At 38.0% G+C, this 115,343-nt stretch carries 111 protein-coding genes, 2 pseudogenes and 3 riboswitches; of the genes and pseudogenes, 17 read left to right on the plus strand and 96 right to left on the minus strand.

Annotated features, from left to right (window positions below):
* The 4 genes from CIL05_RS18890 to CIL05_RS18900 form a co-directional block, all read right to left on the minus strand.
* Nucleotides 1-187, minus strand: a 187-nt coding sequence (locus CIL05_RS18890; protein ID WP_165769174.1) for a helix-turn-helix domain-containing protein, incomplete at its 3' end; no start/stop codon positions are given.
* 602 nt (nt 188-789) lie between these two features.
* A complete protein-coding gene (locus tag CIL05_RS22345; RefSeq protein ID WP_165769175.1) occupies nt 790-960 on the minus strand; it encodes a hypothetical protein in 171 nt (56 codons plus the stop codon).
* Nucleotides 961-1,383: 423 nt separating this feature from the next.
* Nucleotides 1,384-1,680, minus strand: a complete 297-nt coding sequence (locus CIL05_RS18895) for a CD3324 family protein (RefSeq protein ID WP_095657098.1) — start codon at nt 1,678-1,680, stop codon at nt 1,384-1,386.
* Between the two features lie 474 nt (nt 1,681-2,154).
* On the minus strand, nt 2,155-2,916 hold the full coding sequence (locus tag CIL05_RS18900; RefSeq protein ID WP_095657099.1) for a DUF262 domain-containing protein: 762 nt from the start codon (nt 2,914-2,916) through the stop codon (nt 2,155-2,157).
* A gap of 429 nt (nt 2,917-3,345) precedes the next feature.
* On the opposite strand from CIL05_RS18900, the gene CIL05_RS18905 reads away from it, so the two are divergent.
* Entirely contained in the window at nt 3,346-4,689 is a 1,344-nt protein-coding gene (locus CIL05_RS18905; RefSeq protein WP_240510235.1) for a DNA cytosine methyltransferase, read from the plus strand.
* 40 nt (nt 4,690-4,729) lie between these two features.
* Here the strand turns inward: CIL05_RS18905 and CIL05_RS18910 are convergent, their stop codons facing one another.
* Both CIL05_RS18910 and CIL05_RS18915 read right to left on the minus strand, forming a co-directional pair.
* A complete protein-coding gene (locus tag CIL05_RS18910) occupies nt 4,730-5,494 on the minus strand; it encodes a PmeII family type II restriction endonuclease (protein WP_095657100.1) in 765 nt (254 codons plus the stop codon).
* A 425-nt stretch (nt 5,495-5,919) separates the two neighbouring features.
* On the minus strand, nt 5,920-6,261 hold the full coding sequence (locus CIL05_RS18915) for a hypothetical protein (RefSeq protein ID WP_095657101.1): 342 nt from the start codon (nt 6,259-6,261) through the stop codon (nt 5,920-5,922).
* A gap of 84 nt (nt 6,262-6,345) precedes the next feature.
* Nucleotides 6,346-6,449, minus strand: a riboswitch (SAM riboswitch).
* Between the two features lie 217 nt (nt 6,450-6,666).
* Between CIL05_RS18915 and CIL05_RS18920 the strand changes: the two genes are divergently transcribed.
* Complete coding sequence (locus CIL05_RS18920) at nt 6,667-7,230, plus strand: cupin domain-containing protein (protein WP_095657102.1); 564 nt, start codon at nt 6,667-6,669, stop codon at nt 7,228-7,230.
* Between the two features lie 221 nt (nt 7,231-7,451).
* Here the strand turns inward: CIL05_RS18920 and CIL05_RS18925 are convergent, their stop codons facing one another.
* A complete protein-coding gene (locus CIL05_RS18925; protein ID WP_095657103.1) occupies nt 7,452-7,733 on the minus strand; it encodes a hypothetical protein in 282 nt (93 codons plus the stop codon).
* Between the two features lie 222 nt (nt 7,734-7,955).
* The gene (locus tag CIL05_RS18930) at nt 7,956-9,200 is read right to left on the minus strand and encodes an SGNH/GDSL hydrolase family protein (RefSeq protein WP_095657104.1); all 1,245 of its coding nucleotides are present in this window, start codon (nt 9,198-9,200) and stop codon (nt 7,956-7,958) included.
* Nucleotides 9,201-9,523: 323 nt separating this feature from the next.
* On the opposite strand from CIL05_RS18930, the gene CIL05_RS18935 reads away from it, so the two are divergent.
* On the plus strand, nt 9,524-10,633 hold the full coding sequence (locus CIL05_RS18935) for a glycerol dehydrogenase (RefSeq protein ID WP_095657105.1): 1,110 nt from the start codon (nt 9,524-9,526) through the stop codon (nt 10,631-10,633).
* Nucleotides 10,634-10,800: 167 nt separating this feature from the next.
* Here CIL05_RS18935 and CIL05_RS18940 read toward each other — a convergent pair whose 3' ends face one another.
* The 3 genes and pseudogenes from CIL05_RS18940 to CIL05_RS22705 form a co-directional block, all read right to left on the minus strand.
* Entirely contained in the window at nt 10,801-11,346 is a 546-nt protein-coding gene (locus tag CIL05_RS18940; protein WP_095657106.1) for a GNAT family N-acetyltransferase, read from the minus strand.
* A gap of 44 nt (nt 11,347-11,390) precedes the next feature.
* Nucleotides 11,391-12,017 (minus strand): chloramphenicol phosphotransferase CPT family protein, encoded by a 627-nt coding sequence (locus CIL05_RS18945; protein WP_095657107.1) that lies wholly within the window; start codon nt 12,015-12,017, stop codon nt 11,391-11,393.
* Nucleotides 12,018-12,037: 20 nt separating this feature from the next.
* Nucleotides 12,038-12,168: pseudogene (locus tag CIL05_RS22705) on the minus strand (SAM-dependent methyltransferase); the annotation flags it as partial.
* Between the two features lie 329 nt (nt 12,169-12,497).
* Between CIL05_RS22705 and CIL05_RS18955 the strand changes: the two are divergent.
* The 3 genes from CIL05_RS18955 to CIL05_RS18965 all read left to right on the plus strand — a co-directional run bounded on the left by CIL05_RS18955 (nt 12,498) and on the right by CIL05_RS18965 (nt 14,222).
* Nucleotides 12,498-12,776, plus strand: coding sequence for a DUF1292 domain-containing protein (locus tag CIL05_RS18955; protein ID WP_095657108.1), 279 nt, complete (start codon nt 12,498-12,500; stop codon nt 12,774-12,776).
* 278 nt (nt 12,777-13,054) lie between these two features.
* Complete coding sequence (locus CIL05_RS18960; RefSeq protein ID WP_095657109.1) at nt 13,055-13,504, plus strand: YndM family protein; 450 nt, start codon at nt 13,055-13,057, stop codon at nt 13,502-13,504.
* A 271-nt stretch (nt 13,505-13,775) separates the two neighbouring features.
* Nucleotides 13,776-14,222, plus strand: a complete 447-nt coding sequence (locus CIL05_RS18965) for an apolipoprotein A1/A4/E family protein (protein ID WP_240510236.1) — start codon at nt 13,776-13,778, stop codon at nt 14,220-14,222.
* 282 nt (nt 14,223-14,504) lie between these two features.
* On the opposite strand, the gene CIL05_RS18970 is transcribed toward CIL05_RS18965, so the two are convergent.
* The 4 genes from CIL05_RS18970 to CIL05_RS18985 all read right to left on the minus strand — a co-directional run bounded on the left by CIL05_RS18970 (nt 14,505) and on the right by CIL05_RS18985 (nt 18,164).
* Entirely contained in the window at nt 14,505-15,980 is a 1,476-nt protein-coding gene (locus CIL05_RS18970; protein WP_240510237.1) for an ATP-binding cassette domain-containing protein, read from the minus strand.
* A 517-nt stretch (nt 15,981-16,497) separates the two neighbouring features.
* The gene (locus CIL05_RS18975) at nt 16,498-17,295 is read right to left on the minus strand and encodes a DUF4097 family beta strand repeat-containing protein (RefSeq protein ID WP_095657110.1); all 798 of its coding nucleotides are present in this window, start codon (nt 17,293-17,295) and stop codon (nt 16,498-16,500) included.
* On the minus strand, nt 17,288-17,848 hold the full coding sequence (locus CIL05_RS18980; protein ID WP_095657111.1) for an HAAS signaling domain-containing protein: 561 nt from the start codon (nt 17,846-17,848) through the stop codon (nt 17,288-17,290). The genes CIL05_RS18975 and CIL05_RS18980 overlap by 8 nt, the downstream gene beginning before the upstream one ends.
* Nucleotides 17,841-18,164, minus strand: coding sequence for a PadR family transcriptional regulator (locus tag CIL05_RS18985; RefSeq protein ID WP_095657190.1), 324 nt, complete (start codon nt 18,162-18,164; stop codon nt 17,841-17,843). The genes CIL05_RS18980 and CIL05_RS18985 overlap by 8 nt, the downstream gene beginning before the upstream one ends.
* Before the next feature lie 299 nt (nt 18,165-18,463).
* Between CIL05_RS18985 and CIL05_RS18990 the strand changes: the two genes are divergently transcribed.
* From CIL05_RS18990 to CIL05_RS19000, 3 genes are all read left to right on the plus strand, one after another.
* Entirely contained in the window at nt 18,464-18,856 is a 393-nt protein-coding gene (locus CIL05_RS18990) for an RDD family protein (RefSeq protein WP_095657112.1), read from the plus strand.
* Between the two features lie 325 nt (nt 18,857-19,181).
* Nucleotides 19,182-20,027 carry an Hsp33 family molecular chaperone HslO gene (locus tag CIL05_RS18995; RefSeq protein ID WP_165769176.1) on the plus strand — a complete coding sequence of 282 codons (846 nt, stop codon included), beginning with the start codon at nt 19,182-19,184 and terminating at the stop codon, nt 20,025-20,027.
* Between the two features lie 25 nt (nt 20,028-20,052).
* Nucleotides 20,053-20,775, plus strand: coding sequence for a MerR family transcriptional regulator (locus CIL05_RS19000; protein WP_133065311.1), 723 nt, complete (start codon nt 20,053-20,055; stop codon nt 20,773-20,775).
* A 179-nt stretch (nt 20,776-20,954) separates the two neighbouring features.
* Here the strand turns inward: CIL05_RS19000 and CIL05_RS19005 are convergent, their stop codons facing one another.
* The 24 genes from CIL05_RS19005 to CIL05_RS19115 all read right to left on the minus strand — a co-directional run bounded on the left by CIL05_RS19005 (nt 20,955) and on the right by CIL05_RS19115 (nt 40,427).
* On the minus strand, nt 20,955-21,134 hold the full coding sequence (locus CIL05_RS19005; RefSeq protein WP_095657115.1) for a DUF2187 family protein: 180 nt from the start codon (nt 21,132-21,134) through the stop codon (nt 20,955-20,957).
* Between the two features lie 132 nt (nt 21,135-21,266).
* Nucleotides 21,267-21,686 (minus strand): arsenate reductase (thioredoxin), encoded by a 420-nt coding sequence (arsC, locus tag CIL05_RS19010; RefSeq protein WP_095657116.1) that lies wholly within the window; start codon nt 21,684-21,686, stop codon nt 21,267-21,269.
* An 18-nt stretch (nt 21,687-21,704) separates the two neighbouring features.
* A complete protein-coding gene (locus CIL05_RS19015; protein WP_095657117.1) occupies nt 21,705-23,003 on the minus strand; it encodes an arsenic transporter in 1,299 nt (432 codons plus the stop codon).
* A 16-nt stretch (nt 23,004-23,019) separates the two neighbouring features.
* Nucleotides 23,020-23,364 (minus strand): ArsR/SmtB family transcription factor, encoded by a 345-nt coding sequence (locus CIL05_RS19020; RefSeq protein WP_095657118.1) that lies wholly within the window; start codon nt 23,362-23,364, stop codon nt 23,020-23,022.
* Between the two features lie 112 nt (nt 23,365-23,476).
* Nucleotides 23,477-23,962: an NUDIX hydrolase gene (locus tag CIL05_RS19025; protein WP_095657119.1), complete on the minus strand. Its 486-nt coding sequence runs from the start codon at nt 23,960-23,962 to the stop codon at nt 23,477-23,479.
* Between the two features lie 167 nt (nt 23,963-24,129).
* Nucleotides 24,130-25,536: a DHA2 family efflux MFS transporter permease subunit gene (locus tag CIL05_RS19030; protein WP_095657120.1), complete on the minus strand. Its 1,407-nt coding sequence runs from the start codon at nt 25,534-25,536 to the stop codon at nt 24,130-24,132.
* Between the two features lie 34 nt (nt 25,537-25,570).
* Nucleotides 25,571-26,197 (minus strand): TetR/AcrR family transcriptional regulator, encoded by a 627-nt coding sequence (locus CIL05_RS19035; RefSeq protein ID WP_240510238.1) that lies wholly within the window; start codon nt 26,195-26,197, stop codon nt 25,571-25,573.
* A 255-nt stretch (nt 26,198-26,452) separates the two neighbouring features.
* Complete coding sequence (locus tag CIL05_RS19040; RefSeq protein WP_095657121.1) at nt 26,453-27,553, minus strand: ABC transporter permease; 1,101 nt, start codon at nt 27,551-27,553, stop codon at nt 26,453-26,455.
* Nucleotides 27,553-28,812, minus strand: coding sequence for an ABC transporter permease (locus CIL05_RS19045; RefSeq protein ID WP_095657122.1), 1,260 nt, complete (start codon nt 28,810-28,812; stop codon nt 27,553-27,555). The genes CIL05_RS19040 and CIL05_RS19045 overlap by 1 nt, the downstream gene beginning before the upstream one ends.
* A 12-nt stretch (nt 28,813-28,824) precedes the next feature.
* Nucleotides 28,825-29,757, minus strand: a complete 933-nt coding sequence (locus CIL05_RS19050) for an ABC transporter ATP-binding protein (protein WP_095657123.1) — start codon at nt 29,755-29,757, stop codon at nt 28,825-28,827.
* A 120-nt stretch (nt 29,758-29,877) separates the two neighbouring features.
* Nucleotides 29,878-30,507 carry a response regulator transcription factor gene (locus CIL05_RS19055; protein ID WP_095657124.1) on the minus strand — a complete coding sequence of 210 codons (630 nt, stop codon included), beginning with the start codon at nt 30,505-30,507 and terminating at the stop codon, nt 29,878-29,880.
* Nucleotides 30,485-31,645, minus strand: coding sequence for a sensor histidine kinase (locus CIL05_RS19060; RefSeq protein ID WP_095657125.1), 1,161 nt, complete (start codon nt 31,643-31,645; stop codon nt 30,485-30,487). The genes CIL05_RS19055 and CIL05_RS19060 overlap by 23 nt, the downstream gene beginning before the upstream one ends.
* A gap of 512 nt (nt 31,646-32,157) precedes the next feature.
* Nucleotides 32,158-32,397: a CotD family spore coat protein gene (locus tag CIL05_RS22710; protein ID WP_240510244.1), complete on the minus strand. Its 240-nt coding sequence runs from the start codon at nt 32,395-32,397 to the stop codon at nt 32,158-32,160.
* A gap of 445 nt (nt 32,398-32,842) precedes the next feature.
* On the minus strand, nt 32,843-33,007 hold the full coding sequence (locus tag CIL05_RS22350) for a hypothetical protein (RefSeq protein WP_165769177.1): 165 nt from the start codon (nt 33,005-33,007) through the stop codon (nt 32,843-32,845).
* A gap of 210 nt (nt 33,008-33,217) precedes the next feature.
* Entirely contained in the window at nt 33,218-33,598 is a 381-nt protein-coding gene (locus CIL05_RS19070) for a VOC family protein (RefSeq protein WP_095657126.1), read from the minus strand.
* Nucleotides 33,599-33,854: 256 nt separating this feature from the next.
* The gene (locus CIL05_RS23040) at nt 33,855-33,956 is read right to left on the minus strand and encodes a universal stress protein (RefSeq protein WP_439144850.1); all 102 of its coding nucleotides are present in this window, start codon (nt 33,954-33,956) and stop codon (nt 33,855-33,857) included.
* Nucleotides 33,957-34,274: 318 nt separating this feature from the next.
* Nucleotides 34,275-34,658, minus strand: a complete 384-nt coding sequence (spx, locus tag CIL05_RS19080) for a transcriptional regulator Spx (protein WP_095657127.1) — start codon at nt 34,656-34,658, stop codon at nt 34,275-34,277.
* 389 nt (nt 34,659-35,047) lie between these two features.
* Nucleotides 35,048-35,458, minus strand: coding sequence for an HIT family protein (locus CIL05_RS19085; protein ID WP_095657128.1), 411 nt, complete (start codon nt 35,456-35,458; stop codon nt 35,048-35,050).
* Between the two features lie 16 nt (nt 35,459-35,474).
* Nucleotides 35,475-36,044, minus strand: a complete 570-nt coding sequence (locus CIL05_RS19090; protein ID WP_095657192.1) for an AAA family ATPase — start codon at nt 36,042-36,044, stop codon at nt 35,475-35,477.
* Between the two features lie 97 nt (nt 36,045-36,141).
* The gene (locus CIL05_RS19095) at nt 36,142-36,864 is read right to left on the minus strand and encodes an alpha/beta hydrolase (protein WP_240510245.1); all 723 of its coding nucleotides are present in this window, start codon (nt 36,862-36,864) and stop codon (nt 36,142-36,144) included.
* Between the two features lie 126 nt (nt 36,865-36,990).
* The gene (locus tag CIL05_RS19100; protein WP_095657130.1) at nt 36,991-37,281 is read right to left on the minus strand and encodes a TIGR04104 family putative zinc finger protein; all 291 of its coding nucleotides are present in this window, start codon (nt 37,279-37,281) and stop codon (nt 36,991-36,993) included.
* A gap of 165 nt (nt 37,282-37,446) precedes the next feature.
* The gene (locus tag CIL05_RS19105) at nt 37,447-38,307 is read right to left on the minus strand and encodes a hypothetical protein (RefSeq protein WP_095657131.1); all 861 of its coding nucleotides are present in this window, start codon (nt 38,305-38,307) and stop codon (nt 37,447-37,449) included.
* Nucleotides 38,291-39,244, minus strand: coding sequence for a sialidase family protein (locus tag CIL05_RS19110; RefSeq protein ID WP_095657132.1), 954 nt, complete (start codon nt 39,242-39,244; stop codon nt 38,291-38,293). Before CIL05_RS19110 ends, CIL05_RS19105 begins: the two co-directional genes overlap by 17 nt.
* A 229-nt stretch (nt 39,245-39,473) precedes the next feature.
* Entirely contained in the window at nt 39,474-40,427 is a 954-nt protein-coding gene (locus tag CIL05_RS19115) for an alpha/beta hydrolase (protein ID WP_240510239.1), read from the minus strand.
* Nucleotides 40,428-40,932: 505 nt separating this feature from the next.
* On the opposite strand from CIL05_RS19115, the gene ectA reads away from it, so the two are divergent.
* The 5 genes from ectA to CIL05_RS19140 all read left to right on the plus strand — a co-directional run bounded on the left by ectA (nt 40,933) and on the right by CIL05_RS19140 (nt 46,129).
* On the plus strand, nt 40,933-41,493 hold the full coding sequence (gene ectA / locus CIL05_RS19120) for a diaminobutyrate acetyltransferase (protein WP_095657133.1): 561 nt from the start codon (nt 40,933-40,935) through the stop codon (nt 41,491-41,493).
* A gap of 20 nt (nt 41,494-41,513) precedes the next feature.
* Nucleotides 41,514-42,791 (plus strand): diaminobutyrate--2-oxoglutarate transaminase, encoded by a 1,278-nt coding sequence (gene ectB / locus CIL05_RS19125; RefSeq protein WP_095657134.1) that lies wholly within the window; start codon nt 41,514-41,516, stop codon nt 42,789-42,791.
* 48 nt (nt 42,792-42,839) lie between these two features.
* Entirely contained in the window at nt 42,840-43,226 is a 387-nt protein-coding gene (locus CIL05_RS19130) for an ectoine synthase (protein ID WP_095657135.1), read from the plus strand.
* Nucleotides 43,227-43,617: 391 nt separating this feature from the next.
* Entirely contained in the window at nt 43,618-45,006 is a 1,389-nt protein-coding gene (locus CIL05_RS19135; RefSeq protein ID WP_095657136.1) for a sodium:solute symporter family protein, read from the plus strand.
* 22 nt (nt 45,007-45,028) lie between these two features.
* Nucleotides 45,029-46,129, plus strand: a complete 1,101-nt coding sequence (locus CIL05_RS19140) for a M24 family metallopeptidase (RefSeq protein ID WP_095657137.1) — start codon at nt 45,029-45,031, stop codon at nt 46,127-46,129.
* 305 nt (nt 46,130-46,434) lie between these two features.
* Here the strand turns inward: CIL05_RS19140 and CIL05_RS19145 are convergent, their stop codons facing one another.
* The 27 genes from CIL05_RS19145 to CIL05_RS19270 all read right to left on the minus strand — a co-directional run bounded on the left by CIL05_RS19145 (nt 46,435) and on the right by CIL05_RS19270 (nt 72,229).
* Nucleotides 46,435-46,635 carry a hypothetical protein gene (locus CIL05_RS19145; protein WP_095657138.1) on the minus strand — a complete coding sequence of 67 codons (201 nt, stop codon included), beginning with the start codon at nt 46,633-46,635 and terminating at the stop codon, nt 46,435-46,437.
* A 21-nt stretch (nt 46,636-46,656) separates the two neighbouring features.
* Nucleotides 46,657-47,544 (minus strand): MFS transporter, encoded by an 888-nt coding sequence (locus CIL05_RS19150; RefSeq protein ID WP_338066956.1) that lies wholly within the window; start codon nt 47,542-47,544, stop codon nt 46,657-46,659.
* Nucleotides 47,541-47,897 (minus strand): MFS transporter, encoded by a 357-nt coding sequence (locus tag CIL05_RS22885; RefSeq protein WP_338066957.1) that lies wholly within the window; start codon nt 47,895-47,897, stop codon nt 47,541-47,543. Before CIL05_RS22885 ends, CIL05_RS19150 begins: the two co-directional genes overlap by 4 nt.
* Before the next feature lie 278 nt (nt 47,898-48,175).
* Entirely contained in the window at nt 48,176-48,727 is a 552-nt protein-coding gene (locus CIL05_RS19155) for a CueP family metal-binding protein (RefSeq protein WP_095657139.1), read from the minus strand.
* Between the two features lie 157 nt (nt 48,728-48,884).
* The gene (locus tag CIL05_RS19160; RefSeq protein ID WP_095657140.1) at nt 48,885-49,349 is read right to left on the minus strand and encodes a hypothetical protein; all 465 of its coding nucleotides are present in this window, start codon (nt 49,347-49,349) and stop codon (nt 48,885-48,887) included.
* Between the two features lie 250 nt (nt 49,350-49,599).
* Nucleotides 49,600-51,696, minus strand: coding sequence for a copper-translocating P-type ATPase (locus CIL05_RS19165; RefSeq protein WP_095657141.1), 2,097 nt, complete (start codon nt 51,694-51,696; stop codon nt 49,600-49,602).
* Nucleotides 51,697-51,905: 209 nt separating this feature from the next.
* Nucleotides 51,906-53,234, minus strand: coding sequence for an FAD-containing oxidoreductase (locus CIL05_RS19170; RefSeq protein WP_095657142.1), 1,329 nt, complete (start codon nt 53,232-53,234; stop codon nt 51,906-51,908).
* Between the two features lie 267 nt (nt 53,235-53,501).
* Nucleotides 53,502-54,740: a Zn-dependent hydrolase gene (locus CIL05_RS19175; RefSeq protein ID WP_095657143.1), complete on the minus strand. Its 1,239-nt coding sequence runs from the start codon at nt 54,738-54,740 to the stop codon at nt 53,502-53,504.
* Nucleotides 54,737-55,438 carry an L-2-amino-thiazoline-4-carboxylic acid hydrolase gene (locus CIL05_RS19180; protein ID WP_240510240.1) on the minus strand — a complete coding sequence of 234 codons (702 nt, stop codon included), beginning with the start codon at nt 55,436-55,438 and terminating at the stop codon, nt 54,737-54,739. Before CIL05_RS19180 ends, CIL05_RS19175 begins: the two co-directional genes overlap by 4 nt.
* Nucleotides 55,439-55,461: 23 nt before the next feature.
* Nucleotides 55,462-56,067, minus strand: coding sequence for a hypothetical protein (locus CIL05_RS19185; protein WP_133065312.1), 606 nt, complete (start codon nt 56,065-56,067; stop codon nt 55,462-55,464).
* A gap of 212 nt (nt 56,068-56,279) precedes the next feature.
* Nucleotides 56,280-56,900, minus strand: a complete 621-nt coding sequence (locus CIL05_RS19190) for a histidine phosphatase family protein (protein ID WP_095657145.1) — start codon at nt 56,898-56,900, stop codon at nt 56,280-56,282.
* Between the two features lie 11 nt (nt 56,901-56,911).
* The gene (locus tag CIL05_RS19195; RefSeq protein WP_095657146.1) at nt 56,912-57,616 is read right to left on the minus strand and encodes an ATP-binding protein; all 705 of its coding nucleotides are present in this window, start codon (nt 57,614-57,616) and stop codon (nt 56,912-56,914) included.
* Nucleotides 57,613-58,107 carry an ECF transporter S component gene (locus tag CIL05_RS19200; RefSeq protein WP_095657147.1) on the minus strand — a complete coding sequence of 165 codons (495 nt, stop codon included), beginning with the start codon at nt 58,105-58,107 and terminating at the stop codon, nt 57,613-57,615. The genes CIL05_RS19195 and CIL05_RS19200 overlap by 4 nt, the downstream gene beginning before the upstream one ends.
* Before the next feature lie 14 nt (nt 58,108-58,121).
* The gene (locus tag CIL05_RS19205; RefSeq protein WP_095657148.1) at nt 58,122-58,568 is read right to left on the minus strand and encodes a bifunctional adenosylcobinamide kinase/adenosylcobinamide-phosphate guanylyltransferase; all 447 of its coding nucleotides are present in this window, start codon (nt 58,566-58,568) and stop codon (nt 58,122-58,124) included.
* A complete protein-coding gene (locus CIL05_RS19210; RefSeq protein WP_095657149.1) occupies nt 58,520-59,146 on the minus strand; it encodes a histidine phosphatase family protein in 627 nt (208 codons plus the stop codon). The genes CIL05_RS19205 and CIL05_RS19210 overlap by 49 nt, the downstream gene beginning before the upstream one ends.
* Nucleotides 59,104-59,895: an adenosylcobinamide-GDP ribazoletransferase gene (gene cobS / locus CIL05_RS19215; protein WP_095657150.1), complete on the minus strand. Its 792-nt coding sequence runs from the start codon at nt 59,893-59,895 to the stop codon at nt 59,104-59,106. Before cobS ends, CIL05_RS19210 begins: the two co-directional genes overlap by 43 nt.
* Entirely contained in the window at nt 59,892-61,400 is a 1,509-nt protein-coding gene (locus CIL05_RS19220) for a cobyric acid synthase (protein ID WP_095657151.1), read from the minus strand. Before CIL05_RS19220 ends, cobS begins: the two co-directional genes overlap by 4 nt.
* Nucleotides 61,397-61,972 (minus strand): bifunctional adenosylcobinamide kinase/adenosylcobinamide-phosphate guanylyltransferase, encoded by a 576-nt coding sequence (locus CIL05_RS19225; RefSeq protein ID WP_095657152.1) that lies wholly within the window; start codon nt 61,970-61,972, stop codon nt 61,397-61,399. Before CIL05_RS19225 ends, CIL05_RS19220 begins: the two co-directional genes overlap by 4 nt.
* Nucleotides 61,954-63,030, minus strand: a complete 1,077-nt coding sequence (cobD, locus tag CIL05_RS19230; protein ID WP_095657153.1) for a threonine-phosphate decarboxylase CobD — start codon at nt 63,028-63,030, stop codon at nt 61,954-61,956. The genes CIL05_RS19225 and cobD overlap by 19 nt, the downstream gene beginning before the upstream one ends.
* Entirely contained in the window at nt 63,005-63,967 is a 963-nt protein-coding gene (cbiB, locus tag CIL05_RS19235; RefSeq protein WP_338066958.1) for an adenosylcobinamide-phosphate synthase CbiB, read from the minus strand. The genes cobD and cbiB overlap by 26 nt, the downstream gene beginning before the upstream one ends.
* 36 nt (nt 63,968-64,003) lie before the next feature.
* Nucleotides 64,004-64,549, minus strand: coding sequence for a cob(I)yrinic acid a,c-diamide adenosyltransferase (locus tag CIL05_RS19240; RefSeq protein WP_095657155.1), 546 nt, complete (start codon nt 64,547-64,549; stop codon nt 64,004-64,006).
* Nucleotides 64,550-64,596: 47 nt separating this feature from the next.
* Complete coding sequence (locus CIL05_RS19245; protein WP_206207808.1) at nt 64,597-65,985, minus strand: cobyrinic acid a,c-diamide synthase CobB; 1,389 nt, start codon at nt 65,983-65,985, stop codon at nt 64,597-64,599.
* Between the two features lie 16 nt (nt 65,986-66,001).
* On the minus strand, nt 66,002-67,483 hold the full coding sequence (locus tag CIL05_RS19250) for an adenosylcobinamide amidohydrolase (protein ID WP_095657156.1): 1,482 nt from the start codon (nt 67,481-67,483) through the stop codon (nt 66,002-66,004).
* Nucleotides 67,476-68,552, minus strand: coding sequence for a FecCD family ABC transporter permease (locus CIL05_RS19255; protein ID WP_206207809.1), 1,077 nt, complete (start codon nt 68,550-68,552; stop codon nt 67,476-67,478). Before CIL05_RS19255 ends, CIL05_RS19250 begins: the two co-directional genes overlap by 8 nt.
* Nucleotides 68,515-69,525: an ABC transporter substrate-binding protein gene (locus CIL05_RS19260; RefSeq protein ID WP_095657157.1), complete on the minus strand. Its 1,011-nt coding sequence runs from the start codon at nt 69,523-69,525 to the stop codon at nt 68,515-68,517. Before CIL05_RS19260 ends, CIL05_RS19255 begins: the two co-directional genes overlap by 38 nt.
* Before the next feature lie 166 nt (nt 69,526-69,691).
* A riboswitch (cobalamin riboswitch) is annotated at nt 69,692-69,893 on the minus strand.
* A 425-nt stretch (nt 69,894-70,318) separates the two neighbouring features.
* Nucleotides 70,319-70,735 (minus strand): universal stress protein, encoded by a 417-nt coding sequence (locus tag CIL05_RS19265; RefSeq protein WP_095657197.1) that lies wholly within the window; start codon nt 70,733-70,735, stop codon nt 70,319-70,321.
* 33 nt (nt 70,736-70,768) lie between these two features.
* Nucleotides 70,769-72,229 (minus strand): SulP family inorganic anion transporter, encoded by a 1,461-nt coding sequence (locus CIL05_RS19270; protein ID WP_095657158.1) that lies wholly within the window; start codon nt 72,227-72,229, stop codon nt 70,769-70,771.
* A 297-nt stretch (nt 72,230-72,526) separates the two neighbouring features.
* On the opposite strand from CIL05_RS19270, the gene CIL05_RS19275 reads away from it, so the two are divergent.
* Nucleotides 72,527-72,709: a helix-turn-helix domain-containing protein gene (locus CIL05_RS19275; protein ID WP_095657159.1), complete on the plus strand. Its 183-nt coding sequence runs from the start codon at nt 72,527-72,529 to the stop codon at nt 72,707-72,709.
* 40 nt (nt 72,710-72,749) lie between these two features.
* Here CIL05_RS19275 and CIL05_RS19280 read toward each other — a convergent pair whose 3' ends face one another.
* A complete protein-coding gene (locus CIL05_RS19280; RefSeq protein ID WP_240510241.1) occupies nt 72,750-74,027 on the minus strand; it encodes an MFS transporter in 1,278 nt (425 codons plus the stop codon).
* 351 nt (nt 74,028-74,378) lie between these two features.
* Between CIL05_RS19280 and CIL05_RS19285 the strand changes: the two genes are divergently transcribed.
* Nucleotides 74,379-75,599, plus strand: a complete 1,221-nt coding sequence (locus CIL05_RS19285; RefSeq protein ID WP_240510242.1) for a TolB family protein — start codon at nt 74,379-74,381, stop codon at nt 75,597-75,599.
* Between the two features lie 219 nt (nt 75,600-75,818).
* Here the strand turns inward: CIL05_RS19285 and CIL05_RS19290 are convergent, their stop codons facing one another.
* From CIL05_RS19290 to CIL05_RS19420, 28 genes and pseudogenes are all read right to left on the minus strand, one after another.
* On the minus strand, nt 75,819-76,772 hold the full coding sequence (locus CIL05_RS19290; protein WP_095657160.1) for a tRNA dihydrouridine synthase: 954 nt from the start codon (nt 76,770-76,772) through the stop codon (nt 75,819-75,821).
* Between the two features lie 276 nt (nt 76,773-77,048).
* A complete protein-coding gene (rlmD, locus tag CIL05_RS19295; protein WP_095657161.1) occupies nt 77,049-78,434 on the minus strand; it encodes a 23S rRNA (uracil(1939)-C(5))-methyltransferase RlmD in 1,386 nt (461 codons plus the stop codon).
* A 322-nt stretch (nt 78,435-78,756) separates the two neighbouring features.
* Nucleotides 78,757-80,259: a malate:quinone oxidoreductase gene (locus CIL05_RS19300; RefSeq protein ID WP_095657162.1), complete on the minus strand. Its 1,503-nt coding sequence runs from the start codon at nt 80,257-80,259 to the stop codon at nt 78,757-78,759.
* 361 nt (nt 80,260-80,620) lie between these two features.
* The gene (locus tag CIL05_RS19305) at nt 80,621-81,532 is read right to left on the minus strand and encodes a diacylglycerol kinase (RefSeq protein ID WP_095657163.1); all 912 of its coding nucleotides are present in this window, start codon (nt 81,530-81,532) and stop codon (nt 80,621-80,623) included.
* A 163-nt stretch (nt 81,533-81,695) separates the two neighbouring features.
* The gene (gene gatB, locus CIL05_RS19310; RefSeq protein ID WP_095657164.1) at nt 81,696-83,126 is read right to left on the minus strand and encodes an Asp-tRNA(Asn)/Glu-tRNA(Gln) amidotransferase subunit GatB; all 1,431 of its coding nucleotides are present in this window, start codon (nt 83,124-83,126) and stop codon (nt 81,696-81,698) included.
* Nucleotides 83,126-84,592, minus strand: a complete 1,467-nt coding sequence (gene gatA, locus CIL05_RS19315) for an Asp-tRNA(Asn)/Glu-tRNA(Gln) amidotransferase subunit GatA (RefSeq protein ID WP_095657165.1) — start codon at nt 84,590-84,592, stop codon at nt 83,126-83,128. Before gatA ends, gatB begins: the two co-directional genes overlap by 1 nt.
* A gap of 11 nt (nt 84,593-84,603) precedes the next feature.
* Complete coding sequence (gatC, locus tag CIL05_RS19320; RefSeq protein ID WP_095657166.1) at nt 84,604-84,894, minus strand: Asp-tRNA(Asn)/Glu-tRNA(Gln) amidotransferase subunit GatC; 291 nt, start codon at nt 84,892-84,894, stop codon at nt 84,604-84,606.
* Nucleotides 84,895-85,382: 488 nt separating this feature from the next.
* Nucleotides 85,383-86,903, minus strand: coding sequence for a sodium/proline symporter PutP (gene putP, locus CIL05_RS19325; RefSeq protein ID WP_095657167.1), 1,521 nt, complete (start codon nt 86,901-86,903; stop codon nt 85,383-85,385).
* A gap of 485 nt (nt 86,904-87,388) precedes the next feature.
* Nucleotides 87,389-87,532: a hypothetical protein gene (locus CIL05_RS22355; RefSeq protein ID WP_165769178.1), complete on the minus strand. Its 144-nt coding sequence runs from the start codon at nt 87,530-87,532 to the stop codon at nt 87,389-87,391.
* 13 nt (nt 87,533-87,545) lie between these two features.
* The gene (locus CIL05_RS19330) at nt 87,546-88,820 is read right to left on the minus strand and encodes a helix-turn-helix domain-containing protein (RefSeq protein WP_095657168.1); all 1,275 of its coding nucleotides are present in this window, start codon (nt 88,818-88,820) and stop codon (nt 87,546-87,548) included.
* Between the two features lie 387 nt (nt 88,821-89,207).
* Nucleotides 89,208-90,755, minus strand: a complete 1,548-nt coding sequence (gene pruA, locus CIL05_RS19335; RefSeq protein ID WP_095657169.1) for an L-glutamate gamma-semialdehyde dehydrogenase — start codon at nt 90,753-90,755, stop codon at nt 89,208-89,210.
* 138 nt (nt 90,756-90,893) lie between these two features.
* Nucleotides 90,894-92,021, minus strand: a complete 1,128-nt coding sequence (locus tag CIL05_RS19340; RefSeq protein WP_095657170.1) for a CamS family sex pheromone protein — start codon at nt 92,019-92,021, stop codon at nt 90,894-90,896.
* Between the two features lie 13 nt (nt 92,022-92,034).
* Entirely contained in the window at nt 92,035-94,038 is a 2,004-nt protein-coding gene (ligA, locus tag CIL05_RS19345) for an NAD-dependent DNA ligase LigA (protein ID WP_095657171.1), read from the minus strand.
* Between the two features lie 14 nt (nt 94,039-94,052).
* Nucleotides 94,053-96,287 carry a DNA helicase PcrA gene (pcrA, locus tag CIL05_RS19350; RefSeq protein ID WP_095657172.1) on the minus strand — a complete coding sequence of 745 codons (2,235 nt, stop codon included), beginning with the start codon at nt 96,285-96,287 and terminating at the stop codon, nt 94,053-94,055.
* A 30-nt stretch (nt 96,288-96,317) separates the two neighbouring features.
* Nucleotides 96,318-96,992, minus strand: a complete 675-nt coding sequence (gene pcrB / locus CIL05_RS19355; RefSeq protein WP_095657200.1) for a heptaprenylglyceryl phosphate synthase — start codon at nt 96,990-96,992, stop codon at nt 96,318-96,320.
* A 425-nt stretch (nt 96,993-97,417) separates the two neighbouring features.
* Nucleotides 97,418-97,717, minus strand: coding sequence for a YerC/YecD family TrpR-related protein (locus CIL05_RS19360; RefSeq protein WP_095657173.1), 300 nt, complete (start codon nt 97,715-97,717; stop codon nt 97,418-97,420).
* 23 nt (nt 97,718-97,740) lie between these two features.
* Nucleotides 97,741-98,805 carry a DUF3048 domain-containing protein gene (locus CIL05_RS19365; protein WP_095657174.1) on the minus strand — a complete coding sequence of 355 codons (1,065 nt, stop codon included), beginning with the start codon at nt 98,803-98,805 and terminating at the stop codon, nt 97,741-97,743.
* 42 nt (nt 98,806-98,847) lie between these two features.
* Nucleotides 98,848-100,590 (minus strand): adenine deaminase C-terminal domain-containing protein, encoded by a 1,743-nt coding sequence (locus CIL05_RS19370; RefSeq protein WP_095657175.1) that lies wholly within the window; start codon nt 100,588-100,590, stop codon nt 98,848-98,850.
* A gap of 527 nt (nt 100,591-101,117) precedes the next feature.
* Nucleotides 101,118-102,365: a phosphoribosylamine--glycine ligase gene (gene purD / locus CIL05_RS19375; protein WP_095657176.1), complete on the minus strand. Its 1,248-nt coding sequence runs from the start codon at nt 102,363-102,365 to the stop codon at nt 101,118-101,120.
* Nucleotides 102,366-102,379: 14 nt separating this feature from the next.
* The gene (gene purH / locus CIL05_RS19380; protein WP_095657177.1) at nt 102,380-103,912 is read right to left on the minus strand and encodes a bifunctional phosphoribosylaminoimidazolecarboxamide formyltransferase/IMP cyclohydrolase; all 1,533 of its coding nucleotides are present in this window, start codon (nt 103,910-103,912) and stop codon (nt 102,380-102,382) included.
* A gap of 38 nt (nt 103,913-103,950) precedes the next feature.
* Nucleotides 103,951-104,514 (minus strand): phosphoribosylglycinamide formyltransferase, encoded by a 564-nt coding sequence (purN, locus tag CIL05_RS19385; RefSeq protein ID WP_095657178.1) that lies wholly within the window; start codon nt 104,512-104,514, stop codon nt 103,951-103,953.
* On the minus strand, nt 104,511-105,530 hold the full coding sequence (gene purM, locus CIL05_RS19390) for a phosphoribosylformylglycinamidine cyclo-ligase (protein WP_095657179.1): 1,020 nt from the start codon (nt 105,528-105,530) through the stop codon (nt 104,511-104,513). The genes purN and purM overlap by 4 nt, the downstream gene beginning before the upstream one ends.
* Nucleotides 105,531-105,924: 394 nt before the next feature.
* On the minus strand, nt 105,925-107,274 hold the full coding sequence (gene purF / locus CIL05_RS19395) for an amidophosphoribosyltransferase (protein WP_095657180.1): 1,350 nt from the start codon (nt 107,272-107,274) through the stop codon (nt 105,925-105,927).
* A gap of 134 nt (nt 107,275-107,408) precedes the next feature.
* Nucleotides 107,409-109,634 carry a phosphoribosylformylglycinamidine synthase subunit PurL gene (gene purL, locus CIL05_RS19400; protein WP_206207810.1) on the minus strand — a complete coding sequence of 742 codons (2,226 nt, stop codon included), beginning with the start codon at nt 109,632-109,634 and terminating at the stop codon, nt 107,409-107,411.
* A 549-nt stretch (nt 109,635-110,183) separates the two neighbouring features.
* Nucleotides 110,184-111,314: a 5-(carboxyamino)imidazole ribonucleotide synthase gene (purK, locus tag CIL05_RS19405; protein WP_095657181.1), complete on the minus strand. Its 1,131-nt coding sequence runs from the start codon at nt 111,312-111,314 to the stop codon at nt 110,184-110,186.
* Nucleotides 111,301-111,792 carry a 5-(carboxyamino)imidazole ribonucleotide mutase gene (purE, locus tag CIL05_RS19410; protein WP_095657182.1) on the minus strand — a complete coding sequence of 164 codons (492 nt, stop codon included), beginning with the start codon at nt 111,790-111,792 and terminating at the stop codon, nt 111,301-111,303. The genes purK and purE overlap by 14 nt, the downstream gene beginning before the upstream one ends.
* Before the next feature lie 131 nt (nt 111,793-111,923).
* Nucleotides 111,924-112,024: riboswitch (purine riboswitch) on the minus strand.
* A gap of 113 nt (nt 112,025-112,137) precedes the next feature.
* Nucleotides 112,138-113,038 (minus strand): annotated as a pseudogene (locus CIL05_RS19415) (SDR family oxidoreductase).
* Nucleotides 113,039-113,286: 248 nt separating this feature from the next.
* Nucleotides 113,287-113,919 (minus strand): DUF2179 domain-containing protein, encoded by a 633-nt coding sequence (locus CIL05_RS19420; RefSeq protein WP_240510243.1) that lies wholly within the window; start codon nt 113,917-113,919, stop codon nt 113,287-113,289.
* A 150-nt stretch (nt 113,920-114,069) separates the two neighbouring features.
* Here CIL05_RS19420 and CIL05_RS19425 point away from each other — a divergent pair, with 150 nt between their 5' ends.
* Nucleotides 114,070-114,504 (plus strand): Hsp20/alpha crystallin family protein, encoded by a 435-nt coding sequence (locus CIL05_RS19425; protein WP_095657183.1) that lies wholly within the window; start codon nt 114,070-114,072, stop codon nt 114,502-114,504.
* A gap of 52 nt (nt 114,505-114,556) precedes the next feature.
* Here the strand turns inward: CIL05_RS19425 and CIL05_RS19430 are convergent, their stop codons facing one another.
* Nucleotides 114,557-115,267 (minus strand): MOSC domain-containing protein, encoded by a 711-nt coding sequence (locus CIL05_RS19430; protein ID WP_095657184.1) that lies wholly within the window; start codon nt 115,265-115,267, stop codon nt 114,557-114,559.
* Nucleotides 115,268-115,343 lie beyond the last annotated feature (76 nt).

Here is a 115,343-nt window from a genome sequence, read left to right on the forward strand (position 1 = left end):
CAGGAGTTGGATGCTTTATCTTTTTAAGAGCTTCTTTATCATGTTTGAGCATTTCATAGAACTCTTTTCGTTCGGCTAACATTTTGTTATATACAAAACGAACGCAACCAAATGTTTTATGCAGGAGCATTGTCTGTTCTTCTGTTGGATACAAGCGAAACTTATATGCTTTATTTTGTTTAGCCATATCAAATTACCTCACTTCCATCAGAATATACGTTCCCATTATATCATGATGAGGCATATTTGGCTATCACCAACCGAAATTCATCTCCCCCTTACCGTTGGGCTATGCCCTTCACGCGCTTGAAGAGGGAGACTTATTTCGGCAAAACATTAAAGGGCTTAGGATAGACATAGAAACCACCTGAATGTAACAAGCCAAGCATAAAGGCAAAAAAATACTTTTGTACTAGTTTGATAAGTATTTCTACACCCTACCGGAGAATCCCTAAACGCAATATATTTCTGTACCCGATTACCGAATATCAATCTTAAAATTTTCATCTCCTGTTATAGCTTGTTCAACTAAATGGCACCATTTAGCGCAGGTAATCGACACTTACCTATAATAAAAAAGGAAAATCCATTTCGTCCTTAGAAAAATGGATTTTCCTTTGCTTATTCAACCAGAACCATAAGCTGATGGTTAGTCTCTCCCTATTTTTTAAAAAATCATTTGCCAGACTTATCAATTCACTTTACTTACACTGATAGGAAAGCATTCCTTTTTTAGGAAATCAGTATAAGTGCAAAAGTTATGCTTCTATCCATCTCCTGCTTTTTTGATCAATCAGCATTTCCCGGATCAAAAAATGATCTGAAAAGCATTTTTCTCTTCATTTTTCTATCTGCTGCGTAATTAATTTTAGCAGCCATTCTATATTCACTGGCTTCTTTCATCAGTTGTTCCCTGTGGCCGTTTACGATACTTTTATAAATATCAAAATGAAAATGCAATTTGATCCCTCCCTTAGTGTTGTTTCCATTGTTTCTCATACAACCGGGAAGGCTTCTGGTCTTCGGCATTCGACGGACATTTCCCCTGCAAATAATCTCATGTTTCGTGGAGTGGGAATCTGCATCTTAGGTCCGAATAGGCTTTCGATGAACATGCTTATTCCTTTTGTTTTCCTGAGATTTCCTTTATACAAAAATCACCTTTATTTTTGAAATCATTATCATTCAGCCTCCTTTCACCAGAATCTATTGCGACATACCTATTAACGCACGAAACAACTCCTGCAAACAAGCGAAAGAATAATTATAATCATTTTATACACACGCTGGAGCGTAAATCCGAGGGCCTAAGGGAAACGAAAAAATGTAAGCGTGGTAAATTCACCACGCTTACATTATTTTACAAAAGTCTTTAAGAAGCCCTTATCCTATTCTGTTTTGATTCATGACATGCTCCCTGGTTTTATAAATAATTTTTCGAATACTATCATTGGATAAACTATACATCTGCTCTAATTCTTCCACAGACTTGCCATCACTGTAATGCTGAAAAATCGCTTTATTTCTCTTGGCAATTATCGCTCGGGAACCGTTTACCTCTCCCCATCCCGCTCGTTGATTTTCTTCCTTGGGAATATAAATCAGTTCACCCTGGATATACTTCTGCATCTCTTTTAGCAATCTAGGGGGAAGAACCTCTTTTCCATTTTTGTATTGCACGATTTACGTCCTCCTTATCAAGGTGTACCTGGATAATTTGTTTAAACATGTTCATATCATTCATCGTTAACGTCTCCTTTCTCTTAAGTTTAGACTAAGATTTCCGTACTCAAAGTATAATTGATTTTTAGGGAATTGGAAAGATGCCAATGTTCTGAAAAACATAATAAAAATTAAATAGAGCCGCTTCAAGCGGCTCCATACGCCTGCGATTTCTGCCTATGCAGAAATCACCTCAGGTTTTGTGATCAATATAATCAGCCTCCTTTCGAAAGAATCTGTCGGCCCGACACCCTTATTAACTCATAGTACTTACCTCACTGACAAGGGAAAGTTTTATTATAATTAATTTGTGCCAGGAAGCAAGGAGGCAGTTCTACTACTTTTAATTCCTAGAAAAATGAAGTACAAGAACCGCCTCTGCTCCGAGATCTATTCATAATGACAATTGCACTCACATTTTTCCCCCTCAAATCATCCCCCCACATCCAAAAAGTTCCCATACTCCCTCTGAAAGATGAGCTCGACTGTCCCTGTTGGACCATTTCGCTGCTTGGAAATGATTACTTCATAATTATCATTCACTGATATTTTTGACATAGCAAAATCCGCTTGACTCAAATTTACACCAGCTGAGTTAATTCTAATGAAAATTTCAGTGACTTTTTCAATATCCAATGTATGAGCCAGTTCAATAATACCTATTGAGCTATTCTTAATTTGGATTAGTTTTTGAATTACATTACTGATAACATCCGGATCAGTTCCTGAATTTGTTTCGCAATAATGATTAATAAATTTATACATACTAAATTCCGGTTTAAACACTTCAGCTATATTGGGAATCCATTTTTTATCCTTACGAATTGCTGGATTCTCTACTTCAAATTTTTCCTCTATTGGATTAAACGCTATATTAATAGATTTTTTCTTGTAATCCTTATCTACAACTTCTTTATCAGAAATTGCTGCCATTAAAGCTGTTATACGTTGTTGCCCGTCAATCAATATTCTTTTCCCACTAGAAACGGTCCCATCCTTTAATCGCGCATCTGGATTTTGCCATGTTATGATATAACCAACTGGGTAATCTTTATATAAGGAATCTAATAAATCCCTCACTTTAGATGGTTTCCAAACAAATGGGCGCTGAATTTCAGGAATTGCAACTATATCTTGTTCAATCCATCCTAGTAAAACGTTAACAGTACTATTACTAACATTATAATTCGACAAATTATCACCTCGGAAATATCTACTAATTACTCAGGATACGACTGATTTTAACTATATTGGTTATATTGTAACAAATTGTTTAGCTTAGCACCTCATGAATAACTAGATTCTATACTTAGCCCCGCATATATACAAGCTATAATACTGCCCTTATACATTCATTAGCTGTAATGACTTATGATGCTTTGCTCAAGTCTTAGGCTGTAGTAATGCCTGTATTAAACTAAGGTGTACTCAGTAAAAGCAGGTTACATCTGTAGAGAGAAGACTTATATAATTTCACTGTTCTATTTTGTGTAGTGCTAAGGCATATTATTTGTTATTCAAAAATCCAAAATTATTGTCTTCTTTTGTTGACTCATAGTAAACTAGCATATATAATAACCCTAACAAAAGTTCAAATAGTTTTTAACTAAGTGAGGGGTATAAATGTATACAATTAGCAAAAAGAAAGTAAGATTACATATGAAAAGACATGGCATATCTACTCAAAAAGAATTAGCTGAGCAATTAAGCATAAGTAAGAATCAGCTTTCTATGTTACTCTCCCCTAATTTTAATCCTATCAAATCTAATGCTATAAAACTATGTGAAACCCTTGATGTGAATTTTGAGGATATAACTGAACAAATGGCATTTGATTTAGAGGTTGAGGAAAAAAGTCCTGAAAAAGTCATTTATAAAAAAAGTAGCAAACAAATAAGTGATGATCTTAATGATTTTGTTGAGGTAAGAGATATTAAAGCAAATAAAAACTATTCTGTATTAGAGTTATTTGCAGGTGCAGGTGGTCTAGGCTTAGGACTTGAGTATGCTGGATTTGATTCCCTTGGAAATATTGAAATTGATAAACATGCTTGCCAAACACTAAGAAAAAACAGACCTAATTGGAATATCATTCAGGAGGACATTGAAAAGGTAACTGAAAATGGTATAGAAAATTATATTGATGTTCCCTCGGTCGGAGAGCTTGATTTATTATCAGGGGGCTATCCTTGTCAGTCATTTAGCTATGCAGGAAAAAAAGGTGGTTTACAGGATGCCAGAGGTACAATGTTTTTTCACTATGCTAAAATACTTGATAAATTAAAGCCAAAAATGTTTTTAGCCGAGAATGTAAAAGGACTTGTTAATCATGATGGGGGCAACACTTTAAAGATTATGCTAGATGTTTTTTCTGAGATTGGTTATAAAGTTAAATGGAAAGTTCTAAGGGCATTAGATTATGATGTAGCTCAAAAAAGGGAAAGAATAGTAATTATAGGAATTAGAAATGACTTAGTAAACAATTATAATGATCTAGAGTATTTATTTCCTAAACCATATGGCTATGAATTAACTTTAAAGGACATTCTTAAAGATGTTCCTAAATCTGAGGGTGCAAAGTATCCTGATTCTAAAAAAAATGTACTAGATCTTGTACCTCCTGGAGGTTATTGGAGAGACTTACCTGATGAGCTTGCAAAGGAATACATGGGTAAAAGTTATTACTCAGGTGGAGGTAGAACTGGAATGGCTAGAAGGCTATCATGGGATGAACCATCTTTAACCCTAACCTGCTCACCCGCCCAAAAGCAGACTGAAAGATGCCATCCTGATGACACTAGACCATTTACTGTTAGAGAATATGCAAGGATACAGAGTTTTCCTGATAATTGGGAGTTTGATTGTTCTACAGCTAATGCTTATAAACAGATAGGTAATGCAGTACCTGTAAACATGGCTAAGGCTATAGGGTTATCTATAGTAAATATATTAAATCAAATTAATTAAAAAGGGATGGATGCTGTAATAGCATCTCCCCCCTTTTCATTTAAACATCATATTTTTCTTTTCCATCAGCCACTTCTTTAATCTCCAAGTCTATCTCCTGTGGCGGCTCTAAACTTTTCTCAATTTCTTTTGCTAAGGTGTTAATTACTTTGTCCATCAGTTCAGAACCATCATACTCAGTGGCAATATCCCCAATACCATCAGTGAGTCTTTGGTAAAAGTCCTTTTCACCAGTGAGCCTATACCAAAATTCAGCCCCAATAAACACAGGATGTTCTTTACCTATCTTTTTATAATGCCCACTTAAATCCTCACGAGTACCATAAAAGACACCTACAATAAGATCATTAAAACCAATATTTAGATTATTAGTCCTTGCAAGGTTTTTAACCCCCGCAAAATGACCTTTTATAGTTTCTACATCATCTTTATTGATTGTATTTGGGCCTGCCTTAATTTGACAATACTTTCGCCTACCATCTAATTTATCAATAAATTCTATGTCTATTCCTGATGTAGTTGATGCAAAGCCCTCTAAAACCTCACTACAAAACTTTTGTAGCTGATTACCAAAGATAGTATTAATGGATGCACCTAACACCCTTGGATAAACTAATGCTTTTGCTATGCTCTTTGGGTCATCATTGCCCGTTAAAAAACTAGCCTTGTACTTATCCAAGAATGGATTAAGATTAAATTCCTTTAACTTTATCAAACCTTCTGTCTTAGCAATATGACTAGGAACGATTTCCTTTCTAAAAAATTCCTTTGCCTTCTCAATAATCCCGTCAAACTTATTACTCAATAACACCCCTCCTTTTCTGTTGGGAAACTTAACCCATTGAGGTCTATCTTACCATTTCATCCATATACTGTGTAGCTTACAATCTCATGCTAATGAAATAGACAGTAAAGTCAATAAGGTTTTTTTAATCTTTAATATCCCTATCTACCCTCTTTATAACATAATGAGTCTTATCATTCCCTAACCATACTGCCCTTTCAGCCATTCCCTTTATTCTTTCCACCTTATAAGAATGCATTTTTACAGTAAAGTCTTTAATGATTCTAAAAACAAAATTCAGCCACTATCTCCTTCGTTTTTTAACCCTTTATAAACAATGGATTTGTTTAATAACTAGCCATCTATTTTCTTATATATCATTACATGAGTATTTATTATATCAGTAGTTGAAGATCTCCGGTCAGGCTACCTAAAACGAAACCAAATCATAAAACTCTTCCAACATAATTCCCATAACCCTCTAAAAACTGTATTACCTGTCTTTCCAACTCCACCCAAATCCTTCGATCCAACGAATACGGACTCTTATCCTTCAACATCTCAACCTCCTTCTCAGCCAGCTTCATCTCATAATATCTATCACCCTTCTTCACCACAAACACATAATCCCTAAACTTCATTATATTAACTTCATAACCCTCATCCCATTCCTTCAACTGTCGTTCTATAGTGGTTCCCACATGAATTAAAAAATCCTCTCCACTATAACTTTTTGACATATAGCCTCTTACCCATCCACTGCTGTTCATCATTACCATTCCTTTCATTTTTGAATTCTTCCTTACCATAAAACAAATAGATAACAAAAAAACCCCTCATTGCAATTGATCGCAACAAAGAGCCCTGGCCGTTTGTTATCATTCAAAGCAATGCTTTGCTGGTGGAAGCACCTTACCAATTAGACCGGTTGCTGTGAAGTCGCTGAGCCAGTACTCTCGTTCACTCTTGATAACCATATATAGTTAACTATTATTTTACTTGAAATGATTTTATTGTAAAGTTAATTAGCCTGTAATCTCCAATACAAGGTTCATTCCGCAATTTCTTTTTTAAGTTAAACTGACGAAAACATGAGCAAGCTATTACAACTCAAACAACCCCCATCCCAAGTACATTCACCCACACCACTGCATAGTATAACGATGATAAATATTTGAAAGGGTTGAGTAAATATGTACTATTATTCATACATGTACCCATATCAATATTACACCAACGCACCAATGTATAACTATGGCAGACAGACTAGATACCCAGCTTATCCAAATGCGTTTGGGCATACGGGACATAATGATTGGCGTCCGTTACATGAGGGTGCCAGGGTTGATTTAAAGGATTATGGAAAACAGCCATTTGTGGTGAATATTGAAGATGCTGCCGAGGCGAACGATACATTTCGTACAGCTTTATGGACAGGGGACAATTTGCAGGTTACGTTGATGAGCATCCCGGTTGGCAGCGATATTGGATTGGAGGTTCATCCTTCGGTTGATCAGTTCTTGCGAATTGAAGAGGGCCAAGGTGTTGTGCAGATGGGTGATACGGAAAGTAATTTAACTTTTCAACGAGATGTGAGTGAGGATTACGCCATCATGGTTCCAGCTGGTAAATGGCATAATCTAATAAATACAGGCAACGAACCGCTGAAGCTGTACACGATCTATGCACCACCTGAACATCCATTTGGTACAGTTCATCAAACGAAGGCAGAGGCAATGGCTGCGGAAGGGCATTAAATAATTTAGTTATAGCAGTGGCTAATAGATTAAAATATAGAGGAGAAAAAGATTAATCGGAATAAATATAAAATTAGAGCCTATCCCTCACCACATTCTCTGGCAGGATTGCCAAAGAAAAACACCACTTTTTCATGAGAAAGCTGGTGTTTTTTATTCATTCACTATCAAGTTTTCCCAATCCTTCAAGTGCAGTCCTTTCCCAAACAACATTTAAACGTTTATTTTCCATCCCGCGCCTCACGGATGATTTCTAATGCTTTATTATCATCTATAATATAATTTTGTTCTTTTGATGCCTTATCCAATTGTTTTATAATAGCTTCATTTGAGAAGATATGATCTGTCATGTGCTTTTTCTGTTCACTCGTTAAATGTGGCTTTTTTTCAATAAAGACCGAATATCCAAGTTTCTCTTCTAAAATAAAGATAAGGTCTTCTACTTTGATTTCTTCGCTATCCCTTACAAATTGGTCAAATTGGTCACGAGTAATAAAATCCACTCAGATCACCTTCCTTTCCATTATTATAACATGAATGGTGCATGTACAAGAAGCGACTTCTGCCTTACACTATCTATTGTTTAACAATAGATATGAAAAAACTTCTGTAGGTAAAACCTAAAGTAATGTTAATCCCCCATCGCTTTACAACATTAAAAGGCATGGCGATCGGCACTTAAATCAAAGTGAGTATGACCAGTTTCCTCACCCCCGCCACTTCACTTATTCAAACATACCAAGATCCACAGACTCAGCCATCCTCTCATAGCCCTTATCATTCGGATGCAAATGGTCTCCGGAATCGTATTCTGGAAGGTAACGTTCAGGGTCTTCTGGATCTCTCAGAGTTTTATCAAAGTCAATCAGACCGTCAAATTCCTCACTTTTTCTAATCCAACTGATAACCTCCTGACGAGTCCTTTCCCCTTCATCTGTGTACATACCAGACCCTTTAAAAGGTGTTAATGTTGCACCATATATTTTTAGTCCCTGTTCATGCGCAGCGTTAATAATCTCTTTCATTCGATCGATTATTTTTTCTGCATCATACTCGGGGTGATGCCTTAGATCATTGAGCCCTGCATGCAAAATTATCGCTTTAATTCCCGATTGACTAAACACGTCCCGTTCCAGCCTTGCCAATACATGCTCCCCTTTTTCCGGTGGACTCTTAAGCAATTGATTTGCAGATATTCCAGCATTTAATACCGACATTCTGAGGTCTGAGTTTTCTCCGTTTAATCGTTTTGCTAAGAAATCAGGCCAGCGACGGTTCTCATTTAATGTTGAAAAATTTCCATTCGCAATCGAGCTTCCCACTACTGCAATAGCTCCGTTAACCGGAGAATCAGGTATAACATCCACCCCGTCCAGCCAAAACCATGCTTCTTCTTCCGTTTTAAAAGCTGATGCACCTGTCTCTTCGACTTGATTGTCTGAAGCAATATAGCTTGTTTGAATCGAACGCGGATGCCATGATGCAGGTCCAGTTTTATCATGGACATAAATACTCACGGCAAGTGCTTCATCACTGCTGACCTCAAACGCCAGCGGATCACTAAAAACTTTTTCTCCTGGAGGAATGGTTACTTTTTTTGCATTTTCAAAAGTAATTTGTTTTTCTGTACCAGGGACAGTTTCAGCTCCATTATCTGAAACCGCAACATGAACCTCATCAACAGTCAGTGGGTCTGTGCCAAATACATTGGACAAGCGAATCCGCATCCTTTTGCCATCAATATGGGGTTGTATAATGAATCGAAGCGTCTGATCTTCAAATCCTTCCGAGGAAAGCCCGTCTTCATAAGGAGCTTGCAAACTCGCCGCCCAAGCGCCTACCCAATTTTCTGTACCTGACTCTATTCCATCAGGCTTTTCCTTCTGAGTAGCTATCCATTCACGAAACCCATACATACTAATGAAAATGATAATAAGTAATGGTACAACTATATATATAAACCGCTTCATGATCTTCTCGCCTTTCATGCTGTTGTCAGTATTAATATAATATAACACTTCGTATTTACAAAAGAATATGTGGGAAAATGGAATAACGGTGGTCACTAAAGTGGATTATCATTGAATTTCGGGGATTGAGAGAGTATAAAACCCTCCGAAAAAGGCGAAAAAGATTATCATTATGGTTATCCAATTCTTCAAGCGATTGTACACCAAGTGCTATTCTTTTTGATGCCTTATCCAATTGTTTTATCATATCCAGATTTTATGTTTTTTTCTAAGATATATTGGGAAGATATAAATAGAGCGTAAATTAAAGGAGTGTTGTAATTATGAGCATACGCATTTTTATTAGTCCCGCTAAATATGTACAGGGAAAAAATGCAATTCAGGATATAGGAGAATACGTGAGAGAACTTGGTGAACAGGCCATTGTCATCGCGGATGAAACGGTTTGGGAGATTGCCGGCAATGAGGTCGTCAACCAGCTGAAACAGGAAAATATTAAAACGGAAGAAGTCCTATTTAACGGCGAAGCTTCCAAAACGGAAATTCAGCGGATTGCAGAGATTGCCAAAAAGGATAATGCGCCCGTTGTGATTGGTGTTGGAGGTGGGAAAACACTTGATACCGCCAAAGCTGTATCTGACGAAGTACAGGGCTATACTGTAATTGTACCGACAACCGCATCAACAGATGCGCCAACAAGTGCCCTTTCCGTCGTTTATTCAGATGAAGGCACCTTTGAAAATTATCGTTTCTATAATAAAAACCCGGATCTGGTTGTGGTTGATACAAAAATAATCGCAGGAGCACCACCAAGATTTCTCGCTTCCGGAATCGCCGATGCGCTGGCCACATGGGTCGAGGCTCGCAGTGTCATTAATGCAGGGGGTAATGCGATGGCAGGTGGTAGCACTACAATTGCAGGACAGGCAATTGCTGAAAAATGTGAAGAAACCCTTTTTCAATATGCCCATCTTGCCTATGAATCCAACAAAGCCAAATCAGTCACACCAGCACTGGAAGCAGTTGTAGAAGCCAATACATTGCTCAGCGGTTTAGGCTTTGAAAGTGGCGGTCTTGCGGCAGCTCACGCCATTCATAACGGTTTCACTGCTTTGAAAGGGGATATTCATAACCTGACCCATGGTGAGAAGGTCGCATTTGGTACACTTGTCCAGCTTGCTCTGGAAAAACATAATATCAACGAAGTCGAGCGTTATCTTGAATTATACATTAGTCTCGGTCTACCGGTTACACTGGAAGATATCAAATTAAAAGATGTTTCAAGAGAAGATATTATGAAAGTGGCAGAAGCAGCAACAATCGATAGTGAAACAATTCACGAAGCATTCAACATAACAGCAGACGAAGTAGTCGATGCCATCTTTGCAGCAGATCAATATGCAAAAGCCTATAAGGAAAAAAGAAATAACTAATTGAAAGGGTGCCAGTCCCTATCGTTAAAGAGTGAAGCGATAGGGACTGGCATTTTTAATATATTCTAATTATTTCTGATTTACAGCAGGATTACTATATCTAAAATGTCCATTCAATTAAAAAAGGATATCATCAACTCTACTTTTCCCTTTAGAAACAAATTGAATCAAATAGACTTCTTATACTCAATTAACCAGCAATCCCTGTATTCTCCTTCGTGAAACTCGTGCTTCGGTAAGAGCTTAACTCTTTTAAAACCGCACTTTTCATAACATTTTAATGCTCTGTTATTTGTTACTTGCGGATCCATAATTACCCGATCTGCTTCTACTTGTTCCATTAAATATTCCACCATTGACTTTACAAGCAATGTTCCAATTCCTTTACTCCAATAATCAGGCTCACCTATAAATTGATCCATTCCATAAACAGTTTCATCCGCATCATCATGATCAATTGTGCTTGTTTTACTATTTACCTGGTAAAATTGTATATAACCAATTGGTACTCCTTGATATTCCACCATACATTTTATCACGGTTTCATCCCCATGATAAAACGACTGATTTACCTTTTCTAAATCAAACGGATTATCCCTTCCTTCATAGAATTCCAGAACTTTGGCGTTAGAAAGCCATTTTACCAGTAAATGCTTGTCCTTCTCTTGTAAATACCGGACGCTGAGATTATCTTTTTCAAATAACAGAAACATCACCTTCTTTGCTGTTTAATAGATAGAGCTATCCAAGAAACTATTTATTCTTCCACTTCCTCACTAATTCTCCGAAAAGCACTTGGAGGTGGGCCATCATTAAGTCGTTTATATATAATACGGGCACATTCTTCCGGGGGTAGAATGGAAGTATCAACTTCCAGGTCATAGATACCAGGAACATGGACAAGCTCCTGCCACAGCCTGACTGGTCTTGGCACTGTGCCATCTGGATTATATCCCCTATTCCAGGTGTCCTTCCGCCGCTCCATAATAATATCAATTGGGCAGCGGATCCCCACGAATAATACCTCAGGTCCATTCAATATCTTGGAACATTCTTTCAGGATATCCCGAGGAACAGAATAGCCGTCATGATGACCGACATCCACTACGACATTTAGACCCAAGTGACTATATATTGCTATAGATTCATACAAGGCATGATACATTGTCACAATAAGCGGCTCAAGGTCAGGGTGCTCAGCCCCAGGGCGCAAACCGATGCCAGGCTGATAGCTTTTCGGGGTCATTTTCATGAATTGGTCAACCCCAAGATTCATCCACACCCCTTTAAATGAATTTTGAATTACAGCCGCTATACTGGATTTACCAGATCTTGGAGTACCATTTAGAATGACAATTTTGCCAGGCTTCTCTACATGTGACATACAGTACCCTCCATTTTACCTTATTTTCTCGATTTGATAACTATAAAAGACGGTCTTTTTTTTCATTTATTAATTTAGGCATTTTCTCTAAGCACTCTGGAATTGACTGTGGTTCAATTATTTTCTCCAATACAAATCCATTCTCTGTTAAAAATACAAATTCATCACCAGATTATTAAATAATTTCTCCATTTAGGGTGCCAAGTCCTTTTAATTTATTTATTTTATTATTAACATCAAATCCAAAAGTTGTTATTAACCTTCTTTTTCACGAACCCGATCCGATTTTTTTGTACAAAAGGCAACTGCTATGAGTATCTTTAATTTGAAATTCATTATATCTAGGTTATTTAACTATTCCAATCATTCCTTTTTCATCTACCAAAATTACAATATTATTTGCATTTTTATCCTACTTAAAGTAATACTAAAGATAGTAATTACTAATACATTTCTAAGAGGAAGCGGAGGGTCATTTTTATGGATGAAATTGAAGTTGGAGAAGTTTTTACAATTAGTGATGAAACGGGAGAAGATCAGGAAGTTGAAGTGCTGGCAAAGGTTACATTAGAAGGTACAGACTATGTTGCTGTCAGCTTTGTTGAGGATGTACAGGATGACACTGAAGATGACATTGATCTCTATTTCCTCAGAGTCGATGATGATGGGGAATTCTCAGCAATTGAAACGGATGAGGAATTTGATCAAGTATCCGAGGCATTTGATGAAATATTGGAATTGGAAGAACTGGAAGACTAGAAAGATATGCGATAATCTCTTGAATCTAAGGAGGTTATCGCTTTTTATTTTGGGAACAATTCCCCAACTGTTTTCACTACTGCTTTTTGCTTTCCTTGATAGGTTACTGCCTTCATCCATCCTCCTTTCTTAGAAAGGACTTTCTTATTTAATATCTCCTCAATTCAATCAATTGGTTTATATTACCCTCATATACAGGCACAGGCTTTTTAAATAATAAAATAAAAAGTGGACAACCTAACTGTCGTATAGCATTTGAGAAACGGAGATGAAAAATAATGGAGCATGTAAAAGCATTACTTATTAAATTTGTTATGTGTACTGCAGTATTATGGGTCGTTTTAGGTATGTTTTATGGTGTGTCATTTGGTGATATCCTTACAATTAGTGTTTTACTGACTGGCGTTTCCTATGTGGTCGGAGATCTATTTCTTTTACCACGTTTTGAAAATTGGGGTGCTACACTGGCAGATCTCGGTTTAGCATTTATGGGAACTTGGTACCTTGGTCTCTTTCTGATCGAAGGAAATATTGCGCTCGGAAATGCAGCCATCATATCAGCACTGATCATTGCTGCAGGAGAATTCTTTTTCCACAAATATATGGCAAATGAAGTATTAACCGAAGAGGTAATCCGCTCAGATGAGGAAAAGGAACTCATCCGGCAATACCAAACAGAACATAGTGAAGAACTCGATGGCGGAAGTGAGCAGGATAAGAAGGAATAGCTGTTTGTTGTAATGAAGAACTGCGGATGGGAAACGGCCTGTTCGCAGTTTTCGTATTATTGTCGAATTTTTCCGGAAATTTATATTAGCTAAAATGAATTCTTTAGTACATCTTATTATGGAAAATTAACTTTCTTCTTCACTATTTCTTTCCAAATCTACGTTTTACAGCATTTTATACCTTCATCATGCAATTTCTATCCATTCGACACTTCCTTTCAAAAATATCAATCATCGTTTATAATAGATTTAGGCTAGGAGGTGAGAGAAGATGGAACAAGCAAGCTTACAGGAAATTTTAAAAGCATTAGAGCTACATTCTGAAACAATCGACAAAAAAATGGACGAAAAATTGGGTAGAATGAATTCAGATCTTGGAAACCGAATGGATAATATGAAATCAGAACTAGAAAATCGGATGGATGATGTGAAGTCAGGATTGGAAAATCGAATGGATAATATGAAATTAGGATTAGAAAATCGTATGGATGATATGAAGTCGGGATTGGAAAACCGAATGGATAAGATGCAGTCAGGATTAGAAAATCGTATGGATGAAGGTTTTAAGCAAGTTGATACCCGCTTTAATCGACTTGAAAAAAAGGTTGATGGTATCCGAGTGGAATTGACTGAAACGCAGGAAACAGTTGATTATTTATCCAGCAAAAATGTCCAGCATGAGAAAAAACTTCGAAGCATCAATGAATATAGCCTATAAACTTCAGATACCTGCAAATGTGTTTTGCTTAAAGTAAATCCTTTATTAGAGAGACTCTCCACTTCCCGCAACTTCAATTTTTCCTATGAAATTATAATTTTTAGAAAACTCAGCTTATCGCCAAGCCTTAATGGCGAAAGCCTTAGTTGCACTTATACTGATATCCTAAAAAAGTTATACTTTCCTATCAGTGGAACAATAAGCAGGGAACAAACAACAGGTTTCCTGCTTATTTTATCCTTAAAGCCCCATTGCAGTTACTTCCATATTCCCACGTTTGCATCAGAATGAGCCATTTGTTAGTTCTTTTTTTTTAGTAGCTATGGAGTGAACGAAATATTCATTATGGTCAACACCAATCATGGTAGGCTGAAATTTATTGATTGCATCTATCAGCTGATTAATTACTACGATATCCAAATAGTTGGTTACTTCATCCCAAACAAATAACTCATTTTTCCCTAGTAGTGCATCAGCTAAGAATACTTTTTTCTGTTCACCTGAGCTCCAATCCTTGCTTGATTTATCTGAAAAACTGGATCTGTGAACACCTAATTGATGTAATAAGTGCCAATAGTTTTCTTTCTCCTTGGAATTCAGTTTGTTGATGAATGAAGGGTAGTCTAAGTCATCCTGATTTTTTTGATTCAGAACCGATAAATTTTCAGGTAAATTAACCCTATATTCCCCTGTCGTTTCCCAGTGTTCATTCCCAAGTATAAAATCAAGTAATGTAGACTTACCAACGCCATTCTTCCCTTTTATAAAGAAGCGTTCATTTGGATATACGTCTATATTAATTGGTTCAAATAGTGGCATACCATTTCTTATTATTGAAAAATTACGTAGGAACAGGATTTGTTTCCTGGGTTCTTTAACAAGCATCTTGAGATTGGATGCTGCTTCCACGTTATTAATCAAGCTTTCCTTGTCTTCAATCATCTCTTCCGTTCTCTTTTTAATTGCCTTCGCTCTTTTCATTTGCTTAGCTGCCAATCGCCTTTCAGCAGCATCTTTTGTACTGTTTTCTCTTTTTTGACCCCAAGTACTCACTGTTCCTGAAGCTTGGTTTAGGCGTTTTATTTCAGATTTTAATTTAGCATTCTGCTCCTCTGAAAGTTTATCCGCATTTTCCCTTTCATATTTCCAAGTGTCAATATTACCCGTTATAAGTTCAATAGATTCTTTATTTATTGCCAAGATATGATCAACAAATTGATTTAAAAAATATTCATCATGGCTTATTACAATATAACCTTTTTTATTATTTAAATAGTTGCCAACAATTCGTCTGCCGTGTGAATCAAGATTATTGGTTGGTTCATCAATTAATGGAAATGAATTTTGATTTAAAAATAGTTCAATGAGCAGGACTTTTGTTTGTTCCCCACCACTTAAAATGTTAAAGCTTTTATCTAATATATCAGAGGGCAAATCCATGTAAGATAATTCACGCTCTATTTGCCAAACTTCTATATTGGCATTATGTTGCTGTAACACTTCGAGTGCAGTAACGTCATCAGAGCCCTTTGGATATTGCGGGAAATATTTAAACTCTAAGTTTGATTGTACATCTCCTTCATAATCCAGTTCATTTAGCAGTATTTCTAAAAATGTAGTTTTTCCTCTCCCATTTCTGCCTACGAGCCCCAATTTCCAATTTTCATTGATATTAAGGTTCACATTTTTAAACAGAGGTTGCATCATGGATATATATTGAAATGACATATTTTTAATAAGTATATTACCATCGGTCACAGTAGTCTCCTCCTTCAAGCAAAGTTGTCAGGTTTTTAAAAATAAAAAAAGCCTGCTATTCTCATTTTCTGAGGGTAGCAGGCAATGCAATACATCGTACAGACTTAAACAGACTTATTTTAACAGTCTTTAGCCTTTATACAGTATATTATGCAATAACCCTATCCTCAGAAAATCAATCAATAAACATAACAAATTGGCATTCAGATTATCTAAAAATGATAATAAGCTGAATGAATAGGTTAAGCTATCAATTATTTCTATAAATTAGGATTATTGAATCATGTGCTGTTTCATCCTTCCGTCTTTTGTTAAGCTAATAGTAAAATAATAATTTGGTATTGTCAACTACACTTGTTTGAAAGTTTGCTCATGGAAAATCCCAATTCGATAAAATCCAGTACGAAAGTTTCGGCTTATTTCGGTTGCCCGGGCTACTATTTTGTCTCTCGGTTTAGCTGTTTCCGCTCCCGGGCTGATGTTTTACGATCTCGTAAACTATGGCACCTATTCCCGGTTATTTTTCTACCCTGATACTCCCATTATCCGTTTTTAATTTTATCAAATTATCGCCATTTCCAACTACTGTTTCCCAATTGGAATCGCCAAATACTTTAACACTGCCATTATCGGTCCTTACGTCAAATATGGCATTTGTTGGTTCCTTCTCCGTTTGAACTTTAATGCTTCCGTTATCGGTTTCAAGCTCAAGTGGTTGGTCCAGACTTTTGGTTTCCAATGAGATAGCTCCATTACTTGTTTTTCCCGTAATCTCCCCCTCAACTTGAGAAAGTGCTATTTTTCCGTTATCCGTTTTCACCTGTACCGTCTCAGCTGTAATATTCTCCATATCTATACGTCCATTTTTTGAGGCTGCCTTGATATCCTTAATATTTAAAGCCTCCGCTTCCAGGCTGCCATTATCAATTTCTACAATCAGTGTGTCATACAGCTTTTCAGGTAAATATACAGTTAACGTTAAAGATTCCGTGAAAAACCCAAAGTTAAAAAGCTTATGATTCTGATTATCTGTTTGAATGAATAATGTATTTCCATTTTCTTCAACGGACAAATTTTTCTTTTTGTCATTACTTCTGCCTGATAGTTCGATTCTGATTTTCTGATCTTTTGCAGGAATAATCTCTACTCTTTCATTATTTGATTGAATGTCAATCGCAGTAATATTAGTATCGTCAACCTCCTTTGCCTCTGCAACTGAAGTTGGTTCGGTGAAATTAAATGTTATAATACTTCCAATTCCCCCGACTAACAGGAAAAGTAAGGCTATCATAACTATTTTCTTAACATTATTCATGTTTCAACCCACCTTTCACAAGCTTTGCATTGTAGTTTAAATAACGAACAAATCCAGTTGTAATAAATCTCGTCACATACAGCATTCCAATTGCAATCAATATGCCAAGACCAGTAAGTGCAATGGAAAAGAATAAATCAAAAAGTTCAAAGGCCCCGGGATAGATTACAACATTTATTAAAACCAATAATGGTGAAATAATAAATGCTAGTCCTGTTATCCATCCGGCTAGAACAACAGAAAGTATTGCTATAAATGGCCCAAGCACAATAACTAAATTGAAAAATCCCAAACCGATAACTGCCCAGACAGCACGAAAGATATTACCGGCCGAATAATGATCCTCTGCTTTTCCCAGATAGTGTGTTGCTATTAATTCTTTTCCGATTTGATTTGGTGAACCAAGTGATTTAGAAATTTCCTCTTCTGGTTTCCCCTCACTCTTGCCGATATCAAAATGCTCCTCGAAATCCTGTAAAATATCTTCTTTTTCTTCATCGGACAGTTTTTTTAAAGAGGCATTTAATTGCTTTAAAAATTGTTCTCTATTCATTGCCAGTACCCTCCTTTATTAAGTAATTCACACCGCTTGAGAAAATCTGCCATTCCGGAATAATCACTCGCAGGTATTCTCTTCCTTTGTCTGTAAGCATATAATATTTTCGTGAAGGCCCTTCTGTGGACTCCTGCAGATATGTCGTAACATAATCCTCTTTTTTCAGCCTTCTTAACAGTGGGTATACAGAGCCTTCCGATATGGTAATCTGTTCGGAAATTTTTTGAACAAGCTCGTATCCATATCGATCCGTTTTATCCAGTAATGCAAGCACACACAGCTCCAGCGCCCCTTTATTGAATTGTATATTCAAGACACAATCACCTTCTTCTCCGTTTTTACTATTATATAATGAATAGTACTGATTTATACCAAGTACTTTGATATTAACAATATAACATTCAGTACCATTTAATGCAAGGTACTGTTTCAAAATTAAAACCGTGTTTATATACAGCTTTTCCGTTCTCTAATTCGGAACCTTGAAAAAATCAAATTCACCACTTTATAGTTAAGCAACGTGGGACAAGCATTTAAATCCCTGACAATACTTGAAACTTATTTATTTCCCATTCGTATGATAAGGTAGCAAATTTAGGAGGAGGAACCAGGATGAATGCTATTACAAAAAAACGTTTGAAAGCTTATTTGATTGACGCTGCCATTTCAACTGCTTTAACAGCCGGGGTTGAGTATTTCATGCGAAAAAAAGTAAAGAATGAAGTGGTACATGTTTTAATCATGCCTACCGTCGTAATGTGGACACTTGAATATGCTCAATTAAAACAACGTTCTCAAACCATTGGTTATAAAAAAATGGGACTTGCACTTGAAAGTGAGGATCGTTCAGAACTAACATCTGGTAGAATTATTAAGCGCATGGCTTACCGGGATACATTGAGCACATTGGAGTACCTGAAAAATCGCAAAGCTTTTGAATCCCAGGATGGGGCAGTACTTCCTCACGACCGCATTTCCGGAACAGTCGTTAAAGAAATTTCTTAAACAATTACAGCAGTAGAGGCTGTTAGCAAAGATATCCTATCAGCCTCGATTTTTCACTCTACCACCGCTTCTCCTTATTCTCCTGTAAATCCCTCGCAGATAATATCGTCCGGTCCTGTTCATACCTTTCCTTTAACAGTAGAAACACTTGATTTTCCATTTAATATCCCTCTTCATGCAAGTCATAAAAAGACCCGAACGCTTTATAAAAACAAGTTCTACTATTCCAGTTGGTCCATTGCATAACACAAGACTTGAACCTTACGTAAGGTAATGTTTTATAATGAAGTTAACAATAATTAAAATAGTAGAAAGGAAAAATATAATGGAAAATACAATTGTTAGGACACTAATATTTAATAAACAAGTTCGTTTATTTTTTGTTGATAATACGAAATTGATTAATGAAATTCTTAATCTGAATAAAGAAACAAACAAAGTTCTAAAACTTACATTAGGTAAAACCTTATCTGTTGTCAGTTTAATTTCCGGTACCCTAAAAGGAGATCAAAGAATAAGTCTTCAACTTACAATGAGTGACCCAAAATATAAGGTTTTTGCAGATGCAGACGCTAAAGGAAATGTTCGTGGTTATCTAAATGGAGAGTTATTGAAAGCTCCTTTTGATGGATCGCTTGGTAAGCTGATTGGTCATAAAGGAACAATTCGTATGATAAAAGGCTCGCATATGAATCAGTTTACCGGGATAACCGATATGCCTTATGGAAATATTGCTGATGATATTGCCCATTATTTTATTCAGAGTGAGCAAACCCAAACTTATATCGGGGCCAATATACGATTTGGAAATGACAATCAGCTCCTTTTCAGCAATGCTGTGTTTGCTCAATTACTTCCAGGGGCTCCACCAGGTCTTATTGATGAAGTGAGGCAAGTCTTTAACAAAAATCAGAAGTTATTAAATAATTCTAGCGTGGATAATATGGAGGAAAAGTTGAGTAAGTTATTTACGGATGTACATGTAATTGGATATAGTCCTGTTCAATTTTTCTGTGGATGTTCAAAAGAAATGTTCTATGGGATGCTTCATTCACTTAGCAAGAACGATTTAAAACAGGCAATTAATAATAAAGAACCTATTGAAACAGGTTGTCAAATCTGTGGAAGAACATATAGCTTTGAACAAAGTGAAGTCCAGGAACTTCTGTAAACTAATTTTAAGGGATGTGATCGGCGTGAAAGAATACTGGAAAGTAGGAGAGCTTGCAACATTAACAGGATTAACAATAAGAACCCTGAGATATTATGATCAAATTCATTTGTTTTCGCCATCTGAATTTACAGAATCCGGACACCGTCTTTATACAAAGTCAGATTTAACGAATCTACAGCAAATCCTATCTTTAAAACAAATGGGCCTTTCTTTAGATGATATTAAGACGGTCATGATGAATAAAGAAGAAAGCTCTGCTGCAAACATCATTGAATCACAAATCGGACGGTTAAAAGGAGATATCCACGTACAGGAAAATTTATTAAACGAATTAGAGATTACCTTGAAAATCATCCGGAGCAAGGAAATAATGTCGGTAGAAGAAATAACACAGCTATTGGGAGCAATGAAAATGTACCAGGATAAATATTTTACAAAACTGCAATTAGATAGCATAAGGAATTTTTATAATAATTTTGAAGAAGAAGATTTAGAAAATGCAGAGGAAGAGTTTAAGAGGGTTTTAGAAAAAATACGATTGGAAAAGGAAAAAGGCAACCCACCTACAAATCGGAATGTGAAATTATTGGCAGAAGAATGGAAAAGGATTCTCCAATCAACCACAGTGAATGATCCAGGCATATGGAAACAGGCTGAAAAATTCCATGCAGAAAACCCTGGGAATGAGCTGCAATATGGGATGGACGCTGAACTATATAAATATATACAGGAAGCGTTAAAATGAATTCATTTACGAGGGCAATATTTTAATGGGACGGTTCACTTTAGAACTCGCCCCATGTGCAAAACTCAGTATTTTTACTTACAAAGTTAAAGAACACTCAGGGGGTATTTTACTTTTACCCCTGAGTATTTTTAAAGGAAAAAGCTCTTTCCAGCTTATCTACTTCGTTACATAATATCTTAGATAATTGAATAATTTTTATGTCCTACAACTGTCTTGTTCCCTTTAAATTCTAAATCCGTCTTATTTTCAGTTACCTTCACAATCACTGAATTGTCATTGACCTTTTCGACGATACCTTTTATTCCAGAGTTAAATGAGATTTCATCACCAATTTTTGCATTATTATTGGATTCCATTGTATTCTCTCCCTTAAAAAATATTTTTAGTCTTTTTCTATAATATATTAAAATTCAACAATAATAAAGGGAGAGAGGTTGTTTTGCACCCTTACTACCTTAACAGGTTGACTGGAAGGGCAAGCCCACTCTCTATTCCCCAGTTTCCGCAAAGCGTCTAATCCGCTCACCAATATCATCACGTACACGCTGGAAAACTGCCCATTTCTCTTCATCTGTTCCTTCTGCTTTTGCCGGGTCGTCAAATCCCCAATGCTCCCGTTTTACATGTGGTGGTGTCATTGGACATCTGTCTGCGGCATCTCCACAAAGCGTAACAGCAAGCGCAGCATTATTCAAAATGTCGGTGTCAATAATTTCCGATTCCTGATCAGAGATATCGACACCGGCCTCATCCATAGCCTTAACTGCATTTGGGTTTAAGCCATGTGCCTCAATCCCTGCACTTTTCACTTCCCAGTTATCCCCTAAATACTTTTTCGCCCAACCTTCTGCCATTTGGCTTCTGCAGGAATTACCTGTACATAAGAAATAAATCGTTTTTTTAGACATAGTTGTTCATGCTCCTTTTTAAAAAATCATTAATGTTAAATATAATCCTAACAACGTTATAAATAATATAGGAATGGTTAAAACAATCCCTGTCTTAAAGTAGGTCCCCCATGAGATTTTAACCCCTTTTTGTGATAAAACATGAAGCCATAATAGTGTTGCAAGAGAGCCAATTGGTGTGATCTTTGGACCTAAATCAGACCCAATCACATTGGCATAAATAAGTGCTTCCCGCATTACTCCGGAAGTATTCGTTTCAGCTATGGCTATGGCATCAATCATTACTGTCGGCATATTATTCATAATCGAAGACAGAATAGCGGCAATAAAGCCCATCGCTATGGTGGCAATGAATAATCCCTGTTCAGCACTTGCTTGAATTACATCTGCTAGCACATCTGTAAGCCCTGCATTTCTCAAACCAAATACAACGACATACATTCCAATGGAGAAAAATACGATATTCCATGGTGCCCCTTTAATGACCGCTTTCGTATCAACAGCTTTACTGTTTCTGGCCATAATTATAAAGAAAATCGCTATAATTCCTGCAACAATCGAAACAGGCAGGTTGATGAACTCACTGATAAAATAGCCAATTAAGAGTACAGCAAGTACATACCAGGATAGACGAAACATTTTATGATCTCTAATGGCTTCTACTGGTTCCTTTAACTGAGACAAATCGTATTTTCTTGGAATACTTTTTCTAAAATAAATTAATAATACAATAATCGTTGCAGCAAGGGAGAAGAAGTTTGGAATAATCATTCGGGAAGCATATTCCACAAACCCAATCTCAAAGAAATCTGCAGATACAATGTTAACCAGGTTACTTACGACTAACGGCAATGATGTTGTATCAGCGATAAATCCACTTGCCATAATGAACGGAAACACCATTTTTTCCTGAAAATTCAAGTTGCGGACCATTGCCAATACAATCGGGGTCAGGATCAATGCAGCGCCGTCATTTGCGAAAAAGGCAGCAACAATTGCGCCTAACAAACTGACGTAGACAAACATTTTTATCCCATCCCCATTTGCAGCTCTGGCCATATGGAGCGCAGCCCATTCAAACAGCCCAATCTCGTCCAATATTAATGATATAAGTATAATGGCAACAAATGCCAATGTAGCATTCCACACAATCCCGGTAACTTCGATCACATCATTAAATCCGACTACGCCTACGAGTAAAGCAAGGATAGCTCCACCACATGCGGACCACCCTATCGATAATCCTTTGGGCTGCCAAATAACCAAAACCAATGTCCCCAAAAAGATTAACAATGCTATAATTACTGATGATGACAAAACACTATCCCTCCAATTAACAGCATGTAATTCGATTGCCTTTTTCTTCTAATTCTCTTAATTTATAATCCTGGTCAGGTAGTTGATTAAGGACCTGCAGGGTAAATGGATAATGTTCATTATTTTTATTTATTGAGTAAAAAATCCATTGTCCTCTTCGCTCTTCCTTCACCAATCCAACATCTTTTAATTTCCGAAGGTGCTGACTGATGGATGGTTGACTTACTTTAAAAATCTCAACAAACTCACAAACACAACAATCATGATTATCCAGTATTTTCACCATAGTTAAACGGGTTTTATCCCCCAGTAACTTCAAAATCATTGCAGCTCTATCCAAATCAATTGCTGTTTTCAGCATACGAAAAACACCCCTTTTCTATACGCGTATTAGTATATAACAATTTGCTTATATATACAATAGAAAAAAGGATACATTATAAGAAAGTGTATCCTTCAATAACTGAATCGATTTATTTAAAGACTTCCCACTCATTATAGATTTCTGCATCCACTCCTAATTCATTGGTTCTTAACCATTCAAAAGCTTTTAGAACCAATGGTGAAGCATTATCCAGGTTCGCATCTTTTTCCGAAATCCATAATGCTCCAAGAGAGTCTTGTCCCTCAAATTGTTTCGGAACACTTAGCTTTCCACCAATCTTTCTAACATAGTAATACACTGCTATATGATGCACATCTGTATAATCTTTCCACAACCAAGGTAATTTAAAATCAATGACTCCAATATTTTTTTCGATTTCAATCTTAATTCCCGTTTCTTCAAGAAATTCTCTATTCATTGCATCAGACAAAGTTTCGCCTTCCTCAAGACTACCACCTGGTAAGTCATAACGATTTATATATGGTCCACTATTTTTATTGATGACTAAGAGTTTTCCTTCTTTCTCATAAATTCCATATACACCGAAAGCTCTATGGTATCTTCTATTATGCATTATAAAATCTTCCCTTCAAAACCTATTCTTTCTAAAGTATGCTGCTCTCAGCCCAGACCGTGATTTTCAATAAGAGAAGGCTGCTGTTTGAAAGCAACCCCTTTAGTACGTTGAAGTGTTAAGACGAATTTTGCTGTCACCCAAAAGCTTGGTGACAACCAAGTTTTCTAACGGATAACCTGATTTTGTGTTTTGCTTTCCCGAATCAAAAATGATAAGCAAACTGCTATGAAGGAAAGTACACTCATAACAATAAATGCGAAAGTCGTTCCCCAATACGTGGCAACTTCATAAGAAGCATCCATACGACTTGTTGTAAGGCTAATAATGGTTGTTAAAACAATGACACCCAAACTCATTCCGAATTGGCGTACGGTGTTTACAATCGCAGATCCGTGCGAGATGTCAGATGTTTCCAGAGCATTAACACTGACGGTTACAAGTGGCATTAAAGTCAGACCAAACCCTAACATAAAGATGCAAAAATAACCCATAATAAAGTAGGGTGAAGCCTCCATACTTGTCGTGCTTAACAAAATCGTAGAAAGTAATATCAGAGAGAATCCTATAATTGAAATACGCCTTCCCCCATATTTATCATATAAATTCCCTGAAATGATTGTCATGATAGATAATAGAATTGTCCCCGGTACTAATAAGAAACCCGAAAGAAATGCACTGGTACCCAAAACATCCTGTGCATACATAGGCAATATGGTTTCCGCAGACAACAAGAGCATCATATTTATGAATATAAGTATCATAGAAAGAAGAAACGTGTTCACTTTAAAAAGACGTAAATTTAAAACTGGAAGTTCCAAATGTAGTTGTCTTCTAATAAATAAAGTCAGCGTCAATGCCCCAAAAATAATTGGTACAATTACACTCCAATGCATAAAATCCACGACACTTATATTACTCAATCCCAAAATAATACTAGTAAAACCAGTGCCGGATAAAAATATCGATAACATATCTAATTTTGATGACTGTTGCTCCGTGACATTTTTCATGAAAAAGCATGCTAAGATAAATACAATAAGTACCAATAACAACAAAATCCAGTGCAGAGCCCGCCAATCTAGCAGGTCTATAACAATACCAGAAACGGAAGGAGCCGAAGCAGGTGCAACATTTACAACAGCTCCCAGTAAGCCCATGGCGAACCCTCTTTTTTCATATGGAAAAACTGCGAGTAAAATGATTTGAACTAACGGAAGCATGATTCCCGCACCAACTGCCATAACAATTCTCGATAAAATCAATGTAATAAAATCAGGTGCTATTGTACCTATAACTGTTCCAATAACCAAAAAAATCAAAGAGAAAATAACCAAGGTCCTGGATGAAAAGGTATTGGATAAATAGCCAGTCATTGGAATAAAAACAATGGTCGTCAACAGAAACGCCGTTGTTAACCATTGGACCTGCGTTGCATTGACATTGAATTCTTCCATAATTGTTGGATATGCTGTAATTAATAAAAACTGACTAAAAGTAAAAAGGAATGTCGATGCCAATACGATGGCTATAACACCCTTATGTGGTATCTTCGACGACTGTTCTTTTCCCATACAAATTGATAACCTCCTCTTCTATTCAATCATGTCAATCACAATGCACCCCTTGCCAAAAGATTGGAAAAGCAGCATTAACCCTTGCTTCGTAACTCTTCTCTTCGGCAAATAAAAGTTCGATAAAACAACCTTCGGATAGCGTTATAAAAGTCAATGCAATGCTTGAATAGTGATTACTAAACACCATGTTCTCAACTCTTGATTTTTCTCTCAAAAACCTAGATAGATGGCGGTACATTTCTGTTAAAAAAGGATTCACAAGATCTGATGTTTCCTTTCTTAAGTTAGGTGGGGGGAAATATACGACTCGCATTAAAAACTTCAGACATTCATTATTCTTACTTTCCTCTTTCAACCAATCAAAATAACCCCTTAGTATATTTTCAAGTGATTCATGTTGGTGACTCGTAAAATAATTCGCTATTTCCGCTTTTTCAGTTCTTAAAGCATGGTGTAAAACTGTTTTAAAAATCTCATCTTTCCCTTTATAATGCGCATAAATTGAAGCTTTTCTTATTCCTACTTCTTCTGCGATATTATTTAACGAAGTAGACTCATAGCCAAACTCCGAGAAATGTTTTAACGCTATATCACGTATCTTTTTTGAAGTAATTATAAAAACCTCCCTACTGATAGGTAGGGACATAATCTCATACAACTTTTTTCCCGTCAAGTCTTCATTTCAATGAATGATTCTATAAAACAGTGAACAATTTTGAAGTACTTATTTTACAATGTCTGTTTTTTTTACCCAACGTAATGTAGAACTTTTTATAAAAAAACTATTACGTTGGGCTTTTGTCTATATTTGGGATGAATATAAATACAAGTACACACCAAAAAAGCACCCAATCGAATATCAGGTGCTTTTCCAAAGTCTTATTTAGCTGTATTACTTAGCCAGTACGCTAGTTCATCCCTTTCTTCGCTCAACCATATTAACTCCAACCCCCATACAAACAACGCCAATTAAAAGCATCAGGGCAATCGGTAAAGCAATGTCATTCCAGCTTGCATCGTAAAGCGCAACCTCGATCATCGCTTCCACCCCATGGGTCAACGGGAATAAATCCGCAATAAATAATAGGATGGAATTACTGATCGTACCTGGTGGCATATAGATGCCGCTGACAATCGGAATCATTGGAATAACGGATGAGAAAACCATATTAAATTGTTCTGGTGTCCGGAGTATTCCAGTCAATAACATAGCCAGACTAACCATACTCAGCGTATAAACAGCTGCAATGGAAAGTATCATACTAAAATTCCCTAAATCATATCCTATCAAATATTGAAATACGAGAAGCACAATGAACATCTGGAAAAAACCAATACAAAAACTATAAATAAGATGTCCTGAATACATACTTGTTTTACTGACAGATGATAAAATCATGCGATCCCATATTCCACTTACCTTATCTGCCGTGATCCCATTAACTTTAAATCCGATGATGAACATAGCGGCGAAGAGGGTAAATCCAAACAATAACTGAAGACCCATATCATGTTTTAGTAGATTCTCATTCTGAAGGGACAATGTTTGAACTTGGAATGGTGGATTATTCATATAATCTTCCATTTCGTCACGAAACTGCTCTGTACTTTGATTACCTGCAGCCGCTGTAAGCTGCGCTTCTTTTGTAAACACCTCATGCACCTGCTGTTCAATCATCTGAACCTGTGGCATATGGGATGAGGTAACCAATCGATAGTCATTTTCCATCACGTGAATTGCAACATCACGCCTTCCTTCTACCACATCTTCCCGTGCTTTCTCTTCATCTGTAATAACAAAGTTTACGGATTCAATATCATTCAGTAATCCTTCCCATTTCTCTTCTATTTCCTTCGCGTCAGATCCACTGCTGAAAATGGCCACAGTTGTTTCTTCTTGCTCTGTGCTGCCCCCAAATATAAGTGAAGCTACAATGCTGGCAACAATAAATAAAATGACTGTTAGTGGTTTTCGTATATCTTTTCTCAATTGTGCTTTAAATACTGGGAACATTATATTCTCTCCCTTCTAGGAAATAGGAACATCCCAATAATGAGACAGGCGATAAAAAAGCCCATCAGCAAAATAATCGGTAGAATTAAATCGACAAAAGATCCATATTGTATCCACTCTAATAATGTCCCTTGAGTCAATCCATTCGGAGTCCATTCTCCAATTCGCTGAACCCAATCGGGTAGAAAGTCAATTGGAAAAAAACTTCCCCCGAGCATTCCCATCCCCATAACAATCAATGTAAATATACCATTTGCTGCATTCGGATCACTTAACCGTAGCGTAATCGGTGTGAAAATGGCAGTTAATCCACTAACGGCGATGGAAAAGGCAGTTATTACTACGAAGGTTCCCAGCCAAAAATCGAATGACATTCCTGAAAACACATCCAGTAGCAATTGGGTAACTGTAAATGTAATCAACAGTTGGATCCATGCCATAAAAAAAGTAGATATTATTTTGCCCATCAAATAGTTAAATGGCTTACTATTGGTTAGTATAATTCGATTAAATACATGTTCTCTTTTTTCTGTGACTGTTTTCATCGCAACCGTAGAGGCAATAAATAAGCAAAACAGGGCAGCTATCGCAACCGTAAAATACTGTGTCATCGTATAGACTTGAGCCCCTTCGACTACTTCTCTGCCTCCTTCTGGCAACTCTGGTTCAGGCGCTGGAGCCTCTGCTGCAGTGCCAAGTGCGAACTGGAAATTAAGTGTGTTCACATAATTTGTAACCATATCTTGAAGTGCACCCGCTTCATTAGATTCTTCTTTAACGTTTATCGTCAGGTTTTTTTCCGTCTCTTCTCCAAGCAGAATCGAAGATAGCACACTCTCCGTGAACCCTACTGGAATGGTAATTAATGCATCCAGTTCCCCTTCTTCCACCAATCCTGTTGCTTTTTCTTTACCTAATTCCTGTGCGCTAACCCATTCCTTCATTTCCGGATCATTAAAGAATTCATTGATAAGTCTAACTGGCGAAATTTGCGTTGCTTGAGTAAGTAGTGCTTCTTTTTCAGCAGGAGGAAAATCCAATTCATTTACCCTTACTTCAAACTGTTCCAACCCAATCGATTCATTATCTTGCTGTACGATTGCTACATCTATATCCATAGATTCTGCTCCCTCGTCAAATAAACCAGAGAAAGCAAAATTTAATAAAAGTATAATTACAATAGGAAGCAGTAGTGACAAGAGGATCTCTTTTCGATCTCTCCAAAATACCAATAGATCTTTTTTTAAAAATGAGCCCATCTTTTTACCTCCTTAATCTCTCAATGTTTTCCCAGTCAAATGCAGGAAAACATCTTCAAGACTTGGTGTTTCCATTTGATAGTGTGTTACTTGAATACCTTCTTTTTCCGCAGCAAGCACTAATCCACTCAGAATGTTGCTGCCTTTTTTTGAAATAATACGAATACCTTCATCTGTTTCATCCACCTGACGTACATGGTCGAAGGATTTAATTTTCTCTATTAATTGGTCACTTGTTTCACTAAGCTGTACCTGGATCGTATCTTCACTGGATAAAATACTTAATAATTCAGATTTACTGCCGGAAGCGATCACTTTTCCGTGATCCATAATGTAGACACGATTACATAATTGCTCAACCTCTTCCATATAATGGCTCGTATAAAGAATGGTCGTTTCCTGTTCTTCATTTAATTTACGAACCGTCTCCAAAATATGATTTCTAGATTGTGGGTCAATGCCGACTGTTGGTTCGTCAAGAATGAGAATTTTCGGGTGATGCAATAATGCTGCTGCAATGTTTACTCTTCTTTTCATACCACCAGAAAATGTTTTGACAAGATCTTTTTGCCGTTCTTTCAAGCCCACAATTTCAAGCACATCCCGAATGCGCTCTTCCAGAATATTCTTTTTCACTTTATAAATTTCCCCAAAGAATTTCAGATTTTCATAGGCGGTAAGTTCTTCATATAATGCGATTTCCTGTGGTACAACACCAAGAATCTTTCTAATTTCAGCCGGGTTCTTGATAATACTCTTCCCATCTAACTTCACATCACCAGACGAAGGTTTTAACAACGAAGAGATGATGGAAATCGTTGTTGATTTACCAGCTCCATTTGGTCCAAGTAAGCCAACAGATTCACCTTCATCCAAATATATGTCTACTTCATCAACGGCCTTTTTTCCTTTAAAATTTTTACTAAGATTTATTGTTTCAAGCATGATTTCGCACTCCTTATAAATGAGATTAGTTTTAGAATACCAAAAAAAGAAACAGTGCCACCACTGTCTCCGGTCACGATATTGTATTATAACCATTACTTTAATCATTTTTTCTTTCATTTATACAAGATCATGCCTAATCGCATAGATAGCAAGCTGTGTCCGATCCCTTAATTCAAGTTTATTTAAAACCTGACTCGTATTATTTTTCACCGTACCCACGGATAAAGCAAGTCTTTCTGCAATTTCATCGTTGCTTAGCCCTTCCCCAATACACTTTAAAATTCCCCTTTCCCTTGGGGTTAAAGATGGATCAGGTTCATTTTCCTCTCGCTTTAATAATACCGGCATTACTTTAGCAGCCACATGTCCTTCAATGGCCAATCCCCCAGTCAAAGCACTTCGGATCGAGCGAAGCAGAGAATCGGTATCTCCATTTTTCAGGATATAACCACTAACTCCTATTTTTAATGCCGCCAGCACATAGCTATTATCATCAAACGTCGTTAACATTAAAATTTTCGTTTTCGGCCAGCGGGATTGAATAACTTTGGCTGCTTCGATACCATCCATTACAGGCATACGAATATCCAGGATAACAATATCAAATGCCTGTTTTTCGCAGAAGGATATGGCTTCCTTGCCATTATCCGCTTCCCCTGTCACCTGCAATTCCTCATCTGTTTCAATCATCAACTTTAACCCTTGTCTTACCATTACCTGATCTTCAGCCAGTAGTATCCGAATCATACTTATCCCCCGTATCTGCAATTTTTAAAAAGCCGCTGACAATAAATTGCTCCTCTGTTTTAAAGACTTCAAGATCACCGCCAAATTTTGCTAATCGCTCTCTTATTGAAGAGATTCCGAATCCTTCCTGATACCTTCGATTATCTGTTATTGGATTACTGATTTCAAAACGAAAAATAATTCCTCCAGGTGCTTCAAACATAATCTCAGCTTCCCTGGCATTGGAGTGCTTCATAATATTTGTCAATGCCTCCTGTACTGACCGGTAGATCACGAAAGACTGCTCGCCAGTAAGTGGTGCTGCAGTCGCACCATGCTTCACAGAAAAATGGATCCGAATAAAGCTTTCCATTTCCAGTTTGCGGATTAAACGCAATATTCCAGGAAGTCCACCCGCTTCATTCGTCTTCAACGATTTTACTGCGTTTCTGGTTTCTCCCAAACTTGCACTCGCCAGTTCTTTCAAGGATTCCACCTTTTCCTTATCTTTTTCGGAAGCTTTTAACCGAAATGCTTCCAGCTGCATGAGAAGAGCGGTCAGCTTATGTCCCACTGAATCATGAATTTCATGGGCAATCAGCATACGCTCCTCCTGTCTCACTATTTCTTCCTCCGAAACAAGCTTTCTTCGTATTGCCCGATATTCACTGAGAAGCGCATCATATCTCACGTCAAGATCTTCTGTACGATCCTTCGTTTGCCGATAAAGAACCAGTGCAGAAATAAAGAAACTCATTAAAATAACGATAAAAATTTGTAATAAAGGCGAAAGATTTGATTTCATAATAGCTGCTAATAATCCTGCTGTACTGATAATCCCAATTATCATGCCAAGACGTAATGACAAGTGATAAAACCCTGATCCCACCAGCAAGGATAGCACGAGAATGAGGTATGGATTAAACACTCCATTTTCGCCTGGAAATAAGGAAAGGCTTGCGATCACAGCATTAACACTCAAGAGCATTACTATAACTTTGGGCTTTCCCTCGACAAGTGGCATGATAAAGAAAATCACAAAATACAAGGCAACTCCAAACAAGCGCACTGTCAATTCTTCTATATTCTGATTGAAATAAACCATTGCAAATGCCCAGGCAATAATATTAAATAAAAGCCATACCCCATATGCCCTCATGCTGCTCTCCCTTTCCCCGGTTACATCATATGATCAGACCTGTTTTACTAACCAAATTGATATAAAAAGATTTCTAAAACCTATTGTACCTTTCCTAAGTGCAATGAACAATGTGATGCCTGATTCAAGCATTGCAGCGGATAGTGAAATCACTTATTAATTATAAGGAATATCCTTACCCTAATCAGAGCTATCAAATTTAATAAAGACCCACATATGAACTTTGTTTGCGTGCCTCTGGTCAATTTGGGCGTAGAGAGGGCATACAATTTAATAGAAAACGATAGTAAAAAAAGGTACAGAGGCCAGTAGACATTATTATTTCCAACACAATAAAGAGGCTGTCCAAAAAGCACTAACTTATGGTGACAGCCTTTTCATTTAGCCTTTAAACTTCCCTACACCCTACAAATTATAGTTCACTTTAAAAACTATCTTCCTTATCCCCTATTTTAATCAATTAAAACGATATAATCCTCAAAAGAAAAAGCACCACATTAGGTGCTTTCAGATTATATCCAGCTCCACCTTTTACAGCCACAGTTACATCTATTGCGGTTACGTTCAGGACTCGTTCTTTGACAATTACGATTACTTTCAGGACTAATTCTTCGACAATTGGGAGAGTTTAAATCACTACCACAATCATAATTCTGAACTACTGTGTCATTTACATCTGCATTAGAAACTGGATAATAATGCTCATTTCTAACGATCGTACGATTAACATTTTCAACTTCAGTTGGGTGGATATTTTTGACTGTTTGGCGATTTGTTGTAGTATTTACTACTCTTTATAGTAGGGTGTACAATAACTTTGTCTTCAGCAGGCGAAACTGAATTACACTGATTATTATTTCGGGATTTTTCATGCCATCCCATGGGTTATCACCCCTTCCCTCTTTTATTTGTTACACTGTATTGTATGTAATAGAGGAAAGTATGTCCTAGAATAGTAACTCACTAAAAAGAAAATGTATGATTCTACTATAAAATACCGTATTAGGCGCTTTAATAGTTAACGTTATTTGTTTCAGATCAAGTGCCTAATATGAAAAATTGAATATAAGAATAATCCAGCGATGTATCACCTGCATCTATCCCACTTTCAGGTTTTAGTATCTCTAAACGATGTAAAGGATGCCTTGAGAACGTCTTTTTTCGTTGGTGTAAAATGAACTGTACTACCTGCCCAACTTACTGCCTTTTCCGGGTTAAGTAAGCAATTCCCAAATGTCCAATTACACCACCCGTAAGCATTGCAATCAGCCAGATCCAATTAAACTCGTTGTTCACAAACCCCATAATTATAAACACTGTTGTAAAACCCAGCAAGGTTCCAATTAGCATGTTTAATTTCATTAAATCGCCCCCCTATTGATAATAGAGCACTTGTCAGTTTAAACAATCAACTATTGTCCTCAGTCATATGGCAATGTCAATTGTATTACTCACCACCACAATAACATAAGCATTTATTTCCCAATAAGAACAGGTCAGATATTTTCATATGATTTCCCATGATGGGCATGGTCTCGTCTCCCTTTACCTCAAAAATAGAACTCTTATCACTCAACAATTACAAATCATAACAACATTTCCATCTGGATCTTTAATATTAAACCAGGCTGTTTCGCCAACTCTCTCTATTTCTCTCACAATGACAATTCCTTTTTCTTTTATATATTTATATGCTTCATCAATGTTTGGAGCAAAAAGATTAAAAATCGGACTTGGACTTACAATATGTTTGAAATCTGGATCAAACGTGTGGTCATCTAAAGTTAGAGATGTTGTCACCGTTACCGGCACATTAAAAACCGGTGAAGCTACATTTTCCAAATCAATTGGTAACCCTAATAAATCGGAATACCATTTTGCTGAAACCCTCAAATTTTTCACATGAACAAACACGCCATTCATTTGATTTTTTACTGGTACGTTATTTTCCATTTTATCAACCTCCTTATTGCTATTCCATACAATAATTCGTTAAAGCTATGGGTAATTCCTTTTTTATAAATTATGTTTGGAAATCTGTTCATCGATCTTGAGTTGTTTATTCAAAACTATTTCCTTACACTACTGATTTTCCTGAAGCTTCAAGAAAAGCCATTCGTAAAAATATAATTTTACGAATGGCAATCTGGTTTTTGCTAAAATATATTCTTTTCAAAAAATAATTGCTGCTTCACTTAAAGTACACTAATCATTTCACTGCATGTATCACTGGAGTACGAACAACTAAAACATCACATGGAGCTGAACGTACGATTGCTTCAGAAACGGATCCAATTAAGAAACGTTCCACCGCAACCCTGTGGCTCCACAGATAATTACATCAGCATTGGTTAAGTTACCAACGTCACCCGTGTTAGTCGTTTTAGGAGAACCGTGTTCGATTACTACCTTTATAATTTGAATGCCTTCAGCCTCAGCCTGTACTTTGTAACCATTTAATAGTTCCTCTGAGAGGTACTGTGTACCCCCACTGATTTATAAAAAAAGCATAAAAGTCGCTATACGCAGAAGCATTAGAAAAATGAAGCAAACCAAACAAGCCCATTCCTGTTTTAGAAATAGGCATATCAAAAGTATTTACATCAGTCAATTGAAAACTGCGAAATAATTAATAAACATCGTGTAATTGCAATGACCGGACAGATCTAGGTAAAAACCTGCGAATCTGAGATTTACTATAACCAACCATTAAACGCTTTTCATCATGAATGATAGGACTTCTTAAAATACTAGGATTTTCCTGGATAAAACTGTATAAAACATTTAGAGACAATTGATCCATATCACCAATATTTTTCTGAAATATTTTGGAACGGGTTGAAATGATATCTTCGGTTCCATTATCAGTTAAACGAAAAATCCCTTTAATCTCAGGCAAAGTGAGCGGCTCCGAAAATGTATTCCTTTCAACAAAAGGCAGATTATTTTCCTGTAACCAAACCCTTGCCTTTCTGCAGGATGTGCAACCTGGTGTGACATAAAGTCTTAACATACCATTACTCCCAACTATTTTTTATGCTAGTTCAATTGTTTTTTATAAAGCGACAGTATTTGCGATAGCTCACCATTCTATAATCGTCAACTAAGTTTATAATATGATTTTACAGCAATTAAGTCTGATTGTCAATTTAGTTGACAATGTGGAGTGGGTTTTATATAGTAAGTATTGTAAAAATAAGGAGGAGTAAATCAGTTCGATTTTGATTAAAAAACTGAATTTAATTGATATGTTAAGCGAGGGCCATCTTCAGCTTCGAAACATGGCGGAGAAATTATGGAATAACAGCGGTGATATCTATCTATCCAATTCCGAGTGGTTCATTATAGCAAGATTATATAAATAGCAGCCTGCCATTGCCTATGTTTCTGTTCCCATGTTTACTAACTTTTAGAAAGTAATCGCTCCAAACTAGAACTTAGATGCACAAATTCATCTTCAATTACGTTAACATCAGGTTCAATCCAGGAAAAACCATCATTTAAAAAACGAGGAATAATGTGCATATGATAATGTTCGACGTCTTTAAACTTTCCATTATTTTGCATGATGGTTATCCCGTCTGTATTTAGAATTTCTTCAAGAGCTTTGGCTACCTTTTGAGATACAAGGATAACTTGACTTAAGCTTTCTTGGTCGACATCAGTGAGTTCCTGATAATGTTTTTTCGGAATCACCAAAACATGCCCCGTATTAATAGGGTATTTATCTAAAAAGCAACAAACTAAATCGTTCTCATATATAGTATATGCACTCGCTTTTTTAGAGACTATTTCACAAAATATACATGCCATTAGCGCTCTTCCCCTTTTATTTATTAAGCACTACATTTTTTCCCTTCTTTAAGTGATGCTCCATTTTGTATTTGTTAAAATAATTATCAATACTATTTTTATTATGTACAACTAATAACTTGTCACTATATACCCCATATTTTTCAAAAAAATTAGCTTTTCCTACTTCTTCAAAATGCCTATTCCATTTAAACATTTTAAAAAATATTTTGGCTGTAGGCTTATAATTAGATTTTTCTAAACCTATTTTTTGTAATAAAAACCTTTTTAATATCCTGTATGTTCTTCTAGAGTATTTTGTATCCAGGAAAATAATCAGTTCTGCATTTCTGAAACTATTTGCCACCCAATCGTCATTGTGCACGCCTTCTATTATCCAGTTATCTAATTGGATAATTGTATTCAAATGTGACTCTCTTTCTTCTACAGTTCTTCTTATATCTCCGGACTTATGTCTTTTCCATACGACATTATCCAATTCATGAAATGGTATATTAAACTTTAAAAATAATTCTTTTGCTAAGGTAGTTTTTCCACTACCAACAGAACCAATAATATGTATTCTTTTAGGTATTCTATTTCTCAGAACCAAGCCACCTCACTTATTTTATTAAACCACGACAAAAAACGATACCTTGTTGCAGTAACGAAGCCTATAAACCAACAACACGCTAAAAATTTAATTAATTGCTTAGTAAAGTTTCCAGTGAATCGGTCACTGATTTCCAGGCAGTTGAAAACGGGTCAATAATCTTAAAGTGTTCCACCTCTGGAAGCACAATCAAATGAACTTTATCACCTTGCTCAGTAGCCCTACGGTGATACTCGATACTCAATTCTACCGGAACATGACGATCCAACTCTCCATGAATCAAAATTTGCTCGACATTCAAGGGCAACAAATCAATTGGTGAGGCAATGCTATATCTGTTCGATACTTCCCGGGGTGTTCCACCAATAAAAGATTCCAATGGACTGCTAATCCCTTTTTCATCATGGATCTCCCACATCTTCTGCAAATCCAACACACCTGCTAAGCTTATTACACGCTTTATAGGTATATGCAAGTGGTTTCCCATCTCGTCATTTTGATTTTTACTGGATCTGGATGCCAACCAGAGAGCTAATTGTCCTCCAGCCGAATGCCCAAGAACAATCACGCGAGAAAGGTCAAGCTGAAAGCGTTCTTCAAGCTTAGATAGATGGTTTACCGCATCGATCACATCATGAAATGTACCTGGCCAACCACCCCCATCTTCTCCGATTCGGCGATATTCGATATTCCAAGTGGCATACCCACTACGACTCAAATCCTTAGTAAGGGCTTCATTTTCATCAAGTCCATATTTCGATTGCCAAAAGCCCCCGTGAATCGTAATAACTACGGGACATCTACCAGACAGCATCGGCAAACTGAGTACACCAAATTGCGATGAGTGACTACCATAGGTTAAATGAAAAGTAGAAACAGACATTATAAAAAACCTCTCCCAATATATTCTTCATTATTAATAAAAAAGCGCATGCACTTTTCACCAATAAGGTTCCTCTTCATTAGCTAATTTTAAAATCAATGGATAAAAACCAAACATGATAATAACAAAAACAATTGCAAGAATTAATGCCATACCTATCGAAAAATCTAACCAGGCATTAAGAGGTAATAGTACGATTAATGGAATAATCACAAATATACCACTTCTTATTCTTGATGATGCAGACTCATATTGTTTTTCACCACAGTGTGGACATTTCAACCTGAATATTGTTTTAAACGTTTGTTTCCAAGTCCAGTTTTTACCACAGCTTTGACAAATCGGCATTTGACACACCCACTTTTTTTTAAAAGTATACTCTTCCCGGTTAATAACCTATTCGATAAACCTTCGCATATTCCTGCCTGAGGATTTATTAACACCGTTTAATAAATCCTCAGGCCTCATGAAAAAGAAATACCTCCATCTAAATAAGCATTCTTTAAAATTACTTTAGTTGGAAGTTGTATTTTGCAATATTATTGGTTTGTTTTTTTCCATTGTTGCTTGATACAAACTAATTTCCCCGGATGGTGGAATAGCTGAATTAGAGTGCATTTGGAAATTTTCATTTAATGCTATGGTCCAGGCAGCTTCGTTATTCTTCATTAAAACAACTGCAAGTGTGCCAAATTGAACAATATTATCCCATTCAAACAATTCCGTTTTTCCATTTTGAGTAACAGTAATTCCTTCTGTATTGCTTACAACCTCCGCATTATTGCCTTTCCACCTGCCATGAATTTCGGCGCCCACATAATAATAGGATCTGCCAGTCCCCCGGTCACCGTAAGTCCCGATGAATTGGTGGATCGTATTGTCAGCTGCTTTGTATGTAACAGCCGCCACGTCATTCGCTAACCACTCCACTTGAAATTCCCCGTCCGTTACATAGGGTAATTTTTCCTGTGGACGAGCCAGAATACCATAATAGGATCTATAGTAAACAGCATTTCCACTCTCTATATTTTCTTTAATCGACAATACTTGTTTAAAATTAGGTGATATGCTTGTTATATTTTTAACTTCCTGGTTACTGAAGGTAAGCAGCACCCCATTAACAATAATGAATACAATCACAACACCCGTACCAATCCACTTCCACTTTTTAGTGAGTGTAAGCAGGAGGAAAATAGCCAGTGACAGACAGATAACACAGGAAATATTTATGAGATAAAATAACCGATTATCAATATACTCTACTTGAAATCTTTCATGTGCAAACAAGTATCCCATTTGCAGACAGAAGAAACCAAAAGCAAAAAGGAATAAAATCCAACCAGCAATTTTTATTAATTTACCCTTCTGTTTCATTTGGATTTACCTCCACCTGGAACTCCCATGTTTTGCCGTTATCCTTTGATATAAATTTTCCTTTCACTTTACCGCCTTTATAATCACCATTAGGACCCTGATTAATCAAAACTGCCAAATAACCTCCCTCTTTTACTGGAACTTCTGCCTGAACAAAAATCTCCTTATACTCCGCTGGAATATTAACTTTTGCTTCAGTCCAAGTATTTCCGGCATCTTGCGTAACGTAAAGATCCGGTTCTTCAGGATTAATTGTTCCAAAGGACAAAAATCCTGTCGTTTCATCAATAAATCCACCATCTGAAATTAATCTCGTTACACCTGAATTCGTTGTTTCCTCCCAGCTTTCACCACCATCATGTGTTAAGAAGACTGTCGAAAACTCCTGTGACATCGTTCGGCCACCAGAAATAATCACATAGCCAAACTTATCATTTAAAAAATCTACTTTTCTAAACCGCATTGCTGGAAAAGGTTTCGTAACCACTGATTCCTTCCACGTTTTACCTTGATCAAGTGAATACGTTAATAAAATTCTTTTATTATCCCAATCCATTCCATCTGAATATAAGAATGCAGCCCGGTTTTGTGTAAGTACATAGCTAACTTCAATCAGTTCTCGCTTATTCCCATTATACTCCCCATCAAATAATTGATCTTTTTCAACCGGTACTGTAATCCAATTACTTCCTTTATCGAAGGTGATATTCAGTTCGTCATTTTGTAACGAATAAGTAATCGGATCATCTATGTGAATTGGTTGTAACAGCTCAGTCTTTGGTTTCTCAGCGTCATTTAGTGATTCCTGGTTTTCCTGTTCATCAATTGTCTGATCCGGATGTAGTTGTGTAATGGTGGTGGGCTTTTGGTATAAAATTATGGCAATAATCAACCCAATCTTCATTATGCTGGCCACACTTACGACAAGTTTTTTCACTAGAAGAACTCCTTATTAATTGCTTGATTTCAAAGGTTTACTTACAAATATATCCCCTACTATTTTCAGATTAAAATTAAGCTATCCTATCACTTTTGGAAGCCGGAAATTATTATTCGAAGTCCTTTATTTTAATAAGCTGGAAGTAGACATACTCTTTCTTATTCCCTTTGACTCTATTGAATCATCTGCTTTAGTTGACTGTAAACGACCCTGCTCCAAAGAAAAACTATAAACCTTCTATAAAATTCTCTGAATCCTTAGCTATTCGTTCATATTTAATATTTTGAACATAATGGGAGCTGTTTAATTCAATGAGTTTACCATTCTCTAGATCACCAATAAAATCCTTCTGAAATCCAACCCAAGTTTTTTCATCCCAACCTGTTCTTTGACCATTTGAAGCAAACAAAAGCATAGGAACATTTGGTATGCCTGCATTTTCGACCTTTTTTGCGTTTTCTTTAACATGATCAACTTCTTTGATCATATTTTTAGTTGATGTTCTCCGATAAAAAATCACTTCATATAATTCTTTCTCTTTATCTGTCAACGTTCCATATTTTATTGCGTCACTTTCGGATAGATTTGGAATCCATCTGGTTAAACCAGTATTTGCAGCAAACGTACCTAATCGGATCAGGGACATGTTTATATCATAATTTTTATAAGCCATTGGAACAGCCATATCCAAACCTATGATTGCTTTTACTTCTTCAGGGTAGACCTGAGCCCAATGTAATGCCTCAATGCCCGACATGGAATGAGGAAATAAAGTATATGGTCCTTCAACTTTTGATTTTAAAAGGGCTTCTCTTGTTTCAGATAGAATTGTGTCGATATCTCGTTTAGATTCTGTGACCTCACTAAATCCATAACCTGCCTTTTCAACGACAACAATTCTATATTTATCGCTTAACAATGAATACAGTGATTTGAAATCTAAAACAGGTGAGCTCGTGCCACCACCAGACATAAAAACAAGCGTTTCTTCTCCATCTCCCTCTATATACACATGCATTTGATGACCATTTACTTCTACAACCTGTCCATTAGGAATGAATAATTCATCTTCTTTTGACAATTGTATTTGATGGTTACTATAGCTGGCAACAATTATACAAGCAAAAACCGCAATTATAACGGAAACTATTATCGCCATACGTTTAAAGATTTTTTTCATACTTACCCTCCACCCCTCCACGAAAAGGTATTTATTCATATATTTGATTTCGTCTAATCGATGGTTTAACTATACTTTAGGTTTAACATAAATTCCTGTATTTGAGTCCAAATCTATATTTAAAGCTACGTAATAACTATAATCTAATCGAGTAATTTTTTAAAAAATGTTTTATTAGAACCTCTACGTACCCATAATTATACCTTTTTTTAAATATTCTGCTTTAAAAGTATTTGAATCTTAGTAAAACTTGAGCGATTTAAATTCCCTCATAGCACTCTTTTTACGCAAAAACTGGAACCCCTTGATAGATAAGGGTTTGCCAGCTTTCGTTTTACTGAATTCTTTGAAATCCATACTATTCGATACCATTTGGTAACATTTTATAGTCTAAGGCACTTATTTATATTCAATCGTAATTAATCATGTTTAAACAAGCTTAATCATGTTTAATCCGCTTTGACGAAACCAAATATTGGATATAAGCTAATTATCGTAATTAATTATGCGAAAGCGTTCAGGAGGTGAAAGCATTAATATTTCAGAAGTAGCTGAAAAGTTAAACATAACAACAACGGATTATCATTTCCGTAAGCCAAATAAGGAAGACGGAGCTTCTGCTTGGGAGCTTGTTAAACATACTGGGAATCTTGACCTAAATTCTTCTTACAGCTATATCATGTGGTGTGAAATTTTTTCAGATACATCAATTGTAGTTGTGAGAAAGGAAACACAAAAAGTGATTGGTTTTATTTCCGGATTTATTCATCCGGATCAACCTGATACTTTGTTTATTTGGCAGGTAGCTGTTCATTCATCTGAAAGAGGAAATGGGCTGGCAACTAAAATGTTGCTTCAATTGTTAGACCGTGATGCATGTGAAGGTGTTCACTATGTGGAAGCAACTGTTTCACCATCAAATTCACCATCAAAACGTTTGTTTTTAGGTCTTGCCAGAAAGTTCGAAACAAACTGGAAAATCAGTGATTATATTACAACTGATGATTTCCCTGGCACCGGACACGAAGATGAAATGTTGTTTAAAATTGGACCGCTTGAAAAATAATTTAATTAAAGGATGAGAGAATGACAACTGCTGTAATTAATAAAGATAGAATGAAAACGTTTGAAGAATTAGAATCCGCAGTTAGAAGTTACAGCCGTGGTTGGCCTACTGTTTTTACAAAAGCAAAAGGATATAAACTATGGGATGTAGACAATAAAGAATATATTGATTTCTTTGCAGGGGCAGGCGCATTGAATTATGGACATAATGATGCGAAGATGCAGGAGAAAATTATTGAATATATACGGGAAGATGGAATTCTTCATAGCCTCGATATGGGAACGACACCAAGAAAGGAATTTCTTGAAACATTCCAGGAAGTTATACTTACACCTCGTAACCTCGACTATAAAGTTATGTTTCCCGGGCCTACAGGAACGAACTCAGTTGAAAGTGCATTAAAGATTGCTAGAAAAGTAACAGGTCGTGATTCGGTTATCAGCTTTACAAATGCGTTCCACGGAATGACGATTGGTTCGTTATCTGTTACTGGTAACTCATTTAAACGACATGGAGCTGGTGTTCCGCTTCATCATTCAGTTGCAATGCCTTTTGATGATTATGTTGAAGACCAAGATTCTACTGCTTATCTTGAAAAGTTTCTAGAGGATAGTGGGAGTGGTGTTGCCTTACCTGCAGCTATTATTTTAGAAACCGTTCAAGGAGAAGGCGGTATCAATGCAGCCCGTATGGATTGGTTGAAGAAAATTGAAAGCATCTGCAGACGTTGGGATATTCTATTGATTGTTGATGACGTTCAAGCTGGATGTGGAAGAACAGGTACATTCTTTAGCTTTGAACCTGCAGGAATTAACCCAGACATTGTTTGTCTCTCTAAATCTATTGGTGGTTCTGGTCTTCCAATGGCCATTACACTGATCAAACCAGCGTATGATCAGTGGGGACCTGGTGAACATAATGGGACATTCCGTGGTAATAATTTAGCATTTATTACGGCAAAAAAGGCGCTAAGTTTCTGGGAAACAGAGGCGTTTTCTAAAGAAATTAAGCAAAAGGCAAATCTATTGAAAAATAAAATAGATACCATTATTGCCAAGTTTCCAGAGCTTAAAGGGGAAGCACGTGGCAGAGGTCTGATGCAAGGAATTGCAGTACATGCAGACGGCCTTGCAGGTAAAATCTGTGCAGAAGCCTTCGATCGCGGACTTATCGTGGAAACGTCAGGACCAAGTGATGAAGTTGTAAAATTCCTTCCACCACTAGTTATAGATGAAGAAGGGCTTACCAAAGGTTTGGCGATTCTTGAAGATAGTATCGTACAAGTTCTTTCAAAATAACTACAGCATATATATACTAAAACACAGCTAATAAAGGAGAATCTCATTATGATCGTAAAATCACTAGATGACATTATTGGAACAGAAGATGAAACTAAGGGAGATACTTGGGAAAGCCGCCGATTTATTTTAAATAAAGAGGGTGTGGGCTTCAGCTTAAATGATACTATCATCAAAGCTGGTACGAAAAGCTACTTCTGGTACAAAAACCATATCGAAGCGGTTTATTGTATTGAAGGTGAAGGCGAAATTGAAAAAGTTGAAACTGGAGAAGTTTGGCCAATTAAAGCTGGAACTATGTATCTATTAAATGAAAATGACAAACATAATTTAACCGCAAAAACACAAATGCGAATGGTTTGCGTATTTAACCCAGCATTGGTTGGAACTGAGACACATAATGAAGAAGGATTCTATCCATTATTAACTGAATAGAAAACATAAAAAGAACCAGGTAAAAAAAACCTGGTTCTTTTTTATGCATTGTAATGTTGCCAGTCCCCATAACTTTCAAATTCTTCTGTATTTGTTTGAATAACAACATCATTTTTAATAATTCTTTCGTCTCTAGAATCAATGATAAATGAAATCTAGTGTCTCTCCTGGCATAAAGTGGTAACTCCTAAATTTGTGTGGATTATAACATCTGATAACCCTAATAAATAATGAATAAGCAAACAATTATAATATTTTAATTGTTTGCTTATTCAAATTTTAAGAAGACATTAATTTGGGTGAAATATATGCAAAGGTACATAATAAGATAAGTACCCAACAAATAGTACACATACAGGTCAAAAGTTTAAAGGTACAGGAGCTGATGATAATGGAACTTCAATCAAATCCCCAATTATTATGGTTTATTGGGGTCTACGCCTTAATTATGGTTGGATTAGGATTTTATATGTCAAAGAAGATATCGAGCAGTAAAGACTTTATCCTAGCCGGAAAAAGCTTAGGACCATTTGTATTGATGGGTACCTTGCTAGCAACCTGGACAGGGAGTGGAAGCATTTCAGGAGGGGAAACATCTGTTGCCTATAGTTTTGGTATAATCCCTTCCTTCATGTTAATGGTACCGACTGTAATCGGTATTCTTGTACTTTATGTAGCGGCGCCGAAAATCAGGGCATTTGGAAAATATACAATTTCAGGTATTCTTGAAGAAAAATATGGTGTTACAGCCCGCAATCTTGCAAGTATCATTGTACTTTTAGCTTATGTCGGCATCGTTTCTTACCAACTAAAAGGTTTTGGATTCATTCTTAACCTGACAACAGGAATGAGTGTAGAAATCGGTACGATAATAGCTGCAGTCTTAATCATATTTCTTGCGATGATTGGCGGACTTAAATCTGTCTCTCAAACAGATGCACTAAGCGGATTTTTGATGGTTGGCGGTTTATTAATCACTGTACCAACCATTTTCGCAATTGCCGGAGGATGGGATTCTATCGTTGAAAATGTTCCGGACTCTCATCTAACTGCAACAGGAGGATTAACAACAATCCAGCTGATGGGTTATCTGCTTCCTTCCTTATTTCTTTTACTTGGTGACCAAAACATGTATCAACGTTTAGCATCCTCAAAAGGAGATGCATCAGCTAAAAAGGCTCAAATCGGTTGGTTAGTAATAATGATAATTATTTCTCCGTCTATTTCACTAATAGCATTTGCCTCGCGTTCTCTTTTCCCCGATATCGAGCCCGGAATGGCACTAATGGCAACAACCCTTGCACTGCCGTTATGGATAGGTGGTATTTTACTCGCAGCAGCTGCTGCCTTTATCATTACAACTGGTAACTCCTATTTACTTTCTGCTGCAACAAATTTGACTTATGATATATATGGAAAGTATATTAATCGGAATGCGTCAGATAAAAAACAATTAAGAATGACAAAAGTGTTTATCGTGATCCTTGGTGCATTGGCATATTTATTGATCCGCTTTTTCCCAACTGTATTAGAAGTCCAAATGTATGCTTATACTGTTTATGGTGCAGGAATTACACCAGCCGTATTAGCTGTATTTTTCTGGAAACGTGTGAATGCGTCTGGTGGTATTTCTTCCATGATTACTGGTGTTGTAACAACATTAGTGTGGGAAATTGTGCTTAATAGACCTTTTGAATTAAACAGTGCAGTCATTTCAGTTCCAGCTGCGTTTATCGTATTAATAGTTGTAACATTAGCAACACAAAAGGAAAAAATGTAATTATCGATAGGAGTGTCAAAATATGCGAGAACGTTTAGCATCCGTAACAGCTTGGATGAACAAAAATAATATAGCAGCAGCATTTGTGAATTCAACCGAGAATGTATTCTATTTATCTAATTTCTACACCGACCCACATGAACGACTCATGGGAATTTTCGTATTCAAACAAGCGCAACCATTGTTTGTCCTGCCAGCGATGGAAGCAGGTCAATTAAAAGATGCCGGTTGGGAGTACGAGATCATCGGGTATTCGGATCATGAAAACCCATGGGAACTAATTAAAACTTCCCTTGAAACAAGAGATCTTGCCAAAGCGGAATCAGTTGCCATTGAAAAAGAATTTCTATCCTACGGACGGAGTGAAGCCTTCCTTGCTTTTTTCCCGGAAGCGAAGGTAGTTTCAGTGGAAGATAAACTAAATGAAATGCGTGTAGTAAAAGATGAAAAAGAAATTGCTATTATTCGTCGTGCAGCTAAGATGGCTGATTTTGGAGTCCAGGTAGGTGTAGATGCCCTTAAGGAAGGGATTAGTGAAATGGAAGTTTTAGCAAAAATTGAATTTGAACTGAAGAAAAAAGGGATCCGTGAAATGTCTTTTTCGACCATGGTTCTATTTGGTGAACAATCCGGTGATCCGCACGGTAACCCAGGCGATCGAAAGTTGAAAGCCGGTGACGTGGTTTTATTCGATTTAGGGGTTATACTTGACGGATATTGTTCTGATATCACTCGTACAGTTGCTTTTAAATCAGTCACAGAAAAACAAAAAGAAATCTATAATACGGTGTTAAAAGCCGAGCTGGCTTCCTTAGAATTAAGTAAACCAGGCACTCGCATTGGAGATTTAGACAAAATTGCACGGGATTTGATTACCGAAGCAGGATATGGCGACTACTTCCCACATCGCATCGGACATGGTATGGGAATAAACGTCCATGAATTTCCTTCCATGAGCCACTTAAATGATGGAATAGTAAGAGAAGGAATGGTATATACGATTGAACCTGGCATTTATTTACCAGGAATAGGTGGAGTAAGAATAGAAGATGATGTGCTTGTTACGGCAGATGGTTTTGAAACACTGACCAAATTTCCGAAAGAACTGCAAATAATTGAATAATATAATCAAGAAAAGTGCAATGTTTATATGATGAGGTCCGCATTGGCGCTATCCTGTCTCCTCTAATAAATCCAGTATCCCTAAAAGTTTGTAGAGTTGTACACTATAAATGTGCGAAGGAAGCTTCTAGTGGAGCGAGAGCATCTCAGAATCGAGCGACTGCTACTTCAAATCGCACGGGTAACACCGCTATTCAAGTGACAACTTCTAAGCAAAATTGCTGCCACCCGAAGTTGCATCCATTCGAAGCAGTTTGATATAAAACGTTGCTTCCTTTCAGCTTTGGCAAAACACCCACCCTCTTCTTAAAATTTACGAATATCTTCATTTTCCGATTTTCCATTACCCCTTTTTATAACAAACAAAATAAAATATATAATACCAATAAAAACAAACCCAATTCCTAATCCTTCTATCCATCTTGGCCCATAAAACCCATCAAAATAAGTAAGGGTGAAAAGTAATGTGCCAATCGTAATATAGATAGCAGAAACAACTTCTCTCATCGATTTGATCACTCCCCATTTTTATTTTACTTCAACATTTAATTCCTCTGCTTCATGGTAAAACTGTTTTTTATTCGGCTTTAATACTGAAAATGTAAAGACAATAGATGAAAGCAACATGACAATTGCCAATGCGACAATCGTCAGCCTTAATGAAACAAGGTCTCCCGCAACCCCGATTGCCAGAATAAATACTACTTGAACAGCACTTTGGATTAACTGGTAAATGCTTGTAACTCTCCCCATTATTTCAACAGGAACATTGTTTTGGTAGAAAGTCATGATTCCTGCATTTAAGAACACATTAAAGAAACCCAGGATTACAAATCCAACAACAATTGATGCAAAAGACCACGAGAATGCATAGATTACATAACCAACTGTCATCATGATCAGACCAATTGTAATCATATACCTAAGGGAAATTTTATTTGAAAAAATCGATAATAAAATTGCACCGATAACAGAACCAATTCCAGTTATACTAATCAACAGACTATAGTCAAATTCAGACAGTCCGATTACTTGTTGGGTAAAAACGACTTCTTGTGCATCCATTGCAAAAGAGAAAATCATAATAATAATAAATCCAAGATAGACAAATGATACATATTTATTTTCTGACATGTACTTCTTAACGACCGTAAAGTCACGAATCACTTGTGACACAGTCAATGTTGGAATCGTTTCTTTATCAATGTTTTCTTTTTCAGGAAGAAATAATAATAAAATTGCTGAAATCACAAAGAATATTGCAGTAAGCCATAATGTTACTTCAACAGAAGTTAATAATATGAGTGAACCACCAATTGCAGGACCAATAATAAATGCTCCGGAACTTGCAAATGAGCGAATCGAGTTAAAGCGTTTTCTTTTTTCCTTTGGAATAAGAATGGCAACATATGTCATTGATGATGGATTAAAAAAGCCTTTGCCACACTTAAGACAACCAGGATCCCATAAATTACCACCATGTTTGGGGCTAATGGAATCAGGCAGATGAACACCGCTCGGATGATGTATGTTACCATCATTACTTTTCTTTTGCTTCGGTAATCAATAAAACTTCCTGTCCAGAGCTTTGTTACAATATTTGTTAATGGGCCAATAATCCAAAGCCCCGCAACAGCTGCCGCTGAACCTGTGAGTTGAAATACAATAATATTAATCACAACCAAGTAAATAAAGTCCCCAATACTTGAAATCCCAATCGACGACAATAATATCGTTGGATCTTTCCAGCCTTTTAAGCTTTTTACCATACACAGTCTCTCCATTATGTATTTTTAGGTAAGCATAGCATATAACTGCTTATATCATTTAGCTGAACAGGCCAACTATTTTACTATTCAACCTAAGCGTATATCTTTTCACAACATTTATATTTATTTTAACATAAACATTCAGTATACATTGCAAAACAAAATAGAAATTAAGAACAGTTCAAATCACATACGAGCCAACAAAAAAATGACCATCAATCTGCTTAGATGGTCATTTTACTTTTTAGAAACATTTCCGATAGCACGGGAAACTATATTTAAACACTTGAACTTTCTTTCAATTGAATGGTTGTAATGCAGGTATTGTCACCCTCAAACGTGGAAAACTCTGATTCTGCAGTTTTCCCATTATGTGAAATTTCTACATGAAACGTCTTGTCACGCGGTAGCCACAGATCGATAAATCCATTTGGCATTGAATTCATTGTCTCGTCCACTATTACATTGCCATCCATGTCTTCAATCAATACGCTGAACGCTTCATCCACCATTTCTCCCTGGCAACCGGTTAAGCTATGAATTTCACATGGATGTGTTTGCTCAACATATGGTGCGATGGAAACAAAGAACTCATCTTCAGGCAAATCATAGGTTAACTGGTTTTCGTCACTGTCAGTCACAATGAGATCATGAGACGTAATTGATGCAGATTCAGAAGTTTTTTCACCTATACTGTAATCATTTACCAATTGCTTCATATCTTGTGTTTCGCTTTCTTCTTTCACACTTTCTTCACCATTTGCCGAATATATATATACTCCAAATCCAACAACAACCAATACCGTAAATACTGAGATTATTCTTTTCATTTATTTTCATCATCCTATCTTTTATTTCAGTGGTTAATTCTATTAAAACATTTTCTGCCCATCAAATTGCACCTGACTTATGTATACTTTCTTACAAATTTATTTTCCCTACTTTTTAGAAACATGGTAATTGAATTGCTCCATCTCCTGTTTGAAACTATTTAGATTTTAAGGATGATGAACGTGGACGGAACGCAAGGACTTGCCCATTCTTCTTATCATTAAAAATACCTTTTAGTCTGGAAATCACCCATGCCCCCTGTGAACCGAGGAGACTCAACAAATAATCGACACCAGCAGGGCTTCCAAAGACCCATCTGTCTAGAGGCTTATCATCGAATTCGGGATGGGTAATTTGATAATACACATCAATTCTTATCATTTCATTCATGATATTGTCACTGGCAGCATTGAATATATAGTAATCCTGAAGATGATTATTTTTCACCACCCCAAGTCCGAGTATTTTTATCAGATCATAATCAATCGAATGATTATCCACGCCATACAGCCGCTCCACTTTATGATCAATATATCCTGTTTCTGTTATGACTTCATAATCAATTCCATCAACAAGTTCGGTGGCATCAACATAAAATAGGTTTGTTTGCTTCATATTCATTTAAAACCCTCCTGGAAATTCATAAATACTTAGCCCTCATGAAAATACACTATTATACATATTATTGATTTTAGCAGAAGGGTTATACATATTAGCGCTCAGGACAAGCGTTTGAGTATTTAGTAACCATTGTACTTTTGTGTCAACCTTGCTTTTTTAGTTGGTTTATATGTTAATTATAGGCTACCATAGTCATATTGTGATTAAATTCACATAAATGTCGAAATAATTGCTTAGCAGGAAACCCTGCTCAGTCAATCTTTAGTAATTGTGCATTTACCGCACATATAATCGTACTTAGTGACATAACTACTGCCCCAATAGCCGGGGTTATAACAATTCCAATATTAATTAAAATACCTGCCGCTAATGGAATGGCAATAATGTTATACCCTGCAGCCCAACCTAGGTTTTGAACCATTTTTCGATGACTGGCTTTGGATAATTTAACGATATTTAAAATATCCTTAGGATTACTATTCACTAAAACTACGTCAGCTGTTTCAATGGCAACATCTGTACCTGTTCCAATAGCAATTCCTAAATCCGCTTCCGCTAAAGCAGGTGCATCATTAATTCCATCACCAATCATTGCAACTTTTTTACCACCCTGCTTTAAATCCTTTACATTATTCGATTTTTCGTGTGGCAAAACTTCTGCAATTATCTTTGAGATCCCTAACGCTTCACCGACATAATTTGCCACCCTGGTATTATCTCCTGTCATCATAACCGTTTCTATCCCACGATCATTTAATTCTTTGATCACTTGATATGAAGACTCTCTAATAATATCTGCTAAAGCAATCATCCCTTGAAGCACATTATCCTTTAAAACAAAGACAACTGTTTTTCCCTGTTGCGCCAGTTGATCAAATGCTTTCTCATCATATGAAATATTGTTCGAGCTCATCGCCCCAGGACTGACAACTGCAATTTCCTCACCATTTACTTCTGCAACCAGTCCTTTACCAGTTAAATTTTTATAATTTTTCACATCGTAAGCATCTAATTTACGCGCTTTTCCTTCTTTTACAATTCCTTTTGCGATTGGATGATCTGATTGGGTTTCCACTGAGTAAGCTAATTTTAATAACTCTTCTTCACTCACATTACTGCTCGGGTGAAGATCAGTAACCCCAAAGTTCCCTTCTGTTAAGGTACCTGTTTTATCAAACACAACACGATCCACCTTCCATCCACTTTCAAAAGGTGTACGATTACGAATCAGCAATCCCTTTTTAGCTGCAATGGATGTTGATCTTGAAGTTACCAATGGCCCTGCTAAACCGAGAGCATGTGGACAGGCTATAATTAAAACAGTTACCATTCTTTCCAGAGCAAATTCGAAATCTCCTGTTGTTGCCCAATAAGCTAACGTAATTATCCCAACAATTATTGCAACATAAAATAACCATTTAGCAGCACTGTCAGCAAATCCCTGGGCTTTTGATTTTGTTTTTTCAGCATCACTTACTAATTTAATAACCTGGGAAAGGTAGGTGTCTTCTCCGGTTTTGCTAACTTTAATTTTTAACACACCATCACCATTAACTGCTCCACCAATCGCTTCCATGCCGGGTGATTTTTCTACAGGGACTGACTCACCGGTTAACATAGATTCATCGACAGACGATTCCCCTTCAAATATTTCCCCATCAAGTGGAATTTTTTCCCCGGATTTAACTAAAATCTGATCCCCGGGATGCAAATCCTCAACCGTTACTTCTACAATATTTCCGGATTCATCTATTTTATGAGCTTCCTTCGGCATTAGTTTAATTAGTTCCTCCAATGCTTTTGAAGCACCCATAATGGATTTCATTTCAATCCAGTGACCTAGCAGCATGATAACTATTAATGTTGCCAATTCAAAAAAGAAATCACTGCCCTCGATAAAGAATGCTGTTAATGTACTGTACACATAGGATGTTACGATAGCTAAAGAAATTAACATCATCATTCCAGGCGTTTTCTCTTTAAGTTCCTCCCATGCTCCCAGTAAAAACGGTTTTCCACCATAGAAAAACACAATTGTGGAAAGTATGAATAATAATAAGATATCACCGGTAAAGTTGACTTCATATCCAAAAAGCATTTGAATCATTTCAGACAAATATGAAATTGGTATAGCCAAAATAAGAGATACCCGGAAACGTTTCTTAAAATCTTCAATCATGTGTCCATGATGATCCCCATGTCCTCCGTGACCACCATGCCCGGAATGTTCGTTGTGATCCTGGTGTTCGTGATGGTTATGATGTTCATGTTGTTCATAGTTATGTTCATGCTCATCATGATGATGTTCATGCCCTTTATCCTCATTATGATTATGATGTTTTGCCATTGTTTTCTCTCCTTTTTCAAAAGTGTACTGGAGGAATTAACCTTTATATTTTATACCATATCATACTATACCTCTGTTAGGTATTATTTGAACTTAAAATTTCACTGGCTATTGAAAAGAGGTATAGAAGAACCTGTGGGGAAAATCTCCGCAGGTCCTTCCTGTTTGAATATATTCTTGAAATCATTCGAAAAAAACTTCCTATCTGCTTATTCAATCGCAAATAGATTATTAAAGGATTCACTCATTACCGGATGATTATATACTTGATCTCTCAAATAAGTATATGGAGCGTCCAAATCCATTGCCAGTTTCACCAGGTTGATTAATTCCGGTGATTCTGGACCAAACAGTGTAGCACCAAGAATTTTATCTTTTTTTTTATCGATGACGACTTTAAACAGTCCCCGCAAATCATCTATGACATGTGCTCGCGGATGGGACGCTACAGATAATTTACCTCCAGCAATTTCATAGCCCTTATCCTCTGCTTCTTTTGCAGTCATGCCTACTCTTGATAAAGGAGGATCGATAAATACAGAATACGGAACATTTTTCCTGGCCATTAGTGAATATTCTTTGTCACCAAATAAATAGTTCATAACAATACGATAGTCATCCAGGGAGATATACGTGAATTGCATCCCGCCTTTCACGTCACCAAGCGCCCATACATTGTCAACCTTTGTTTCCAGATGGTCATTGACCTTAATGGCTCCTTTTTCCGTAAGTTCAATCGAAGTATTCTCAAGACCAAGATGCTCCACATTAGGTTTGCGGCCAGTAGCAAGCAGCACTGCATTAGCAATCAAATCTTCACCATTGGATAACGCTAACTTGACTTCATCTTCACTTTTCTCTTCAACTTCCTCTGCTTTTGCTCCAAAAATGAACTGTATCCCTTTTTCTTCCAATACCTTTTGTACTTCTGCAGCAATTTCCGAATCTTCATAAGGCAACAGCTTATCCTCCGGTGTAATTACGGATACCTCTGATCCGAAATTTTGATACATCGAGGCATATTCCAGTCCTATATACCCTCCCCCGATAATTGCTAATTTTTTTGGCAGTTGTTTGCGATTGATCAGGGTTGTACTCGTATAGACCTTATCTGAAGAAAGGTCGCCCTTCAAAGGAGGAATGTTACTTGTTGCACCTGTGTTGATAAAAATATGCTCAGCAGTTAAAATTTCCCTTTTTCCATCCAATTCTATTTCCACTTCTTTATCTGAGCGGAATTTGGCTTCCGATACGTGAATGGTGACCTGGTCATTATCGGCAAGACTTTTGTAATTATTTTCCCGCAGTTTTTCCACTACCTTATCTTTTCGTTCAATCGCATCTGGATATGGCATTTTCATCAGCCCATCATGGACAAGTACTTTTGTAGGGATACATGCAATGTTGATACAAGTTCCTCCATACATGTTAGGATCCTTCTCAATCATTGCTACCTTCCAGCCTTTGTTGGCAAGTTCCCCGGCCAATGTTTTTCCAGCTTTTCCAAAACCAATTATTATTGCGTCATATGTTAACAATTGATAAATTCTCCTTTTTAATTTGAATCATAAATTTATTCTATTAGTACTATACCCATTTAGGGTATAATAAAAACTAATATAACTTTCTGACGCTTAAAATGTAGTTGATAGATAATGATGATGGAAGACTTTAGAAAGAAATGAAGGAACACTTATAATGAGGATATATTACAGGGGGTAAATACTGTTGTTTTGAAACTTCCTAATCAAGTAAGGGCATCACTCAATCAAGCGGTAATACTGCTGATTCGGGCGGCAGCATCTCTAAATAGATTTGCTGTCGCCCGACGTTCCATCCACTCGAAGCAGTGTATGATATAATACATTACTTCCTTTTTCGATATCCTTTTCTAAAGAAAGTTCCTTTGGATTATGGCTGATTCCATCTACTGATTTAACAAAAATCATGCCAACAGGAAAACGATCTTTAAATTGCATCCCGTCATGACCAGCACCACTTGGCAGGGATACGACTTCTTCTCCTATTTCCCGAATGCTTTCCTGTATAGCTGTTTGAATATCCTCATCACACTGGACTGGTGCTATACGTTGTAACTCAGATACTTGTAATTCCAGCTCTCTCTTCGTTGTAATTTTTCCCGCAAATTGTTTAATCATTTGTTCGATGTTATTTCGCTGGCTTTCATCAATACTTCTAATGTCAATGGTCCACTCAACCTCACCTGGAATAACGTTAACGCCATTTGGTTTGATTGTCATTTTCCCGACAGTTGCAACTGCAGGTGGAAACTGTTTCGCAATTTTTTCCGTTTCAGCGATAATTAGGCTCGCTGCTGTTAAGGCATCATGCCGCTGGTTCATTGGAGTTGCCCCAGCATGTTCAGCCAGGCCTTTCAAATGGAACTTGAGCCATAATGGGCCTGCTATACCAGTGACATTTCCAACCCCGACATGATTACTCTCGAGAACCTTCCCCTGTTCGATATGAATCTCAAGATATGCTTTCACATTTACTAATTTTGCACTTTCCAGCGGTCTCTCTTTCAGTCCAAAATTTTTCATCGCCTGCTGTATGGAAATACCGGAATCATCCTCTCTTAATAAATCCTCTGCTTTTAATGTACCTGCAACTGTGCGACTCCCAATCATGCCATATCCGAACCTGCTGCCTTCTTCATCTTTAAATGAAATAACTCTGACGGGATGCTTCAGCTGGATTCCATTTTCTTTTATTGTGTGCATCACTTCAATTGCAGATAAAACACCCAGTGCTCCATCATATTTTCCGCCATCAGGAACGGTATCAATATGAGAACCCAGAAGGATAACCGGTAAGTTTTCCGCCCCATCCATACTACCTATTAAGTTACCTACCGCATCATAATAGACAGATAGCCCTGCTTCTTCCATATATTGTTCAACTAATTTATTTGCTTCCTTCTCTTCATCCGTAAAAGAAAAACGGTTCATGCCGCCATTTGGATTTCTCCCAATTTTGGACAAGTCCTCTAAATTACTGGATAACCGCTTCATATTAATCATTTTTTGTCCTCCAATTTAAAACGGAAATGACAGTTTCCTTCTTTTAAAATATATTTTTCATGCTCAACCTCAAAATCAGGATTATAGCCTTGCGCAACAGCGGGATCAATCATCTGACAGTAAAGAATGCCATATTTATGCATGTCATCATCAGCCCATTGCTGTCCAAATGGGCAAACGGTAAAGTTTTGCTCTATTTCATTCTCTTTATAATCTGTTGTAAAGTTAAATAACTCACTTCTGCCCATATCATAATTAGTCAAATAGTTTTCTCTCGTATTGTCCTCACCATTGGCCCGTGCCCGCTGTGCAATACCACGACCACGTTCCTCACCAAATGTTCGAACCCCTTCTCGAACAGTGTTCTCACCTTTTTCTCCAAATCTATCAACAACCGATTTACTGATTTGTGCAAATAGCTTGGCCATTAAAGCATAAATAGTCTGATCCTCATATTGATTCTGTGTCTGATGGTCATTAGGGATATAGTTGAATAATCTATGATTTTCCCCATCAACTGTAGCTTGCTTTCCAATTTCCTCCGCATCTTTATATCCGAAATTTCCCACACCCTGCTGAATCAATGTTTTTCCTTTTTCTCCAAACGCTGAAACTACTGATTTTTCCACATGTGTAAAAAGCTTCGCAGTTATAGCGTACATCGATACTGGTGGAATATTAATCTTCTGTTTACCCAAATTAATCACATCCTTGTTTATATTTATTCATTAATAGTTGCTTCTTCTTTTAATGCTGACGCTTTTTCATTCACTTGTACATGTTCACTTAAAATATGGTTCAGCCTGTCTTTCATTTCATCCGAAGTAATGACACAGCTTGTGAAATAGAATTTTGTCTTAACCTTCAATTGATAACCTTCATTTGCCTCTGCCGAAAATCCGTAAAACTTGTGATTGACGTCAATACGTACAAATTCAAATGATTTTATTTTATTCCATGCAACAAATCGACTCCCGCTTAGCAAGCCATCCTCTACCACTGCAAAAAGATTGAGTATGTTATAAGAATTGACTATTGGCAGTAGTAATAACAAGTATAATGACGAATCAAATAGTTGGAAAAACACTCCTAATAAAAACATAATAATTACAAAAAGGAGTATCAAAGAATAAATAATGATTCCAACTTTTTGCTTAGAATATACCGGGAAATCTACTGGTTTGTCAGGATGTTTTCTAATGGCTGCAATATCTTCATTTATTTTCGGCAATATAAATTTTTGCTTCATTTTTACGAGGACTTGAATAAACTTATAGCTAAAGTACCCGATGACAATTAAGAACAATATATCCATGAATAACTTCAATCAAATCAGTCCTTTTAAACTTTTTGAATCTTTAAGGGGTCATTTGCTTAAAGATTATTTCACATTTTCTATAACCTACCTCCACTTTACCATATATTCCAAATATTTAAATCAGATTCATTTCTGAACCATTAACAAAGAAAAAGCACAAATACTTTTCCCGTACATGCGCCATAAATTTGGAAGTCTCTTCTCCTATATACGTTTACATGCTAAATGATAACCGTTTTATGAGAAACATCCCCTTCAAGAATGAGCTCCTTTTTCCCATCCTCCATCTTTACAATAGACAGACTTGTCCCATCTATAACAGGAGGGATCCAAAGCTTGGTAAGTGAGTTATTTTTACAAATCATTTGCAATATCTTTACGACAACGCCATGGGTAACAATCAGCAGATTGCCTGACTGGTAAGTTTCTTCAAGACTCTTTAATATAGATTCCAGTCTTGTTATTACATCCTGAAAATTTTCAGCTCCATCATCACGCCAATACTTATTTGGAAGATGAAGGTAACATTCATAGTTGTATGGGTCCATCGCCTTTATTTGATCGATTGTTTTCCCTTGCCAGCTCCCTAGGTGTATTTCCATTAACCTTTCGTCTGTTTCAAAGGGTAAGGGACGATCCCCCATCAGGAATTCTGCAGTATGAACAGCTCTGGTACTAGGACTTGAAATCACAGATTCAAATTCTGTAGATGCCAATTTCCTGCCTAATAATCCGGCATGGTAAATACCCTGAGCTGTTAATTTAGAATCCAACCGGCCCTGCATTCTATTTTGTACATTCCATTCTGTTTCACCATGTCTGGCGACATATAAATTCAACACGGGGATTCCCCCTAAAGTTTATTAAAATAATTACCTGCGATTTCTTTAATCCTTCTTTCGCTTTCAATAGGATACGTAATTAAAAAGGAAGTGGATGGTCCCCCAGATTTCAGCAGATCAATCTCGGAAGCTGGTGTTATCTTACTCCTGTAAAACCCGGGATACATACGTTTTAATTCACTAAGAACTCCTTTTGACCCAACTGGCCATACCATTACATCCTGAAGATCACAAATTTCTTTAAAAATTGATAATGGAGCAATGTCATCAGCCTGAACGACTACCTCATCTCCAACCAGCGGCAATCCAATCAAGGCAGCTTTCTTATCCTGCAGGTCCTTTTGTTTAACAGAATTCAGGGCTGGTTTTTTCCCAATTATATTGATTCCAATTGCTGATTGGGATAATGAAAAATTGGTTTCAGAACTTCCTGTGATCGGAATATTTTCCATACGAAGTTCTGACAGTCCCCTTTGAACTCCGGAAGTAAGCTCATCCCATGCTTCATTTCCGCAAAAGTTTTGGATTACTACCGAAACCGGACTAGCTCCAGCTGCCATACATTCCATTATCGCAACTCTTAATGAATAGTAGCTGACAGTTTCATATGGAACTGTAACATTATCCAGTTCTTTCATTCCAATCGATCCACTGTTATCTGTTGTAATCACAAGCATTTCTTCCCCGTTAAATGGAATGACTACTGCATCTCTCATCCCTTCACTTCTCCTCTATGATATGTCCCTTTTAAAATAGGATTTAAACGGGGAACGGCGATGAACGCGATCGCTGTATTTAGTGCAGAACCAATTAATAAGGAAGGTACAAGCGCGATATAATACGTAAAATCAAATAAGAAAATAAAAGGCAATGGCGCAACAAATGCATTGCCGATCAGGAATACAGTTCCAGCTAAGATCTTCTTTCCATATTTATAAAGCGCAGCGAATAAGGAAACAAGCAAAGCCATTTCCAGTGCGATTATAAAATGAAGGGGGCCTAATGGCATTCCGCCAATAAGTGCAGACATCATATGGCCCAAGCCACCAACGACAGCACCGGCTCCACTTCCAAAGAATACTGCAGCAAGTAATGCTGGAAAAGCGTCCAATGCCACACTCCCAATAATTGCGGGTACCTTTATAGCCGCTCCTATTACAGATAAGGCGATAAATAATGCTAATAAGCTCATTTTTCGTACGTTCATTTTATCTTTCCCCTCTACTTTTCCTTCGAATGGCAGGGCTTAATAGTTTGATTGATTCCGTACCAGATAACATCAACATGCGAACACCTGGTAGATAAATCCTGATATGCCCACCCTGTCAGGTCCCGCCAATTTCTATCATTTTTATCAATAGGAACAATTCCTTTTGTAATATCTGTCCCAATGATAATAATTTTTCGATTTTGAGCGCTATTTTCCCAGTCTATGTAACCATTCAATACGTTTACGAAATAGTTTCGGGCTTCGTTTACTGTCATTTCTGCAGAATGTTCTTTCAACCAGATTTCCAAACCTTCCAAAACAATGGACGTACTTGATAAAGTGTTCAAATCTTCTACTAATGGTTCTCCCTTGTAGGCTGAAATCCATTCACTCCCGGGATATTTCCCCTTCACCCATGCCTGTTTTCCGTTAAAGGCACCTCCTGTAACAAAATGCAATGTTCTCCCCTCCTTAAACCCTCTCTATCAAAAGTCAGCACAAACCCAGTCCCATGAGGAATACTCCACTCCCAGAATTCCCTTTCGATTGGAGAAAACTCATGCAGCAAGCTGCGAATAACACCACCATGTGTTACGATAAAGGCTCTTTTTGACCCTTGCTGAATAATTAAATCTATCAGCCTGTCCCATCCTTTCTGAACCCTGCCAGTAAATTGCTCAAAGGATTCACCATGTGGAGGAGTATAGGTAAATAGATTATTAATCCACTGCTGGTATTCATTAACTGCTTTTAATTCTTCATATGTCTTTCCTTGAAATGTTCCAAAATTCATTTCTCTTAATTCTGTAATAACAGCTGGTGCTACACCTGAAAATAAAATTTCAATGGTGGTCAAACATCTTTGTAAATCACTGGAAACAAATAAGTCATAGGAATACGGATTAAATGTATAGCCTGTCAATGTCTGAACTGCCTCATTGCATAGAGGAGAATCATTCCATCCCATATAAGCCCTTCGTTTATTCCCCTCTGTCATCCCATGACGAAATAATGTAATAGCCACAATATCATCCATAAGAAAGTCTCAGTCCCTTCAACAGTAGCTCCAAGCACGTCACCGGTAATTCCGCCAAACCATTTTTCCGCTTTTCTGCGTATGAACAAATAACATCCAAACGCCGACACTGTTAATGCAATAGCTAGCAATACAGAATCTGCATCAAATATGGTGATAATGCCGAGAAGGACAATCAGATACACCGGATAGACCTTCAATGTGCCCTGTTTACCCGCTTTTCTGAAGAATGATGCCAGTCCATCCTTTTTTGCTGGTAGTATCGTTAACAGTACGACACCCATTATTCCTTTACTTAAGAAGGGAATAAGCATGATAAGCAGGAAGGATTGGAAACTCGCAAACATGGTAATTTCATAAATGAATAAAAAACGCAGGCTTAATAGAATGATTACAGCCAAAACACCAAAAGCCCCTGTTCTTGGGTCCTTCATGATTTCCACTCTTTTATCTTTATCCTGATAAGAGAAGAACGCGTCGCTTGCATCCATCCATCCGTCCAGATGGATTCCACCCGATGAAATAATCATAAATAACCAGACAATAAAAACAACAGCTAAGGGCGAGAAAGGTGTCCATTCCAGAAGTGAGTATAAAAGCATGCTGTATAAAACACCCTGGAATAATCCCAATAAAGGAAAAGTTCGGATGCTTTTCTCCAAATATTCCTGATCCATTGGCAGGTTGGCTTTTATCGGAAGTGCGGTTAAAAATTGCAGATTAATTAAGAATCCCTTTATCAACTTCATCTTTCCCTTTCCCATCCATAAGCAATATCTTTTAACTTTTCCCAGTTCAAATGGTTTATCATATTCATAGCAATTCTATCATACCGTTCCTCTTTTATATCCTGTGCATATACGGTTTCCTTTATTGGCAGATGTTTCGATTCACGGATTTTATTTAACCATTGATTTCTCCATTCATCGTTATGGAAAAGATGATGGACATACGTACCAATAATTTTTCCATTGTGTCCGTAATAGCCTTCCTTTTTGTTATCCTCCAGTTCAAGAAAGAAAATTTCCTTTTCAAAAATCGTTGTATTCCCTGAATGAATTTTATATCCTTCAATTGGTTTGTTTCCAGGTAATTTTGTATTTGGATGATAGTGGCCTTTCACCCTAACTGTTTCTTTCTCTTCAGAAAAGACGGTTTCTGCAGGAATGAACTGTAATCCTTTCACAAGGCTTCCAGGTTTCCCTGTATCCGAGCCCCGTTGATCGATAATTTCTGTCCCCATCATTTGAAAACCACCACTAATTCCAACAATGTATCTGCCTTCTTTAACATAATTGATAAGTTGATCATAGAGCTTCGACTCTTTTAATCCGTTTAAATCATTTATTGTACTTTTTGTTCCTGGTAGGATGACCGCATCCGGCTGACCAAACTCGGAGGGCTCTTTAATAAACCGAACCGACACATCATCTTCATAGAGGAATGGTTCAAAATCACTGTAGTTGGAAATATAGGGAAGATGAATGACCGCCATGTCAATTTCCCTTTTTCCTCTTTTACCGATTTGCGTTTCCATCGATAAAGAATCCTCCCCATCAATCCGATGATTGTCAATATAGGGAAGGACTCCAAGTACGGGAATGCCGGTTTTGTCCTCCAGCCATTTCACTCCGTCATGAAACAATTCCAAATCTCCACGGAATTTATTGATGATTAATCCCTGTACCCTCTTTCTTTCATCAGGGGAAAGCAGCTCCAATGTGCCAACAATGTTTGCAAAGACCCCACCACGTTCTATATCTGCTACTAATAATACCGGGACATCAGCCAGTTCTGCTACTTTCATATTAACGAGCTCTCTATCGTTCAAATTGACTTCAGCTGGACTACCAGCACCTTCTATCACAACAACATCAAATTCCTTGTCTATATAGTCCAAAGAAGAACGAATAGCCTCAAGACCTTTTGAGTAGAATTTTTCCCGGTATTCTTTTCCTGATAACGTCTCAGCTGTCTTTCCAAACAGAACGATTTCCGATTGCATATCCGACCGGGGTTTTAACAGAATTGGATTCATCCAAACTACTGCTTCCGTTTTAGCCGCTTCTGCTTGAATCCCTTGTGCACGTCCAATTTCCTTTCCATCAATTGTTACATATGAATTATTAGACATATTTTGTGATTTGAAAGGTGCCACTTTCTCCCCTTCATTTGCAAATAAACGACATATTGCTGTTGTTATGAGGCTTTTTCCTACATCCGAAGCAGTTCCTTGAATCATAATCCCTTTCATCGTTTAACTCCCTTCATTAACACTGGTACACCTGCTTCAACTGCATAAGCTTGCATCGCCTTTTGCACGATTTGCCGGTGTAAGTTTCCTATCAGCTGACAATACATAAATACCAGGTCATTTTTTTCATGGAGGGGATCGGATAAAACCTCATTGCTAACGATAACCAATTGGTGGCAGTTTTTTCTTATAGCTTCTATTTCTGTTAAAATACGATGAAACACCGCTTTTAAATACGATTCATTCCAATCTGCTTCCTGAGAAAAAAGTTCATTCGTTAACCATGTTGTTAAACAGTCCAGCAATAGAACATCTTTTTCCCTGAAGCCGGATGCCAGGGATCCAATATTCGTTGATTGCTCCCACGTCTTCCATGAAAAACCACTCTTTCTTCTATCCTCCTGGTGACATGCAATTCTATTTTCCATCTCTTGATCAGACGGCATCCCAGTTGCTAGGTAATGAAGGGAACCGCCAATTTCTGATGCTCTTTCAGCAGCTTTTTTTTCGGCAAAGCTGCTTTTTCCACTTCGTACTCCACCAGTTATGAAGATTATGGAAGCTGTCTCCATTCTGTCAGCACCTCCATAAGGCGATTGTTTTCTTTCGTACCTTTTATCGCGAACCGCAACCACTTTCCTTCTAAGCCAGGGAAATTATATGTATGTCTCGGAACAATTCCTCTCCTCAGCAGAAATTCAAAGAACGGCATCTGCTCTTTCTCCAGTGGGTCCCGTAATAGATAAAAATTAATGGAAGACTCCGATACCACAAACGCTTCCCTGTGAAAAAAGGAAAACAGCCTTTCTCGTTCCGTATGTATAAAATTTATGGTGTTATCTATAAACCTGTCATCCTGCAGGCACAGTTCCCCTGCTGACATGGCAAGTATGTTGACAGACCAATGCGGCTGATCGTCTGATAGTTTTTCGATGATATGCTTGCCGGCGAGTACATATCCAAGCCGTAAGCCGGGAATCGCATACATCTTCGTCATCGAACGAAGAATGATTAAATTGCTGTAGTCTTTTAACAATGGCGCAATCGGAATATAGTCTTCCAAAAAGTCATAAAAAGCTTCATCGATAATGAGATAGCTATTATTTTGTTTACATTCCTTCAATAGTTTAACGATCGTCGAATGAGGATATCGAATGCCCGTTGGATTATTTGGGTTGCATAAAAAGACTGCATCCATACCCTTCAGTTTTAAAGCAATTTCCTTCTCATCCAACTCCCATTCAGGTTCTTTTAGATGATGATAAAAGATTTGACAGCCATTTTTATTACATGCTTTTTCATATTCTGAAAAAGCCGGTTCAATAAGTAATACATTCTTACCAGCCAGCATCCTCCCTATCAATGAGATTATCTCTGATCCACCATTTCCAATTAAGATCGATGAACGATCCACATTCTCTCTCTCTGCAATCCGTTCTTTCAAAATAAGGGTATGGGGATCTGGATAATCATAAATTTCAGGATATAATTCCGACCACTTTTCCTTTAAGATTCCAGGAGGACCGAATGGGTTAATATTGGCACTGAAATCGATCAGGTTTTTCGGTTTGGATATTTTCATTTCCTTATAGATATATTGCGGATTAGAACCATGTTCCGGCCAGTTCATACAATAATCCTCCCATGCTTATAAATAGCAAAAATAATATCGTTGTGCGGGTCAAAATGCTATTTGTTTTTATAATATGTTCTTCATTTAATCGTAAGATTGGTTCTCCCATAGTTTGTCTGTTAGAAATAATTCCTTTATAATAATTCACCCCGCCAAGCTGTACGCCCAGAAGTGATGCTATGGCCGCTTCCAGCCAGCCGCTGTTGGGACTTGGATGTCTTTTAGCATCACGGAATAAAATTCTAAATCCCTGTTTCCTGCTCATGCAGGCGGGCTTATGTCCTGACATAATCATAATGGCAGTCAAACGGCTTGGAATCCAATTAACCAAATCATCCAGTCTGGCAGCGGCCCAACCGAAGTCTTGAAACTTTTCGTTTTTATAACCAACCATAGAATCACATGTGTTGATTGCCCTGTAGACAATAGCAATTGGGGCACCGCCAATCAGCCCCCAAAATAAAGGTGCAGTTACCCCATCACTTATATTTTCAGCAACCGTTTCAACCGTGCCTCTTACAACTTCCTCTTTATTAAGATTTTCTGTATCTCTTCCGACGATATAAGAGAGTTTTAGTCTTGCATCGACCATATTCCCATTTTTAAGAGGCTGATAGACTTCCAGAGCTGCCTGTTTCAAACCTTTTTGGGCAATCGCCGTTGAAATAATGATAGCTTCTGCTGCAATTCCCAGCACTGGATGGATCAAGTAGCACAACCATACAAGAGAGAATGATACGAGAAAAACCACACTGATGATCAGAAAAACCATTATCAGTCCCTTACTTTTACGTGATATCCCTTTATTCAGTAGTTTTTCCAATAAGGAAATGCCGCTGCCTATCCATTTGACAGGGTGTGGCCATGCTGGCGGATCACCTATTATAAAGTCAATGAGGACAGCGATAAAAATTGCAATTAAATGATATTCCATTATTCCTGATCCCTTTTTCTTTTTTTGTGATTGGAGCTACAATTCAATTCCTTTAATAGCATTAACGCCTTCGTTATAATAATGCTTTTCCATACCAACAACAGATACGAGATCAGCTGCATCTCTAATCTCCTGCTTTGCATCTCTTCCGGTGATCACAAGGTGAACGTGAGAAGGTTTATTTTTAATCAAGTCTATCACTTCATTTAACGGCAAAACATCATCAATCGGAAAACTATCAATCGCTAAAGCATTATTTAATTCATCCAGAATCACTAAATCATATTCTCCGCTCATGACAGTATCCCTTGCGATTGGCCAGGCTTTCTTTAATGCTTCCCGATGTTCCTCAGGGGTTTTCAGCCAAGTAAATCCAATTCCAAGCTGGTCCATTTCAATACCCAGCTTTTCCAGTGAATATTTTTCTCCATAGGTACGTCTTGGTGATTTAATAAATTGCAGCATTTTAACTTTAAACTCTCTTCCAGCCGCGCGCACCGCTAAACCTACTGCTGCTGTTGTTTTACCTTTACCATCACCTGTGTAGACTAATGTTAATCCATTTCTTTTATTTCTTCCCATAATACATCTGCCTCCTGTATTCATAATTTTTTACAATACGGTACCATTTATCCTCTTTGTTCTCGAGCATCTTTTGTTTCTAAACATTTCTCAATCCAATTTTCAACAATCGACGGACTGGAAGCAAAATGAGTATATGTAAACCCTGCCACCAGGTTCCTGATAAGATATCCCTCTTTTTGATTGCCTCTCCTGCTTTTCAGTTCATAGGCTGGTTGAATCTCATCTCCTGTCTCACGAAAGGTGGAATAATGAAATTCATGGCCCTTTGCCATCGAATTCCGCAATAAGAAATTCCCATTCTGTCCTTTTATTTCTCTGTAGCCAATTGCCGTCAATCTGGATTGCATTTGAATTTCCCCAGGGATGATGCCTGTCATTTTATGTTTTATCTTTTCTTTTGTTTCAATGGACTCCGTCAAATACATGAAGCCGCCACACTCAGCTAAGGTTGGTAATCCATTATCAATGGCAGCCTTCACAGATTGTTTCGTTTTATGATTTGATGCAAGTTTATGTGCAAACTCTTCAGGAAAGCCGCCGCCAAGATAGAGTCCATCCACATTATCAGGCAAAGCATCATTTGCCAATGGTGAAAAATAATCAATTTCCACACCATTTGCTTCCAGCATCTCTAAGTTCTCAGGATAGTAAAAATTAAATGCTGCGTCTTTTGCTACGGCAATTCTTACGGAAGCTTCCTTCTTTTTATCAAAAAGCGAAGGTCCGTTAGTTTCTGCAAGTGGCTTAACAACTGATAATTCAAGGAGCTTATTGATGTCGACAGTTTCCAGCACCAAATCTCCCAACTTATCAAAAAGTGAATCAAGATCTCCTCTTTCAATAGAAGGGATGAGTCCTAAATTCCTCTCAGGGATTTCAATCGCAAGCTCTCGTTTTAAATAACCAAGTACAGGGATCGCGCATTCTTGTTCAATTGCCGTCTTCACTAATTGATAGTGACCCTCACTTCCCACACTATTTGCTATCACACCTGCTATATTTGTTCCCTCCGCAAATGATTGAAAGCCTTTTACAATTGCAGCAGCACTCCGAGCCATACTTGAACAATTCACAACAAGTACCACGGGACTTTTTGTTAACATACCAATCTCTGCAGTAGATCCTTCATTCGTTTCCGGTGATTTCCCATCAAAAAAGCCCATCACACCTTCAATTATGGAAATGTCGGTGTTTTTGCTCCCATGTGTAAAAATATCCAGCAGACTATCCTCTGTAAGCATCCAGCTATCCAGATTACGGGATATTCGGTTCGTTACTGCTCTATGATAGGTTGGATCAATAAAATCCGGTCCGCATTTAAACCCCTGCACCTCTAGTCCCCGCTTTTTCAGGGCGGACATGATTCCAATAGTTAGGGTCGTTTTCCCTACTCCACTGCCCGTTCCCGCTATAACCATTCTTCTTTCTATCAAAATCAACACCACCTGTCTAGTAGATTCCGTTATTTTGAACCCGCTTTAAGTACTTCTTTACTGCTTTATGCGTTGTCTGATATACCAACTGTCCAATTCCTTTTCCTGCTACTGTTCCTGACCCAGCATATTGAGTTACGCTTCCTCGCTGTGTTAGGGCGAGAAGCAGAGCATCTGTTGATGTACCTGTTGCAATTGTATTCGATTGAGGGTCTCTGATATCAAGGTCCTGTAAGGCTTTTACTTTAGCCTCCGTTGCTGACATGTATCCATTTACAAGTGCACCATCTGTAAAGTGGGCATCTATAAAGACCATTGTATTGATCGTACCAATTTGACTGGCAGAGTTTGGTGTGTATTCAGATGCTATATCAACGGCATTTCCAACACCTGCCGTTACAATTACCATCATTTGAATGCCTTCTATTTCTTGGGTTTCAATTACCTTATCTTCAAGATTGACAGCAGTCATCATTCCTACAGCCTGTTCATGAGGAATTTGGTATGAATCCATCCTTTCCTGCAAATCTCTTTTAGGGTCAGAGCAATTATAGTGCTTATCAACATGAAAATTACAAAAGTGCTTTAACCACTGAATCCCCTCTCCTATTACGCCATTGGATATGGTTCGCATTGGCTGATCAAATTGAATATGAATATAGTTCTTATTTTTCACCAGTTTATAAGATTTGACCAGGTCTATAGGTTTTTCATTTGCAGCGTGCTGTGGAGTCATCAGAATTTGTGGGTTCGATACAGCTGGATGGGCCTGTGTTTTTACCTGGACCTCATACACTTGTTTTAATTGCTCTTCTTTCCGCAATGTATCTACATCCCCCACCTCCAGTAATCTTCCTTTGTCCAGTAAGCCAATGCGATTTGCATACAGAGAAGCAAGGTTTAAATCATGTAATATGGCAAAGATCGTTAGCCCGTTTTTCTGCTGTTGTTCCTTCAGCAAATCCAGTAAATGGAAGGTGTGTTTAATGTCCAAATGGTTTGTCGGTTCGTCTAAAAGCAGGATTTCAGGCTCCTGTGCCATAGCCTTCGCCAATAGGACCCGCTGTTTTTCTCCTCCACTAATCATTCGGAATTGAGTATTTCGATACTTGCTTATTTTGGTTCGCTCCATGACATCTTCAATGACTTCCCGGTCTGCTTTTGATAACTGCTTCATGATCCCCTTTTGATAAGGATAACGTCCAAGACTGATGATTTCTTCGACAGTATAGTCAAATGAAGCATGAACCTCCTGCGTCAGCACAGATACCTTTTTAGCTTTTTCCAGCTTTGAAAGCAATGATATTTCCTTTCCAGATAGAAAAATTCTCCCTTCTTGGATAGGAAGCTGCCCTGTAATCAGCTTAAATAGCGTAGTTTTACCACTCCCATTTGGTCCGAGCAGTGCAAAAAACTCTCCATTTTCAATCTCCAGATGAAGATCTTCGATAATTGGGGTATTTTTATATCCGCCTGCTAAATTTTCTATTCTAATCATTTAAATAGCCTCTCCTACCAATTCTTTCTCTAATTAATAATAGCGCAAATACGGGTGCACCAATTAGACCTGTAATGACACCAATTGGAAGCTCACTCGGAGCAATAATCGTTCTTGCAACCAAATCTGCTGCAATTAGAAAGGCTCCTCCGACGAGCATAGATAATGGGAGCAGATGCCGGTGATTCGGACCTGTTACAAGACGAACCAGATGGGGAATCACAAGACCTACAAATCCTATAGAACCAGACACCGCAACGGAAGCACCTGTCAACAAGGATGCACCTAATAATATAAAAATTTTCCCTCTTTTTACATTTACTCCAATATGATCAGCTGCTTCCTCCCCTAACGCCAGAGCATTCAATTCCCGGTAGTGAATGAGAAGCATAAATGCTCCAACAAGCATAAAAGGCAGGATTAATTGAACATGCTCCCATCCCCTCATTGCGACACTTCCATATAACCAATAAATAATCTGTGTCATGGAATCCCGGTCCCCTAATGAAATAATCAGGGAAGTAACTGAGCCAATAAAAGCCCCCACAATAATTCCTGCTAGGATTATCGTTTCAATAGCTAAATTTCTGCTGCTTAATCTGACTAATCCAAATACAATGAATAGCGTTATAAACCCACTAATAATTGCAACAACTGGAAGTGTAAAACTTCCTAACCCAACTATCGTCACCTGAAAAAACAAAACAAACACTGCACCTAAAGCAGCACCAGATGAAACTCCAATGGTATAAGGGTCTGCTAACGGGTTACGTAAAAGTCCTTGAAATGCAGCACCAGCTAATGCCAGAGATGAACCAACACAAAGAGCAAGTAAAACTCTTGGTAATCGGATATTCCATATAATCATTTCTTCATTTTTGGGAATATCGTTCAGCCACCCAATATTAAAAGCGTTTTCGGAAACGATATGTAAAATAGTAGGGATGGGAATTGCCACACTACTCTCTAATAAACCAAGGAGAGTTGTACCAAGTACAATCCCTCCACTTAAAACATACATCCATACAATCTTATTCGTTAAATACTTTCGGATAGATGAGCTTTGCAAGTGTTTCCACTCCTTCGATCAAGCGAGGACCAGGTCTCGTAACCATGTCATTGTCAACATCAAATACTTGATCATTTTTTACGGCTGGAACCTCCGCCCATCCATTACGTGACAATACTTCTTCTTTAGGATTCTCTATATAATATCCATAGGTCGTAATAATAATATCCGGGTTTAAATTAACAATTTCTTCTTCTGTGAATTTCACCCAACCCTCCACATCTTCGGCAGCGTTAATTGCCTGAATGGACTCCAACATTTCATGCATAAATGTATTTTGACCAGTTGTAAAAATGTCCGGTGCCGGCGAAACCTCTACCCAAACTTTCTTTTTATCTGTAATCGATTCTGCTTTTTCTTTGATCGATTCAAGGCGTTGCTTCATATCAGCAGTTATCTCTTCTGCTTCAGATTGAGTGCCTGTAGCGGTTCCAATCATTTTAATCTTACTGTACACATCTTCAAAGGATGTTGCACTGCCAATAACAATCACCTTTATCCCTACTTCTTCATACTGTTCTAAGATTTCAGGGTGATTATTGTAATGGTAATCGGTAACAAGCGCTATATCCGGCAGAAGTGTCAGGATAAGTTCAGCATTCATATCCTGGCCGCCAACTTTCTGGATTTCCAGCGCCTCTTCAGGATAGTTATCATAGTCCGAAACACCAATTATTTTACCGCCAAGTCCCAGTGCAAATAAAATCTCCGTAAAACTAGCTTGTATAGAAATAATCGTTTCAGGTTCGTTTTCTATTATTACTTCCCGACCAGCATCATCCGTAAAGGTTACTGGAAATAGCTCTTCATTCTTCTCCCCTGATTCTTCATCCGTTACCTCTGCATCAGATGCACCCGTTTCACCCTCGGTAGACTGTTCTTCATCCTGTGCTCCACAACCTGCAAAAATCAAGATACTTAACAAAAGAACAATACAAGGAAGCAGCCACTTTTTCAGAAAATTATTGCCCATCTCTATTCCCCCTAATATTTTTTCAGCATTAAAAAACGCCTTTCCTGATAGGAAAAGCGTAAATGTAAAAGCACATATGTATCCTCAATCAGAGAGTTAAAAATACATATACTCCCACTGATGAGTTCGATTACGATGCACTTTAAACATTCCTTTCCTCGAGGAAGCTTAAAAAATCAAATAGGCAGGTCTCCTGACTTACGAATCAACGGTTGGTTAACCCTTCCCATGCAGATACACAGTGGATATTTTTAACCTTCCTCATCGCTCACAGTGGCGGGACCGTGTTGGATTTGCACCAACTTCCCTCTTCGTTTTAAATGAATCTTAATCAAATCATTTAAAAAACCTATTAATTCGGCTGTTTTTTATACTAATCGTATAATAGTCCACTTTCGCCTTTTTGTAAACCAAATCGGCAAAATTGTAAAGCTATTTTAAATAATTTTATCAAATCCTGTAAATTGATTTTGCAGTATAGTGGCCCATCCTGATGATTAGAGTGATTTCATATAATATCTATTTCATCATTAAATAAAGCTCTTTTCGTAAATTTTGGGACTGCATTTCGTTCGCCTCATCAAAATACTGGGACTGCGCACTGCTCGCCCCATCGAAACCATTTGTTGTTTTTTTATTTTCGCAGCATTTCTGTAGAAAACGACGTATGTGCTGGGTTGTTAATCCAACACTGCGGAAATATACTACGCTTTCCGCGGGCTCGCGATGAGACTTCCGCGGGAAGAAAGGCCTCAGTGAGACCCACAGCGCGTAGAAGGAAGATTCTTCTGTTTTATTTCACAACAAGGACTGGGCAATCAACACGCTTTACCACTTTATGGCTAACACTTCCCAGAACCATGGTTTGTAGTTTATTAAGTCCTCGACTTCCGACGACAACACAGTCAAAATCATTATCATTTGCAAATTCTACAATCGTTGGACCAGGTTCACCATGCAAAATATGTGTCTTACAATCTATATTTGCATCAAGAACCATTTGTTTAACTGCTTGAATCTTTTCATTACGTTTCATTTCAATTTCGTATTTATTTGTGGAATTTAATACATCAGATTTTGCTGTATCACCATCAACGACATAAACAATATCAATTGTTCCACCAAACTTTTCTGCTAGTTGAATAGCATGTTGGGTGGATCGGAAGGAATGGTCCGATCCATCTGTTGCTATGAGTATTTTTTGAAACATTGAGTCATCAAAACCTTTCATTTACGTTATTCCTTAATGTCCGGAAGCCTGTGATAATCCGCCGATTCGATTTTTCAATTGTTTACTTGCTTCGTTTAATCCTGTGTAGTGAACTTTAATATCATTTTGGGCAAATTTCATCTCAATTTTATCCAATGCTCCAATCGCTGAATCATCCCACAAATGTGCATGAGTTAAATTTATTTCTACTTGTTTAATAGAATCATTGAAATTGAAGTTGTTGGGAAAATCATTGACAGAGGCAAAGAATAGCTGTCCTTGAACATGATATATTTTTTTCTGTTCTTTAATGACGAGTTCCTCTGTTACTTTTACTTTCGAGATTTTTGCTGCAAAGAAAATGGCACTTAATAATACCCCGGCCAACACACCTATAGCTAAGTTATGCGTCATTAACACAATTACTACTGTCGCAACCATTACCATTGCATCTGTTTTTGGCAATTTGTTCAAATTTTTCACAGATGCCCAATCGAATGTACTAATAGCAACCATAAACATGACGCCAGCTAAAGCAGCCATTGGGATTTGGACAACTAAACCACCTAATACGATGATTAAGAACATTAGCGTCGCACCAGCTACAAGTAAGGATAATCTGCCTTTTCCTCCTGACTTCACATTAATAACAGATTGTCCGATCATAGCACATCCAGCCATCCCACCGAAGAAACCTGTAACAATATTTGCTATTCCTTGTCCACGACTTTCCTTATTCTTATTACTTTCTGTATCCGTCATATCATCAACAATATTGGCAGTTAATAGTGTCTCTACTAAACCTACAATTGCCAATGAGAAAGAATACGGAAGAATAATCATTAAGGTTTCCAATGAAAATGGAATAGAAGGAATTAAGAATACTGGTAATTGCTGGGTCAAGGCTCCCATATCTCCTACTGTACCTACATTAATATTACCAAAGATTGCTATTACTGTTACAACCACAATTGCCACAAGCGTGGATGGAACTGCTTTTGTAATTCTTGGAAAAAGATATATGATTGCTAACGTTAAAGCTACTAAAGCATACATAAGCCAAGTTTCTCCCACAAAGTGGGCAAGCTGCGCCATAAAGATCATAATAGCTAATGCATTAACAAATCCAACCATCACAGAACGAGGTACAAACTTCATCACTTTAGCCATTTTAAAAACGCCAAATAAAATTTGAATGATCCCCGTTAGGATTGTTGCTGCCAGTAAATACTGAAGTCCATGATCAGCTATTAAACCTACCATAAGCAATGCCATCGCTCCAGTTGCCCCCGAAACCATTCCCGGCCTGCCACCTACAAAAGCAAGTACAACAGCAATACAAAATGCTGCATAAAGACCTACCATTGGGTCAACGCCGGCGATTATCGAAAAGGCAATCGCTTCAGGAATAAGTGCTAATGCAACAACGATTCCTGACATACTATCGCCACGAATATTCCCGAACCACTCATTTTTGATATTTTGCATATTCATGTTAGTTCTCCTTTTCTTTATTTTTAACTTTTGACCATCAAAAGTAATTTCCGTTATTAACAGATTGAATGATATCACAAAAATTCCTGTTCACAAAATGCCAGGAAAGCGTAAACATTGCTAGTTTACTATCAATATCATTATTTTCCTCTAATTTAATACCATGAATAGTAAACATACAAATAGACTACATTTGATTATAACCATTTATAATTGAGTATAAATTAGAATTTGTTTTTTAAACAAATATGTTTCTATGGTATGATTGAATCAGGTTAACCGTTTGGAGGCGTCTTTATGAATAAAGAAATTATGACTGTTTCACAAGTTGCCGAGTATTTACAATTAAGTGAAATGACAACATATAAATTAGTACAGGAGGGTAAGATACCTGCCTTTAAAATTGGAAGACATTGGCGTGTAAAAAGAGACGATTTAGATGAATTAATTGAGAGATTGAAAAAAGGAGAAAGAATATAAAAAATGACTCCCAGGTTAATTCAACCTTGGAGTCATTTACTTAGAAACTTTTAATTCCTATCTGAGCCTTACTAGGTTTCTTCGCAATAATCGAACAGATAACTCCGATGACTGGAAAAATCAAAGTAACAAGTAATACTGGTGTATAACTATGGAATAAATCAAATCCAACACCAAATGGCAGTGGACCCAGCGAAGAACCAATAACGGTCATTGTTACCCCGACTCCATTTATACTTCCAATATGTTTACGTCCAAAATAATTTGGCCAGATAACATTTAAACTAATTCGTTCTAATCCATTGGCAATTCCCCAAACTATTCCAAAAAGAATAGCCATCCATAAACTTTTTGTTACAATTAACATTAATAGTAAAATAATTTCAATAATAAATATGGCAACAAGCAAATAGTTTGTAGGAATTCGGTCAGTTATCATACCGGAGATAAAGGACATCGGAATACCCACCATTGCCATTAAACTAAGAACCATTGCAGCAATTGCAGGAGATAAGTCGTTGGTACCAAATATAGATATAACATGAAAGGTAATTCCTGTATTAACCATTGCCGGTATACCAACACAAACTAGAATGGCCCAGAATGCTCTTGTTTTTTTAGCTTCAGTTAATGTCCAATCCTCTGCGGCTTCCTTCACTACATTAACGCCAATCAAGGGTTTATATTTCATATCCTTTTGTTTTCCAGGTCCATCAGGTTTAAGTCCCATATCCTCCGGTTTATTTCGCACACCAAATAAAGCAATAGGTACAAATACAAGCAGTAATAATACTCCCCAAAACTGCCAGGCAAACCGCCAGTCCCATGTATTGATCAACCAAGTATTAATAACCGGAAACAACATCGCACTGATGAAACTACCTAATGTCATAATACTGAATGCAAATCCCCTTTTTTTAATAAACCATTGAGCTACCAATGTATTAGGAATAAGCGTCATACTACCTTGTCCAAGTAATCGAATAAAGAAGAACCCAAGTGCAAGCATCCAAATACTTGAGACAATACTATTCCAAAAACAAGCAATTGCAAATAGGACTCCAATCACAACCATCATAATTCGTTGACCAAATCGATCTATAAACCTTCCAATAAATATCATAATAAGTCCCGCTACCAATGTAGCAGCAGAATAAATACCCGATACTTGTGATCGTGACCAACCAAAATCTGATATGTAGGCATCAATAAATGTAGAATTGGAATAAGTCTGACCGGGTCCAGAGAAGAAAACCCCGAGTCCAGCAATAAAAACAATAAACCAACCATAATAAAACTTCCCAATAAACTTCGCCACGATGTACACCTCCTCACTCCACCAAATGCTAATTTATATGTTTAGTAGGGTAATAAGCTTGGAGACTATGATAACACTGAGAACATAACATACCGTGAATGGAAAAGCACTTTATTGCTTGATCTTTTTCAATTTTTGATTTTATACTCTTTACTAATATCTGCAATAAGCATGAACCGTTCCTTTATGGTCAAGTAAGGGATTAAGTTAGATAACTGAAATAAAAAGCAAACTTTCTTAACCTGGTTAAATTAAATATGGAAAGATCCAGAGAACCATTTTAGATACATAATTAAAAAATATAGAAGGATATTAGTCATAAGAACAGTTACTTGAGAGGTGTAGACCAAAGTGTATAAACTTTTTACATTTGCATTCCTACTGTTAATTCTATTTCCATCCATGGTATTTGCAAATGATGAAAGTAATCATGTCAAAGCCGGCTTCATAAGAGATGGAGATTTATGGGTTCTTATTGGTAACAAAGAGGAGCAAATTACGAATACAGGACAAGTCATTTACACACCAAAGTGGTCACATGACGGTAAATGGCTTTTATATCAAAATGAAGCTACATCTGACGACCAAGTAGAAGTATGGGCTTATCATCTGGAAACAAAGGAAAATAAAAAGGTTTTTTATAATGGCTATTCCCCAACATGGGCACCACATACAAATGAGATTGCTTTTAATGATAAAGGTATTTTAAACATCTCGGATCTCCAAAAATTCTATAATATTGCAACAGGGGTTAACAATTATACATGGCTGCCTGATGGAAGTGGATTCTTATTATCAGCCGCTGGAACCCTTCGTCCCGATGGATGGTCAAGTGCTATTCTTTATAAGAAAAAATTAACTGATCATTATGAGGATATTAATTTATTTGGGGATGTTGAGCATTTCTTCACTCTCCCGAAGGAAATTGGAATTGATAACAAGAAAATCATTGCTGTTTATGCGGGAGATTTTAATTTTTCACCCAGTAACAAATGGATTTCCTTCATCGTTTCACCTACAGCTTCCTGGTCCATGGATAGTAATATGCTGAGTGTAATATCCAGTGATGGAAAAGATTTCGAAGTGTTAGACGAGATTATTTTAAATGTTGGTGAACCTAAATGGGCACCATCCAGTGATACCATTGCTTTTATTGCCGGTGGCGGAAGAATTGTTTTTGGTTTTAAGGACAAAGATTTAAAGATTCGTGAAATGCCTGTAACAGGGTCATTTACACCTCCAAACTATGTGGATCTTGACTTTGATTGGATTACTGATAAATCTATTGTTACTTCAAGAATGGAAGAAAGTGAATGGTCCAATGATTTCAGTGATCATCCATTACCATCACTTTATACAATAGATATCGAAAATAATAAGCAACTTGAGATTACAAATCCACCTAAAGGTTATGGTGATTATAATCCTGAGTATGTCAGTTCTATGGAAAAACTCGTATGGCAAAGAGGTGTTTCTATTACAGATCAAGATAGAATGCTTTGGAAAGCAAATCCTGACGGTACGGAGGCAGAAGCGTGGATTCAGAATGTCGATATGATTGAATTTTACTGAGGTGAATTATGTTTTGAGTTTGAAATCATGAAAGACTGCAATTTAGTATTAAAGCCTGATCGCTCTAAGCTAGAAGAGGAATCAGGCTTTTATTATAGAGAGTTTGGAAACACAAGAAAAAGAAAAAATAATTATAATTTCTCTATTCTTTAACTTACCAAAGGACTGATCCCTTAGATCCGGAATACTTTTACTGTTCCTTGTCCCAACAACACTCTCTCACTCAAAGTCATTAAGTATTGCACGTACTTCATGTGTAGATTCTGTGCTCATCAATTGATGTCTTAATTCACTAGCCCCTTTAAAATCGCGAATATAAATCTTAAAGAAGCGGCGAAGTGGCCTGAATTGGCGTGGTTCTATTTTTGAATATTTGTCAAATAGGTCCAGATGCAATCTTAAAAGATCAAGCAATTCCTCCGTGCTATGCTCTTTCGGATCTTTTTCAAAAGCAAATGGATTTTTAAAGATACCTCGCCCAATCATGATCCCATCAACACCATATTGATTAAACAGCTCTAAGCCTGTCTCACGGTCAGGAATATCCCCATTAATCGTCAAAAGCGTATCTGGTGCCACCTCATCACGAAGTTTTTTAATCTCCGGAATCAATTCCCAATGAGCATCTACTTTACTCATTTCCTTTTTTGTACGCAGATGAATGGAAAGATTAGCGATATCTTGCTCCAAAATGTGTGTTAACCAGTTTTGCCATTCGTCTACATCAGTGTAACCAAGCCTTGTCTTCACACTTACGGGCAATCCTCCCGCTTTTGCTGCTTGTATGATATCTGCTGCAACTTCCGGACGACGGATCAGGCCACATCCCTTCCCTTTCTGTGCCACATTAGGTACTGGACAGCCCATATTGATATCTACACCCTTAAACCCTTGTTCCGCCATACCAATACTCATTTGCCGAAAGTATTCAGGATTATCTCCCCATATATGGGCTACAATTGGTTGTTCATCCTCTGTAAAAGTCAAACGCCCACGTACACTTTGTTTCCCCTCCGGGTGACAATAACTTACCGTGTTTGTAAACTCAGTAAAAAACACATCAGGTCTGGCTGATTCACTCACGACATGACGAAAAACAACATCGGTCACGTCTTCCATTGGTGCTAAAATAAAAAACGGTCGTGGTAAATCACGCCAAAAATTATCTATCATTAAAATTCAATTCCTCTCATTACGGTATATCAGTTCAAACGCTTATTTCAAAATTAAAAAGCAGAAAATGCCTCTGCTTCTTTTATATTTATACCATGATTAAGTACTTTTTATCAAACTGATTGCAAATGATTATTTGAAGGGCTCAGAGTGTTTTTGCAGACTACATTTCTGTACCCTCGTAATAAACATCACCGAAAAGACCCAGAAATCGGAAATGTTTATTATCACGAAGTCTAGGTCTAAATCAGAGTTGTTTATTATTTGCGCTAATGTTTAATTTGACTCTTTCCTAACCAATCTAGTAACAGATTCAATATGATTCGTCTGAGGAAACATATCAACAGGCTGCACTTCCAACGCCTGATATCCTCCATCTTCAAGTACACGCAGATCCCTGGCCAATGTTGATGGATTACATGAAACATACACAATCCGCTTCGGTTCCATCTCAATCATTGCCTGAAGAAAGTCCACTTCACAGCCTTTACGTGGTGGATCAACTACAATTACATCTGGTTTCAACCCTTGAGCACTCCACCATGGCATTACTTTCTCTGCTTCACCGACAACAAATTCAGCATTGGTAATGTCATTTAATTTGGCATTCATCTTCGCATCACTAATTGCTTCCGGGACAACCTCAACGCCATATACTTTTTTTGCTTTTTGGGCTAAAAATAACGAAATCGTTCCTATCCCGCAGTATGCATCCACTACAATATCGTCACTCTCGATTGATGCATATTCCAATGCCTTATCATATAGCTTTTTTGTCTGTGGTGGATTTACCTGATAAAATGATTTTGCTGAAATTGCAAAACGAATATTCCCGATGGTGTCGTAAATATATTCCTCTCCCCAGATTACTTTCGTTTTTCTCCCGAGAATAACGTTGGTACGTTGGTTATTGATATTATGGACAATAGATTTTACATGTGGAAAGGTTTCCGTTAGTTCACGGATAAATTCCTCTGTATGTGGCAGCTTTTCTGTACGTGTTACAAGTACGATCATCGTTTCATTCGTCTCTCTGCCAGTTCGAACCATAATATGTCGCAATACACCACGATCACTTTTTTCATCATACGCCTTTATCCCTAATCGATTGGCAATTCTTCTTACGGCATGAACAGATCGGTCATTTAATTCATCCTGAATCACACAGGTTTCCATATCATCAATAATGTCATGACTCCGCATTCTATAGAATCCTGTGATCAACTCCCCATCTCTTTCGCCGACAGGTATTTGAACCTTATTACGGTAACGCCACGGATCCTCCATGCCAATCGTGGGATGTGCTGGTACATGGTCAAGATGGGCGATTTTCCGCATGACATTTTTCACCTGATTTTGTTTCATTTCAAGTTGCAGCTGATAACTCATATGCTGAAGCTGGCAGCCGCCACATTGATAATAAACGTTGCAGGGTGGCTCTACCCGTTCATCACTCGAATTTTTAACTTCCAATAATTTTCCGAAGCCAAATTTTTTATTTACTTTAACTACCTTTACTGTTGCTTCCTCACCAGGCAAGGCATAAGGCACAAATAAAGGATAGCCCTCAATTTTCCCAACACCATTCCCTTCATGGGTAAGATCTTCAAAAGTAAGTGTAATTGTCTCATTCTTTTTCACTGGAGCAGTTTGTTTAGCCATTATTATCTTCCTTTACAAGCTGGTTTGTGATTGTTATCTTATCATATCCTTAACAGTAATTCATTTTAACCCAATTAAAAAGAAAGACCGCTTCATGATAATTCCGTTATTCATCATTAAAGCCTAATTGTCTTATTTATATAAGCAGGCTCAGAGCGGAAAATAACCAAGCACATACGTCGCGCTTTATACCTTCCCCAATTACAATAACCTTTATAGAAAACACCCTTAATAAAAGACCCACACATATTAGACATATCTAATATATGTGAGCCTATTTGATTCATATGATATTTTACTTACCCAATCCAAATCCACAGAATTAACTATAAACTGACTCTTTTCCGCTTAAATCAAGCGCTTCAGCTGTTGTAGTTTGAATTTCTCGGATCAACTCCGGATCGTCCTTTAATGATATTCCATAAGAAGGTATCATCTCTTTTATTTTCGGTTCCCACTCTTTTATGTGCTGCGGGAAGCATTTATCTAATATCTCAAGCATAACTTCAACAGCTGTAGAAGCACCTGGAGAAGCGCCGAGCAATGCAGCGATTGAGCCATCAGCGGCATTAACAACTTCTGTACCAAATTGCAGTGTTCCCTTACCGCCATCATCTGTATCTTTAATAACCTGTACACGTTGGCCGGCTACTACTAAATCCCAATCCTCGAGCTTTGCGTTCGGAATAAATTCCCGTAACTGTTCGATTCGTTGTTCCTTTGATAATAAGACCTGTTGGACTAAATATTTAGTTAATGGCAGGTTTTTTGCACCTGCTGCCAGCATTGTGAAGGCATTATTCGGTTTTACTGTACCAAATAAATCCATATTTGAACCAGTCTTTAAGAACTTTGGTGAGAATCCTGCAAATGGGCCAAACAGTAATGACTTTTCATTATCGATATATCTTGTGTCAAGATGTGGTACAGACATTGGAGGTGCACCAACAGCAGCTTTACCGTAAACCTTTGCATTATGCTGCTTAATAACCTCCGGATTGTTGCATACAAGGAATTGACCGCTTACAGGGAAACCTCCATAATGCTTACTTTCGGGAATACCGGTTTTTTGCAATATAGGGAGAGCTCCCCCACCTGCACCAACAAAGACAAAGTCTGCATTATGGTATTCGAGGGTGTCGTCCTCGTAATTTCGTACTTTCACTTCCCACGCATCACCGTCAGTACGTTTTATATCTTCCACCGTATTATTGTATTTGATATTAACATCCTGTTCCTTTAAGTGACCCAGTAATTTACGTGTCAGATTCCCAAAATTGACATCCGTTCCAGTATCAATTTTCGTTGCCGCTATTGGATTATTCATTGTACGTTGGTTCATAATAAGTGGAATCCATTCCATCAGTTTATCCGGATCTTCGGAAAATTCCATCCCTTCAAACAGTCGATTGTTTGATAGTGCTGCAAACCGCTTCTTCAAAAATTCCACATTTGCTCCCCCATGAACTAAACTTATATGGGGCAATGGCATGATAAAGTCATGCGGACGATCTATCAGATTACTGTTTATAAGGTAGGACCAAAACTGTTTAGAAACCTGAAACTGTTCATTAATTTTCAGTGCTTTGCTTATATCTATCGAGCCATCCGGTTTTTCGCTGGTATAATTAAGCTCACACAGTGCAGCGTGTCCTGTTCCCGCATTATTCCATACGTTGGAGCTTTCCTGCCCTGCTTTGTCAAGCTTCTCAAATACTGTAATATTCCAGTCCGGCACTAATTCTTTCAGCAGTGCACCCAAAGTTGCACTCATGATACCGGCACCAATTAAAATAACTTCTTTTTTAGTTTGTCTGTTGCTCATATTAACCTTCCTTACACGTTGAAATTCACAGAAAGGATGCTAGATGTCACACCGGATATAGTGTAAGCCGGGAACACATCTTTTCTGTCTCTTTTATTATCATATCATACTGTATTATTAATAGATTAGAAAAACTACCACTATATGATAATTATAGGTTAAATTGTAATCATTAAGCAAGCTATTTATATTTGAAAAAATAGATAAATAGTTTTCTTTTAAGAATAGTGATTTTGCCTAAATTAACTTAGACTTTCTCTATTTGCCCAAATAAAAAAATGACTACAAATTGCTATGCAATCCTGTAGTCATTTAACGTTATATTGTTTATCATTGCGATTGACAAAGAAACCTGTTACTTTCACAAGTTGTATTGCTTTTCCACAAATTCCTCCGGCACAAAAAATTCTATATGCTGCTTTAGATTCGTAAATTCTCCTGGCAGCAATCCGCCAAACTCACCATCAATATTCAACTGCATTTTTTCATCTGTTGAAACCTTTATCTGCTTCGCCTGTGCATAAATAACGTTCTTATCTTCCAAATGTGCACCTCGAAGTGCCAATGTAGCTATGCGAATAAATTCTGCCAGATTTGTTTTACGTAAAATCAGTAAATCAAAATAGCCATCATTTATTTTTGCATCCGGAGCCAGTTTTTCAAAACCGCCAACGGAATTTGTATTGGAAACTAAAAACAGCATAATCTCGTCATCCACTACATTGCCGTCATATTCGATTTTTGCCTGTATTGGTTTTAAAGAAGGGAGCATTTCAATCCCTTTCATGTAATAGGCCAACTGTCCAAGCATTGTTTTTAATTTGCTGGGGACTTCATAGGTGAGCTCTGTTAATTTACCCCCACCGGCTATATTCATAAAATAATGGTCATTTACTTTACCGATATCAAGTAACATCGATTGATCTGCTAAAATAATGTCCGTTGCTTTCTTTATATCCCGCGGAATGGACAACGCTCTTGCGAAATCATTCGTTGTTCCTACAGGAATAACTCCAAGCTTTGGTCTGTACTCCTGCCCTGCCAGTCCATTAATTACTTCATTAATTGTACCATCGCCACCTGCTGCAACAACAAGATCGTATTTTCTTTCTACAGCTGTTTTAGCAGCTTCTATAGCATCACCTTCACTGGTAGTTGCATGTGCCGATGTTTCATATCCCGCAATCTCAAATTTTTCAAGGACAGTTGGCAGTTCTTTTTTAAATGCTTCACGTCCGGATGTTGGATTATATATAATACGGGCTTTTTTCATTTACATTTCCTCCCCCATTACGTCCATTATGCAGGGTCATAGTTGTATTTTTTACTTATTGTTATTCTTTACACACAACTTATATCATAGACCTTTTTACATAATTTGAAAAGGGGAAAAATAAAACTGCTGCCACCGGAGTGACAGCAGCATTCCATTTAATTTATCTTTTATCCAATTCTTCAATTAGGATTTTATTAACCATTGGTGGATTAGCCTGGCCTTTGGTCACTTTCATTACTTGACCAACAAGGTATTTCTGTGCCTTGGCCTTCCCGTTTTTATAATCAATGATGGATTGTTCATTATCATTCAATACACTGGAAATAATTCCCTTCAGTTCACCTTCATCGGAAATTTGGACAAGTCCTTTTTCTTTAACGACTTTCTCTGGATCGCCGCCATTTTCAACCAGTTCAGCAAAGACCTTTTTAGCAATTTTGGATGAAATTGTTCCATCCTCAATCAACTGAATCATTTTCGCTAAAGCTTCCGGTGTAATTGCCAGGTCTTCCAGTTCTTTTAAATGTTTGTTCATATATGCTGACACTTCACCCATCAGCCAGTTGGATGTTTGTTTCATGTCAGCACCATGATGAACTGCTTCTTCAAAAAAGTCTGCCAACTGTTTGGAATTCGTTAAAACAGCTGCATCATATTCGGATAAGCCCAATTCATCGATATAGCGTTTCTTGCGTGCATCAGGAAGTTCAGGAATTTCGCTTCGAACCCGTTCTTTCCAGGCATCGTCAATATATAATGGAACCAAATCGGGCTCAGGGAAGTAACGATAATCATCCGATCCCTCTTTAATTCGCATTAAAATCGTTTCTTTCGTTTTTTCATCATAACGACGTGTTTCCTGCAGGATTTCTCCGCCGGTAAGTAATTCCTTCTCCTGGCGTTTTTCTTCATATTCCAGACCTTTTTGTACAAAGTTAAAGGAGTTCAGGTTTTTCAATTCCGCTTTCGTGCCGAATTTCTCCTGACCAATTGGACGAAGAGAAATATTGGCATCACAGCGAAGTGATCCTTCCTGCATTTTCACATCGGAAACACCTGTATATTGAATGATGTTTTTCAGTTTTTCCAAATATGCATAAGCTTCTTCCGGTGAACGCATGTCCGGCTCTGAAACGATCTCTATTAATGGTGTGCCTTGACGGTTAAAGTCAACAAGCGAATAGCCGTCATCACCATGTGTCAGTTTACCAGCATCTTCTTCCATATGCAGGCGTGTAATTCCAATTCGTTTCTTTTTGCCGTTTACTTCAATTTCAATCCAGCCATTTTCTCCGATTGGTTTATCAAATTGGGATATTTGATATGCTTTTGGATTATCCGGATAAAAGTAATTTTTACGGTCAAATTTCGTATCTGTCGCAATGTCACAATTTAATGCCATTGCAGCCTTCATTGCAAAGTTAACTGCCTCTTCATTTAATACAGGAAGAACTCCCGGATAAGATAAATCAATTGGATTAACATTTGAATTTGGCTCAGAACCGAAGGCATTCACACTTGGGCTAAATATTTTTGATTTTGTTTTTAATTCTACATGGACTTCAAGTCCGATTATTGTTTCAAAATTCATTAGTTGGCACCTCCGAGCTGAGGTCGTTTTGTATGATGATCTGTTGCTTGTTCATATGCATGTGCCACGCGATATACGGTACTCTCATCGAAATATTTTCCAATAATCTGCAGGCCAATCGGAAGGCCATTTTCGGAAAATCCACATGGCAGCGAGATTCCGGGAACCCCTGCCAGATTCACCGGGATGGTTAGAATATCATTGGCATACATGGTTAGTGGGTCATCAGTATTTTCCCCAACTTTAAATGCCGGTGTAGGCGTTGTTGGTCCAATAACGACATCATAGTCTTCAAAAATTTTATCGAAATCATTTTTAATTAATGTACGAACTTTTTGTGCCTTTTTATAATAGGCATCATAATAGCCTGAGCTGAGTGCAAAGGTTCCAAGCATAATACGGCGTTTCACTTCTTCACCAAAGCCTTCACTGCGGGAATGCTTGAACATATCAATCATATTGTCCGCATTTTCTGTTCTGACACCATAGCGCACCCCGTCAAAGCGTGCCAAGTTAGCTGATGCCTCTGAAGATGAGAGCAAGTAATACGTTGCTACAGCATATTTGGAATGTGGAAGGGAAACTTCCTCCCATGTTGCGCCTAAGGATTCGTATACTTTTAAAGCTTCGAGTACAGATTCTTTTACTTCCGGTGCTACACCTTCAGCCAAATATTCTTTTGGTACAGCAATTTTCAAACCTTTTACATCTTTGGTTAGATTTTCTGTATATGATGGAATTTCAATATTGGCACTTGTTGAGTCCATTTCGTCATGTCCAGCAATAACTTCCAGTACACGGGCATTATCTTCAACATTACGAGTAATTGGTCCGACCTGATCCAGCGATGAAGCGAATGCTACTAAACCAAAGCGTGATACCAATCCATAGGTTGGTTTTAAACCAACAACACCGCAAAATGCTGCAGGCTGACGGATTGATCCACCTGTATCAGAACCTAATGCGAACAGAATTTCTCCGGCTGCAACTGCTGCAGCTGAACCACCACTGGAACCACCTGGAACGTGATCTGTATTCCATGGGTTACGTGTTGGTGTATAGCTAGAATTTTCATTGGATGAACCCATTGCAAATTCATCCATATTCAATTTTCCAATAGTAACAGCTTTTTCATTGTTTAACTTGTCTACAACGGTTGCATTATAAAGTGGATCATCAAAGTTATCCAAAAATTGACTTGCACAGGTTGTACGAATTCCTTTTGTAACAAGATTATCCTTAATTCCACCCGGGATTCCGAATAGACGCTGTGATTGATCTTTCGTGTTATCCAATTCTTTTGCTTTAGCTTTTGCATTTTCTTCATCCAATGTTAAAAATGCATGTACTTTATCGTCCACTTCTTTAATCCGATTATAAGAAGTGTCTACAAGATCCTGTACGGTAATTTCTTTATTATGTAGCTTTTCTTCAAGCTCTTTAATTGTGTGATCAAATAATGACATGAGTTGTCCTCCTACTCCAATATCGATGGTACTCTAAAATGACCTGCTTCTTTATCAGGAGCATTTTTCAACGCTTCCTCCTGCGTAATCCATTTCTTAGGCTCGTCCTTACGCATGACGTTTTTCAAATCCAGCACGTGTGTCGTAGGTTCTACATTTTCTGTATCCAGTTCATTCAGTTGCTCTGCATAACCGATAATTGCACTTAAGTCATCCGTTAATTTTTCCACATCTTCTTCTGTAACAGCAAGTCTTGCCAGGTGCGCAACATGCTTTACCTGATCTTTTGTAATTTCTGCCATCAATTAAACCTCCAAACCAAGATTTTATATTATTGTTTGTACCTTCATATACTTATTTTAAGTTTATACCTGTAACTATTATAACACTATTGATAATAGCAGAATTAGCCGGGTATAAGCAACTATTCACCCATGTAAAATATTAAGTGAAGAACGGGATCGGGGGCGGAAGCTACAAATTATGAAGTGATGGAGAAATGGCCATAGTAATTAGAGATGAAAGTTGAGAGATAAAGTGTGAGAGTTGAGAGATCAAACGACAATGTTGAGAGACACTGGGTATAAATTGAGAGAAAACAATTGAATTTACAATTACCTCTCATCTTTATAGGCTTCTCTCTCAACTTATTGCATACTTCTCTCAACTCCATAAGTCTCTCTCTCAACTTTGCCTGATTTCGGCAAAAATACTGGCAAATTTTATACTTTATCTTATGAAAAAATCCACCTCTCACATAACATAAGAGGTGGATACTTAGATAAAGATATTATTCTTTCATTTTTTCCACTGTTTCATTAAATTCTGCTTCAATTTCCGGATGTGGCTGTCCCATCATACTAACTACAATAGTAATGATCAGACTAAACAGGAATCCTGGAACCAATTCATATAAGTCAAAAATTCCACCTTCCAGGTAACCTCCCCAGATAATTACTGTTGCTGCACCAACAACAATACCTGCAAGTGCACCATTTCGGGTAATCCTTTTCCAGAAAAGAGATAACAGAATGATCGGGCCAAATGCTCCGCCAAATCCAGCCCAGGCATAACTAACAAGCTCGAGAACTGAACTGTCCGGATTCATGGCGATAATGGTTGCAATTAAAGCAATAGCCATTGTAGCGATTCTCCCTGCCCAGACAAGCTCTTTTGCAGAAGCCTTTTTACGAAATATAGCTTTGTAGAAATCCTCTGCTACAGCTGATGAAGAAACAAGTAATTGTGAATCAATTGTACTCATAATCGCTGAAAGGATAGCAGCTAATAAAACCCCTGCAACAATCGGATGGAATAGAATTTGGGAAAATGCGATAAATATTTTTTCTGGATCTGCCAGCATTTGAATGCCATTTTCTGTAACAACATTTATTCCAAACTGACTTAATATGGATACATCCTGTGTACTTATAAATGCAAGTCCAATAAATCCGGTAAAAATAGTACCATATAACCCTAAAATCATCCACCATGTTCCGATAAGGCGCGCCTTGGGAACATCTTTTGGTGAGCGCAATGCCATGAAACGAACGATGATATGTGGCTGGCCAAAATAACCAAGCCCCCATGCCAGTGATGAAATAATCGCCATAATTCCTACACCTTGCACCATATTGAGATGGCTTGGGTTAATTTCTCCCACTGCCTGTACAGCTTCATTCCAGCCTCCCATTTGGTTAAGTGCAACAATCGGCACGACAATTAAAGCAAGGAACATTAATATCCCTTGGAAAAAATCCGTCCATGCTACAGCAAGGAATCCACCGAGCAATGTATAGGAAACAACAACAATGGCTCCAATCCAAAGAGCGGTTTGATAGGATAAGCCAAAGGATGCTTCAAAAAGTTTTGCTCCTGCCACCATTCCTGAAGAAGTATAAAAGGTGAAGAACAATAAGATTACTAAAGCAGAGATGACACGAAGAACATGTGATTTATCTTTAAAGCGATTTTCCAGGAAATCCGGAACGGTTATGGAATCATTGGAAACTTCCGTATAAACACGTAAACGTTTTGCAACGAATTGCCAGTTTAGGTAGGCACCAATTGCCAGTCCTATCGCCATCCAGGCCTCTGACATACCTGAAGCATAAATTGCACCAGGCAAACCGAGTAATAACCACCCACTCATATCCGATGCTCCAGCACTCAGTGCAGCAACACCAGGTCCAAGATTACGACCCCCTAGTACATAATCGGTTAAATTATGTGTTCTATAATACATTATAATACCAATTACAAGCATTCCTATTAAATAAACACTAAACGTAACTAAAGTTGTAGCATCCACTAACTTCGCCTCCTATCTGTGAATAAAGTAATAATGGATAACAATAAAACAATAGGCATAGGGACAAATAACCAAAACCAGGTGATCCCTTTAATTGCATATTCTGCTTCCATAATTAATTCCCCTTTCTTTTTTAAAAATTCCGAATCGTCCTCTGCAAAACACATTAACTATAGTTTCACAGATTAAAACATTTATCAAATGGGCATTCATGATTTCTATGGAATCACCCTCAATTATCAGACAATTCAAATGCCATTTATGATTATATACCTGTATTAAGCTTAATATTGGATGGTAAGCACCATTATATTCTTTTTTATAAAGAATTCATCCATTATCGTTTAGATAACTCCAATTTCCTCGATAATTGAAACACTGAAAATATTTTTGAAAAAAAAGGCCTGAAATAGTTTCCACACTATTTCAGGCAAATCCATCATATAGTAATAGGGTAAAAAAATTACTTACTAGCTCTTCCAGGGTTAGAAGAAGAAGCTAGGTGTTTCAACTGAGAAAATGCTTGGCTCTAATTCTCCTGCCAACTCTGTTGGTTCATTATCTTGTGCGAATAAAAATCCAGCTACAAGAAGTGTACCTAATGCAATTGATGCAATCATCTTTTTCATACTCTCCCCCCCTTTATAAATTAACTAACTCATCATATGTTATATTGGCTAGTTTGTAATACTTAACTGAATCCTTGTACTTACTTAATTCCTCAAAATGATTTCCTAACATATTTGCATAAACTACTAAATTCGCATAATCCTTATGCTCCTTTAAGTATGGAATTAGCTCATTGATAACTAAGTTTTCAAACTTACTATTACTCTTATTAATTGCATAGTTGTATGTTTTAAGAACATAATAATGAATTCTGTATGTGTCATTATTATTTATGTTTATTTGTTCAAATAATTCAAAGCCCTTTTCTATCATCTGTTTTGTTTTCTCAACATTATTAATTGTATAATACTCTTTAATTAAAGCGGTCAATGAGGTTAGCCTTGCATTTAAATCCACTTCTAAATCATTAACAACTTCTAAATAATTATGAATCGCTTCTTTTGAGCCTCCCCTTGCTGAATGGAGATACCCTAAATTAAGGTTTGTTAATTGAATTACTTGTTTATCTTTGTTTAATTCTCCTAAATGTCTTGCCAAATTATAATTTTTAATTGCCTTATCATACATTTTAATTCTTCGGTAGGATATCCCAAGAACAATATGACATTGTGCACAACGCATAAAGTAGTATTCTTTCATATAAATATCTAAAGCCTTTTCTGCATACTCAATAGATTCTAATGTGTTTCGAAGCTTACTATGCGTGATTGAAATTATATACTGTAGATCCGCAATTTCTTTTTCTTCTACTTCAATTTGATTAAGTCTTTCTTCCGCTGATTTATATAATATTATAGCCTGTTCAAAGTCACCATTAGCTGAATTATAATTCCCTCTAAACTTATACCAATAATATTGATGTAAGTTATCAAAGGAACCTGACATTTCATTCAGGTCACTAATTTTAGTCAATGCCTCATTGTATTTACCTATAATGAGGTAATACCTAATCTTATGAATCTCGAACATCAACAAACTATCTGTCAGATTCTCATCCATTACCGCCTGAAGTTCTTTGTATGTAGAAATAATCTCTTCCTTGTCATTTACTTCAAAGAGCATGTTATACCATTCTTTGCATTTTTTCTGGATATTTGCATCAAATCCATCTTTTAATTGAATCCCCAGACGTGTGCATAACAGTTGAATAATTTCCGAACTTGCTTCCGTTTTCTTATTCTCAATTTTTGATAAGTAGGATAAAGATACTATTCCTTTAGCTAATTGTCCCTGTGTCATTTCTCTTTTGGTCCGCTGCAGTTTGATAAAGGATCCTATTTCTATCAATATACCCACCCTAACATCAATTTGAATTATATTGCTCCCGTATATTTCTATTATATCATACATTCTGATAATTCATATTGGGAAATTAATAGGGAAAATACCGCTTTTTGACCCCAAAAACACCTAAAAAAGTTTCCGATTTTCCTAAACGAGGAAAATTCACCACATTTCGAGGGGTTTTTCGGCTGAAAATAGGATTTCCACATTTTAAGACTTTTTACTTATGTCACTTTAGGTGTTGACTAGCTTATTGTACTGAATTAGGTACTAGGTTTGAGCGGTTAGAATTGCGGACTAAAACACTTTTCCCTTTTTGCACATAGAAAATCAGCCTCTTTTCAAGCAATTTTTGTTGAAAAGAGGCTGATTGAAACATATCAATTTCACTTATAACATTTCAGATGTTGTCTTACCTTGCATATGCTGAATCAGGTAATCCGGGCCACCTGCTTTTGAATCGGTACCAGACATGTTGAACCCGCCGAACGGCTGGTAACCAACGATTGCAGCTGTACAGCCACGGTTGAAGTAAAGGTTTCCTACATGGAAATCTTCACGTGCCTGTTCCAGGTGTACACGATTATTTGTGATTACTGCACCTGTTAAACCATAGTCCGTATTATTCGCAATTTCAATGGCTTCATCAAAATCTTTTGCTTTTGTTAATCCAACAACAGGACCGAAGATTTCTTCCTGCATAATACGTGCTTTTAGATCAAGGTCTGCAAAAACAGTCGGATTAATGAACCAGCCTTTGCTGTTATCGCCATCTCCACCAACAAGCAGATTCCCTTCTTTTTTACCAATTTCGATATAGCCCATGATTTTTTCATATGCTGCCTGATCAATGACAGGACCCATAAAGTATGAATTATCATGTGGGTCTCCTGCAGATAGTTCTTTCGTTAATTCTGCAACCCTGTCTTTCACCTGATCATATACATCTTCATGAATTACTGCACGGGAACAAGCAGAACATTTTTGCCCCGAGAAGCCAAATGCAGATTGTACAATGGATTGTGCTGCCAGTTCCAGGTCTGCTTCACTATCAACAACAATTGTATCTTTACCGCCCATTTCAATAATTGTGCGTTTCAGCCATTTTTGAGTGTCCTGAACTTTTCCTGCACGTTCAAAAATACGCGTACCAACATCACGTGAACCGGTGAAGCTTATAAAGCGTGTACGTGGGTGATCCACAAGATAATCCCCCACTTCACTGCCTGGTCCAGGGATGTAGTTTACTACTCCTGCAGGCATACCTGCTTTTTCAAGTACTTCCATCAATTTATATGCAATGACAGGTGTTGTACTTGCTGGTTTTAGAAGTACTGTATTTCCTGTTACCATTGCGGCTGTTGTAGTACCAGCCATAATTGCGAACAGGAAGTTCCATGGCGAAATAACAACCCCGACTCCGAGTGGAATATAGTTGAATTGGTTATACTCAATCGGACGGCTGTTCACTTCAGCACCATCTTTTATTTTAAGCATTTGTCGGCCATAATACTCCAGGAAGTCGATTGCTTCAGCTGTATCAGCATCTGCTTCCTTCCACGGTTTCCCGCCTTCTTTTACCAAATGTGCTGTAAATTCAAATTTGCGGCGACGCACGATCGCGGCTGAACGAAATAGAATATCTGCACGGAATTTCGGATCCGATTTTCTCCATGTTTCAAATGTTTTATCTGCAACTTGCATTGCTTTTTCTGCAATATCTTTATTTGCTTTGGATACATATCCAATTACTTCTTCTTTGTTCGCAGGGTTTACAGAAATAATTTTATCTTCTGTCGTAATCCGCTCTCCACCAATAATCAGTGGGTATTCTTTTCCAAGATCTGCTTCGATTTTGTTCAATGCATCCAGCATTAAGTTTTTATTTTCTTCTACTGTGAAGTCTGTAAAAGGCTCATGTGTGTATGGTACTACCATGAAAAAACCTCCCTATAATTTGTCCATTTACCCCATGATTGCGTTTACATTTACCATAAAAAAAGAATGGAGCATGTCCATCCTTTATCTTAACTTAATTTTCTTTTTTCTTCAAAGTTTTCAACCGGCGGATCTATATTAATGGAAAATATGAATCGTTGGTGACTCTGCTCCAGCCTTCCGGTAAATCAAACTCTCGATCTGATCACTTGTTGTGACCTTAATTTCCAGATCAAAGTAGTCAGAAAACATTTCCTGCACAAGACTGTATGCAAACTGCGTAAAGCCAATCACTTCACCTTTTCCATAAAACTCGATCGGGATTTCAATTGTCATCTTCTGTAATTCCCCGTTCACATAAAATCCTTTTCCAATGATACCAGTATAGTTTGGAAAGAATGTTGCTATTTCATTGCCAAAGTTTGTAACAATCTCATGGTCATCAAAATATTTTTCCTTTCCTTCATCGGATGGAAACAGGATATTCTCTTCATCAACTGAATCCCATTCGCCAATCGATGCACTTCCCCCAGGTACATTTGTTTTCGCCACAAAATTCCCAGGGACAGGTGATGCCTGGTCTTCCTCTCTGTACAATGCTATCATGATCGGAACATCCTGTAAGCCTTCAATTTGCCGCAATTCTTCAATCAGCTTTTGGGCTATTTTATTTCCTTGTTCCATCATTTCATCCATTCCGATATCCTCAAAGTAAGGGCCTCTAGATTCAGTATGGAATTGATATACGGATTTTAACGCTATTCCAATAGACATCCCTTTTAATTCTACATTATTTTCTTCCCCCTCTTTTTGCAGGTAGTTCTGCTCCAGAATATGTGATAGGTAACGTGGATTTTCACGGTGGATATCCTCTTGGTCTTCATCATCCAGCCCTTCCAGTTCTTCCTCTATCACCGGATTCCATTCATCTATCCATTCAAAAAGCCGATCAGAGGTTAAATATTGCCCCTCCTGAAAAAAATACTGCTTCGGGTCAAATACTTCTTTGGAATGGCGCCTCAATCCCTGCTCCATCTCATCAATATCCAGCCTGTTTGCTACCTGATTTGTAATAACACCCCTGGCTTCACTAACTTTATACGGCAAAACCATCTTGTAATTTTCTTCAGATAACTGATGGCTTGGGACAATTGATACCTCTTCTTCAGATTCATCATTTTGCAAAACTTCTTCATCGTTCATATTTGGTGCACAGCTCGTTAGCAGGAGGAGTGTGCATACTAGCAAAATACTGATTTTCTTCAATGTAAAACACTCCTTAACTCTCTATGGCTTCTTTAAGCCCCTGTTCGTCCCAGATAGTAACCCCAAGTTTTTGTGCTTTATCGTACTTGGAACCGGCATCTTCTCCCGCAATAAGGAAGTCTGTTTTCTTGCTGACACTGCCTGTAACAGATCCACCCATTGCCTCGATTAATTCCTTTGCTTCACTACGTGTGAATTCTTCCATTTTTCCTGTTAACACAACTGTTTTACCTGCGAAAATAGTGTCAGTAGTCTGTGCTGATATCTTTGTTCCTTTAAATTCCATATTCACATTCAGTGCGCTTAGATCTTCAATCAGGTCAATGACCTTTTGTTCGGCAAAATACTGTACAATGGAATCAGCCATTTTCTCACCGATTTCATCTACCGAAACAAGCTCATCAAAAGAGGCATGTTGAATTTTTTCCATTGTTTCAAACTCCACTGCAATTGTTGTAGCAGCTTTTGCTCCAATGAACCGGATTCCGAGACCAAATAAAAGCTTCTCCAGTGAGTTTTCCTTCGATGCTTCAATTGCTTTCAGCAAGTTGTCGACTGACTTTTCTCCCATCCGTTCAAGCTGGAGTAATTCTTCCCGCTTCAGTCGAAATAGATCAGCCATTGTACGAATTAATTTTTCCTGAAAAAGCTGTGTGATGACTTTTTCACCTAATCCGTCAATATTCATTGCATTGCGTGACACAAAATGAATGAGTCCCTCCATCAGCTGTGCCGGACAATTCGGATTGATGCATCTTAGGGCAACTTCTTCCTCAAGTCGAACAAGCTCACTTCCACAAGTCGGACATTCCTCTGGCATATAGAACTCCTGCTCATCCCCTGTCCGCTTTTCCTCTATCGCACGAACGACCTTTGGAATGATATCACCGGCTTTTTTGATGACAACCATATCACCAATTCGAATATCCTGCTCACGAATTAAATCTTCATTGTGAAGGGATGCCCGTTGTACAGTTGATCCGGCTATCTTTACAGGTTCCAGGATGGCTGTAGGTGTGACAACGCCCGTTCTGCCTATACTCAGCTCAATGTCGGTTAATTTCGTAATTACCTCTTCGGCCGGGAATTTATAGGCGATCGCCCAGCGTGGACCTTTTGCTGTAAATCCAAGCTCCTCCTGCTGAGACAAGTCATCTACTTTAATAACAATCCCGTCAATTTCGTAGTTTAAATTCGGCCGTTCTGTTGTCCAATACGTTACAAATTCAATAACCTCTTCGATCGTTTCACATTTTTTCCATTCCGGATTTGTTTTAAAGCCAAGTTCTTTTAAGCGATCCAGCCGTTCACTATGGGATTCTATTGGAGCAGCACCCCACTCACCAACCCCATATAAAAATATATCCAAATTACGTTTTGCTGCGATTTTAGGATCCAATTGTCTAAGGGATCCAGCTGCAGCGTTTCGCGGATTTGCAAAAGGCTCTTCTTCATTTTCTTCTCTAGCCCTGTTTAAAGCGAGAAAAGATTTATGTGGCATAAACGCTTCTCCACGCACTTCAATTGTTTCCGTTTCTTTTATCGTTAATGGCATGCTGCGAATGGTTCGTAAATTACTCGTTATGTCTTCCCCTGTTGTTCCGTCACCACGTGTAGCTCCACGAACAAATTTCCCATTCTCATAGGTTAATGAAACAGCCAGTCCATCAATCTTTAATTCACAAACAAAAGAGATCGGCTCATCCGTACCACCGCTCGCTCTTCTGGCAAAGTCACGTAAATCCTGTTCATTAAATGCATTTCCAAGGCTCAGCATCGGTACAGTATGCTGTACTTTTTGAAAGGCGTCAAGGGGCTCCCCACCAACACGCTGGGTAGGGGAATCTGCAGTCACAAACTCCGGATACGCTTCTTCAAGATTCATTAGCTCCTGCAGTTTTTGATCATATTCTGAATCCGGAACACTTGGTTTATCAAGAACATAATATTCATAGCCATATTGGTTTAATATTTCTTTTAGTACATTGATTTGATCCTGTGCTTGCTGTTTATCCACGAACCAAGCACCTCCTATTGTTTCGTAATTGGAGCAAATTTTGCCAGAACCCGCTTAATTCCGGTTGGTGCCGGGAATGCAATATCAAGCTCCATTGCTTCCCCTTCTCCTTGAACCTTAACAACTGTTCCTACGCCCCATTTTTTATGGCTTGCTTTATCTCCAGGTCCCCAGGTTTGATTCTCAGCACCAGTCGTTTTCTGCATTTTTTCTGCTCTGCGTTTAATTGGTGCAGGTTTATCCTTAGGTCTATCCTTAAGCTGTGCAAAGCCCCTGCCAAACATTGAAACTTTCGCCTCTTCAATTCCTTCAATCAATTCATCAGGAATTTCATTAATAAAACGGCTAATTGGATTCATATTCGTTCTTCCATATAGTGTACGCATTTTAGCATGTGTTAAGTAAAGTTCACGCTCTGCACGGGTAATTCCTACATAGGCAAGTCGGCGTTCCTCTTCCATTTCTTCCTCTTCCATCATGGATCGGCTATGTGGAAAAACATTTTCCTCCATGCCGATCAGGAATACAACCGGAAACTCCAACCCTTTAGCTGCATGCAATGTCATCAACGTTATTTTTTCTTCGTTGTCCGGATCTTCTTCATCGACTTTATCAATATCCGCTATTAACGCAAGATCTGTCAGGAAAGCGATAAGTGTTTTATCCTCTTCAGCTGTTTCTTCAAAATCCTGTGTAACGGTCATGAACTCTTCCAGGTTTTCCAGGCGGCTTTGTGCTTCGATGGTTTGTTCATTTTTCAGCATTTGTTCATAGCCTGTCCGTTCCAAAACAGCTTCAACCATATCTGTAGCTGTTAAAAATTCCTGCTGCTGGGTTAATGTCTTAATTAAGTTCCCGAATTCAGCCAACGCATTTGCTGCTTTTTTTGATACACCGGTAAAATCAACCTCTTTTACTGCTTCATAAAAGGAAATATCATGTGCAAGCGCATGTGCTCTCAGTCGGTCAATCGAGGTTTTCCCAATCCCCCGCTTCGGAACATTTACCACACGTTCAAAGCTGAGGTCGTCATCAGGATTTGTAATTAAACGCAGGTAGGAGACCATGTCTTTAATTTCCTTACGCTCATAGAACTTAGTTCCACCAACCATTTGATAGGACATATTCGATTTCATTAACGTGTCCTCAATGGCACGGGACTGCGCATTCGTCCTGTATAAAATAGCTACATCACCTGGTGAATACCCTTCACTACGTGTCAGTTCCTGAATTTTATCAGTAACAAATAAGGCTTCTTCCTGCTCGGTTGCCCCTTGAAAATAATGAAGGTTTTTCCCATCAGGATTTTCTGTCCAAAGGTTTTTCGGTTTTCGCCCACTATTATTGCCGATTACTTTATTTGCAGCTGCGAGAATTGATTTCGTTGACCGGTAATTTTGCTCCAGGAAAACACTTCGTGAAGATGGATAATCTTTTTCAAATGACAGGATATTTGCAATATCTGCTCCTCGCCAGCGATAAATCGACTGATCAGAATCACCAACCACACAAAGGTTTTGATAGCGATTTGCCAGCTGTTTTACAAGGAAATATTGTGCATGGTTTGTATCCTGATACTCATCCACATGGATATACTGAAAACGTCGCTGATAATACTCAAGCACCTCCGGAACCCGTTTAAACAAATGAATGGTTTGCATAATCAAATCATCGAAATCGAGGGATTGATTTTTATGCAGCATTTTCTGATAGGCTGTGTAAATTTGCGAAATCTGCTTTTCATAAAAATTCCCGACATTATCACTGTATGCTTCCGGTGTAATCAGCTCATTTTTTGCCGTACTGATTTGCCCCAGCATTGCCCGCGGATCAAACTTTTTCGGATCGATATTCAGGTTTTTTAAAATCTGTTTAATAGCAGATAGCTGATCACTACTGTCCAGGATCGTAAAATTCCGATTGTAGCCAATCCTGTCAATATCTCTTCTAAGAATACGTACACACATCGAGTGAAACGTGGAAACCCACATGTACGCACTCTCCGGCCCAACCAATTTCCGGACCCGTTCTCTCATTTCACGTGCTGCTTTATTCGTAAAGGTAATTGCAAGAATATTTCTTGCTGCAACCTCTTTTTCACCAAGTAAATACGCAATGCGATGTGTCAGCACCCGTGTTTTCCCACTGCCTGCCCCTGCCATAATAAGGAGAGGTCCTTCTGTATGTTTAACAGCTTCCTGCTGCTCTTTATTTAATCCTTTTATTAAGTCACCCATTGTTTGACTCATCTTAACACCGCCCTGAATCAATAATCTTCACTATTTTATTGCTTTTACTGTTTTTAAAGCTTTTTTAATATCTGAATAGATACTATTTCCAACGATAATCACATCGGCATGTTCTTTCATTTCACGGGCCTGGAAGTTATTTTCAATTCCACCACCATAAAAAAGCAATGTATTATCTAATTCACTTTTTACCTTATTAACAAGCTCTGGGTCGCCATATGTACCACTGTATTCCATGTAAAATATCGGCAAATGAAATACCTTCTCAGCCATATATGCATATGCTATTGTATCATCCGTGTCCGGTAAGTAACTGTTCGTATGTGTGAAAGCTTTTGCGTCCTCATTTAAGATACAATATCCCTCAAAAAATATTTCACTATATTCCATCATATCCACATATTGTTTAATGGCCTGATGCTGAATATCCATCATCCATTTTTTCTCTTTACTGTTCATCACCATCGGAATAAAATAATAATCAAACCCTGGCGTGATGGCTTCCATCGAAGAAATTTCCAAAATACATGGAACCGTATAACGGCGGATGCGTGACAGCAAATCCAGGACACCATCCAACGTTATGTCATCTGTTCCACCAACTATCACTGCATCTGTTCCTGATTCACAGATCTTTTCCAAATCCTCATCCGAAATTTCCTTCGCAGGATCCAGTTTAAATATGTGCTTCCACTCGTTCATCATAGTATTCAAAGTATAATCCTCCATCATCTAAAGTACATTAGTTTATTATACCAAAAATCGTTGCTGGAATTTAGGGATATGCAGAATCTTTTTTTGAAGTTTGTTAGTTGGGTGTGCATCGGTGTGATATGTGGCGTTGCATGGGGGCTGGGCGGACGGGCGGGAAAAGTTGAGAGATAAGTGGCATGGGTTGAGAGACAGGTGTTCTAAGTTGAGAGATAGACAGTATAACTTGAGAGAAACTGTTAAAAAGTTGAGACATAATCGGCCCTACTTACGTTTTCTCTCAACTATACTCAGTTGTCTCTCAACTTTAAGTAGTTATCTCTCAACATTTCAGTATTTTTACTGGTTGGATAGGATAACCTGCTCGCCCTCAAGTCCAACCAAAAAACCGCTGCTTATACAGACAGCGGTCCTACCTTTTACTTCTCATCTTCCATAATTCTCTCCAGCACCATCTGGTATCCATCACTGCCATAATTTATGCAGCGGCGCACGCGTGAGATGGTTGCTGTTGAGGCTTTTGTTTCCTGCTCGATGGCACTATATGTGCTTCCTTCTGTTAGCATTTTTGCAACCTGTAATCGTTGGGATATTGAATGAATTTCTGACATTGTAGCAATATCATCAAAAAAGCGGTAGCATTCTTCCCGATCCTTCAACGATAGAATAGCATCAAACAATTGATCCAATTGTTCTCCACGTAATTTATCAATTTGCACTTCAAGCCCTCCTGCTTCCTATACTAGTTTGATATGGTTACAGATTGTTGTAATCCCGGAACGGATGGAATCACATTAATCCATGTTTTCCCTGGCATGAGTCCTACTGGCTGATCATCCTTCACAGGGATAATACGTCCATCCTGATTTTTCCACTGTACCTCTTGAATTTTACCTTGTTGAATTAAATAACCTTCCCCACCTGAACTGAGGTCAATTGCCCGTCGACCAACATCGTCAATCACTTCATGATCGGTTTCGACAATAAATATATTTTCTACCTGTATAGGCTCCTCTGTATTTAAATCTACAGTTTTTTCCTGATCACTAAATCTGGTATATTTTTCATTCGCCGCATCATAGTCAAATTCCACAATTTCCATCGGCTTATTAGAATAAACAATCTTCACATGATTGGCGTCTTCCCCCGGCAGTTCTGTCATCTCATCCGCTGTTAAAAATTCCAACGGCTCGTAAGTTGCTGTGCTTTCATAACCCTTAGCTTCTGCTGCATCATATACTGCACCAATTTGCAAATAGGAATTATGCGGGGCTTTGCGAAATGCTTCCCGCTTAAATAATTTCCCGTCATTATCGTAAATTGAACCATTTAAAAACTCAATTCCACGATTCTGAATCATTTCATCTATAAAAGCAGCTGCTCCATGATAAACATAGAGTGCATCATAGCCATTTGCCAATTCAAAATAATACTCCCTGGCACTCCGGACAGGGCCAACTACATCAGGCAGCTCACTTTGATACAATGCCAGAAATCGGGTAATACTGCCTTCTGCCAAAAGCTCAAACACGATATCTGCTTCTGATAATCCTGTTTGCGGTCTTGCTAAGGAATGGTTATTAACCATCACACTAATTATTCGATTATCAACCGCTTCGTTTGTTCCAATACCTGTTAGCGGAAATATATTTTCAACTTCTTCCGTTGTCTCACCAACACCCGGTGCTTCATTTTTTTGTTCGAGTGTATTTTCTTTTTCACCGTTATCCTGGGCATCTTTCTCCTCTTTTGAGCAAGCTGCCATCAGAATCAATAATACCAGAAAAAAACAAACTAATTTTCTCATGTTCCCCAACACCTTTAAATAAGTCTTGATTAATATACTATGCTAGCACATGGTTGCAGGGAATAATACTTCTTTTTTCTTTACATCTATTATTCCTCGCTGCGTGATTCGGATATAAGGTAAATGTGTAGATGATAAAAATAGTATACTGTAAACCGGATCATTAAATGAATAGCCATGTTCATTTAAAATAACTTTTAACTGCTTCTCTTTTTCAATAAGCTCTACCATGCTCCCATTATACATGATCCCACCAAGGGTGAGTGGTATTTCAAGTAATACTTCGCCATCATCAACCAGCACAATACCTCCACCAATAGCTTTTAATCGTTTCCAGGCAAGCAGCATATCATTTTTATTTTTCCCGATAAATACAAGATCTCCTGTAGTTGAAAATGAACTCGCTATTGCCCCAAGTCGATTCGTAAATCCACGGATGGTTGTATTTACACGCCATTTACCATTCCTATCAATTAACAATAGGAATGCCTCGTTCTTTTCTGCAGGCAATTCAACCATTGTAATATCTGTATCGATGGCATATGGTTTAATAATTACTTCATTCACCATGTCCAGACCAATCGGTAATGAAAACTGCAAATCTTTCTCATCGAGCTCCCAATCAAATGTAGATACCCCAATCTCATATTTTTCCCAATCAATTATAGATGAAACTTCCTGATCAGTACCTTCTTTTACCATCCATTTCCCTTTGGCTAATACACTTTCAGGATGTGGATTATCTTTCGCCTGTAAAATATTAATGTGAGCAATTCGGCCTGGTGCAATGCTGCCAATCTGTTCATCCAAGTGAAAATGTTTCGCAGCATTATAGCTTGCCATTCTGTACGCCTCTTCAAGCGGGACACCTTTTTCAATAGCGATTTCTATACAAACATTCATGACTCCTTTTTCATAAAACCCGGGGGTGGCGCCATCTGTTGTCATTGTCAGATTATCATAGACTCCTAAATTCGCTGCAACGATTTCCTCGAGCAGCTTAGGTAAATCTGGCCTGATCGATGAATAGCGCAGTCCAACCTGATACCCGAGCTGCAAACGTTTGATTACTTCTTCCCCTGTCATCGATTCATGATCTGCGTTCACACCAAGTAACTTCATTTTGGTTAACGTTTTCTCTGATGCTCCAGGAAAATGTCCCTCGACCGGTTTACCAAGTCGTTTCGTTTCCTGAATCCAATATAGTAAACGATCATCTCCTGCCAATAAGTCCGGCCAGGAGGTTAATTCCCCGCCTTGAACAACAGCTGGATGGGATATCCATTTCAATACTTCCTCTGTATTAAAAATCTCTTCCTCATCCTGCAGTGTCGTCTGCGAGTCATAACGCGCCCACCAGTACATAGAGACAGGCAATTTGCAAAAGTCCTCCAATAGAGAAAACGCTTTCTTTTTATTTAATAAGAAATGCCACATCAGGCTATCATTAATCAAAGTAGTAGTTCCGGTTTTAGCGGCATGATATGCTAATTCCTCCGGATTATATAGTTGAAAAGGATGTGCATGTGGTTCAATATATCCCGGCACTAAATATTTTCCCTCGCAGTCTACTATTTCAGTATTCCCCAGGTTCTCCGGTAATTGGTCACCTACATATACAATACGATCATTAACAATCCAAATATTGGCCTGTAACCATTGTTTAGTAAACATATTTAAATAGGTACCATTTTTTAAAATCAGGGTTGGTGACTCTTTTCCATCAATAACACTAACATGCTGTCTAATCTCTCGGTTTCTCCAATAATGTCCATTATCTTTCATCAAAAACAACTCTCCATCATTATCATTTCCTATATTTTAACATATTTTATACTTTAACACTGTAAAGTTACTGTTAATAAAAAATGAATAATTTGTGACAGAGGGATTGGGGGTGTGGGGAGGTGAATTTCGAGTGTGATGGTTTGTGCTCGGGCAAATGTTCATGTCAGCGGTTTCATATGTTATGTCAGCGCAAGTGCCGATAGTTGAGAGAAACTAATGAAAAGTTGAGAGATAATATAAGAAAGTTGAAAGATAAATAGAAAATATACGTTTCTCTCTCAACTTTGCTGGAATGCCTCTCAACTACTGCCGGTCCTCTCTCAACTTTGTCCGTTTGTCTCTCAACAAATTGCAATTGTCTCTCAACTTTTTGCAATCCGAAGTACGGCCCACTACAAGACCCAAGAATAATTGGCATGCTTACTCAGGTCACCAGTTTGAGGGGGGCTTTTTATTAAGTTACTGGCAGGTTTCATTCTCATCAATAAAAAGCCACCATCAACAATGGTGGCTCTTCCAATCATTTATAATTTCCCAATATCACTACGATAAAAAAATGCATCTGCAGCAGAGAGGTTTTCCAAATAACGATATACAATATCGGCTGCATCTCTCAATGAATCACTTTTCGCTCCAACTAATAGGACACGTCCTCCATCCGACATAAGTAACTCATTTTCAAGCTTTGTACCTGCATGTACGATAAATGAATCCTCAGATGACGCCATTTCCGGAAGGGCAACAGCCTTTTGATATGTGCCTGGATAGCCTTTTGATGCAACAACTACACCTGTACAGAAACCCTGCTCCCATTGTAATGCTGGGTCTCGGCCAGCCAATACATCCAAAAACACCTGCTCCAAATCATTTTCCAATAATGGCAGAACAACCTGCGTTTCCGGGTCCCCAAACCTTGTATTAAACTCAATAACCCTAGGTCCTGCCTCTGTCATAATGAGTCCGGCATATAAAATTCCCGTAAAGGCTCGACCTTCCTCCATCATTCCATCTGCTGTTTTCTGCAAAATTTTATCGACTGCAAATGCCAAATCATCTTCCGTTACATCAGGTACCGGAGCAAATGCCCCCATTCCACCGGTGTTCGGTCCTTCGTCATTATCAAATGCACGTTTATGATCTCTGGCGGTCACCATGGGATAAACATTATTTTCATGAACAAATGCCATCAATGAAAACTCTTTTCCAGCTAAAAACTCTTCGATCACAATTGTTGCACCTGCTTCGGCAAAGGCCTTTGATACAAGCATTTCATCAACAGCATTCAGCGCTTCTTCCTTTGTTTCAGCAACAACGACACCTTTTCCTGCTGCGAGGCCATCAGCCTTAATTACGATTGGCGCACCCTTTTCCTCAATGTACCGATTTGCATCAGCAGGGGAAGTAAAGGTAGCATAATCCGCAGTTGGTATATCATATTTTTTCATGAATTCTTTGGCAAAGCTTTTGCTTCCTTCAAGTAATGCTGCTTCTTTTGTTGGTGCGAAAACAGCTAGTCCTGCTTCCTGAAATCTGTTGGCTATTCCTTCATTTAAAGGAGCTTCCGGTCCAACAATTGTCAGATCAATTGCTTTATTTTTTGCAAAGTCGATAAGCCCATCAACGTCCATTTCATCAATCTGGGCACATACTGCATGCTGCTGAATTCCGCCATTTCCAGGTGCAGCATATAGATTCGTAACCTGTTTACTTTCAGCTAATTTCATTACAATACTATGTTCACGTCCGCCACGCCCGACTACTAATACATTCACTTTAGAAAGCCCCCTTAGTGTTTGAAATGACGCATGCCAGTGTAAACCATTGCGATTCCATGCGCATCACATACATCAATGGAATCCTGATCACGCTTGGAACCACCAGGCTGGATAATCGCTGTTACACCAGCTTCTGCAGCAGCTTCTACCGTATCCGGCATTGGGAAAAATGCATCTGATGCCATTACTCCGTCTTTAGATTTTTCACCAGCTTGCTCAATCGCAATATTCGCTGCACCAATCCGGTTCATCTGCCCTGCACCAACACCAATTGTCTGACTGTCCTTTGCCAGAACAATTGCATTTGATTTCACATGTTTTACTGCTTTCCATGCAAATAGCAAATCAGCTAATTCCTTTTCTGTTGGCTTGCGTTTCGTTGAAATTGTCAACTCATCCTCAACCACTTTCCCGTTGTCATAGCTTTGAATTAACACTCCACCATTTACTGTTGTCAATTTATGATTTACAGCCTTATCATCATTTTGTTCCAATTCAAGCAAACGAATATTTTTCTTCTTTGTTAAAATTTCCAGAGCTTGCGCTGTAAAACTTGGCGCAATTACAATCTCCAAAAATATTTGGCTTAATTTTTCTGCAGTCTCGGGATCCACTTCCCTATTAACTGCAACGATTCCACCAAAAATAGAAATAGGATCTGCATCAAATGCACGTACAAAAGCTTCATGGATATTATCCGAGACCCCTATTCCACATGGATTCATATGCTTAACTGCAACCGCTGCGGGATCATGATATTCCGATAAAATTTCCAGTGCCGCATTGGCATCCTGGATATTATTATAGGAAAGCTCTTTTCCATGTAACTGCTTCGCTGTCGCAAGGCTTTCACTTGATTGGATTGGATTTTTATAAAATGCTGCCTGCTGATGCGGATTTTCCCCATATCTCAAATCTTGAACTTTTTCATATGTAACGGTGTAGGTTTCAGGGTATTCCTCTTTTGTTTCTGTCATGAAATATTGTGAAATCATCGCATCATAATTTGCCGTATGACGGAATACTTTTCCTGCCAGCTGCTGGCGTTTTTTGAAATCTAAATTCCCTTCACTTAGTCCTGCCAGAATGCCATCATAATCAGCTGGATCAACAACAACTGTCACGTCCTCAAAATTCTTAGCCGCAGACCGAAGCATGGTTGGTCCGCCAATATCAATATTTTCGATAATCTCTTCTTTAGAGACACCTGTTTTTTCGAGTGTTTGTTTAAATGGATAGAGGTTGACAACCACCATATCGATTGGCGAAATATTATTCTCTTCCATTTGTTTCCTATGATCTTCGTTTGATCTTTTTCCTAAAAGTCCCCCATGTACAAGTGGATGCAATGTTTTCACACGTCCATCCATTATTTCCGGGAATCCGGTAATCTCATCTACAGCCTTGGCGTCGATACCAGCATCCAGCAGTGCACTTAGTGTACCACCTGTTGAAATAACTTCATAACCCAGTTCAACCAGGCTACTAGCAAATTCTGTAATATTTTCTTTATCGGAAACACTGATCAGTGCTCGTTTCTTCATGAAAAAACTCCTCACTTTGCTTCTAAAAGTTTGTGACATTACCTGTATAAAAGTTGATTAATTACCCGTGGATATAATTCATGCTCTATCTTTTGAATCCGCTGTTTTAACGTTTCTTCTGTATCGTCTGAATGAATGTCCAATGATTCCTGTGCGATGATTGGCCCTGTGTCAATTCCTGCATCGATAAAATGAACGGTAACTCCCGTAGTTTTTGCGCCTGCCTTATATGCTTGTCCAATCGCATCAACACCCGGAAACGCCGGTAATAACGATGGATGGATATTGACAATTTTCCGGTCAAAAGTCTGCAATAACGTTGGTCCAACAATTCGCATATAGCCGGCTAAAAAGATCCATGTTACACCAGCTTCCTGAAGTTTAGCGATAATTTCATTTTCATAATCCGCTTTGGATGAGAAATCTTTTGGATTAAAAACAAATGCCGGCACATTATATTTTTCAGCTTTTTCTAGCACGCTTGCTTCCTGTTTATCACAAACAAGAAGCACAATGTCACAATCCAGTTCTTCAGATTCCATTATCGCCGCAAAATTACTGCCTGTTCCTGATGCAAAAACGGCTGCTTTCACTTTGCTCATGAGCTGAAATGCACTCCTTCTTTAGCAACTACACTTCCGATAATCGATGCTTTCTCACCAGTATCTTTTAATAATGCAAGCACATTCTCTGCATCCTCGCTGGAAACAACGAGTGCCATGCCAATTCCCATATTAAAAACACCGTACATATCTTTATCCGGAATTTCTCCCGTTTTCTGTAAAAATGTGAAAATTTCCGGTACATCCCAGCTGCTCAGGTCAAGTTCTACACCAAGGCCCTCCGGCAGCATACGCGGGAAGTTCTCATAAAAACCACCACCGGTTATATGTGAGATACCTTTAACTGTATGCTCTTTCAGTACATTTGCTACAGGTTTTGCATAAATTTTCGTTGGAGCCATTAATGTGTCACCAAGAGATTGTGACATGTTGTCATAGGTTTTATTCAAATCAAGTTCAGCAATAATTTTACGCACGAGTGAATATCCATTTGAATGAATTCCGCTTGAAGCAAGGCCGATAACAACATCATCTTTTTGGATCGATTCACCTGTAACAAGCTTTGATTTCTCAGCAATTCCAACAACAAATCCAGCCAGATCATATTCATCATCTTCATACATTCCAGGCATTTCCGCAGTTTCCCCGCCAATAAGTGCGGCACCTGCATCAACACAACCTGTAGAAATCCCTGCAACGATTTGTTCAATCATTGCTGGTTCATTTTTACCACAGCCAATATAATCAAGGAAAAATAACGGCTGAGCCCCCTGTGCAACGATGTCATTCGCACACATGGCTACCAGATCTATTCCAACAGAGTCATGCTTATTTAATTGAAAAGCAAGCTTTAGCTTTGTTCCAACACCATCTGTTCCGGAAACCATCACAGGTTCCTTGTAATTAAAGCCAGTCAAATCAAATAATCCTGCAAATGATCCAATTCCGCCTAATACTTCAGGCCGTGTTGTTTTTGCAATATGCTTTTTCATTCGTTCAACAGCTTCATAGCCTTTTTCTACATCTACACCGGCATCTTTATAAACATCTGACATGTTCGACACATCCTTCAGTAATAATATTTCGTGGTACGGGGGGCGGGCTGAGTAAACAGCTTAAAGTTGAGAGAGAACGTTAATTAGTTGAGAGATAATGTTAATTAGTTGAGAGATAAAATGTGAATCAGCATTTATCTCTCATCTTTATTGGACTTTCTCTCAACTCTGCCGCTGCTTCTCTCAACTTTCATACAGTTTCTCTCAAGTTTTATTTATTATCTCTCAGGCTTATGCCAATTTTCCTTGAATTTCCATTCCCCTAACAAAATGACAGCCTTTTCCAACTGCTATAGACAGGCTCCTGGTTCCAACGTTACTGTTGTGTTGGGCCTGAGAGCGCCTACCGAACGAGTTGGGGCACCTGCCGCACAACTCACTACTTTACTTCACTTCAACTTTCTCCCTTAACAGGATAATTCCCTGTCATACACGCCATGCAGACCCCTTGGTTAATTGTTTTATCCTTTACAATTGCTTCTTCCAGGCCTTGATCTGATAAATAGGCAACACTGTCTGCACCAATTATTTCACATATTTCCTCAACCGTATTGTTAGCAGCAATCAATTCTTTTCTCGTGGACATATCGATCCCGTAATAGCATGGGTGTTGAATGGATGGTGATGCGATACGTACATGAACCTCTTTCGCACCAGCTTCCTTCAGCATACGAACAATCCGTTTACTTGTCGTTCCCCGAACAATCGAATCATCAATCATCACTACTCTTTTCCCCTCAACAATTCCACGAACCGGAGAAAGCTTCATCTTGACACCCTGCTCACGTAATTCCTGGGAGGGCTGAATAAATGTTCGTCCAATATAGCGATTTTTGATGATTCCCATTTCATATGGCAATCCACTTTGCTCTGCATACCCGATGGCAGCGGAAATACTGGAATCCGGAACCCCAATAACCATATCCGCTTCGGCTGGTAATTCCTTTGCTAACTCGGCTCCCATTCGTTTCCGGGATGCATGAACATTCACATGATTTAAATCACTATCAGGTCTGGATAAATAAACATATTCCATCGCACACATTTTTCGCTGTTCACGAATCGCAAACCGTTTGCTCTCCAACCCCTCATCACTTATCACAATAAGCTCACCCGGGAGGACTTCCCGTTCAAATGAAGCCCCGATAATATCAAATGCACTCGTTTCAGCTGCAACCACATACCCGTCCCCAAGCTTTCCGATGGATAGTGGTCTAATCCCACGAGGATCTGCAGCCACATACATTTTATCTTCCTTCAAAACTATAAAGGTATATGCACCAACAATCTTTGGCAAAACATCAACAATCGCACCTTCGATTGTTTCTTTTTTACTGCGTTTGATAAGATGTGCAAGATTTTCTGAATCTGACGACGTCTGCAGAATGCTTCCCAAAGACTCCAGCTCGCCACGAAGCTCATGTGAATTCATAATATTTCCACTGTGAGCAAATGCGATGCTGCCTGTTAGCGAGTGAAATAACAATGGCTGGACACTATCAACACCCTTGCCTTTATCTCCTTGTGTAGAATAACGCACATGAGCAATGGCCGCTTTGCCCCCGAGCTTTTTCAAATCAGCTTGCTTAAACACATCATTCACTAACCCAAGGCCTTTATGAAGTTTTAGTTTTTTTCCATCACTTACTACAATACCGGCACCTTCCTGCCCGCGGTGCTGCTGTGCGTGTAAACCATAATATGCAAGTTCAGCGGCTTTTTCATGTCCCCAAATTCCAAACACCTGGCATTCCTCTTTTTTGCTTTAGATTTTTAGAAAAATCGGCTATCGCCTAGCCTTTAGGCGCTAGCCAAAGCCCGCACTTATGCAAAGCTTTACGGTAGGGCGAGTAATCAGAGCCCCGGGATAAGAAAGTTTTAAACTTTCTTATCTGCCAATAAATTAGGAATTGCTTCATTCCATAGTTTATTGATTTGTTCAACATCTTCTTCAATTACATTATTTCCCTCTGCTTGAACAGTCAGTTTTCCGTCGTTTGTTACAACACCAATTTGTTTAGCATCACTGATCAGATTTTCAAATTGTGTTTTATTTTCACTTTTTACTGAAACCAAAAATCTGGATTGTGATTCACTGAATAAAGCTGTCGTAGCCTCCCCTTGAAGCTCTACTTGAATTCCTAAGCCTTTTCCGTTAAAAACACTCTCCGCAAGCGCTACAGCAAGTCCACCTTCTGACAAATCATGTGCAGACACAACGAATCCCTGTTGAATAGCTTCTAATAATTGTTTCTGGCGATTTGCTTCTACTTTCAAATCAATGTAAGGGGCTTTTCCTGTGTAGCTGTCCTCCAAAATATTTTGCAGCTCACTGCCACCAAATTCTGCATGTGTTTCACCAATAAGGTAAATAGCGTCATCTTTCTGTTGAAAATGGCTTGGCGTTACATTGTTCACCGATTCCAACAGGCCGACCATACCGATAATTGGTGTCGGCATAATTGCTTCTCCCGCTGACTGGTTATAAAGCGAAACATTTCCACTAATAACCGGTGTATCAAGTGCAGTACACGCTTCACTGATTCCAACAATGCTTTTTTCCATTTGCCAGAAAACCTCTGGGTTCGTCGGATTTCCATAGTTCAAACCATCTGTCAGCGCCAACGGTTTTGCACCGGAACAAACGATATTCCGAGCTGCTTCAGCAACTGCAATTTTTCCGCCAACTTCCGGATCCAGGTAAATATAACGGGAATTACAGTCTGTTGTAATAGCAATTGCCTTTTCTGTACCTTCTATTTGTACGACCGCTGCATCTGATCCCGGACCTTGAATCGTATTGGACTGTGCAGTTGAATCATATTGATTGTATGCCCATTCTTTACTGGCAATCGTTGGTTGCTGAAGTAGTTTCCGCAACATTTCCTGATGATTATCTACAACTGGAACAGTATTTTCTTTTGCTTGAAATTCTCTATAATAGGCTGCCTCTTCAGATGGAAGATGATAAACAGGTGCATCCTCAGTCAATGCATCTACCGGAATATCTGCAGCTACTTCTCCGTGCTGTTTGATTCGGAATGTTTTCTCTTCAATTACTTCTCCAATAGCCATTGCCTGTACATCGTGTTGCCTGAAAATATCAAGAATCTCCTGTTCACGTCCTTTTCGGGCAACTAACACCATACGCTCCTGTGATTCAGAAAGCATGATTTCATATGCATCCATATTTTCTTCACGCTGTGGCACCAGATCAAGATTCATTTCAATCCCTGTTCCGGCTTTACTTGCCATTTCACTTGCAGACGATGTTAAACCAGCTGCTCCCATGTCCTGAATTCCAACCAAAGCATCCGAATTAACTGCTTCTAAACATGCTGCAATTAGTTTTTTTCCCATATGTGGATCGCCAATTGCAACTGCTGACGTATTATCATCTTCCCCTTCCACAACATCTGAGGAAAAAGTTGCTCCATGTATTCCATCTCTGCCAGTGGATCCACCAGCATAAATTACTGTATTACCCACGCCTGCTGCAGTTCCCTTTTGCACTTTGTCATGATCCACAAGACCGACAACCATTGCATTGACAAGCGGGTTTTCTTTATAGCTTTCATCAAACTGAACTTCTCCACCAACTGTTGGTACACCAATTACATTCCCATAGCTTGCGATACCACGTACAGCTTCTGAAAATAACATTTTTGTATGATCATCTTTCAGTTTTCCGAAACGGAGGGAATTCATGGAAGCAATTGGTTTGGCTCCCATTGAAAATACATCCCGGAGAATCCCGCCAACACCTGTTGCAGAGCCTTCGAATGGTTCTACTGCAGAAGGGCTGTTATGGCTTTCGATTTTAAAAACAACTGCCTGATTGTCACCGATATCAACAACTCCGGCCCCTTCACCAGGTCCTTGAAGTACTTGAACACCTTTTGTAGGGAATTTTTTTAATAATGGCTTAGACGTTTTATAGCTGCAGTGCTCTGACCACATTACTGAAAAAATACCAGTTTCTGTATAATTGGGAAGCCGATTCATTTTTTCCTTTGCCATCCCGTATTCTTCGTCACTTAAACCCATCTCTTTGTAAAGTTGTTTTGCTTCAATTTGCTCCGGTTTAATATTTTTAATATCCATTATTTTGTTCCCTCCAGAATTAATTTGGATTTTCATGCTTTTATAGTTGGCTCTTTTCGTAAAATTTGATTCCTTTTAAAACTTCGTAGTTTACATAAAATGCGAAGTAAATCGAGATTGATTCCAATAACATGTGCTATTGCTGCCGTCCGGGATCGCTCCGGGCGGATGCGCATCCTTAGGGCACGGCTTCAGTCTCCTTGAGAAAACCACTCTGCAGGGTCTTCAGACACGTGCTATTCCCGCAGGACAAGGAAAGCTTCGACAGCACCTGCATCGCACGCAGAAAATAGATCTGTATTTTCAAGGAGTCACCGCCCTTCACTCACCCGAACTGGTGGGGTGGTTTGATGTTTTGTTTATTGTTTATTAATTCAGTTCATCGATAGTAACCGGAATACCTACGGAGGAAACACATTGAAGACTCCTGCGGGAGGAAAGGCATAGGTGAGACCCCCGAGTGCGTAGCACGAGGAGGCTCACCAGCCGCCCGCGGAAAGCGAAATGTGTTTCCGGAGCGGTAATTACGCACCAATAATTACATTCTACTTAACGCCCCGCCTCTTCAAATTTGCTAATTTGCTGGCTGATTTCCTCCTGTGATTCTGCAATAAATGTCACATGTCCCATTTTTCGTTTTTCCTTTGGTTCATCTTTTCCATATAAATGAACGAATGCGTCTTTTGTTTGAGCCATTGCTTTTAATACAGCTTTTAGGTCTTCCCCTAAAATATTAATCATGATTGCAGGCTGCAGAAGTTCAATTTCTCTTAATGGCAATCCACAAATGGCGCGGATATGCTGTGCAAACTGTGAAACCGAACATGCTTCTATCGTATAATGCCCGGAATTATGCGGACGTGGCGCCATTTCATTAAGATAGATTTCCTCTCCATGTACGAACATTTCAATCGCAAATGTCCCAACAATATTCATTTCTTCAGCAAGCTTTTCAGCTGCCTCTATTGCTTTATCCTGAACCGTTTCTGTTATATTTGCCGGAATCTTAGTTTTATATAAAATATGATCCTTATGATCATTTTCTGCCAGTGGGAAAAATGTAATTTCACCAGATTGAGCTCTTGTAAATATTACTGAAATTTCTCTGTCAAAGGTTACCCATTCTTCAATAATGCAATGCTTATTTTTTTCAGCAAAATCCATTGCCTGTCCAATATCAGCCTCGGAATTTAATTTGATTTGGCCTTTTCCATCATAGCCGCCACGGCATGTTTTAATGACAGTCGGATAAGAAAAGTTTTTTAATGCTTCCTTACATTCCTCGGCATTCCTTACAATTTCAAAGGATGGAATTGGCAAATTGGCGTCTTTCATTAATTGTTTTTCTTTTTCCCTGTTTTGCGTAATTTCCAATGCCAGGGCACCTTGTGGTAATTTCCCTGCTTGCTCAATGTATGTTGCAGCTGTTAGATCTACATTTTCAAATTCATATGTGATTACATCGCTAATTTCAGTTAATTCTTTAATTGCATGCCTATCATCATAAGCTGCTGTTATTTGCTTATCAGCCACCTGTGCGGTCGGGCAATTCGGTGTTGGGTCAAGAACAGCGACCTTATATCCCATATATCTTGCAGCAATCGCCATCATCCGTCCAAGCTGTCCACCACCAATAATTCCGATTGTCTGATCTGGAAGAATTGTATTATTTTTTTGCAAGGTCGTCCCTCATTTCTGCAACTTTTTCCTGCATGTCATTTCGGTAAGTATTAAGTTTTGCTGCGACATAATCATCAAAAGCTCCGATTATTTGTGCTGCAAGGATACCTGCATTTGTCGCACCGGCTTTGCCAATTGCAACTGTCGCAGTCGGTACACCGCCAGGCATTTGAACAATGGAAAGGAGAGAATCCAGCCCATTTAACGCTTTACTTTGAACAGGTACTCCAATGACAGGGAGAGTTGTCTGTGAAGCTACCATTCCAGGTAAATGTGCCGCACCTCCAGCACCTGCAATAATTACTTTCAGTCCGCGTTCACGAGCAGATTTTGCATAGGTGAACATGTCATCAGGCGTACGATGTGCTGAAATAACATCCTTTTCGTATGGAATTTGAAGTTCATCCAGTACATTGCATGTATGCTGCATTGTTTCCCAATCCGAGATACTTCCCATAATGATGCCAACAGTAGCCATGAAATCCCTCTTTCTATTTGAAATTCATTTATAAAAAGTAAAAATAAAAAAGTCCATTCGTCTCCCTCATGCATGAGAGAAGATGAACAGACTTGGCTTATTTCACATTAAAACGGATCATTGTAATATTACAACGATTCATCCCCCCTCATAGTCCGGCATTTAAGGTGCCAGGTAGAAACTTCCGAGCCATATTCTCTGGAAATATATGAGGTACCGTATTCTTTTGTCGCTTTTAGCATAACAAAAGACACATAAACATGTCAACAAAACATCGAACGATTTATTGTATATTTTATTTAATGTTCGGATTTTGCTGTTTCGTTATTTTCTTACTGTGTTTTTTCAGGAACTTACCATAGCTCCTCCGTTCACATGAATGACCTGACCAGAAACATAAGATGAATCATCTGAAGCAAGGTAAACATATGCTGGTGCTAGCTCATACGGTTGACCTGCACGCTTCATCGGTACATCTTTTCCAAATTTTTCAGCAATCCGTTCAGCGGAAAAGCTCGCAGGAATTAATGGTGTCCAGATTGGGCCAGGTGCTACAGCATTCACACGTATTCCTTGATCAATAACATTGAGTGACAGTGAGCGTGTATACCCAACAATCGCACCCTTTGTTGCCGTGTAATCAATCATTTTCTCCTCACCCTGATATGTTGTGATCGATGTTGTATTTATAATGGTACTTCCTTCTTTTAAATAAGGTAGAGAAGCTTTTGTCAGATAAAAGAAGGCATATATATTTGTTTGAAAAGTAGCGTCCCACTGCTCTGTCGACACGTCAGTTAAACTATTCTGCACGAATTGCACACCATGATTATTCACTAAAATATCGAGCTTTCCAAAATGATCAATTGTTTGCTTAACAACCTTTTTGGCAATGCTGTTGGTCTCTTAAATCTCCAACAATCAATTGGCAACTTCTTCCTAACTCCTCAATTCTATGTTTCGTTCGATATGCGTCTCCATCTTCGTATGAATAATAATAAGGAATAACAACATCTGCACCCTCTTTTGCAAATGCAATCGCTACAGCAGCCCCAATTCCACTGTCACCACCAGTTATAATCGCAACCTTGTCTGTTAATTTACCCGAACCTTTATAATTTGGATTTTCTATAATTGGTCTTGGTACCATTAATGATTCAATACCAGGCTGTTGGGGTTGATGCTGGGGCGGAAATTCTTGCGGCAGTTGCTCTTGATCAATGCGATCGTGACTCTCGTTTCTCATTTTTGTTTACCTCCTCAGAAATAAATCACTTAGGTAATGTATTCCAATGAGAAGATGGGTGTTCGTTTATGTTTTGATATAAAGGTTATTTTCTCAGAGTTGGGATCGTGCGCTGCTCGCCAGTCTCTGTAAGCTCAACCACTTTTCTCTATGCCCGAACGATCCCAAAATAGGTGAGAACTTGTCCAATAGGCGTCAACTTAAATTAAAAAATGAACAGATCATTTCAATCCGTTCATTTTTAACAACTATTTTTCATTTTCCCCGGAACCCGATTCCTGCGTATCCTCTGTTTTCGGTGCCTCAGGCTTGTTATCAACACTGACACCCCGCTTCTTCGGATTCATCAATCTTCCTTTACGTACTTGTTTCACCCAGAAGCCACCATGGATCTGTTTTGGTTCATAGGCAATAATAAATGCTTTTGGATCAATCTCCTGGATTGTTTCATAAAGTTTTAATTCGTATTTTCTGGGAGTTAAAATTTGCATGGACAAACGGTCGCCTTCCATTCCGTAAGAAAACCAGCTTGTTACACCATATCCTTTATCACGCAGCTTGCGTGTAAATTCAATATCCGGATTGGATGAAACAACATTTACGGTTATATACCCAAGGGCTAATTTTTCTTCAATTTTCGTTCCAACGATTACACCTGTTCCAAAGCCAATTGCATATGCAACGAGATTCTGTATTTGATCCAGGTTATCCAGCACCAAACCAAGTCCTACAACATAGATAACAATTTCAAACATGCTTACAAAGGCCGCTATATAGCGCCGGCCTTTTAATGTCAGGATCATACGAATTGTCGATAGGGATACATATACGATATTTATGATAAGAATAATTGCGACCATGAGATATGCATTTTCCAGCAATACAAGCCCTCCAATTTCTTAATTTATTAGAATACATTCTATTGTACTTTATGAAAATAAATATATGCAAAAATTAATGCATCCCATCATGATTTCACCACTAAACACTTCTGGGCATATTGTATATAAATAAATATCCGAGGTGATATCATGGATCCATTTAAACAAATGGGGGACTGGAAAAAGAATTTGGATCAGTTTTTCGGGGAGAATTTCTGGAGTGAGTTTGATGATATTATAAAACCAAATATCCCACAAATCAATATGTATCAATCAGATCATGAAGTAATGTGTATTGTTAATATGCCTGGATTGGATGATTTATATCAAATTGATATTTATGTAGATCACGCCACACTTGAGCTGAAGGGTACGATTGATATTCATCATTCAGGTGGCACTGCTATCAAAGAGGAAATTTTACAGGGGGTTTTTGAGCGGGAAATATCACTACCTTTCCCTGTCCGTGCAGATAAAATTAAGGCAACCTATAGAAATGGACTTGTGTATATTCAACTGCATCGTTTAATTTCAGAGACCAGCAGGAGAAATAAAGTAAATGTACATTTGCTGAAGGATGAATAAAACTAATCATTAATGCCACCTTTTATTACGCTATAGAAAGGTGGCAATTAATTTAATTTTTATTCGGCCCAAAAACGCGCTTTTCTATATTGGAGTTCTGACCGCGCAATCGTTTGTTTAATGTCCGCTTCCAGTTTTCAGCAAGCAATGGACATGATGCAAGGTCATCAGCCAGACGCAGATCATCTTTATAAACATGCATCACTTCATTACAAGCAGCAATTGTCCACTCGGGATATGGCCTTTCCAGCAATTCCAAATCAGACTTCGCCTGGACATGCCCTTCCTGTAATACACGAAAATACCAGCCGGTCCGACCGCTTTTTTGAATCTGTAATGCAAGATCCATGATCTGAAAACGACGGGCAGGCTTCCAGCAAGGCTGACGAGGCTGAGAAACCTGAATGATTGCATCTCCAATTTTGTACGTATCCCCAATACAAACAGAGAACTCATCCATTTCCAGAACAGCGAAGTTTTCTCCAAATGCCCCCATATCAATATAATCAATTGAGAGTTCTTCCTTCCAATAAGTATAATGCTTAATTGGATAAGCAAAGACCGCTTTTTCCGGCCCACCATGATTTCTTTTATCAGCTACTTCATCACCGGTAAATCCAGTTTTTCCGAGCAGGATTTTTTTGTCTGTTTCATTTTTGAATATACCACTTTCCCACGGTCGATCCATCCGATTTGTTGCATTAGGATCACCCATTTGCTTTACTTTACCGATAAACATTTTATGCACATGTGGTTCATCCATTATGTCACCTACTTTGATATATGATATAGTATCTATATTCTAACTGATTATTAACTATAATGTAACGATTACATTC

The organism is Virgibacillus profundi, assembly GCF_002287375.1.
GTDB lineage: Bacteria > Bacillota > Bacilli > Bacillales > Amphibacillaceae > Virgibacillus_K > Virgibacillus_K profundi.

Excerpts from the sequence above, each read along its gene's own strand:
- CIL05_RS19040 (WP_095657121.1), bottom strand. The coding sequence starts at position 27,553 with ATGTTCCCAGTATTTAAAGCACAATTGAGAAAAGATATACGAAAACCA.
- CIL05_RS18940 (WP_095657106.1), bottom strand. The coding sequence starts at position 11,346 with ATGTTTCTGTTATTTGAAAAAGATAATCTCAGCGTCCGGTATTTACAA.
- CIL05_RS19005 (WP_095657115.1), bottom strand. The coding sequence starts at position 21,134 with ATGGAATCCAATAATAATGCAAAAATTGGTGATGAAATCTCATTTAAC.
- gatA (WP_095657165.1), bottom strand. The coding sequence starts at position 84,592 with ATGTCATTATTTGATCACACAATTAAAGAGCTTGAAGAAAAGCTACAT.
- CIL05_RS19100 (WP_095657130.1), bottom strand. The coding sequence starts at position 37,281 with ATGCCGATTTGTCAAAGCTGTGGTAAAAACTGGACTTGGAAACAAACG.
- CIL05_RS19165 (WP_095657141.1), bottom strand. The coding sequence starts at position 51,696 with ATGGCAAAACATCATAATCATAATGAGGATAAAGGGCATGAACATCAT.
- ectB (WP_095657134.1), top strand. The coding sequence starts at position 41,514 with ATGACAACTGCTGTAATTAATAAAGATAGAATGAAAACGTTTGAAGAA.
- purM (WP_095657179.1), bottom strand. The coding sequence starts at position 105,530 with ATGTCAGATGTTTATAAAGATGCCGGTGTAGATGTAGAAAAAGGCTAT.
- CIL05_RS19055 (WP_095657124.1), bottom strand. The coding sequence starts at position 30,507 with ATGATTCGGATACTACTGGCTGAAGATCAGGTAATGGTAAGACAAGGG.
- CIL05_RS19240 (WP_095657155.1), bottom strand. The coding sequence starts at position 64,549 with ATGGGAAGAAATAAAAGAAATGGATTAACATTAGTCTACACAGGTGAT.
- CIL05_RS19135 (WP_095657136.1), top strand. The coding sequence starts at position 43,618 with ATGGAACTTCAATCAAATCCCCAATTATTATGGTTTATTGGGGTCTAC.
- pruA (WP_095657169.1), bottom strand. The coding sequence starts at position 90,755 with ATGGTAGTACCATACACACATGAGCCTTTTACAGACTTCACAGTAGAA.
- CIL05_RS19250 (WP_095657156.1), bottom strand. The coding sequence starts at position 67,483 with ATGATTAGAATAGAAAATTTAGCAGGCGGATATAAAAATACCCCAATT.
- CIL05_RS19145 (WP_095657138.1), bottom strand. The coding sequence starts at position 46,635 with ATGAGAGAAGTTGTTTCTGCTATCTATATTACGATTGGCACATTACTT.
- CIL05_RS18955 (WP_095657108.1), top strand. The coding sequence starts at position 12,498 with ATGGATGAAATTGAAGTTGGAGAAGTTTTTACAATTAGTGATGAAACG.
- CIL05_RS19130 (WP_095657135.1), top strand. The coding sequence starts at position 42,840 with ATGATCGTAAAATCACTAGATGACATTATTGGAACAGAAGATGAAACT.
- CIL05_RS19195 (WP_095657146.1), bottom strand. The coding sequence starts at position 57,616 with ATGAGAGATGCAGTAGTCATTCCATTTAACGGGGAAGAAATGCTTGTG.
- CIL05_RS18920 (WP_095657102.1), top strand. The coding sequence starts at position 6,667 with ATGTACTATTATTCATACATGTACCCATATCAATATTACACCAACGCA.
- CIL05_RS22355 (WP_165769178.1), bottom strand. The coding sequence starts at position 87,532 with ATGAAAAAGATGATTGCATCAATTGCATTAGGTACACTTCTTGTAGCT.
- CIL05_RS19030 (WP_095657120.1), bottom strand. The coding sequence starts at position 25,536 with ATGGGAAAAGAACAGTCGTCGAAGATACCACATAAGGGTGTTATAGCC.
- pcrB (WP_095657200.1), bottom strand. The coding sequence starts at position 96,992 with ATGATGAACGAGTGGAAGCACATATTTAAACTGGATCCTGCGAAGGAA.
- spx (WP_095657127.1), bottom strand. The coding sequence starts at position 34,658 with ATGTTAAGACTTTATGTCACACCAGGTTGCACATCCTGCAGAAAGGCA.
- CIL05_RS19045 (WP_095657122.1), bottom strand. The coding sequence starts at position 28,812 with ATGGGCTCATTTTTAAAAAAAGATCTATTGGTATTTTGGAGAGATCGA.
- CIL05_RS18980 (WP_095657111.1), bottom strand. The coding sequence starts at position 17,848 with ATGAATAGAGAACAATTTTTAAAGCAATTAAATGCCTCTTTAAAAAAA.
- CIL05_RS18945 (WP_095657107.1), bottom strand. The coding sequence starts at position 12,017 with ATGTCACATGTAGAGAAGCCTGGCAAAATTGTCATTCTAAATGGTACT.
- CIL05_RS19025 (WP_095657119.1), bottom strand. The coding sequence starts at position 23,962 with ATGCATAATAGAAGATACCATAGAGCTTTCGGTGTATATGGAATTTAT.
- CIL05_RS19175 (WP_095657143.1), bottom strand. The coding sequence starts at position 54,740 with ATGATTAATATGAAGCGGTTATCCAGTAATTTAGAGGACTTGTCCAAA.
- CIL05_RS19115 (WP_240510239.1), bottom strand. The coding sequence starts at position 40,427 with ATGAAAAAAATCTTTAAACGTATGGCGATAATAGTTTCCGTTATAATT.
- CIL05_RS19050 (WP_095657123.1), bottom strand. The coding sequence starts at position 29,757 with ATGCTTGAAACAATAAATCTTAGTAAAAATTTTAAAGGAAAAAAGGCC.
- CIL05_RS22885 (WP_338066957.1), bottom strand. The coding sequence starts at position 47,897 with ATGGTAAAAAGCTTAAAAGGCTGGAAAGATCCAACGATATTATTGTCG.
- pcrA (WP_095657172.1), bottom strand. The coding sequence starts at position 96,287 with ATGAGTCAAACAATGGGTGACTTAATAAAAGGATTAAATAAAGAGCAG.
- purL (WP_206207810.1), bottom strand. The coding sequence starts at position 109,634 with ATGGATATTAAAAATATTAAACCGGAGCAAATTGAAGCAAAACAACTT.
- cobD (WP_095657153.1), bottom strand. The coding sequence starts at position 63,030 with ATGAACTGGCCGGAACATGGTTCTAATCCGCAATATATCTATAAGGAA.
- CIL05_RS19140 (WP_095657137.1), top strand. The coding sequence starts at position 45,029 with ATGCGAGAACGTTTAGCATCCGTAACAGCTTGGATGAACAAAAATAAT.
- CIL05_RS19275 (WP_095657159.1), top strand. The coding sequence starts at position 72,527 with ATGAATAAAGAAATTATGACTGTTTCACAAGTTGCCGAGTATTTACAA.
- gatB (WP_095657164.1), bottom strand. The coding sequence starts at position 83,126 with ATGAATTTTGAAACAATAATCGGACTTGAAGTCCATGTAGAATTAAAA.
- CIL05_RS19300 (WP_095657162.1), bottom strand. The coding sequence starts at position 80,259 with ATGAGCAACAGACAAACTAAAAAAGAAGTTATTTTAATTGGTGCCGGT.
- CIL05_RS19210 (WP_095657149.1), bottom strand. The coding sequence starts at position 59,146 with ATGGATGATATTGTGGCTATTACATTATTTCGTCATGGGATGACAGAG.
- CIL05_RS19095 (WP_240510245.1), bottom strand. The coding sequence starts at position 36,864 with ATGCTGTCTGGTAGATGTCCCGTAGTTATTACGATTCACGGGGGCTTT.
- CIL05_RS18975 (WP_095657110.1), bottom strand. The coding sequence starts at position 17,295 with ATGAATAATGTTAAGAAAATAGTTATGATAGCCTTACTTTTCCTGTTA.
- CIL05_RS19370 (WP_095657175.1), bottom strand. The coding sequence starts at position 100,590 with ATGAAAGATAATGGACATTATTGGAGAAACCGAGAGATTAGACAGCAT.
- CIL05_RS18990 (WP_095657112.1), top strand. The coding sequence starts at position 18,464 with ATGAATGCTATTACAAAAAAACGTTTGAAAGCTTATTTGATTGACGCT.
- gatC (WP_095657166.1), bottom strand. The coding sequence starts at position 84,894 with ATGGCAGAAATTACAAAAGATCAGGTAAAGCATGTTGCGCACCTGGCA.
- CIL05_RS19085 (WP_095657128.1), bottom strand. The coding sequence starts at position 35,458 with ATGGCATGTATATTTTGTGAAATAGTCTCTAAAAAAGCGAGTGCATAT.
- CIL05_RS19220 (WP_095657151.1), bottom strand. The coding sequence starts at position 61,400 with ATGAAAGGGATTATGATTCAAGGAACTGCTTCGGATGTAGGAAAAAGC.
- CIL05_RS19365 (WP_095657174.1), bottom strand. The coding sequence starts at position 98,805 with ATGAGAAAATTAGTTTGTTTTTTTCTGGTATTATTGATTCTGATGGCA.
- CIL05_RS19225 (WP_095657152.1), bottom strand. The coding sequence starts at position 61,972 with ATGGAGACAGCTTCCATAATCTTCATAACTGGTGGAGTACGAAGTGGA.
- CIL05_RS18930 (WP_095657104.1), bottom strand. The coding sequence starts at position 9,200 with ATGAAGCGGTTTATATATATAGTTGTACCATTACTTATTATCATTTTC.
- CIL05_RS19060 (WP_095657125.1), bottom strand. The coding sequence starts at position 31,645 with ATGAGGGCATATGGGGTATGGCTTTTATTTAATATTATTGCCTGGGCA.
- purH (WP_095657177.1), bottom strand. The coding sequence starts at position 103,912 with ATGAAGAAACGAGCACTGATCAGTGTTTCCGATAAAGAAAATATTACA.
- rlmD (WP_095657161.1), bottom strand. The coding sequence starts at position 78,434 with ATGGCTAAACAAACTGCTCCAGTGAAAAAGAATGAGACAATTACACTT.
- purE (WP_095657182.1), bottom strand. The coding sequence starts at position 111,792 with ATGGCTACTGTTGGCATCATTATGGGAAGTATCTCGGATTGGGAAACA.
- CIL05_RS19425 (WP_095657183.1), top strand. The coding sequence starts at position 114,070 with ATGGATCCATTTAAACAAATGGGGGACTGGAAAAAGAATTTGGATCAG.
- cobS (WP_095657150.1), bottom strand. The coding sequence starts at position 59,895 with ATGAAGTTGATAAAGGGATTCTTAATTAATCTGCAATTTTTAACCGCA.
- CIL05_RS22350 (WP_165769177.1), bottom strand. The coding sequence starts at position 33,007 with ATGAAATTAAACATGCTAATTGGAACCTTGCTGGGTTTTACAACAGTG.
- CIL05_RS19155 (WP_095657139.1), bottom strand. The coding sequence starts at position 48,727 with ATGAAAAGAATAATCTCAGTATTTACGGTATTGGTTGTTGTTGGATTT.
- cbiB (WP_338066958.1), bottom strand. The coding sequence starts at position 63,967 with ATGGAATATCATTTAATTGCAATTTTTATCGCTGTCCTCATTGACTTT.
- CIL05_RS19150 (WP_338066956.1), bottom strand. The coding sequence starts at position 47,544 with ATGACATATGTTGCCATTCTTATTCCAAAGGAAAAAAGAAAACGCTTT.
- CIL05_RS19200 (WP_095657147.1), bottom strand. The coding sequence starts at position 58,107 with ATGAACGTACGAAAAATGAGCTTATTAGCATTATTTATCGCCTTATCT.
- CIL05_RS19270 (WP_095657158.1), bottom strand. The coding sequence starts at position 72,229 with ATGAATATGCAAAATATCAAAAATGAGTGGTTCGGGAATATTCGTGGC.
- CIL05_RS19265 (WP_095657197.1), bottom strand. The coding sequence starts at position 70,735 with ATGTTTCAAAAAATACTCATAGCAACAGATGGATCGGACCATTCCTTC.
- CIL05_RS18965 (WP_240510236.1), top strand. The coding sequence starts at position 13,776 with ATGGAACAAGCAAGCTTACAGGAAATTTTAAAAGCATTAGAGCTACAT.
- ectA (WP_095657133.1), top strand. The coding sequence starts at position 40,933 with ATGCGAAAGCGTTCAGGAGGTGAAAGCATTAATATTTCAGAAGTAGCT.
- CIL05_RS18905 (WP_240510235.1), top strand. The coding sequence starts at position 3,346 with ATGTATACAATTAGCAAAAAGAAAGTAAGATTACATATGAAAAGACAT.
- CIL05_RS18995 (WP_165769176.1), top strand. The coding sequence starts at position 19,182 with ATGGAAAATACAATTGTTAGGACACTAATATTTAATAAACAAGTTCGT.
- CIL05_RS19105 (WP_095657131.1), bottom strand. The coding sequence starts at position 38,307 with ATGAAACAGAAGGGTAAATTAATAAAAATTGCTGGTTGGATTTTATTC.
- CIL05_RS19160 (WP_095657140.1), bottom strand. The coding sequence starts at position 49,349 with ATGAATATGAAGCAAACAAACCTATTTTATGTTGATGCCACCGAACTT.
- purN (WP_095657178.1), bottom strand. The coding sequence starts at position 104,514 with ATGAGCAAAGTGAAAGCAGCCGTTTTTGCATCAGGAACAGGCAGTAAT.
- CIL05_RS18935 (WP_095657105.1), top strand. The coding sequence starts at position 9,524 with ATGAGCATACGCATTTTTATTAGTCCCGCTAAATATGTACAGGGAAAA.
- CIL05_RS19070 (WP_095657126.1), bottom strand. The coding sequence starts at position 33,598 with ATGGAAAATAACGTACCAGTAAAAAATCAAATGAATGGCGTGTTTGTT.
- CIL05_RS18915 (WP_095657101.1), bottom strand. The coding sequence starts at position 6,261 with ATGAAAGGAATGGTAATGATGAACAGCAGTGGATGGGTAAGAGGCTAT.
- CIL05_RS19260 (WP_095657157.1), bottom strand. The coding sequence starts at position 69,525 with ATGGGCAATAATTTTCTGAAAAAGTGGCTGCTTCCTTGTATTGTTCTT.
- CIL05_RS19305 (WP_095657163.1), bottom strand. The coding sequence starts at position 81,532 with ATGAAAAAAGCCCGTATTATATATAATCCAACATCCGGACGTGAAGCA.
- CIL05_RS19020 (WP_095657118.1), bottom strand. The coding sequence starts at position 23,364 with ATGCTGAAAACAGCAATTGATTTGGATAGAGCTGCAATGATTTTGAAG.
- CIL05_RS18960 (WP_095657109.1), top strand. The coding sequence starts at position 13,055 with ATGGAGCATGTAAAAGCATTACTTATTAAATTTGTTATGTGTACTGCA.
- arsC (WP_095657116.1), bottom strand. The coding sequence starts at position 21,686 with ATGTCTAAAAAAACGATTTATTTCTTATGTACAGGTAATTCCTGCAGA.
- CIL05_RS19430 (WP_095657184.1), bottom strand. The coding sequence starts at position 115,267 with ATGGATGAACCACATGTGCATAAAATGTTTATCGGTAAAGTAAAGCAA.
- CIL05_RS19290 (WP_095657160.1), bottom strand. The coding sequence starts at position 76,772 with ATGATAGATAATTTTTGGCGTGATTTACCACGACCGTTTTTTATTTTA.